The sequence below is a fragment of the Pelosinus fermentans DSM 17108 genome, assembly GCF_000271485.2.
Classification (GTDB): Bacteria; Bacillota; Negativicutes; order DSM-13327; family DSM-13327; genus Pelosinus; species Pelosinus fermentans.
Genome location: NZ_AKVN02000001.1, coordinates 305,343 through 420,685 on the forward strand (window position 1 = coordinate 305,343; position 115,343 = coordinate 420,685).

Sequence of the window (115,343 nt, forward strand, 5' to 3'; positions counted from 1 at the left end):
CCTTAGCCATCGTACAAAATTTTGTTCCAGTGGTGGATGACAGCGGAATTTTTATCGGGATCATTCGCCGAAGAGAGATTATTGAGCATTACGCAAAAAAATGTTCGCGAAATGTAGATACTATATAAATTGTATACCGCAGCAAAAAAACGAGGGCAGCATAAAAGCCGCACCTCGTTTTTACTATGAGATACAATTTATAGATGAGGGAACATAAGAATTTATGAACCACAAAGGCGCAATGCCGCCGCCCGCGGCACACAAAGTAGAACGCAAAAAATAGGTTGAGAACAGAACCCTTTGTGTCCTTTGCGTCTTTGTGGTTCATTTCGTTTTATCTGTTTTTTTAAAGATGCATCAGTACTTTCGTGCATAGATTACAAATCAAGATTGACGATGGTTCTGCCTTGGAGTTTTCCCTGCAGGATTAAGTCAATTTTTTTATCTAAGCCCTCTAATGATACTTCTTCGACATTTTGTTCCAACTGAAGAGGTTTCCATTCAGTTGCGAGTAAAGACCAGAGTTCCAAACGCAAATCCATAGGACACATCACGGAATCCACTCCATATAGAGTGATGCCTCTTAAGATAAATGGATATACAGAAGTTAATAACTCAGGAGAGGCTACATTTCCGCAGCAAGTTACACTGCCGCCATAGTTAGTGGATTTCAACGCAGTGGCTAACATATTTCCGCCAACGGTATCAATGACTCCAGCCCAATTTCCTTTTAAAAGGATTCTTCCTGATTGATCATTAAGCTCTTCTCTTAAGATGATATCTTTGGCACCGATTTGCAATAACATCTCTTTGGCCTGGGCTTTACCAGTAGCTGCAATGACACTATAGCCAAGCTTATGTAAGATGCTCACTGCAATACTGCCTACACCGCCAGTTGCTCCCGTTACCAGGATATTGCCTGCATCGGGTTTGATGCCGCCCTGTATCATTTTATAGACGGAAAGAGCAGCCGTAAAGCCAGCAGTTCCGTAGATCATACTTTCTCGTAATGAAAGATTCTCAAGTAACTTAACTACCCATTCTGCAGGTACTCTAATATATTGGCCGTAGCCGCCAGATGTATTCATGCCTAAATCATAACCAGTAACCAGGACTTCATCGCCAGTTTGGAATTTTTCATTACTGCTTTTTACAACAATTCCTGCGGCGTCGATGCCTGGAGTATGAGGATATTTCCTTGTCACACCCTTATTGCCGGAGGCAGATAAAGCATCCTTATAATTTAAAGAAGAATATTTCACCTGAATTAAAACTTCTCCCTCTGGAAGGGCAGTAAGCTCTCTATTGATAATTTCTCTTGAAAATGTAGCATCGGTATTTTCTGTTACTAACATGGCTTTAAAATGGGTTATAGACATGGATTCACTTTCCTTTCGTAATTGAATAAAGTTTGTTAAAGACATTATAACAGATAATAGTTTTGTGTCAAACCATTATCTGCTTTTGAAGAATATTCCATATTGACATGGGATTTTACCTAGTACTATAATTACAATGGTTATCCGGTATAGAATTATTATTTGTTATGAGGTTGTTATTATGAAGGATAAATACATCGTTTACTTTATCAGTAGAACGAAAGATAAAATGTTACACTTTATTGAAAAGCAACTACAGAAAAATGAATTGGATGATTTGATTCCGTCTCATGGAAATATTCTTACTGCTCTTTATGAAAATCATGATAAGCTAACTATGAAACAAATAGCCAAAACAATTGGCAAAGACAAATCAACGATAACACCATTAGTAAATAAACTAATGGATTTAGGCTATATCATAAGAGAAAAAAATCAGATAGATAAGAGAGTCACGTATATCATGCTTACGGAGAAGGGCAAGCAAATGCAGGCAAAGTTCAGTGGGATTTCAAATGAGGTATATCAGACAGCCTATAAGGGTTTTTCCGTTGAAGAACAGAAAGTTTTTCTGCGTTTATTAAAGAAATTAAATAATAATTTTGATTCGGTTTAGTATTAACCGATTGGATAAAGATAACTCCAGCAGAGTAAAGAAAAATTTGCTGGAGTTTATTTTAATTGTAATAAACTCCAGCAATGAGGGTGTAATTTATATTGTTAACTTAGTGTTGTGTACGGATAATACTGCCGTCAACTCCGATGATTACAAAGTCAAAGGGAATGGACTTGCCGCTGTTTTCTAATGCTTCCCGGGCAGCATTTACCAAACCGCTGCAGCAAGGCTTTTCCATTCGCAATACGGTGATGCTGCTGATGGTATTGGATTGGAAGATTTCTTTAAGCTTGTCGGCATAATTGCCCTCATCCAGCTTTGGACAGCCAATTAAGGTAATTTTATCACGCATAAAATCGTGATGAATGTTAGCATAGGCATATGCGGTACAATCTGCAGCAATCAAAACATGAGCATTGTCAAAATAACTGGCAGTGGCAGGAATGAGTTTGATCTGACAAGGCCATTGCTGCAATTGGGATTGTGGCACGATTGTTTGCTCTGGCAGTTGGCTGCCAGCCATTTTTCTTTCAATTCGGTTAGAACGGCTTCCCGGGCATTGAAAGGCTGTATTTGCAGGAGCACTGGCTGGGGCAGCTGTAACAGGCTGCTCTTCCAGGGTAATTGCACCATTGGGGCATACTGGCAAGCAGATCCCGAGACCGTCGCATTGGGAGGCTGAAATTAATTTAGCTTTACCATTGACTAATTGTAAAGCACCTTCATGACAGGTTTGGGTGCAAATCCCGCATCCGGTGCATTTTTCTTCATCGATTTTACTAACTTTTCGAAGTTGCATCGTAGATTCCTCCTAACGGATATTCATTGAATTCTTGTACTTAACTGTAATACAATATAAGTAAAAAATCGGTAGCTATGGCTACCTAAAGTGAGGTGAGGATCATTTGGATGCAAATGTAGTAAAAATTCTGGTTTCATCGCCTATTTTTCATGATATTTCACCGAGTCAGTTAGATATCATGTTAGAATGTCTAAAGCCTAAAATCAATACCTATAGCAAAAATAGCTATATTGTCGTCGAGGGTGAGCCCTACACGGGTTTGGGCATCTTGTTATCAGGGGAGGCAGCAATCATAAAGGAAAGTGCATCAGGCAGCCGTGTTATCATGACGGTGATTGGTCCAGGAGACTTGTTTGGAGAAATGATTGCTTTCTCACCAAGAAAACATTGGCCGGCATCGGTTTTTGCGCAAAGTACATGCTCAGTGATGTTTTTACCCCCTGAGAAAATAATCGGTGAATGCACTCATGTTTGTGGCGGTTATAAGCAACTGATTAAAAATATGCTGGTGCTTTTATCAACTAAGGCACTGATGCTGAATCAAAGAGTGGAATATTTGGCGATAAAAGGCATGCGGGAGAAAATAAGTATTTATCTTCTTGAGCAATATAAGATCAATCAAAAGAATACCTTTGTTTTGCCCTTAAAGCGCAATGAATTAGCTGATTTTCTCAGCGTTTCCCGCACGGCACTTTCCCGGGAGCTAGGCCGCATGCGTGACGAGGGCATCATCGAATTTTACCGGACGTCAGTTAAAATTAATAATCTTGCCATGTTAAGAAGAGGAGCGGAGTGAGCCCAGCGTATTTGGATTTTGGAATAGAAATCTTCTGGCGCGGATGAGCTGGCGTTGCAGGAATATTCTTTCTAGTGGAAAAGAGTACATAGAGAAAGATGGTATAGCTTAATTTAAAATAAGGAGAGATATATTATGGTAATTGTAATTGCAAGACAAACGCTGAAACCCGGAAAAAAGGCTGAACTATTTGCTCTGGCAAAAGACGTGATTGCAGCCACCCGGAAAGAAGAGAAATGTATAAGTTATGAGCTGCTGGATGATCCATATGCCGACAATCGCTGCGCTTTTGTAGAAAAATGGGTAGACAAAGAGGCTCTTGCAGAGCATCTTAAAACACCTCATCTTACTGCGTGGCGGCAAAAATCAGCCAATCTGTTGGCTGAAAAAACGACAATTGAGCTTTATCAGTCCGAGGAAATAAGCTTCTGACAGATGGAATGCCATGTTTCAAAGGTAGATAGTAAGAAACACAGAGCACAAAGATGTAGATAAACACACAGGACGTGTTTATTTTATAGCTTTGTGTTCTGTGTGTTTCAAAAAGGCTATGTCTTAAAGGATGAGTTAGTGTTTCTTATAGAACATAAGAAATTATGAACCACAAAGGCACAATGCCGCTGATGCGGCACGCAAAGGAGTGCACAAAAAATATAAATCCCACCCTTTGTGTCCTTTGCGTCTTTGTGGTTCGATTCGTTTATCTGCTTAAATATGACGTGGCGAGGTGTTTTTTATTTTCAATAGATATAGCTGCAATGCAGTTATGATGATTTGCATTGGTTGCGAAACTCTAAGGGAGTATATTTCATAAACTTTTTAAACATTACATTATAGTAGTTTTGATTATTGAATCCCACAGAAAGAGCAATATCCAAGACCGATACATTTTCCTTCAATAACAGTTCCTTGCTTTTCTCAATCCGGATCTCATTTAGGTACTGAGAAAAATTTTTCCCCGTCTCTTTTTTAAATAAGCTGCAAAGATAATATTTGCTGATATTCAGGTGTGCTGCAATATCTGACAGTGTGATTGTTTCATGGTAGCGTGCATTCAGGTAATCAATAGATTTTTTGACATAGGCACTATAGGGCATGTCATTAAATTTCTTGATTTTCTGCTTTAGATACGCACTATCTGCCGCTATGGTGCCCAGCAGTGTAATTAAGTATGGGATGCAATAGGCTGGCTTGTATACGATGTCGGAGAGATTGACCGTTTCCAACGTGGTGTAAGGACCTAGGATGTGAAAGCCCCAATTGATGTTTTTGCTGCAGACCCAGCAAGCGGTGAAAGAAATCGATTCCAAGCAGGGAATCGTAATAATGCAATTCTCGGTTTTTGTGACAAGTTCCTGGCGTACTTGCTCAAAAATGTCATGGTGTTCAAAAAAATCTTCCATCTCCCGGTTATAGCCAGCGGAATAAATGAGATTTCCGTTGAAATCAAAGGTTCGAATGGGAAGATGAGTACACAAAAAGAATTTTGTATCGATTTGACGAATATGTTCTTGAACCGACATGCAGCATACCTCCAAAACATCAGATCGGATTCTAATTTTAACGTTAGAATCATGCAGATCGTTATAATGTGATAACCGTTATCAATTATTGATTTTATTTATTGTATGCTTCTTTGCCTTGCTTGTCAATGAGATTTGGTGAGTGTGCTTGGATTCTACAAGATATTTATTTTCTGAAAATCACAATATTATTATAAAAATCGTAATATCCTTCTAAGAAATTCATAGGAGAAATGCTATCTTTAATTGAGAAATAAAATCAGTGTAAGTTCATGAAAGGAGCAGATGTACGTTTCTTTCATACTGAGATAAAGTAAGGAGCAATAGCATGACAAGAAAAATATGGATGTTAGGATTGGCGGTTGTAATCGCTGGCAGTCTCATTACTGGTATTTATGTCAATAAGACGGTTCTATATCAAGCGAAATCGAGTGCGTCAGTTTCAGTAAAGGGACAGGCAGGAGAAAAACGTTATTCGTACCTTGGAAAAGAATATGTTCTGCCTGGCAAGATTGAAAAAATTGTAGTTACTGGTGCGCTGGAAGCGTTAGAGGATCTGTTAATCCTGGGGGTGAAGCCCGTTGGTGTTATGACGATTGGGGGGACGTTTCCTGCCTTGTTTGCAGACATTACGAAAGATGCGAAACCCATCGGAGAACGGATGCAGCCTAGCTTTGAAGCGATGTTGAAAATAAGGCCGGATGTCATTTTGAGCAGCGACAAATTTCCTGCATCTACGGCAGAGCAATTGAAAAAAATTGCTCCGACCATTCCCATATCCCATTTTCCCATTGACGGGAAAGCCAATCTCCTCTTTCTTGGCGAGTTGACTGGTAAACAAGAGAAGGCAGAAGAAGTGCTGCGAAAATATGAGCAGGATGCGGCAGCTGCCAAAGCTAGTCTGCCGGAAGGCGTGAGGGACAAAAAAGTGGTAGCGGTACGAATTCGTGCGGGTAATATCGGTGTTTATCCAGCCAATGTATTTTTTAATGAAATACTCTATGGGGAATTAGGTTTGTCTGTCCCAGAGGAAATTAAAGCTGTCAAAGCACAGGAGGTCATTTCTTTAGAGAAGTTCAGTGAAATGGATCCGGATTATATCTTTTTACAATATGCCGTCCTTGAAAGTCCTGCTCAGCCTAATGTATTGAAAGACTTGCAGCAGAATCCGATTTGGCGGAGTATGAAAGCGGTAAAAAATAATAATGTATTTATCAATGTAGTTGACCCTTTGGTGCAAGGGGTAGCGATCGGTGGAAAAATTCAGTTCCTAAATGCCGCTATAGAAAAATTATCACAATAAACGGTACAAAGTGAGTGGAATCAATGCATGTAAAACGTTATTTTCCTTATATGATTTTGCTGGCAGCTCCAGCGTTGATCCTTCTGATGGCGGCTTTATCTATACTCTATGGTGTAAAAGAGATTGATATGATGACGATACGAAATGCCATATTTCAATTCGATCCCACCAATGTGGATCACCAGATTATTATGAGCTCCCGTCTGCCCAGAGCGATGGGAACTATGCTGATTGGCTGTGCTCTTGCGGTATCCGGGGCGCTGATGCAGGGAATTACCAGAAATTATCTGGCTTCTCCCGGAATTATGGGTATCAGTGATGGTTCAATTTTAGCTGTTACCTTGAGTATGATTTTGCTGCCCGAAGCCTCTGATTTGCAGCGGATCATATTTTCCTTTGCCGGATCTGCTCTTGGGGCGGGGATTGTCTTTGGTTTGGGATCCATACTGCCCAATGGATTATCGCCAGTCAGGCTGGCTATATTAGGAACGATTATTGGAACCTTTCTAAGCAGCTTTGCTTCTGCGTTAGCAATCTATTTTCAAATCTCTCAGGATATTGGCTTTTGGTATCATGCCCGTCTGCATCAGTTGCAGCCGGAGCAAGTAAGATTAGCAATTCCCTTTGTAATAGTCGGAATGCTTGCGGCTCTTCGAATTGCCAGGTCTGTCACCGTACTTTCCCTGGGAGAAGAAGTGGCGGTCAGTTTGGGACAGCGGACTACTGTCGTTAAAGTCTTGGCTGCAGCTGCTGTCATGCTTTTGACGGGGAGTGCTGTGGCCTTAGCTGGCAAAATTGCTTTCGTAGGTCTGATTATTCCCCATATCGTCCGCTTCCTTGTAGGTGCTGATTATAAATGGGTCATACCTTGTTCAGGGGTACTAGGGGCCATATTTTTGGCTTTATCTGATATAGTAAGCCGCTTTCTCAACTATCCCTTCGAGACTCCGGTTGGAGTCATTACCTCTCTGATTGGCGTGCCTTTTTTTCTTTATTTAGCGAGGAAAAAGGGGGGCAATAAGTATGCTTAGATACAGTCAGGAACGTTTTGTGGGCATCATGCTTACTGCTCTAGGGCTAATTGTGGCTGCTATTTATATAAGCCTTAGTTATGGAGTCTTTGATCTTACTTTTGCTGAGGTCGTTAAGACACTATTCAGTCAGGGAAACGGAGAATATGATGTGCTGATTTATCAATTTCGACTGCCCAGGATCGTGATTGCCGGGTTGGTAGGGGCGGGTCTGGGGGTCGCCGGAGCTGTATTACAAGGTGTTTCCCGAAATGGGCTGGCTGATCCTGGCATCTTAGGCATTAATGCTGGAGCGGGTCTTGCCATTGTTGTATTTATGTTCTTTTATCAGGGAAAACTTGCTGGATCAGATTGGTTTTCGATACTGGCTATGCCCTTTTTTGGTTTAATTGGAGGATTAGCTGCTTCTATTTTGGTATATCTTCTTTCCTGGAAAAATGGGAGGCTGGATTCTCAACGCTTTTTGTTAACGGGAATTGCCCTTGGTTCTGGTTTTGCGGCACTTTCATTGTATATTACATTAAAAATGGATCCTACGGATTTTCATACAGCGACAGTTTGGAGCGTCGGCAGTCTGTTTCATGCCAATTGGCAATATAGCATCTCCATATTGCCTTGGTTCTTATTTTTACTGCCTATCATTTTCTGGAAAGCCCACATTCTTGATTTGTTCCAACTAGAGGAAAGCAGCGTCAAAAGCCTGGGTGTTTCTGTGGGGAGAGAGCAGGTTATTTTATTGCTTTGCAGCACTGGACTGGTTAGTGCCTGTGTTTCTGTGTCCGGGAGCATCGGGTTTGTAGGATTAATAGTTCCTCATTTAGCCAAATCCCTGACGGGTATTCGTCATCAGCAAATGATCCCCCTATGTGCAATGTTAGGCATGCTTCTTGTGATAGTGGCAGATTTCATCGCCAAAAACATCTTTGCACCGGCCGAAGTTGCTACAGGGACAATCATATCCCTGATTGGAGTACCTTATTTTATTTATTTATTATTTAGAAGTAAAGCCTAAGAGGATGTGTATGGATATGAGTATACTTAGAACAGAAAAACTGCAGGCGGGCTATGAGCAGCATACGGTTTTCCAGGATCTTGATTTTTCTGTGAAAGAAGGGGAAATCACCACGATTATTGGTCCTAATGGTTGTGGTAAATCAACATTATTGAAAACCATGGGACGGATTCTTAAACAAAAGGCAGGAACCGTCTTTTTATATAACCAGGATCTACAAAGCCTTGCTACCCGGGAAATCGCTAAAAAACTCACACTTCTTCCCCAAAATCCAGTGGGACCTAATGAGTTGACAGTAGAAGAATTGGTTACATACGGGCGGTTCCCCCATCTCAATCAAGGACAAAAAAGTTCAATAGCTGATCAAAAGGCCATTGAATGGGCTATGGATATTACTAAAACGATTTCATTTCGGCATCGCGAGCTGGGCAGCTTGTCAGGAGGAGAGCGGCAAAAGGTATGGCTGGCGATGGCATTGGCACAAGAAACTGCAATTCTTCTATTGGATGAACCGACTACCTATTTGGATATGGTGCATCAGTTAGAAGTGCTGAAGATCGTGCAGCAGTTAAATCGTCAGAGACAGTGCACCATTGTGATGGTGCTGCATGATATTAACCACGCAGCCCGTTTTTCTCATGAGATTGTTGCTATGAAGGAGGGGCATATCGTTGCATTGGGCAGCCCTCAGGAAATGATTACGCCAGAAGTATTAAAACAAGTTTTTTGTATCGATGCCAGGGTGATGCTTGATCCTCGGGATGGAGTACCTGTTTGTTTTAGTTATGATAATCTGCAGACAGAGAAAAAAGCAATAGGAGGAGAGGCATGAAGGGAACGCTGATTCTTACCGCTTTTATGAGCAGCGAAATCTGTATTTATCTGCCGCCATCCTATGATATGCATGAGGAGCATTTTCCCGTTGTTTATCTGCATGATGGGGGTTACCTGTTTCGCGACTGTCTGAGTGAGTTAGAAGAAATGATGATTGAAAAAGAACTGCGGGAGTTTATCTTTGTAGGTATTAAACCGGATAATCGCAATGATGAGTATAGTCCTTGGTTTGCGAAAGCGATAACAGCAGGATTTTCTGACTTTGGCGGTCAGGGAGCCCAGTATCTTGCTTTTTTGGTAAAGGAGCTGAAACCGTACATAGATGAGAAGTATCGTACGATAAGGAATCCGGAAAATACAGCAATTGCAGGTGCATCTTTAGGGGGATTGATTTCGATGTACGCGGCGTACCTGTATCCCGGGGTTTTTGGCAGGATTGCCTCGATCTCAGGCTCTTTTTGGTATGCAGGATTTATTGCGTTTATGCGTTCAGCAGATATTGTACATCTCGGGCGCAGGATTTACATGGACGTTGGATCATTAGAGGGGACGAGAAAAGATAACGAGCAAAGAAACATGGTCGCAAAGAATCAAGAAGCGTATGGGATTTTATTAGATAAAGGGTTTTCTCGGGAATACTGCCAATTTGTTACCCACGAAGGTGGGGACCATGGGCACTCCTTCTTTCTGAAGCGATTCCCAACAGCATTACAATGGCTATTTCCCATAAAGATGATCAGCTGCTCTAGAAGATAGAGCAGCTGATCATTTTATTGTTTCCACCCGTGGCACACAAAGGAGAACACAAAAAATATAAATAAAATCCTTTGTGTACTTTGCGAAAGAGAGCCGGGAAAGAATGATTGAACCGCAGAGACGCAAAGCGCGCAAAGAGGGATTCTTTAATCCTATTAATTATTTCTCTGTGTTCTCTGCGCCTCTGCGGTTCTAATGTGTTTTATATATTTTAAAGGACGCATAAGGATTTTCTTAAGAAAGTGAAAAGCTTTTCTTCAGCTACGCCAAAGGTGCTTCTTTCAGAGCTGCGCAAAAATCCAACTTCTAGATCCAGATTCAAATCTTGTACTATTTTTACTGCGGTACCAGCAGGAGCTGGTGTGACGGTGGCTGCGGGAACCAGGGCAATGCCATGATTTGCTTGGACATAATACTTAAGTGCAGCTAAACTGTTGATTTCAAGTGTTGAGTAAGAAGTGCCTATTTTTTGTAATAGAATCGATAGTTTTTTTCGAAAAACACATTCTCGGGAGGTAACTAGAAATCGCTCGCCTTTTAAATCCTGTATCGTGATATCTTGTTTTACTGCAAGGGGATTCATGGAAGGAACCAGCAATACAAGAGGCTCAGAAAATAAAGGCTCAAACGTTAAGCCAGAGCTGGTTGACGGTACAGAAGAGATAGCAAAGTCGATTTCGCCTTTTAGAGTCAGTTCCGTTAAAGTGCATGTATTTCCAATTTGAATTGATATTTGTACTTTTGGATGGCATTCCATGAAGGCAGCCAAAATATTAGGCAATCGATAACTTGCAGCAGGTTCTATAGCACCTATTAAAATGGAGCCGGATTCTCCGAGGGTGATATCACTCATAGTACTTTGTAATTGATCGACATCTCGCAGGATATGGGCGGATTGTTCGCTGCAGATTCTTCCTGCTTCTGTCAGGCGAAAGCTTTTCCCCCGTTCAAATAAGGTAACTCCCAAATCTCGCTCTAATTTTTGAATTTGCATCGTTACAGTGGATTGTGCATAGCGAAGCTCTTGGGCGGCTTGCTGGAAACTCCCCAGTTTTACAATCGTTAGGAATGTTTTGAGTCCTCGTAGATCCATAGTTGTTATCACTCCAATTGTTATAGTTCAATATAATTGATATAATGATTCTCTTATTTCAATTATACAGAATTAAGGAGATATAGTACAATAAAATTAGAAAATTACCATTGGTTTTAGGTGACGCAATGTATTGGGGATGGGGGAATGATGTATGACAGGAATAACATTACAGGGGATACAAGATGCTGCGTGGTCCTTCACAAAGGATAGTCCGCTGAATACGATTGCAGAGTTAGATTCGCTGCAGCTTTTTGATGCACCGCTGATTGCGGCAGCAGATGCTTTTGACCCATTATTTGCAAAGTTAAAAGAAAATGAGGTTGTAGGCCCACAGCATCGAATGCCCCAAGAGTGGTTAGAAGGTGCCAAGTCGGTTATATCTTATTTTCTGCCTTTCACGAAAAGAGTCCGTGAAGCGAATCGAAAATTAGGGCTAGCTGCTCGGGAATGGATGTATGGACGCTATGAAGGAGAGCAGTTCAATAACTCTTTGAGGAACTATTTAGTGCACTTTATTAAGGATTCTGGAATGCGAGCTGTTGCTCCCGGTCTGGATTCTCGTTTTAGTGTGGTGAATCGCCGCAGTAATTGGTCAGAGCGACATGTTGCTTTTGTAGCTGGTTTAGGAACCTTCAGCCTGAATCGATCATTAATTACCGCCCATGGTTCCGCCGGCAGGATTGGCAGTATCATTGTAGATGCTGCCATTGATCCTACTGAGCGGCAGTATACTGGAATTGATGAGCATTGCACAAAATGCGGTGCTTGTATCTTGCGCTGCCCTCCGTTGGCGATCAATGAGCAAGGTAAGGATAATGCAGTTTGCTCAGATTACCTTGACCGTGTATTGGCGCGCTATCGTCCCAGATACGGCTGTGGAAAATGCCAGACGGCTGTGCCTTGTGAAGCGAGTATTCCTCGCATACAAGTAAGTTCTATGTCTGTAAATAGATAATAATAAATCAATAGCACTATTAATGGCAAATCCTAATGTTAGACAATCAGTTAAACAACAGCAATAACTTTATAAAAAAATCAATGAACCGCGAAAAGCGGTTCATTGATTTTTTTATATAATTGGTTTAATTGCATATGGTCAAATAGAGTTCAAAGAAATCCTTTCGATATAAAATACAGGATAGGAAAAAGTTTTACCTTCTCACGAGGGGTTAGGAGTGAGTACCAATGAGAATTAATAGCGCAATTGTGGAAACGAATAAGGCAGCGAGTCAGAAAGATAATGTATCAAAGAAGAAGCCTCTATCACTTGTTCCTAATATAGAGACAAGTTCCTCAAACTATGAAGATGCTGTCAAGGTTGAAATGTCTGAAGATACAAAGAATAAGGCTGATATACCGGTGCAAACATTGAAAAATATGCAAAATGGTGTATCCTTGCTGCAAGCTGCGGATCAAGATTTAGATAAAATTCGCAGCATGCTTGAGCGAGGGAAAGAATTAGCAGCTCAAGCGGCTGATTCTCAAGACGAAGCTGAAAAGGAAAGGTTTCAAAACGAAATTAATAGTATAAATCATGATATTGACAGCTATAATACCACTTATTCATCAGATCCGAATAATGAAGAGGTTATAACAGCTTTAAAAAGTGATTGGTTAGAAGTAGCGGAAGATGTCATTAAGGAGCGCTATGGATTAGTTGGCGATGGAGCAGAATTGCAGATCGTGCTGGATGAAGATTCTGTACCTTATCTTGCTGCGATCATGTACAATTATGACAAAGATGGGAAAGCAATTAACCAGACCATGCATATTGCCGTAAAAAGTGCACTTCCAGCTGCTTTGCCCAATGGGGGAAGAGACCCGGGGCAGTACGACGATCGCGTTGTTACTCATGAGATGGTTCATGTACTCATGGGACGGACAATGAACTTTCAAGCGATGCCTAACTGGTTTAAAGAAGGAACTGCGGAATTCATCCATGGTCCTAACGAGAGGGTGGTCCTTGATTTAAAGCGCAGTGGTGGAGGTATGAAAGGTGCAACAGCGCTTCAGGATGCTTTGGGTGATGGGACCAATCATTCCTGGGCGAATACGAGTTTACATTATTCGGCAGCATCCATGGCAGTACGTTATTTACATACGAAGATAAAAGAAGATGGCTATAGCGGCGGCATAAAAGATTTGCTGACGGATCTAAAGTCCAACCCAACGGAAAGCCTTGATCAAGCGTTGAACAATGTCTCTCGTTATTCTAATGTGAAGGCTTTTGTTAATGATTATGTTAAAAATGGGAATGGGGCTGCATTTATCTATAATCTTGATACAGCGGGTGAATTTAGAGCCTCTCTGGCTGGAGGAGATACGGGAGCTATTGGAGGATCTACTGTTGATGGCGGTCCCATTCAGACGGCAGAATCGGTAATTCCTGATATCAACCATCCTACGGATACACCGCTGGAAAACTTCCGTGTCATTTGGCCAACCCGCAGGGAAGATCAAATTCCATATCAGGACAATAAAGCTGCTATGATTGAAAGCAGTAGGGGAAATTACACACAGTTTAAAGTAGATAGCAAGGCTCTTGGTACGGATCAAGTGGATTTTATTAACCATCCTGATGCAGCCAGCAGAATTTTTGATGAGGCGATATCCTATGTTACCGATAAGCAAGCGCAGCTTGAGGATATAAGAAATAAATTAAAAAATCAAGAGAGTGTGACAGCTGAAAAGATCAATTCTTCGGGGATAACAGATTCTCATATGGTCAAAAAGGAGATGGAACAAGTAAAAACCAGTCTGGGTGATGCAAATGCTGGAATTGTGTCGAAGATAGCAAAGCTACAGCCTGAAAGAGTATTGCAGCTGCTGAAAAGCAGTTAGGAAAAAAAAGGATAAATAGTAACTCCTGCAAGGAATGATCTTGCAGGAGTTTGTATGTAAAATGAGAAATAGAATAAAATAGAAATAGAGATTTTATGGTTGTTCTTCGGGGATACAATACATGATAGTAGGAGGAGATCGATATGGCTTTACCATTACGTATTATTTTTGATTTTTCTTGTCCATACTGCTACATTGCATGGGGATTTGTTCAAAAGCTAAAAGAGACAATTGATCTGGCTGATGACTGGGTTGGCTGGGAAATACATCCGGATCTTCCGAAAGGCGGCCGGATGATCCAAGATGTCGTGCCTGGTATTGTATTTAGTGAAAGAGTGGAGAAACTGAATGCCCTTGGTGAACCAGCTGGTCTTGTACCGGGAAATAAGCTGTTGGTACCGAATACGCGGCTGGCTTTGCAGGGATTGGAATTTGCCCGCGACAACGGTAAGGTGCAGGAGTGGGTTGCCGAGGTTTATAAAACCAGCTATGTGTTAGATCAAAATATCGGTGATATAGAGGTGCTAATCGGCATTGCTCGTCAGATTGGTCTGGATATAGCAGCATTTGAGCAGGCAGTGGCAAGTGAACGCTATCTTCCAATATTGCTGAAAGCGGATCAGGAATGTATGGACAAGCAGCTGGAATGGGTTCCGACTATCTTTAGCGGGACAGAAAAGGTATTAGAAGGAGCCTTGACTTACGAAGTTTTTGAAAAGACACTAGTGGCCATGTCAGCTTTAAAACGGTAGATCGAGTTATTTCGATAGATATGGAAAGGCGTTTCGAAAATGTAAAAATGAAGGTGAACCATGAAAGTTGCTATATTAGTCAGAGAAGAAACCATGAAGCGCTGTACTGGTAAAGGTTGCCTTAATGCCTTTTTTCAAAGAAAGGATGCTTTTGCCGGATACGAGGGCGATATTGAGCTGATTACTTTTTCTCATGCTGACGGTGATATTGATCATAAGATTGAGACGATGATCAAAAATGGCGTAGATGTGGTGCATTTGTCTACCTGTATGCGGGGGAAAGCCCCTAATTATGAAGTATTGGCAAAGCGCCTAAGCGAGCATTTTGATGTCGTAGGATATACCCATGGATCAAAAGAAGGCAAGGGGCAAGAGACGATCATTATGAAGAAAGTTACGAAGTAAAGAAAATATAAGATTTTATGAACCACAAAGGCGCAATGCCGCTACCCGCGGCACACAAAGGAGAACACAAAAAATATAATAAAACCCTTTGTGTCCTTTGCGTCTTTGTGGTTCATTTTTTTATTGCAGGGAATTTTGACAATCTCACAGTTTTCTGATAGGATAAACAAATTGTATTTGGAATCCTGTTTGTGTTGCATGGGGGGAATGGCTGTGAGTCAGTTATCGTTATTTAAGCTTGCCTGGCCGATATTTTTGGAATTATTTCTGATTACGTTGGTAGGGTTTGTAAATGTATTTATATTAAGCAAGTATGACAGTGTTGCTGCAGCAGCTGTGGAAGCTACGATTCAAATTTTATGGAATTTTTTTCTGGTATTTGCCATCATTTCCATGGGAACCTCGGTTTTAGTGGCGCAGAATGTAGGGGCCAAACGACCGGAAGAAATTGATAAAGTGGCTGCTGTATCCCTGCTGTTTAATGCGATTTTAGGCGGGATAGCCAGTTTGGTGCTAGTCATTGGCGGAAAAAAGATGTTGATGTTTATGGGAATTGCTGATAATTTATTATCCTACGCTCATACCTACTTGCTCTTAGCAGGTGGTTTTATTTTTTTTGACGCGATGCTGTCGTCGGCTGATGCCATACTGAAAGGATTTGGGAGAACCAAGCAGTGCCTTGCGATAACCGCTTTTATGAATGTTTTAAATTTGATTGGATCTGTAGTACTAGGACTTGGAGTGGCAGGAATTCCGGCGATGGGGGTTTACGGCGTTGGGATTGCGGCTGTTTGCAGTAAAGGAATTGCAGTGTGTTCTGCCTTGGTATATTTATTTACTAAGCTGCTTAAGCTCGATATCCTGCGTCATTTACTTCAATTTCCTAAGACCCAGTTGAAACAGTTATTGAAGATTGGCTTTCCCGCTGCAATGGAAAACATGTCTTATAACATGAGTCAGACGGTGCTTATGACCATCATTATTGTCCATTTGGGAGCCGATGCATATATTACCCGCACCTATGCCTGGTCCATTATTAAGATGGCCTTTCTATTTTCCTTAGCTATTGGGCAAGCCAATATTATTATGATCGGACAATTAGTGGGTGCCAGGAAATTTGAAGAAGCAGAGAAAGCTGGAATGCATAATTTTTTGGTCGCCTTTGCTTCGGCCTGGATCATTGGAGGTATGTTGTTTGTATTTAGGTATCAACTTATTGGGATCTTCACCACAGATGCAAAGATTATTGCTCTTGGTGCTCTGATCTTTGCAATTGATGCTCTTTTAGAGCCGGGACGAACGTTTAATATTGTCTTTATTTATGGTTTGCGGGGCGCTGGAGATGTCAATTTTCCTGTGATCGTTGCCATACTTTCCATGTGGTCTGTTACCATTGGGCTAGGTTACTATCTGGGAGTCATTTTGGGATTTGGTCTGCCGGCAATTTGGGCTCTGATGCTTGTCGATGAATGGCTGCGCGGAATGTGTATGTTATGGCGCTGGAAAAGCGGTGCATGGAAGACCAAGATTATGGTATAAGGAACTTAGCGGTATCCTCCAGTTTCAGCGGAGATTTTTTGGGGAGACTGCCGAATTCTGTCATGTATTTCCAGTAACGTTTTGGCATATGGCTCATGCGGCATTTAGGGTTGTGACGGCCCTGTATTTCGATGGTATCGTAGAAGAGCTGCCATAGCTCCCGGTAGGATTGTTCTTGTTCATCCGGTTCAGGAAGCTCAAGATCTTCAATTGGAATTATGGCAGATTGGTAAGGCTGGTAAACCAATGCCATGCCATGGGTTTTATCATAGATTAAAAAACGCTCTTCTGGATAACGTTCACTAAAATGCTGGGTCATCAGCGGCAGTACGTAATTTTTTGGCTCTATTTGGGCAACCAGAATATTGTTGAAGATGGAAAATCGTACAAATCCTTTCAACAGGTGACTTTCGTTATCTAAATGTTTCACAGCCTTAAACAGGGTATTAACTGTGTCATCGGTCAACATACCCATTATGGATCGTCCATAGCGATAACCTAAACGCAGGAATAGAAGAATGTACAACTCTTTTTTTTCAGCACAGGTTAGGAAGGCGCGTCGTATGAAATTCAGAGCATCGCATCCCATTTTCTCCGGGATGGAAGCCAGTACTCGGCTTGATTTTTCCATGTCAGTCCTAATTTCTTTAGCGGCAAAGAGAAATGTCTGGGAGGCGTCCGGCAGGATGATTTCTGTCGGAATTTCTTTTTTATCATAGCTCTCAAATACGCAGCAGAGCAGCCCGTCAAAGCTTCCGTCATAACGATAAATCAGATTGGACTGGTCAAACATCTTTGAAGATCCTCCTGTGGGTATCCAGATAATATCATGGGTGGCTGTTCAAAAAGAGAGAGCTGCTTATTCTGTGATTGAAGTGGAAAACTCTGGTGATACATACCTAAGGTTTTTTCTGACATTAAAGACTGCAGTACTTTATCCTGGGTAATTTTTAAGCTGCCTGTGGCTTTACCGCCGCAAGTAATAAAATACTGTGCCCGCTTTAGTACAACTCCCAGTTTCTTTAGATCATTAAATTGGAGGGTTGCTGAGCGGCGGGCAATTACAATTCGTTTGGCGCTGTTTACGCCAATGCCGGGCACCCGCAGCAAGTCACTGTAGGGTGCCCGGTTTATATTTATAGGAAAGAAATCCATATGATGGAGTGCCCAATTGCATTTTGGGTCTAAAAAGGGATTAAAACTTTGGTGCTGCTGATCCAGGAGCTCATTTGCCGTGAAACCGTAAAATCGAAGCAGCCAATCCGCTTGATAAAGCCTATGTTCCCGCCAAAGAGGCGGAGTTGTATCTAAGGTGGGCAGCAGGACGTTTTCGGCTACAGGCATATAGGCAGAAAAAAATACCCGCTTTAACTTATATTTTTTATAAAGACCTTCTGTTAAATTCAAGATCTGAAAATCAGTATCTGGCGTAGCGCCGATAATCATTTGAGTACTCTGACCGGCAGGAACAAACTTTGGTGCATGGCGATATTTTATGATATCTGTAGAATTTTCTTGGATGCGATTTTGAATGTATTTCATAGGTGCTAAAATAGAATGCTTAGACTTGTCCGGTGCCAGCAGCTGCAGACTACTCTGGGAAGGCAGTTCAATATTTACACTCATGCGATCAGTCAGCATGCCCAACCGGGCAATGAGACCGCTGTCTGTTCCAGGAATGGCTTTTGCATGGATGTATCCAAAAAATCGGTATTCCTCTCGCAGGATGCGCAGTGCCTCAATCATTTGCTCGGTGGTATAGTCCGGATTTTTCAGTACGCCGGAACTTAAAAAAAGCCCTTCAATATAATTGCGTCGATAAAAATTGATGGTCAGTTCTGCCAATTCCCGTGGTGTAAAAGACGCTCGTGGAGTGTCATTTGACTTACGGTTTACACAGTATTTACAATCATAGGCGCATACGTTGGTCATCAGTACCTTTAATAGTGAGATGCACCGACCGTCTCCTGAGAAGCTGTGGCAGATGCCGCTGGCCGCTGCACTGCCAATTCCTCCGGCGGACGCCTTTTTATTCACTCCGCTGGAGGTGCAGGCCACATCATATTTGGCTGCGTCGGTCAAAATTTTCAGCTTGTCAAAAACATCCATGTGCATTAACTCCTTTATGTATCTTCATTATATTGTAGAACATATGTTTGGTTTATGCAAAGGAATTTTTAACCATCTAAATACGACCTATTCTGTGCTTTTTTCTTACGAGTTGAATATAGTACCATGTAGAGACTTTTAATGGAGTGATTTGCATGGGATATTTTATTGAAGTTGAGCCAAACATAAATCTTTATGTGGAAGATGTCAACCCGGGAAGCAGTAAGACCATTGTATTTATACATGGTTGGCCTGCTAATCATAGAATGTTTGAGTATCAATTTGACCAGCTCCCGGCAATGGGCTATCGTTGCATTGGAATTGATCTTAGAGGATTCGGCAATTCGGATAAGCCTTGGGGAGGCTATGACTATGATCAATCCGCAGATGATATTCGATGTGTGGTTGAAGCCCTTGGTTTAGAAGACTTTGTACTTGGAGGACATTCTACAGGGGGAGGCATTGTGATTCGCTATATGGCCCGCCACAATGGCTATGGGGTAGCGAAGCTTGCTCTTTTTGCAGCTGCAGCTCCCAGCCTGATTCAACGTCCATATTTTCCTCATGGGTTAAAGAAAGAAGACGTAGATAAAATCATTCAAGATACACTGGATGATCGTCCCAAAATGCTTAGGGGCTTTGGAGACATGTTTTTCTTTCAGTACGTAACCCAGCCTTTTTCGGACTGGTTCTTTCAATTAGGATTACAAGCGGCAGGCTGGTCTACCGCTGCAGTTGCGAATTCGTGGCTGGATGAAGAAAGGCTCTTTTCTGATCTTGAAACCATATGTGTTCCTACATTAATTCTTCATGGCATTCACGATAAAGTTTGTCTGTTTCCATTGGCTATTGCACAACATGAAGGAATTAGAAACTCTAAACTTGTACCCTTCAAATACAGCGGTCACGGATTGTTCTATGACCAGCGGGATAAATTCAATAAAGAATTGGTGCAGTTTATGGAGGAATGAAATCTGTTAGCATTTAAATAGACAGCTGTGAATATGTAATGCCCCTTGGTCAGTGATTGACCAAGGGGCATTGACTAGTAGTCCACTAGCCTACGGTGTTGATTAATGTTCCCAGACCGGTAATTGATAGTTCCAGTTTGTCTCCAGGCTTCAAAAATACAGGAGGTGTTGAATAGGCTCCAACGCCGGCGGGGGTGCCGGTAGAGATAATATCTCCGGGTTCAAGAGTAATACCAGAGGAAATCGTACTGATAAGTGTTGGAATATCAAAAATTAGAGAATTCGTGTTAGCATGCTGTCTTAGCTCGCCGTTTACCTTTAATGTTACTGTTAGGTCATTGACTGAAGGAACAGAAGTCTTGTGAACAAGGAAGGGACCCATTGGTGCTGTGGTATCAAGACTTTTGCCACGAAACCACTGCTGGTGACGCTTTTGTAAATCCCGTGCCGTCACATCATTAAGAATGGTATAGCCAAATACATAGTCCATTGCCTCTTCTTTGCTAACATAGGAAGCCTTCTTCCCAATGATTACAGCCAGTTCTACTTCATAGTCCAAAGCATTTGTAACTTGGCTATGACTGTTAATGATGTCGCCAGGGCCAATTACCGTAGTGGGAGCCTTGGTAAAGATAACTGGATATTTAGGGATAGCTACACTCGGGTCGGCGCTTGTGTCACCCTCCATAGCATGTTCGGCATAGTTTTTGCCAATGCAGAAAATATTTTTGGCAGGACGAGGAATTGGCGCTACAATCCGGATGTTGTCCGGTGACAGCAGAAATGGAAGATCGCTTTGTGCTTCTACTGATTTCACGATCGACTTGACTCGCTGTAAAGCTAATTCACCTTGCTGAATAAGAGAGAGTAGCGTAGTCGGCAATATGGTTTCACCATAAAAATGATGCTCGGCGGCCAGCAGAGGAATGATCTGTTTTTGGTCTGCTGTCAAGAGGCCGATTTCTTCTTGACCGTTAGATTGATATGTTAAAAAATGCATGCAAGTATCCCTCCTCTTAAAAAAATAGTATACAAAATTTAACATAATCCCATTTTGCAGTTTTGTCAATCACTATATGAGAAAAATCTAAAACGTTATTCTCATTATTAGGGAAATATTTCATAGTAAAGCAGCTCTGGTAAAATAAAGGCTTTTGTATGCTCGGGGAATAGAGGCTTCACCTTTGTCCCTGACGAAGCTTTATAGATAGTAAGTATGAATAAGTAGAGTGGTTTTTTAGGGAAATTTATGGAGGGGGATTTTTAATATGAAAATTGCTATCATTTCACCAATTGCATGGAGGACGCCGCCGAGGCATTATGGTCCTTGGGAGAGAGTCGTTTCCTTATTGGCAGAGGGGCTTGTGAAAGAGGGGATTGATGTAACACTCTATGCTACTGGCGATTCATTAACCAGTGCGAAGCTTCGTAGTGTGTGCAAAGCGCCCTATGAAGAAGACAAAGAACTGGATGCAAAAGTTTGGGAATCTTTGCATATATCCCAAATCATGGAGCAGGCAGATGAATTTGACATCATACATAACAATTATGATTTTTTGCCTCTGACCTATAGCGGTCTTATAAAAACACCTGTTATAACAACGATACATGGATTTTCTTCGCCTAAAATTATGCCTGTGTATAGAAAATATAACAAAAAAACTCACTATGTCTCTATTAGTAATGCGGACCGGCATGAGGATCTGGATTATATAAGGACTGTATACCATGGCATTGACATCGAAAAATTCACATTAAACAAAGAACAGGGCAATTATTTAGTTTACTTTGGAAGAATACATAAGGACAAGGGAACTTGGGAGGCAATACAAGTTGCTAAAAGAGCAAAAATGAAGCTGGTTATTGCTGGAATTATACAGGATAAGTCTTATTACGAAAATGACGTAGAGCCATATCTTAATGACGACGTATGTTACATTGGCTCCGTAGGTCCTGAAGAAAGAAATAATGTTCTGGGTAATGCATATGCATTGCTGCATCCCATTCATTTTAATGAACCTTTTGGTCTTAGTATTGTGGAATCAATGGCATGCGGAACACCTGTCCTTGCATTTAATAAAGGTTCTATGCCCGAAATTATTCAGGATGGTATGAATGGGTTTATTGTGTCTGATGTGGAGGAAATGGCTGAGAAGATTAAAGATATCAGAAATATTTCACGGGAAGACTGCCGCAAAACGGTTGAATGCAAATTTACACAGGAGAAAATGGTAAAACAATATATTGAGGTTTACAAAGAAATATTAAAAAAATTATAGTTAATAAGGAATCCTATTAAAATCGAAATATCATCTTGGTATGTCTGCCAGGATATAATAATGAATGAAAAGCTCTTGGGCATTACAAATAGAGGATTGATTTATGCATGTGCCCGGGCATAAACCAGAAGATTGTCAAAAAATGTTCAATAGAAATGGATGATTGTTTATTCAGGAAAAACGATTATTTGACGGAAATAATTATTTGTAGTATAATAAAGTATAAATCGTTTGAACCTACTGTCTGACGATTGGGAACAATACTATATTGTGTTTTAACCGCCACGGGATATACAGACTGGGTGTGAGATCTCACACTTGCCGGCAACGCGCCGAATATCCAAACGTAGGGGGTTTTTTTTATGGATAAAAATTGGTTTGGGACTCAGTTGAAAAACGACAATCATACATTTAAAGAACTGTTTAAGCGGCATCCAAAGAATCCGATTTTGACAGCGAAAGATTGGCCCTATCCTGCACATTCAGTATTCAATCCAGCAGCCACTATGTTTCACGGTAAAGTATTGCTGCTGGCTCGTGTAGAGGATCGGCGAGGTTTTTCCCACCTGACTAAGGCGATTAGTGATGATGGAGTCAGCAATTGGCAAATTGACAGAGTGCCAACGCTGGAAGCAGATCCGCTAAACTATCCGGAGGAACGGTGGGGAATTGAAGATCCTAGGATTACTTGGCTTGCTGAGCTGAATAAGTGGGCGATAACCTATACTGCTTTCTCTCGTCATGGACCACTTGTAGCAATGGCACTGACCAATGACTTTATTACGTTTGAGAGGATCGGACCGCTCATGCCGCCGGAAGATAAAGATGCCGCACTTTTTCCTCGCCGAATACAGGGAAAATGGGCCCTGATTCATCGTCCGGTTACTACTAATTATGTGCCAGGATCTCACATTTGGTTATCCTATTCGGATAGTAACTTTACCCATTGGGGAGATCGTCAGGTGGTAATGCATGCCCGTCGAGGTGGTTGGTGGGATGGTGGGAAAATTGGTCTTGCAGCGCCACCTATTGAGACTGCTGAAGGCTGGATACTTGTGTATCACGGAGTGCGCCAAACCGCTTCTGGTTCGATTTACCGAATCGGTCTGGCATTACTGGATCTGGATAATCCGGCAAAGGTATTGCACCGCACTGATGAATGGGTCTTTGGACCAACGGAAGGGTATGAACGGGAGGGGGACGTTGATGACGTCGTTTTTCCAAGTGGCTGGGTGCTGGACGATAAGACCGGATTGCTTAACATGTACTATGGAGGGGCCGATTCTTGTATTGCCCTGGCTACTGCCAGCATAGGGGATTTGCTGGAATATGTTAAAACGTGTCCAGAGCCCTTAGATGAAGCACTTTATTAGTCAGAGGCGATGCCAAAATCAGACGTTGCTCTTTCAATTAGATACGTAAGCTGAAAATAAAAAGACTATAACATGTGACCATGAGTCTTAAAGAAAGGAAGAAAATAAAATGAATTTTATAAAAAAATTACTGATTTTCACGGGTGAAATATGAGACTATATCACTTTACAACAGAAGAAAATTTGGAACAAATATTAGAGCACGGCTGCCTTAACCAGTCAGGTGGAGGTGTTGTATGGCTAACGAAGAACAAGGAACTAGAAGCCCAGGAATGGTCTGGGGGAAATAATGCTACCATCCGAATCAGCGTGTCACTTCTTAACATATCCCATTTTGGCAAGAACGCGCCGCCGCAGAAATTAGTACAAGGTGCAAAGGATTGGTATACAACGTGTAAGCCGATTCCGCAGAAACTATGGATTGATGTTGAATCTCTCAGAAAAGGTCATTGGGGGATTCATAAAGGACTAAGCTATAAAAACAGAAAAATGTAATGGCTGATAATGGTCATCAACAGTGGATCTAGAAGACATCTAAAGGTGTTTTAAATTGCTGGTGATGACCTTTTTTGCTAAGATGAGCGCACAATGGTGGTTTGCACCTTGTTAAGGTTTGGCACAATCCAAGTTAGAAAAGTGGATTGATGAACCTAAGCAGCGTAAATCGATAAGATGCAGCTAAACACCTAAAGAGGGCTGCTCAAAAAGAAGGAGATAAAGAAAATGGTTAGGGAAAATAGAATAAAACATATTGGTTTTTTAAGCACATATCCTCCTAGAGAATGTGGTTTAGCCACATTTACAGAAGATCTAGTAACTGAAATTGCTAAAATGGGACTCATACGTCCAAGTGTCATTGCAGTAGTGGATAAGAAAGAGTGTGAGAATTCCCGAATAAAATATAGATTGAGCCAGCACGATCGTACAAGTTATTTGATGACAGCATCATGGGCCAATGATAATTTGGATCTTTTAGTTATTGAACATGAATATGGGATTTTTGGCGGTGAATGCGGCGAATACATCATTGATTTAGCAAAGGGGCTGAAAATTCCTTTCATTATTACGACACACACTGTGTTGTTAGAACCGTCATCGAAACAACGAACTGTTCTCAGAGATCTGGGAAGACTTAGCACAAAGGTAGTAACGATGGCGAAAAGTTCTATGCCCATATTGGCTGGAACCTACGGCATTGAGTCAGAAAAACTTTTGTTTATACCTCACGGAGTTCCTAATATGCAGGTCGAGTCAAGGGGAAAATTAAAAATGGATTACGGCTTGCGAAATAAGGAAATCATCAGCAGCTTCGGACTCATTAGTCCAGCCAAGGGTTTGGAATATGGAATTGAAGCGGTGGCCAAGGTCGTCCCGGATTATGAAAATCTGATGTATCTGATTCTTGGTAAAACTCATCCATGTGTCAAAGAAAGCATGGGTGAAACATACAGGCAGAGTCTGATGGATCTGGCACAAAGCCTTGGAGTACAGAATAACATTCGATTTATTGATAAGTACCTGACAAAAAAAGAAGTGATTACCTATCTTCAAATGTCTGATATGTATCTGACACCCTATTTGTCTAAAGAACAGGCAGTCAGCGGAACATTGGCATATGCTATGGGGCGCGGAAGGGTAATTGTATCGACTCCATATCGCTATGCCGAGGAAATGTTAGGTGACGGTCGTGGAATGCTTAGTAAATTTAAAGATTCAGAATCGATGGCATCATGCATTCGAACCGTGCTTGGCAATCCAACTGAGAAAAAAGAAATGGAAATGAAGACAATGGCAGTTGGTCGAACAATGAAGTGGTCTACTGTTGCGGATCAATATGCTGAATTATGCATGAATATCATTGGATCAGCTCGTCCGCTGCAACTCAAAGCTCAAGCCCACCTTACTGTAATTGAGCGCAATGGAATGAGGGCAATATAATGACCCAATTCGGCAATGTTCTTGACGATGCGCACATTTTTAGGATGACCGATGACACAGGTATGTTTCAGCATACACGCTACAATGTTCCTGATTTGGATAAGGGGTATACAACTGATGACAATGCCCGGGCATTAATTATGGCAGTGATGCTCTATGAAAATAAAAGAAAGTCGGAATATCTTGTATTAATCTACCGTTACTTAGCATTCATCTTGTATGCCCAGAATGAAAACGGTCATTTTCGGAATTTCATGACCTATAATCGACAATTTACCGAAACTCAAGGATCAGAAGAATGTTTTGGACGTTGTATCTGGGCTTTAGGGTATACATTGGCTTCGTCTGTGATGCCCCGCGGGATTAAGGAGGCATGTACCAGTGCTGTCAGCCGCGCATTGCCGCAGATCTCTTCTCTAAAGCATCTGCGAGGGCAGGCATATACACTCATTGGTCTTGGCTTTATCGATGGGGCTAAGAGTGATGACCTTATCCTTACATTCGCCGATTCCATTGCTCGTTCCTTTGAATGGTGCGCAGGCGAAAAGGACTGGTACTGGTTTGAAAACAGCCTTACTTACGATAATGCGGTACTGCCTTGGGCTATGTTCGTGGCTTTCCACAAAACAGGACAAGAACGGTTTCTCTCCATCGCACGTAAAAGTATAGAATTTCTTGATAATGATGCCTTCCGAGATGGATTTTTCCGACCCGTAGGTTGTAGAGGATGGTGGATTCGGGGCGGTGAGCCTGCATTATTTGATCAACAGCCTGTCGAGGCATCCATGTCCACGCTGGCTCACTTGGCTGCCTATGAGGTCACTGGCGATGAATCCATGTTAGAGTTGGCAAAGAGGAGTTTTGCCTGGTATTTGGGCGAGAACTCCCGCCAGGAAAGTCTGATTGATGCTGAAACCGGTGGTTGTTATGATGGTATTATGGTTGATGGGCTAAACCGCAACCAAGGTGCCGAAAGTATTGTTGGGTATGCAATCGCTAACCTGGCATTGGAAAATGCAGCATCAGCACCATTGGGGATTCATAACCGTTTTTTACAAAATAAAGAAGAAGCATCCCCGCAATCTAATTGGAGAAAATTGGGGAAAGTTATTTTACCTTCATGGCGTCAAGCCAATCGCAAATAAAGGATTTTGGACGGTATTCAGTATAAAAAGGAATTGATGATCCTATGAAAGTTATTATTCTCGCCGGTGGCGGAGGTAGTCGATTATTTCCTCTTTCCCGTACTCTGTTTCCTAAACAATTTTTAAAACTCAATGGTGAAGAGTCGCTGCTTGCCCAGACTATAACCCGATTTTTGCCTATGGTCAAACCTTCTGACATGGTAGTAGTGACCAATCAGGAATATGTTCATCATGTCCGGACAGAACTCATCCTGGCTAAGGCTCAGGGAGCTCATATCCTGCTGGAGCCGATGGCACGAAATACGGCGCCGGCAGTGGCATTCGCGGCACAATACTGCCTCGAAGATTTGGGCTGTCAGCCCAATGAAATACTGTATGTAACACCTTCTGATCACATTATCCGCCCGATAGAGACGTTTACAGCAAATGTTCGCCAGGCCATTGGATTAGCGAATATGGACAAGATTGTGACTCTTGGTATACAGCCCAATCATCCGGAAACGGGTTATGGCTATATGCAGGCAGGTACACCCTTTAGCGGTGGTTTTGCCGTTCAATCCTTTCGGGAAAAGCCGGATTTAAAAACAGCAGAAGAATATCTGGCTGCTGGCAACTACTACTGGAACTCAGGTATGTTTGCATTTACGATTCAGTGTTTTATGGAGGAACTAGCAGCGTATCAGTCCGATATTTACGAGCTGGTCCAAAGTGGTTTGGAGGGAATGAAAGAGAATTTTACTCTAATGCCCAACATCTCTATTGACTATGCAATTGCTGAGAAATCTCAAAAGATGGTAATGCTGCCGATTACGGCGGAATGGAATGATATCGGTTCATGGGATGCAATCTATGACGTGCTGGATAAGGATTTGGATGGCAATGCAGTAAAAGGGGACTGTATTCCGATTGAATGCTCAAATACCCTGATACTGGGACATAGTCGTCTAATTGCCGGCATCGGTCTTGAGGATATTTTGGTAGTAGAGACAGACGATGTTATCGTTGTTGCTAAAAAAGGCGAATCTCAAAAGGTCAAGGATCTGGTTTGTGAACTAAAGGAGAAGGGGAGGATTGAGGCAGACCAGCATACAACCGTTTATCGACCCTGGGGCTTCTATACCGTACTTGGTTCTGGTCCAGGGTACAAAATGAAAAAGATTGTTGTGAATCCCGGTGAAATCTTAAGTCTGCAAATGCATTATCATCGTAGTGAGCATTGGATTGTTATTGGCGGTACGGCAAAGGTCACTATTGGTGTTTTAGAACAAATGGTACATGAAAATGAGAGCGTTTTCGTGCCCCAAACCACCAACCATCGCCTTGAAAATCCCGGAAGACTGCCTCTTCAGATTATCGAAGTACAAAACGGCAGCTATCTGGGTGAAGATGATATTGTTCGTTTTGATGATCGATATGGGAGGTCATGAACTGTAGAAAAAGAGTGATTGGATACTGTCACTAAGGGATACGAAGGAAATAGAGAAAATATACTGCATTTTATTTAACATCTGAATTTCTAATATGACATATAGTTGTCTCATTGCTTCTTTATAATTAAGGAAAAGGCATGGGAGAGATAAAAATGATTATAAACAATTTACTTCTTAAACTAAAAGACAGAGACCGTGAAAACATCGATAAGGCTAGAGATGTTTTGCTGAGCATGCAAGGGAAAATCGAATATCTTCATGATTTGAAAGTAGAAACAAATATTCGCCATGGAGCATCGTCTTATGACATCATATTGATTACTCAATTTGCATCTATGGAAGATTTTGATGCGTATCTGGTTCATCCAGTCCATATGGAAGTATCCACATACATCGCAGGTGTATTGGAAACCGGAGCAGCTGTATGTTATGAAAAGAAATAAATAAAAAAGTAATCAAAAACAAAATCGAAAAAAAGAGGCTGGCTTGCAAAGCCCCCGCAATATCCCCAAGAGGGTATATATTGCGGGGGCTTTACTATATAGATGATTTTTTTGAATAAAGAATATATAATATAAATCATAGGATAAGATTGCTTTTAAAGATGTGAAGATAGAGATTCAGGAGATTGATGGAATGAAGAACCTTTTGGTACTGCCACAATTACGATGTTCCTTTGAAAAAGAACTGCCGGATACACAAGTGTTGCTTGTCGCCGGGGGAAGGAAACCAGCATCTGACTGGCTGATTCAGGCCGCTGACCAGTTTCCTGTTTGGTGTGTAGATAGCGGTATTGATAGTTGTTACGCGAATCACATTATTCCCGAGCGGCTCATTGGTGATGGTGATAGTGCCACATCCCAGGGATGGGCCTGGGGGGAGAGCTTGGGAATCCCTGTGGAGGTCTATCCGGCAGAAAAGAATTTGACGGATTTACAACTGGCATTACAACGGGTGGGAGTGGTTCATGGACATGCGGCAGTCACTGTAACTGGCGTATGGGGAGGCCGCTTCGATCATACCTTTAGTAATATTCATTCATTAAAGGGCTGTGAGGATTTTGGAATACGGGGCTGCTGCGCTGCAGATGAAGAAGAGGTACTGATCTTATTAAAAGGTAAGGATTCTGTATGCATAGAAACTGCTGCGCCTCCAGAAATAATTTCGTTACTCCCATTATCTCCGGAATGTACGGATGTATCGATTGAGGGGGTTCACTGGCCTTTAGCCAATGTTACATTGCATAATGCCCTGCCTTATGCTGTCAGTAATCGTCCCCGTGAAATGAACAGGGAATTTCGCGTTTCGATAGGAACAGGTTGGCTAGGGATCTATTTATGCTGGAATGGAGATGAGTGTTATGGAAGCAGCTTTTAGTAAGAATATAGCAATGATAGTTGCGCAGCCTGCCAGTGTTTTTGCCTTAGCAGCTATGGTGGCATTGATACTCGCTTTTGCATACATAAAAAAAATAAAAATAAATACGCCGATGATGGTTCATATTAGTTTAATGCTTGCATTGACCGTCATTTTGCATACTTTCCGTTTGTACCACATGCCTCAGGGGGCAGTGTAACCTTCGGAGCAATGATTCCTCTTTTACTGATTGCTTTTCGCTATGGACCGGTTGTCGGATATCTGGCGGGATTTACCTATGGTCTGCTTAATCTACTTCAAGATCCTTATATCCTGCATCCTGTTCAAGTCCTTTTTGATTATCCCCTGCCATATATGGCACTTGGTCTGGCAGGCTATTTTAAAGATCGAATGCTGCTGGGAGCCATTGTTGGCAGCTGTGGTCGATTTATTTGCCATTTTATATCTGGGGTAGTTTTCTTTGCCAGCTACGCCCCGCCTGGAACATCACCCTATTGGTATTCCTTGGTGTTTAATGCCACCTATCTTTTACCGGAGTTGATGATTTGCCTGCTGATCTTACGTGTACTGCCAGTGAAGCGTTTGCTGTTTCAAATGAGAAATAGTGAAAATTATATGTCAGGCTATGGACGGTGAAGGTTAACCAGATCGTGGCAAAGTGTTGATTCTTAATAGAAATAATTCATTCCTGCAAGAACTCTAAAGAGAACTTGCAGGAATTTTGTATATTAATGGGAAATTAAGAAAGAAAAGCAGTGATTGTACTATCTATTTACTTCTGCGTTACCAAATGGGTTACACAATCGAAGCGGGATCATTATGTAGTAAGTTGGGAGATCCTTGCATGTCAGCCATATATGGGTATTGAGGAGTTGGTTGTTCTGTGAACATAGCAAAGAGCGAAACCAAAGAATTATTGGCAGCTCTAAAAATTACTTTGCCAATTATTCAGGAACTTCTTCCATTGGATATTATGTTTGGTATTACTGACCAGGAAAAATTTATTTACTATTTGCCTGGCAAAGAGATTGATATAAAACTTCCCCTGGGAGCGCCTATACCGCAGAGTGCAGGTTTTAGGAAAGTGCTAGAAACAGGGCAGGCTTCCAGCATTAATGTGGAGAAGGAAGCATATGGGGTAGCTTTTAAGTCAAATTCTCTCCCGATAAAGGATAAAGATGGAAATATCACTGGTGTCATTGCAATGGGGATCAGTCTGCTGAATCAAGAGATTATTAGCCAGGCAGCTCAGGCCTTGGATGGATTTTTTTCATTAGATAATCAATTGCATTTTTCATATGCAAATAAAGTGGCTGTGGAGTATGTTTCCAGATATGCATCTCTAAAGCTAGCGCAGCAGCTGGTCGGTAAATACATATGGGATATTATCCCCAAAACCCCGATATTCTTTGAGAATATAACGAAAGTGAAAAAAACAAGAACTCCTGTGCACATTGAAATTTTTTCTCAATTCGGACAGCAGTGGATGAGTGTGAACATCTATCCGTTATCGGATGGAGGATTAACTGTTTACTTTCGTAATATCGATGAGCAAAAAAGAATTCAGCGGGAAATGGCTCGACTCGAACAGCTGCATTTAGTAGGGGAAATGGCAGCCGGTATATCACACGAAATCAGAAATCCTATGACTACGGTTCGCGGGTATTTGCAAATGCTTAAGGTAAAGGATCGGCTCCTTGACTTTAGTGAGCAGTTTGATCTGATGATTGAAGAATTAGATCGGGCCAATCAAATCATCTCAGAATTTTTATCTTTGGCTAACAATAAAATCGTTGTGCGCAAACCCATCAATTTGGTGGAACTTATTAAAGCAATATTACCATTGATTGAATCGGATGCCCGTCTTTTAGGACAAAATGTACAAACCCAGCTGCAAAAAATTCCAATGGCTTTGTTAGATCCAAGAGAAATTCGTCAGTTAATATTAAATCTGGTACGTAATGCTTTTGAATCCATGGAATCAGGAGGTACTCTAACCATTCGGGTATATAAAAAAAATGATAACATCGTATTTGCTGTACAAGATGAGGGATCTGGAATTCCAGAGGAGATACGACCCAAACTGGGAACTCCATTTCTTACTACAAAGGAAAAGGGAACTGGTCTTGGTCTTGCGACGTGTTATAGTATTGCAAAAAGGCATGATGCTGCGATTGACTTCATTACAGGCGATTCAGGAACTACTTTTTATTTGTATATAAAAGAGTATGAAGGATAACGATGTACTGCTTTCAATGAGTGCTTAATCAGATATCTTGCTGAAAGAGAAGACTTAATTGGCGTCTTGTGGCACCACTGTAATCGGATCACCATTTTTTATATCGTCCATGTTGCTTGTTATGATCATACTTTGCTGTGGAAGATCAGAGGTGATTTCTGTGAAATCGCCAATGGTTTCTCCAATGCTGATTTCTTGCAGGAGTACTTTTTCATTGACGGCGAGATAGATGAGATTTCGGCCCTGATCATCTTGAAATATTGATGCTTTAGGAACTGCAGGCACGGGAGCTGTTTTTCCGGTATCGATATGAATGGCAACGGACATACCAAATGTAAGCAACCCATTTGGATTAGCAGCAAGTTTCATATGAGCAAGATAGGCAGAGACTTCTTCTGCTTCAATTCGAGGATAGATGCTGGAAATCTGGCCTCCCACCCTTTGGTCAGATACTTCTATCGCAGCTGGTGTGCCAAGATGAACTAAATACAGATCGTTTTGATTCAGAGGAATGACAACCTCTACTTCTTGACCGCTTCCTAAGGAAAGCAGCTGTTGACCAGCTTGTACTGCTTTTCCAGAAGACGAGGATAAACCAGTCACGATGCCGTCGATTGGTGCGTTGATTGTGGCAGAGCCGTTTATAATAGCGCTGGAAGGCGGCATTGCATTTTGGGTGCCGGATAAATTTTCTTTTGCTTCCTGCAAACGAGCAGCAGCAGTCTCCACCTGTCGTCGTGGAATCGCTCCTAATTCGAATAATTTTTGTAAGCGGTTATATTCTTTTAGGGCATTATCATAATTGCTTTGTGTTTGCTCAGAAGGCCCTTCTGTAATTTGCTCGACCACTGATGCTGAAGATGCCTGGATCTTAAGCAGAGGCTGGCCTGCCTTGACTGCTTGGCCCTCTGCAACGTATAGTTCACTCAGAAGACCAGAAAAGTCTGCCGTAATCGGAGTGGATGTGGCATGTTCGACAGAACCCGTTCGAATGATTTGTACCGGCTTATTTATACTGCCTAAGGGTACGGCAGTGAGGTGAATTGGCTCTTGAGGAACCCTGTGCTCATTCCAGAGTGAAAATGGGAACAGGTTATTATGACTGGCGGCTAACAGTAGTGCCACGGCAAATGAAAGTGCGGTTAGCAGAACGGCAAGGGGATATTGCTGGATTAATTTTTTCACCTATATTTCCTCCAATAATGATACAGTAGTAGTTACTATGTTCTCACTTTTCACTTTTTACGTCAAGTTTTGATAAAAAAGTGAATTTAATTGCAGGATAGGACAGTAAAAAAGATGGATTTCCGGTATAATGTAGGGTAGAGTGGTTGAATATTGTTTGTGACCATACTTACTGCAGCCAGAATGTTGTGGCGGCTATATTTATTTAAAGGAGGAGATATATCGTAATGCATATTTCGAATGAAGTTCATGATACGCAAAAAGCAGGCAACCAGTGGATGAAGTTTATCTCTGTCCGATGGATTGTTTCCTCCATGTGCGTACTTAGCATATTTTTGATAATCCTTTTTGCAAACTATCATCAAAGCATTAGTGCTGGCAGTCGTATAATCCCTGAACCGGAGCCGATTCTCCATAGAGATAATGGACAGGTATTAGAGATTGAAAAGATGGCGAGAACTATGGATCAGCTAGCGACAAAGCCTTCTATTTGGCCAACTAGCGGAGAAGTTACCTCTGGTTTTGGCTGGCGTAATTCGCCTATGGGCGGCGGAGGTGAATTGCATCCGGGAATAGATATTGCCAACAGTATGGGGGCACCTGTCGTTGCAGCAGCTGATGGTGTGGTTGTACAGAGCGGAGCAGCTGGGGGTTATGGCAATATGGTGCAGATTGATCATGGCAATGGCATTTCGACTATTTATGGGCATAATTCCCGCATTATAGTAAGCGCCGGTCAAAGTGTGAGAAAAGGTCAGGTTGTTTCTTATGTGGGCAGCACAGGGAAAAGTACTGGTCCTCATCTTCATTATGAAGTCAGAGTAAATGGGAATGCGGTGGACCCGATTGGCTTTATGGTTCAATAGTCATGGGATAACGATAAAATCATGGAAGAAGGCTTAAGCCTTCCTCCATGATTTTTATTCTTAGTTTTAGTTAATGTAAAATATCCCACATTTGTTTTCCTATTAACAAGGTTGTCATTGAGATGAATAATGGTTTTATATACGTAGTGCCTTTGGCAATTGCAAACCGAGAACCTGTAATTGCACCAAAAATCATTGCGATCCCCATGCTGATACCATAGACATAATTGACGGAACCGAATAGCAGAAAGGTTGAGACTGCACCAAGATTGCTCGCTAGGTTCAAGGCTTTGGCATTTCCCGCAGCCACCACAAAATCAAAACCCAGCATTAAAAATGCAAAGATTAGAAATGATCCTGCTCCCGGTCCGAAAAATCCGTCATAAAAACCCAGCAGGAAAGCAGCACAAGCTCCTAAGATGCCGACCCTTTTACTAATGCCTTTATAAGTAGACTGTTCTCCCCAATCCTTTTTGAAAATCGTATAGATGGCTACTAAAATCAGCATAACGATAACCAATGGTTTTAAGAATTCCGGCGGAATCAGCCGCACCGTATAGGCTCCTAATATAGAGCCAAACAGAGATAAGGGGAAAAGATATTTCACTAATCCAAGATCCATCTTACCGGAACGCAGAAAGGAGATACTGCTGGTACTGGAACAGCAGATGGAGGCAAGTTTGTTAGTCCCCAATACAACACTGGGAGGCAGCCCTGTCATCAGCAGTGCTGGCATGGATATTAAACCGCCGCCGCCAACAACCGAGTCGATAAAAGCAGCGATAAAACCTGCTCCTAATAAAAAACTAAGCATTTCTAAGCTAATATGATCCATAAGCATTACCCTCCGATTTTTACTATACGTTATTCATGTCTTCTATGCCTTATCTTATAGCGCAGCCAACGTTCACAATCTGTCCATATGGCAACAATCATAAAACCGCCAATAAAAAGCCGCCACCAATTCAGACCGCTGTAAAATTGGTCAATGCATAAAAATAAAACGATAATTGTGCATACAAAACTGCAAGCTCGCATGGCTTTGCCCCCCTTATTCTGCACAACCTTATTGGGTGCTGTCTCTTGAATTTATTATAGTCAGTGCGTATACTTAAAGTAAAACAAATAAAATTCATTAATAATATGCAAAAAACTAATATTTACTTAAAGGGGCAAAAATGAATATTGATGACATTCAAGCATTTTTAGCAGTTGTCTCTAATCAGAGTTTGACAAAGGCTGCTGAAATACTTCACCTATCTCAGTCTTCTGTGAGCCATCGCCTCAAGAACCTGGAACAAGAACTGGATCTGGTTCTGATTGAACGCGGGAAGGGATTAAAAACCATCTCTCTTACTCCTGCGGGTGAAGATTTCATTCCAGTTGCGGAAAAGTGGATTCAATTGTTATTAGAAACTCAATCATTAAAAGCACATACTCGGTTGTCGTTAGCAATTGGTGCAGTTGACAGCGTAAATACTCATGTGCTGCCCAATATTTATCAGCAGATCATCCAACAGCACCCTGCCATGCGCTTACATATCTATACTCAAAATTCAACAGATCTTTATACATTAATTGAACAGCGTACGATCGATATTGCTTTTGTTTTGCATGAGAGAATCATAAAGAACATCGAATTAGCTCCCTTTTTTGCAGAGCCTATGGTTGTTGTCCGCTTGGCTTTGCCAGAACATTTAGGGGCTCCCAATATCGACCCCGAACAGTTAAATCCCCGTGATGAATTGTATCATGAATGGTTTCCGGCTTATCAGATCTGGCATAATAAATGGTGGGACCCTTTCCAGTCATCTCATATTCAGGTAAGCAACGGCCCTATGGTTTTACCTCTTCTTAGAACACCAAAGCAATGGGCCATTGTTCCATTATCCATCGCTCAATCCACGGCAGCAGCTAACACCTATACCATCCAAAGATTGAGTGATCCTCCCCCTGACCGAATCTGTTATAAGCTCACCCATAAATTTGCGAAATCCAGAACAAGAGAAGCAATAACCATTTTTGATGCCTTTGCGGCAGAAATATTCAAAGAAGCGGATTACCTGATAAAATATACCTGATAATGGGAGGTACTTGAAGATGCAAAAAATACGTATTGGTATTGTAGGTTATGGAAATCTGGGCAGAGGTGTGGAATTAGCGATTGGTAATAATCCAGATATGGAACTTGTGGCCGTTTTTTCACGCCGCAGCCTCCCAGGGACAAAAAGCGGCGTACCTGTCTTCTCTATAAGGGATGCTGCCGCCTATAAAGGAAAAATCGATGTGATGCTGCTGTGTGGCGGATCGGCAACGGACCTGATAGAACAAGGTCCGCTGATTGCTTCCCTTTTTAATACTGTGGATAGTTTTGATACTCATGCCAAGATTAACGATTATTTTGCTTCCATGAATACGATTGCTGAGAATTCAGGGACCGTTGCAACCATCTCCGTCGGCTGGGACCCCGGTCTCTTTTCACTAAACCGGCTTCTAGCCAGTTCAGTCTTACCTAATGGAACAAACCATACATTCTGGGGTAAAGGGGTAAGTCAAGGTCATTCCGATGCCATTCGTCGCATTGCCGGTGTAAAAGATGCAAAACAATATACCGTCCCTAAAGAACAGGTAATTGCCTCCCTGCGGGCAGGGGAGACTCTAGATGTCAGTTCCACCACAGCCCATACCCGTGAATGCTATGTTGTAGCCAAGCCAGGTGCAGATCTTGATGACATTACAAAAGAGATTAAAACTATGCCCCATTATTTTGAAGGATATGAAACCCATGTTACGTTTATATCGGAAGAAGAACTCCAAGCTGAGCACGCAGGCTATCCCCATGGTGGTTTTGTTTTCCGTACCGGTTCCACCAGTCCAAATACCAACCATGTTATGGAGTTTGCCCTTAAACTGGACAGCAATCCTGAATTTACTTCCAGCGTTCTCGTAGCCTATGCCCGGGCGACTTTCCGCTTAGCCCAAAAGGGCAGCACAGGTGCCTTTACTGTATTTGATATTCCCTTTGGCTTGTTATCGCCGAAGTCAGGTGAAGAGTTGCGGGCCACAATGCTTTAATAAGTAGTTAAATAGGATCAAAAGGGACAGGTTGAAAAAATTCAATCTGTCCCTTTTGTTGAATCCTGTTGAGATGAGCCAGTGAAAAAATTGACAAATAAAATGATCTAGTGTATTATTTAACTAATACACTAGATTGGAGATGTAGCAAGCTAAGGAGATGAAGGTATGGATTTAGAATTTGATGATAAGATGCCCATATATCTACAAATTATGGACCACATAAAAATGGATATTGCTACAGAAAAGTTAAAAGCAAATGATAAATTGCCTTCAGTACGGGAAATGGCAACGATGTTAAAGGTAAATCCCAATACCCTGCAAAGAGCCTATCAAGAACTTGAAAGACTTGGAATTGTCTATACTCAAAGGGGCATGGGAACATTTGTGGGGGAGCGAAAGCATATGATAGATGATTTGAAACAGGAAATGGCAAAGGAAGTTATCGATTCTTTTATCCTGCGAATGAAACGTCTGGGGTTTAGCGAGGAAGAGATCATTGCGAGTATTTCTAAAAAAATAACAGAGGTGAACAAGCATGTATAATGTATTGGAAGCTGAAAACTTATGTAAATCCTATTTAAATAAACGAGCATTGCAAGGAGCAAATTTAACGATACAAAAAGGAAAAATCCTGGGCCTTCTTGGTCCGAATGGCAGTGGAAAAACTACGTTTTTAAAAATAGCAGCAGGCATATTGCATCCTTCCTCTGGAAAACTGCTTATAGATGGCCAAAAACCTGGGGTGTATACAAAGTCTATCGTTTCGTATCTTCCTGACACGGAATATTTATTCAAATGGATGAAAATAAAAGATGCGGTTCAATATTTTAAGGATTTTTACTCGGACTTTGATGAAAAGAAAGCCTTTGCGCTGCTGGAGTTTATGAAACTAGATGCCAATAGCAGTGTTAAGAGTCTGTCAAAGGGCATGAAAGAAAAATTAAAACTAACCTTAGTGCTTTCCCGGAAGGCTAAGCTGTATATAATGGATGAGCCCCTTGGCGGAGTAGATCCTACTGCCCGAGAAAAAATATTAGATGCTATCATCAATAATTTTAGTGAAAACAGCTCCATGATTATTACGACCCATCTTGTAAATGATATTGAACGAATTTTTGATGAGGTGGCATTTATCTCCGACGGAGAAATTGTGCTGCAAGGGAATGCAGAAGAATTGCGATTGAACAAGAATAAATCCATTGATGAATTGTACAGGGAGGTGTTTCAATAATGTTTCATCTTATAAAATATGAACTAAGAGGAAAGTTGTTAACCATACTGGGTATTTGCCTAACAGTTATAATCGGAAATCTCTTCTTAATGACCAAGGTAGACTCCTGGCAAATTGGAGCACCTGTCCTATCTGGTTTCTTAGGGGGCGGTGCCCTGGTCGTTATATGCATAGCTTCGTTAACATTGATGAGTGATTATCTGTATGATGACCAAGGGTATCTGCTATTTACACTTCCCCAGTCCGGTGTCTCAATCATGGCATCCAGACTGATTACCGCTGTGATTCAAATCAGCATTGTTATGATTGTGTCCGTGTCTATGTTTTGTTTACTTGATCAAGGAAGATTACTTAATGCTATTTTGCAGCAAGTTGAAATACATGAATTACTGTTTTTTATCCTGATGCATCTATGGACTATCGTTTCAACATTAACATTTATGTACTTTTGTATGGTTGTTGGAAGAATCGCCTTGAAAGGGAAAAAGGTAGGGAAAATAGGTTCTTTCATTATTTTCTTTCTGCTAAGTATAGCAAGAACAGGGCTATCGGTGGCAATCGCAAATCTCTTTCCCCAGATGGTGCAAATTCATTCTGTCACGATCATGACAATGAATGTTGGAAGCATGATATTTGATATTATTACCTTTGGGATATTATTTATGGCTACTTCCTATCTTTTAGAGCATAAGGTAGATCTGTAAGGGGGCATTGATAAGGAGCATTGGCAATAGTATATCGGGGAATATTTTTTAGAAGAATTATTATTGACAAAATACCTTTATTACCTCTATAATAAATTATAACTCAATAAAGCCTCCTGCAAAGGGGAGTAGCTAAATACAGGTAAGCCGTCAATACGAGTGCAGACTCCGGCTTTCTGGCAATGCAAGTTGTATGCGAGACCTTTGCCTATGAGAAGAGCAATTAAATTGTCTCTTCCGTGGGCGGGGTCTTTTTTGATGTACAAAAGGGAGGGATAGGAATGGATGTTACAATCGTAGTAGAGTATGCTTGGATGTTTGTGATTCTCATTTTCTTGGAAGGGATTTTGGCGGCTGACAATGCCTGCGTTCTGGGAGTTATGGTTAAACATTTACCGGTTGAAGAACGTAAGAGAGCTTTGATGTACGGGTTGGCAGGAGCATTTGTTTTTCGCGCGGCATCTTTGTTCGCAATATCGATGCTGATCGAATGGTGGCAGCTGCAAGCGGTAGGAGCGCTTTATTTGATCTTCCTAAGCCTCAATCATATATATAAAGCTGTTGCATGCAGCAATGGAGGAAACGTTAAGTCGGCTGCTGGGGAGGGATCAGGTTTTTGGAATACTGTGATAAAGGTGGAAATGGCAGATATTGCTTTTGCAGCAGACTCCATTCTTGCAGCAGTGGCATTGGCAGTTAGTTTGCCGAAAACTACACTGCCAAGCATTGGAGGACTCGACGGCGGACATTTTATGGTGGTTTTTGCTGGCGGATTTGTTGGTCTGGTGATCATGCGCTTTGCGGCCCAGTGGTTTGTGGATATCCTGCTTCGTAAGCCGGGTCTGGAAACCGCAGCGTATCTGTTGGTCGGCTGGGTAGGTGTTAAGCTGGCTGTTTATACGCTGTCACATCCGGGAGTTGCATGGCTGGATGCAGGATTTTCTGGTTCAGTAGAATGGAAGCTTATTTTCTGGAGTGGATTTCTCCTGATTTGTCTTGGCGGCTGGTTTTTCTCAAAGCCGGTAGAGGTGAAAGAATAAAGAGAATGGGTCAAAAATCGATGAAACTCCTGCAAAATCGGAAGATTTTGCAGGAGTTTGTACAGTATGGGCAAATAAGTAAAAATTATAATACCGCCTTCTCCATTCGACAAAATTTGACTATTGATAAAGGTATAATTAACACGGAATAAATAAGTAAATGGAGTGGAATTATGAAAAAAATATCGATTATCGCAATTCTATGTCTTTTTGTAATGTCAATGACCGCCATTGTGTCTGCTGAAGAGATGACTACTCCGCAACACACACACAACGATGCTGCTCAAGCCGCTGCTAAGACATCCTATCGCCTCGCTATCGTTCCTTATATTAACTCTACAGAAGAAAACAAAGGCTACATACAAGAAATTGTGTATGGTAAATATACGGAAAACTATTCCAGAAAAAATTTTCAAATCATTCCCCTGGAAGAGGTACAAAAGGCTCTAAATAGTACGGGCTATGATATTTCAAATCAGGAGCTTGCTGAAAAAGATATCTTAGCTTCTGTTGCGAAGGAAACGAATGCGGATTATGTGATTGCCATGGAGATATCACAATTAATAACTACAAGACATATGAGTTTTTTTCAAGCTAAAGTAGTAACAAAAGCAAAACTGCGTTACAAATTTTATAACGCAGAAAAGGATAAAGTCTCTTCATTCCAAGTGACGGGACTGTCGGAAAATAAAACGGTGTTTGGAGATGTTGGATACAAAGATCCAATTACAAAGGCGTTAAACCAGGCAATGGATGATGCCAATGAAAAAATAAAGAGTTACTTATAAGAGTTTAATTCATCCCGATTGGCAAAATTGCTGATCGGGATTTTTATATTTCCTCGGAAATTTCCCTGATAAATTAAGAAATCAAATCAATCATGTTATAATGGAGTAAGATCTGTAAATATTTTTATTAGTATTTATAGAGAAGATAACGAGGAAGGTGGAGCAATGAACGTAGATATTAAAGAAGCCGTGAAGCAGATGGAGGAGCAAATTATTGCTTGGAGAAGAGATTTTCACCGATATCCGGAGGCGGCCTGGACTGAGTTTCGTACCGCTGACAGAGTGGTGAAAGTATTGAACAGTTTTGGTTATGATGTTCAATATGGTAGTAAGGTTGTTGAAGAGGCTGCTATGATGGGGGTGCCGACTCAGGATGTTCTTGAAAACAGTTCAAAGAGGGCAATCGAAGAAGGCGCAGACAGTACAGTGGTTGAGAGTATGGCAGGTGGAAAAACGGGTGTCGTTGGCACACTATATACTGGTCGTCCCGGTCCTATAGTGGCGCTGCGTTTTGATATGGATGCTAATGATGTGCAGGAAAAAACAGATGAGAAGCATCGACCTTGGCAAGAAGGATTTGCTTCACTTCATACAGGTGTTATGCATGCTTGTGGCCATGACGGACATACAGCTGTTGGACTGGGAGTGGCAAAAATCTTACAAGAACAAAAAGCCAATCTTTGTGGAACCGTCAAACTGATTTTTCAGCCGGCTGAAGAAGGGGTGCGAGGAGCCAAAGCAATGGTTGAAGCTGGAGTCGTTGATGATGTTGATTATTTATTTGGTATGCATTTAGGTTTTTTGGCTGGGAGCAGTGAGCGCTTCATTTGTGGTACTGACGGTTTTTTAGCTACTACAAAATTTGATGCTCATTTTTCTGGCGTGCCGGCCCATGCCGGAGCAGCACCCCATGAGGGACGCAATGCATTGCTTGCTGCCGCTCAGGCTGCCATCAGCCTGCATGGGATTCCCCGTCATGCTGCTGGTGTATCGCGCATTAATGTTGGAGTATTAGAAGCAGGCAGCGGGCGCAATGTTATTGCTGATAAAGCGGTTTTAAAACTGGAAACTCGCGGCGAAACTTCAGCGATAAATTGCTTTATGCAGGAAGAGGCTCTGCGAATCATTCACGGAGCTGCTGCCATACAAGGCGTAACTGTGACCATTCGTGAAATGGGTGGAGCTTCCGGCGGTCAAAGTGATACTGCAATTGCAAAGCGCTTGCGGCAAGCTGCAGAGGCTTCGGGTTTATTCGCTGTGATTGAGGATCGTGGCAGTTTGGGAGCCAGCGAGGATTTTACATGCTTTTTAGAGCGGGTTCAAGAACGCGGCGGACAAGGCGGATATGCCATGGTCGGAATTAATCGAGCTGCCGGGCATCATGACGGGGCATTTGATTTTGATGAAGCTGCCTTATCAAATGCTGTGACGGTCTTGACATTAGCGGTATCGGATCTTTTGCAAAAAACACGTTGAGTGAATAGATGAATTAGTAAACTCCTGCAGGGACTTTAAAGCCTTGCAGGAGTTTTTTATCACTATTCATGTACCGTTAAATTTTTCTGCTTGATAGAACATTGCCTAAGGAGATGGCATTCTTTTGATTGGTGATATATACACCTATGATGACAAATAAGCCGCCTAAAACAATAGATAGAGTCAGTTTATCATCAAAAATCATTATACCTGCCAGTGTAGCCATAATTGGATTAAAATAGCTGAAGATTGCTGTTTTTACGGCACCAATTTTTGCGATTCCCAGATACCAGATGAAGTATGAATAAACGGAGCAAAAAATAGCTAAATATGCTGAGGCTAAAAGGGTAGCACGGCTAACTGTGGGAAGTTGCTGCAACAATGTTGTTTCGGCTAGTACTGTTGGAACAATTGCAAATGGCAGTAATAGAATGGTTCCAAAGATGTGAATATAAGCCATTGCGATAAATGGACTATACTTTTCTAACACTGTTTTACCTTTAAGAGTAAACCAGGCCCAAACGAGTGCATTTAGAACCAGTAAACCATCTCCTAGGAGGGTCTTTTGGTGGAATATGCTGCCAAATTCTCCTTGGCTTATGACTAGCAGAACACCGAAAAAAGCAATACTTATTCCTAACCTGCTGCGAGTAGTCACTTTTTCTTTTTTGGTAATAATGCAGAATAAAGCAGCAAAGACCGGGGTAGTTGCCATAATCAGACCAGCATTTGTACTGGTTGTATATTGCAAACCTGTATAATGAATATAGAAAAATGAAGTAATAGCCAAAAAGCCTAGCAGGAAGAACTGAGGTATATCTTTTTTATCAATGCAGCTAGTTCCTTTTTTAAGCAAAAGAATGAGAGTAAATACTAAAGACGCAATTACAAACCGTAAAATAACCAGGTTCAAAGGAAGGAAGTCACGCATTCCAATTTTAGCTGCAACATAGGATGTTCCAAGAAATATAGGTACAGTCATTAAAAGCAGATATATATTATGAAATTTTTTCCAAGGAGAAGGTTTAGTACATGCAATTCCTTTAATGTTAAAGTTGTTATAAAGAGTAGTTTGCTCATTCAATACAATCACTCCCAGTCTTTACTAATCATATTTGTTGCAATTATAGCATGACGCGAACTATAATAAAATTATTAATATAATATACGTCCTATACTGAAAATATATAGCACGAGGTGAGAAAAATGGATATTCGGGATATGAAAAACTTTTATGCCATCGTTGAGGAAGGAAATATCAGCAATGCAGCGAAGCGGCTTAATATAGCGCAGCCACCCCTTAGTAAGCAGATGAAACAGTTAGAAGATAATCTTGGAGTCCAATTGTTTGAGCGCGGAAGTCGTAGAATAAGGCTGACAGAAGCAGGGGAGTTATTACGGGAACGGGTAGAACAAATATTAGGTTTAGTTGATGGTACAATTAAAGAAATTACAGAGTTGAATTCAGGGTTAGTCGGTGCGCTTTCAATCGGTACGGTGAGTACATCGGGAGCTACATTGCTTCCAAATCTGCTGCATCAGTTTCATAACTTATATCCGAAGGTTACATTCCAGCTATGGGAAGGGGATGGTAATCGAATTTTAGAACTGCTAAATAATCGGGTCATTGAAATTGGCATTATACGTGCTCCCTTTGATCTAGAAATATATGAATCAATCACTTTGCCCGATGAGCCATTAGTAATTGCGATGAAAAGAGATGGATATTCTTGTGGTGATGATCCTGAAAAAATTCGGTTGATTGAGCTTGTTAACCAACCATTAATTATTCCGCTAAGGTGGAAAGCTATGTTCGTTGAATGGTGCAGAAAAGCCGGGTTTAAGCCAAATATTGTATGTATAAGTGATGGGATTTTACTCAATATAATATGGACAAAGCTAGGAATTGGTATGGCCTTAGTGCCAAAATCTACCCAGGAACTTATTTCTGATTCAGAGCTGATGTATAAAACCATTGTAGAACCCAGCGTATCAACGAAAACAGTAATTGTCTGGTCGAGAAATCACAAATTGTCTGCTAGCAGTAAGCACTTCTTGGATTTGTTAAAAGCTACCCTTCTCAAGTAATACAGAGCCCATTGCATGGGGCGGCCCCATTGTTATGAATACGCGGGAAGAGCTGCAGCAGGCTTTTCGAGAAATTGACAACGGAACTTTTATCAAGAAATAATACAGCACCTAAAAGAGTAATAAATAGCCCGAAAGTTTTCTGAGACAGAAAACTTTCGGGCTTATATTTCTAGCAAATGTTAATTTAATGGTCAAATTTAGTCGGCATCTTTTTGTGCCCCATATTCAGGATGATGTTTAAAATAACAGCTGTTAACGCACCTGTTACAATTCCATTTTCAAAGAACATTTTTAGCAGCGGCGGAAATTTAACAAAGAGATTGGGTACGACAGTGACTCCTAAACCTAAAGCAACAGAGCAGGCAATCACCAGTAAATTTTCATTGCTGGCGAAATCAACTTTACTGAGCATTTTAATTCCTGAGGCAACGACGATTCCAAACATGGCAATCATGGCTCCACCCAGTACTGAATTTGGAATAATCATTGCTAATGCTGCGAATTTAGGTATCAGTCCTAAAAGTATAAGCATAAAACCAGCAACAATGGTTACATTAGTCGTCTTAGAATGGGAAAGCTGTACGAGGCCGACATTTTGGGAGAATGTTGTATAAGGAAAAGAATTAAAAATACCTCCCAGGATTACAGCAATTCCTTCGGCTCGATAGCCGCGAGTCAGGTCGGTTTCTGTTATTTTCTTGCCGCAAATCTCACCTAGTGCCATGAAAACTCCTGTCGATTCAATCATGCTGACAATTGCAACAACAATCATGGTGATAATTGCACTTGGTTCAAAAGTGGGCATTCCGAAATAAAAGGGAGTGATCATATTAAACCATGAAGCCTGGGCAACACTGCTGAAGGAAACATTGCCCATAATTGCGGCGACAATGGTTCCGGCAATTAATCCCAGTAAGACGGAAATAGAACGGATAAATCCTGTGGTAAAGCGATTTAATAATATGATAAATAATAGCACGCCAAACGCGAGAGTAAAGTTGGATAAAGAACCAAAATCTGCACTTCCTACACCGCCGGCCACATTGTTAATGGCGACTGGAACCAATGTAATGCCGATAATCGTAACGACAGAACCCGTCACAACAGGCGGGAAGAACGTAACCAGTTTTGAAAAGTAATTTGCGATGAGTACGACGAAAAGACCGGAGCATATGATGGAGCCATACATGGCCGTCATGCCATACTGGCTTCCAATACTAATCATGGGGAAGACAGCTGTAAAGGTACAACCAAGTACAACCGGCAAACCAATTCCAGAGAAAGGATTTCGCCATGCTTGCAGCAAAGTGGCAAGACCGGAAGTTAGTAAATCTGCTGCAATAATATAACCCATTTGTTCAAAATTTAATTTAAGAGCGCCGCCAACAATAAGGGGAACGATAATTGCACCAGCATACATGGCAAGCACATGTTGAGTGCCAAGCAAATACGTTTTCCCAGCAGAGTTTTTCATACATAATCCTCCTAGTGATACTGATTATAGAAAATTGACTTGTCCATTTGAAAAGGAAGCGATTCGAGCTAGGGATTCTACACGATAACCAGCTTGAAGCAACTTTTGAGCACCAGGCTGGAATGATTTTTCGATTACAATGCCTATTCCTGTTACTTTTGCATTTGCTTGCTCCACAATAGATGCTAAACCTGTGGCAGCTTCTCCGTTGGCTAGGAAGTCATCGAGAATAAGTACATGATCGTCTTCTTGCAGAAATTTTTTAGAGACAATAATGTTGTTACTCTCGCGTTTGGTAAAGGAATAGACCGTGGTACAGTATAAGGCATCATTGGAAATCACTGATTTTTTCTTTCTAGCGAAAATAACGGGAACATTAAGGATGAGTCCTGCCATTACCGATACGGCGATTCCCGAGGATTCAATCGTCAGTATTTTCGTAATCGATTCTCCGCTAAAGCGTTTAGCAAATTCCTCTCCCATTTTCAGCATAAGCTGGGGGTCAATTTGTTGGTTTAAAAAGGAGTCAACTTTGAGTAAGGAGTCGTTTAAAACTTGTCCGTCAGACTGAATCCTTTTTTTTAATAAATCCATAAGCCCTCCTTTGGTTCTTTAAAATAAAAAAAGCCCTGATAGGGAATCTCCGCGTTGTAGAAAATGAGCGAAAATTCCCCATCAGGACTTTTATCCTTGGGTGTGGTGTATGATCACCTGTATCATTGGAGCACGACTGCGAATGAAAGTTACCAATAAGTAAAGAAGCTTAACAGTAAATTTGAACAGGCAGCGTAGACCTTAGATACACTTTCACTCGTAGACAGGCAATTTACGGCTGCCGGTAGAAACTTCTGGGCCATATCCCCAAAATTATACGAGACTATTTACATGTGGTTTATTGTAGCAGTCTCAAATCCCATTGTCAATAAAGAGTAACGCTTATTTTGTCGAAAAAACGTATATTTCTAATATTTAACTTTCTTCCCTTCTACAATCTTTACAATCTTTACAATCATTTTGCTTATCAACTGTATTCGTCATCATAAGACAATAAATTCCTGTAAAAACCCTAATAAAAACTTGCAGGAATTTTGTCTTCTAATTGTAAATAAGGTAAAATAGTTATTACTTTTACTAAAGAACCACCAAACTCTATGTGGTTGGATCTATGTGCAAAAATGTAATTAAGGGAGCAAGAGATATGACGGATACAACATTCCAAGAAGAAACCATTATACGGACATCAGGCTCCCATAATTGCGGCGGTCGCTGCATTGTTAAAGCTCATGTAAAAGACGGACGCATTGTTCGTATTACCAGTGATGATGAACGTCCCGATACGGATAAAAGACCCCAATTGCGTGGCTGCCTTCGCTGCCGGGCCTACAGGAGCTATTTGTATCATGAGGACCGGCTGAAGTATCCGATGAAGCGAATTGGTAAACGGGGAGAAGGTCTATTTGAACGTATTTCCTGGGAAGAAGCCTTAGATACGATTGCAGATCATACGAAACGAATTATGGCTGAGTACGGTCCAGAGGCCATTTATCTTTCCTACGCAACAGGCAATGCCGGGAAAACGTCGGAACAGGTCTGGATGAGACGGCTGCTGGCACTCTATGGAGGCTATTTAGATTACTATGGAACCTATAGCTCAGCTTGTACCAACGCCGCAACCCCATATACATATGGGACTGTCAATAGTGGCAGCAGCCGAGAAGATTGGGTTAATTCGAAGCTTATCATTCTGATGGGATTTAACCCGGCTGCAACCATTCATGGAACGAATACAGCCTATTATCTAAAAAAGGCTAAGGAAGCCGGGGCAAAAATTATTTGCATTGATCCTCTGTATTCAGATACCGCTGTTGCTCTGGCTGATCAATGGATACCCATTCGCCCTACCACCGATAGTGCTCTTTTGGATGCAATGGCCTATGTGATCATTACAGAAAATCTGCAGGATCAGGTATTCTTGGATACCTATTGTCTCGGTTTTGATGAGGATCATATGCCGGAAGGTATTCCAGCGGGAAACTCATACAAAAGCTATATTCTTGGTACGGGTACAGATCAGGTTCCTAAAACCCCTGCCTGGGCGGAAAGATCAACAGGCATTCCAAGGGAGATCATTATTCAGCTGGCTAGGGAATATGCCCTGAATAAACCGGGTGCGCTCATCCAGGGATTTGGACCCCAGCGCCATGCCTATGGCGAACAGCCGCCCCGCAGTGGGGCGGCCCTTGCTGCAATGACAGGAAACATTGGCATAAAAGGCGGCTGGGCTTCTGGCTGCGGTTCACCATGCCGCAAACAGTATGTTGGTTCGATTCCTATCAATAACCCCTGCAAAGCAGCAATCTCCATGTACATGTGGCCGCTGGCAATTCAAAAAGGGACTGAACTAGGGAAAAGAGAGGGAGTCCGGGGTGTTGATAAGCTGTCAGCCAACATTAAGCTAATATTTAATCTCGCCGGTAACTGCCTCATCAATCAGCATTCTGATACGAATGGAACGGCAGAACTGTTAGGCGATGAAAATTTAGCTCAATTTATTGTAGTCAGTGATCATTTTCTTACAAGCAGCGCGAAATTTGCCGATATCTTGCTGCCGGGTGATAATTTCATGGAGCGGGAAGATATTGTATTACCCTGGTCTGCCGGTGATTATGTATTGTTTATGAATAAGGCAGTGGATACGGTTTATGAATGCCGAAACGGATATGACTGGATCAGGGATTTAGCTGAAAGATTGGAACTTACAGCTGAATTTACCCAAGGAAAAACGCTGGAAGACTGGCTGCGTTTTATTGTCGATGAAACCCGCAAAGAAAATCCTGGTTTTCCCTCCTATGAAGAATTTAAAGAAAAAGGTGTATATGACTGGGAGTATGAGGAACCTGCAATTGCCTTTAAGGAGCAGATTGAAGATCCCCGGCACCATCCATTTCCCACCCCTTCCGGGAAAATCGAATTTTTCTCATCACGCTTATGGGAATTGGATAAGCCTGCTGAAGTGCCTGCCATTCCCAAATATATTCCCGCCTGGGAAGGACCGGAAGATCCTCTGCGGGGCACGTATCCGCTGCAATGTATTGGTCATCATACCAAACGGCGTGTGCATTCCATGTTTGATAATAATGACTGGATGGAGGAGGCAGAAGCACAAGTCTTTTGGATTAGCATATATGATGCAAAAAAGCGCGGCATAAAAAATGGTGAAAGGGTTTGTATCTATAATACCCGGGGTAAAGTCATACTCACCGCTAAAGTCACTCCCCGCATTATGCCCGGGGTGATTTCGATACCCCAGGGGGGCTGGTGGTCACCGGATAAGGAGGGGACCGACCAACGCGGCTGCATCAATACATTAACCAAATACCAGCCGACGCCACTGGCTTTTGCGAATCCTCAGCATACCAACCTGGTTGAAGTGGCGAAACTGGATCAAATGGAGGCAGAGAAATGAGCAAGCAGATCGCATTTTATGTTGAGCAAAAACATTGTATGGGCTGCAGTGCCTGCCAAATTGCCTGCAAAGATAAGCATAATCTGCCTCTCGGTCAGAATTTTAGACAAATTCATGCCTATGAAGGCGGCGATTTTACCATTTCCGGCAATGTTGTTTATCAAAATACCTATGCCTATTGGATACCGGTTAGCTGCAATCATTGTGTAGATGCTCCTTGCATTGCCGTGTGTCCAAGTAAAGCGATATTCAAAAGACAAGAAGATGGATTGGTGCTGATTAACGAAAAGAGCTGTATTGGCTGCCGCCGTTGTTTTGCAGTTTGTCCTTATCAGGCACCACAGTTTGATGCTGCCAACGGTAAGATGAAGAAATGTGACTTCTGCCAGGATCTCTTGCAGCAAGGAACCGCGCCGGCTTGTGTTTCAGCCTGCCCTATGCGTGTGCTGGGATATGGCGAGCTCAGTGAATTACAGAAAAAGTATGGTGATACCAGCTGGGTAAAGGGACTGCCCAATACAGCAAAAATCAAACCAGCCTGGGTCCTGGTACCCCACCGTGATGCAGTCGATGTATGATCGATATATTGGAAAGGACTGAAAAAACGAAAAAGGGCAGAAAAAATAGGGCTTGGCATATTGCCAAGCCCTATTTTTTGCTATAACTGCTATACAATTACAGTAGTATCAACTTTATTGGCAGCTTCTACGGGTTTATGAGTTGTAATTAGTTTTTTTGGTATAGCAATTGTTAATAGGGTAGTGAGAAGTGCCCAGCAGGCTAAAAAGTACATGCCACCCGATGTAGAGTTAGTAAGGTCCTTTAAGTAGCCTACAACGTAGGGACCAGCAAAGCCGCCTAAATTGCCGATGGAATTTATCATGGCAATACCAACAGCTGCAGTTCCTTCTGATAGAAAAGCACTTGGCAATGTCCAGAAACTTCCTGCAAAACTGTAAATACCAATAATACTCACAATAATCCATAGCATAGACCAGAAAATATCAGTGGTCATTGTAAGGGCAATTAAACCAACAAATGCGCTGGAGATCGGTAAGCCGATATGATAACGCCGTTCCATGGTTTTATCTGAATGGCGAGCGACTAAAATCATAGCGATCACACCGAAGATATAAGGGATTGTTGAGATCAGTCCAACTTGTGTATTGGTCAGTGTTTTCGATAATGCCTTAATGATTTGGGGCATCCACATACTAAGACCATACATGGTGCTAACATAACCGAAAAAGATAATGGAAAGATGCCAGACACGAAGATCCTTAAGCGCTTCCCATTTAGAAATTTTAATTTTAGCAAGCTTGGCTTCATGTTCGTTTTTCAGTTCCGTTAAAAGCCATTCTTTTTCTTCTTTTGTTAAGAATTTGGCTTGTTCAGGGCGGTCAATCAGATAATAAAGCGTTGTGATGCCGAGAATGACGGCTGGAATGCCTTCCAGAATAAACAGCCAGCGCCAGCCAGCCATCTGCAGCCATTGAATATTGTCCATAATCCATGTGGATATAGGTCCTACTAAAATGTTATTGAATGCCATGCCTGTCATAAAGATGGCGATTGTTCTCGCTAGATGTCTCGCTGGGAACCAATAGGTCATGTAAAGAATCATTCCAGGATAAAATCCGGCTTCGGCAACTCCAAGGAGTACTCTTAGTATTCCAAATTGAGTTGCATCTTGAACAAAACCAGTAAAAACAGTAACGAGTCCCCAGGTAAAAAGAATTCGAGCCATCCAAATCCGGGCACCGACCTTGTGCATAATTACGTTGCTTGGAATTTCAAAAAAGAAATAAGCAATAAAAAATATACCTGCGATGGTACCGAAAGCCGTGGAGGAGATAGCGAGCGCTTTATTCATTTCAAGTGCTGCAAAACTAATATTGACCCGATCCATCATTGCTACAATGTATAGTAAAAAAATATAGGGAACAATTCTCCAACGCAATTTTGCCATTAAACGTTCTTCATCAAAAAGTAAATTATTTATCATACATGGCAGCCTCCTGACTATTTTTTAATCCGAGGTATTTTACATTGACTAAGTGAGAATCGTTAAAGCCCCCTTTCACATAAAGATCAAACATCAAACGTCTAATGAATATTCTAATTATAGAATGAGGAGAAATGACCTGTCAATATAATAAACAGAAAATTTTATATATTAAGAATTAAAAAAATACAATATAAATATTATAGTTAATAACATAGGTGAGCGCTGTTAGTTCCACTAAAATGATTGCTTACAATGGCAGATAGCAAGCTAACAAAAATAATATTAAATATTTTGAAAATATATTGACAAAAAGAAAAATGATATGCTAATCTTAATTTAAACATCAAACGTCTGACGTCTTATGATTGCAAAGAGGTTAATAATATAACAAGGAGTGGGTAAATACATGCTTAAAAACGACAATAATATTGATTTACAATCCAAAGCGAATCAATTACGGTTGGATGTAGTCCAAATGGTGCATAGGGCAAAAGACGGACATCCAGGTCCAGCTCTTTCCATAGCGGATATCATAGCTGTTTTATATTTTAAAGAATTAAAGATTGATGCAAACAATCCTCAGTGGGAAGATCGCGATCGTTTTATTCTTTCCAAAGGTCATGCCTGCACCGTACTATATGCAGCACTGGCAAGGAGCGGATTCTTCTCAATTGACGAATGCAGAGGACTTAGAAGTTTGGGCAGTATGCTGCAGGGTCATCCCGATATGAACAAGACCCCAGGTATTGACATGACCTCCGGCTCCCTGGGAAATGGCTTATCTCTTGGAGTAGGTATAGCATTAGCAGCAAAATATCGTAAAAAGTCGTATACCACTTATGTTGTAATGGGGGATGGAGAAATCCAAGAAGGAATTGTATGGGAAGCTGCCATGTGCGCCAGTAAATATCAATTAAATAATTTAATTTTATTTATTGATAGTAATGGGTGGCAGAGCGGGGACAGTATTGAACAGGTAAGTGGTCTCTTACCAATTCTGCCTAAGTGGCAAGCTTTTAACTGGCATTGCCAAACCATTGATGGACATGATTTTACACAAATTATAAATGCCATTGATCAGGCAAAAAAGAGCCCGCAGCCCTCCGTTATTATCGCAGATACTGTCAAGGGTAAGGGTCTTGCTTATATGGAAAATGATAATTCTTGGCATAAACGAGTTCCTGATGACGAACAACTTACCATTGCATTAAAAACATTAGGCGGTGATGTAAATGAGTAATTATAAAGGAACAAGAGAAGCTTTTTCCCAAGCGTTAATTGATCTGGCGCAAGAGGACGATCGATTCGTATTTGTATCTGCCGATTCGCTAAAAGCCATGAGAGCTACGGCTTTTGCAGAAAAATTTCCTGACAGATACATTGAAGTCGGCATTGCAGAGCAGAATGCTGTTGCTGTTGCTGCTGGACTTGCTAGCTGCGGTCTTATTCCTTATGTCGGCACATATGGCGGTTTTATTACGATGAGAGCATGTGAACAATTGCGAACCTTTGTTGCTTATCCCGGTTTACATGTGAATTTTATCGGTATAAACGGCGGCGTTTTTGGCGGTGAGCGTGAAGGCGTTACCCATCAGTTCTTTGAGGATTTGGGCATTGTCCGAAGTATTCCAGGCATTACAGTAGTTGCCCCTGCGGATGCTCATCAAGTTTACCAGGCAGTCAAAGCTATTTCAAAGATTGACGGTCCTGTTTATTTAAGAGCAGGCAGTGGACGGGAGCATGTCGTCTATGATCAAGAGACACCTTTTGAGCTGGGAAAAATTAGAGTGTTAGGTAAGTATGGAAATCATGCTGCACTCTTTGCCAATGGCTTTATTTTATACAGAGCGATTGAAGCAGCCAAACGTCTCAATGAACAAGGAATTCAGGTTACATTAGTCGATGTTCATACCTTAAAACCCATTGATGTAGAGGGAATTACGGCTATTTTGCAGGACTGCGGTGCTGCCGTTACCGTTGAAGATCACAATATCATCGGGGGACTTGGGGATGCTATTTCCAAAGTGAGTACAGAACATTGCCCTGTACGTATTGAACGAGTGGGTCTGCAAGATATTTTCCCAAGCTCTGGCCCTGCTGAAGAAGTAGCCGATTATTATGGAATGTCGGTCAATCATATTGTGGATGCTGTCAAAAAAGTCTTACAAAGAAAGTAAAGGGGATGTGGATGTGAATAAAAAACTGGTTGTAAGTGTAATCGGTGCAGGCGGAAAAATGGGTACTCGAGTGACCAATAACTTAATAAAGCACCCTGATACAATTGAATTATATTATTGCGAGAACTCGGAGTTTGGGATAAAAGCCATCAAAGAGCGGGGGGTTGATGTTACCCCTGCTGAAGTTGCAGTACCCATAAGCGATATTGTTGTTCTAGCTGTTCCTGATAAAATTATTTATGATGTTTCTGTTGGTATCGTGAAGATGATGGCGGCTAATAAAAGTTTAATTATTTTAGATCCAGCAGCAGCAGTGGCTAAAGAATTGGCTTTACGGGATGATTGTACTTTTGTTGTCACTCATCCCTGCCATCCTTCCTATTTCTTAGACCAGGACACCTATGAGGCAAGACATGACTATTTTGGCGGAATTGCTGGGAAACAGGACATTGTGATTGGCAAAATTCAAGGTTCTGAGGAAAACTTCACGAAAGCCAGAATGGTGAGCGAAATCATGTTTGCACCTGTTGTAAATAGTTATGTTATGGGGATTCGAGATATTGCTTTTTTAGAACCAACTTTAGTGGAAATTTTAGGAGCAACAACCTTATATGCAATGGCAGAAACGGTTAAAGAGGCGGAACGACGCGGCATTCCAAGAGCCGCTGCCGAATCCTTTCTGGCTGGTCATGTATATAATCTTTCGGCTAATTTCCTCGGCAAGTTGGGCAATACGAAGGTTTCAGATGCCTGTCTTGTTGCAATTGATCTTGGCAATCGACTGGTACTTCGAGATGACTGGAAAAGAATTTGGGATGATGAAGTCTTAGATAATGTGATCGCGACTATGCTTCACCCCCATGATCCCCAAATTTAGATGAAATATGTGATTGTCTTGTATAGAGATAATCACATATTTTCATTCATTGAAGGTCTTTTTATTTATTGTCATTATCTGTTTGCTAAAAATAACAAATAAACTAATAAAATGTTATAATATAGGAAATATTGATACATGTTTAATTAAGCGGACAGAGGGGTAGATACAAGGTGAACGTAAAGCAAAATAATGAATTTGATTTTTCAATATTGTTAACGCCGAAGCCAAATGAATCATCTGTTGATTATGTTATAAATAATATTAAGGAATTGCTGTTAACTAAAAAAATAATACCTGGCGACAGGCTGCCTCCTGAAATGGAACTGGCTAAGTTATTATCTGTTAGCAGAGGGTCTATTCGAGAAGCAATGAAGATACTGGCCGCTTTTGGTATAATTGAAATAAGACGCGGCGACGGTACGTATGTGTCCTCTGATATTGAAGGTAAAGTTTTATTTGATCCTCTGTTGTTTAGTTTTATACTTTCTCAGCCAGAATTTGAAGAGTTAAAAGAATTACGCCTGCTATTAGAGAAAGATGTCATTCGCCTTGTAATAAAAAATGCCAATGATGATGATGTTCAAGCCTTGCGAAAGTGTTATGAAATCATGGAAGTTCTTAAAAATAATAATGAGCAAATGTATGACAAGGTTTTAGAATGTGACTTGGAATTTCATCGTATTCTTGGTAAAATCACAAGAAATAAACTGTTAGAAAAAATATATAATTTTGTGATGGAGTATTTCAAACCGTTTATTGCACAAAGTATTCGGAAACATACGTATTTTAGTTTGGAATCGAAGCAAACCCATAAGAATATTTTAGAAGCCATTGAAAAAAGGGACTTTGTTACGGCAGAAAAAGCTGTGGAAGACTCGGTTGAAGTATGGAAAAATCTTATTTTTAAATAAAGGTGAAGCAATGAAAATTGGTCAATATGATGCAGTCATTCAGGAAGCTGCGACATCCGGAGAATAAATAGAAAAAAGGGATCATTTTTGATCCCTTTTTTCTATTTATTTAAATAAGGTTTTCATGTAAATCATTTACTATCGATTTAATTATAATTTATGGGTTATGGCGGGGGAGCAGGATAAGGTAAGAATATTGATTGATAGGGTTACAGCATTATACGTAACCGCACAATGCTGTACGGTTCGGTTGTCCTGATCGGTTCATTGCAGTAAAGATTCTAAAGACTTCATTGCACATATACACGGATTATGAGGATGGCACGTTTATTGCATAGTTATTATATAGATGGAAGATAACTTCCAGCGTGAATCGTGAATATAGTAAGATAACCAAAATGGGAGGAAAAAATGGAAAATAACAGAGTTTACAGATCTAATGAGAATAACGTGGTATTTAGAAGAATCGTGTATTATATACTCGGTGTATTTGAGGCTCTTTTTGCCTTTCGACTTATTTTCAAACTCCTTGGGGCAAATCCTGAGAGTGCCTTTGTGTCATTTATTTATACTATTTCAGGAAATTTCCTGGCCCCCTTCAGTGGTATTTTTAGAGCTGCGGTAAATAAAGGGATTGAAACGCAGTCGGTTCTGGAGCCTACTACCATTATAGCTATGGTTGTTTATGTGTTTATTGGCTATGGAATAGTAAGGTTAGTTAAAATTTACGAAAGCTCTAAAACGAGAAGATTACAATGAAGGCTTAATCAATGAAGCATTAAGAAAACAAAGAGGTGACTTATGGATAATGAGATAAAAGGATGGCGTAATTATCCAATTGTAATTTTTACTGGCGTACTAGTACTATATACTGTCAGTAATTCAATTATTACACTATTTAATTTGTAAGTATAAGTGGGTATATCTTTAATAGACAGTAATTTATTCAATTGGAAAGTTGTCACATCTCTGTAACATGTTGGTGTTATAATTAGAACAAGGAATTAAGGAGTGGATTTTAATGAAAAACGTAGTTAAAAAAATAGTTGTTTTTTCAATGGTAGGTATGATGCAAATCGGTTTTGGTGCCTCAGTAATAGAAGCCTCATCGCTGCATAATAATGGTCCGCAGCGGATAGCGCAATTAGATAATAGAGATCGTCACAATAATGATAAGCAGCGTGATAATGATAGGCAGCGCGATAATGATAGACAGCGTGATCATGATAGACGGGAGCGTGAAGAAAACGAACGGCATGAAAAAGAAATGCGGCGACGTGATCATGAGAATGACCGGGACTGGAATGATCGAAAAGAGAGAGAAAATCAACGTCATGAAAATACGAGAAATGAAATTGCAGCAGGCTTGATTGGAATCTTGATTGGCACGCAAATTAAATAAAATAATAATTCCTCTGGCAAAACAGATATACTCCCTTTATAGAAGACAGTTAAAATAATAACTGTTTCTATGAAGGGAGTATTTTCATGGGGAGAAACGGTAAGATTCCAATAGAAGAAAAAGTGAGTTCGATTGAAAAATATCTGAATGCCATCAATGAATTTTTCGATGCAGCTCTTTTAGCAGGGAGGACTTTATCTGGGGAGCACGGAATTAGCATAACAAAACGACCTCATATTGCCAAGGCTTTAGGTGAAGCAGGGATCTACGCTGAAAATGGTCAAGATCCTAAAGGCCTTCTTAATCCAAGGAAGATTTGGTAGGGGGATCATGAGATGAAAATAGGAGGTGTAATTCATGATTTGGATTGGTATTTTAATTGTAGCTTTAACATTTCTTGCTATCATCAGACGTTATGAAACCAGGCTGGTTCTATTTGTAGCTGGCGTGGCAATGGCTTTAGTTGTTGGCAAGCCTTTAGTAGCAATAGATGCTTTCGCGAAAACAATGGTTAGCGGAGGGCTTGTAACAACGATCTGTACAGTGATGGGCTTTTCTTATGTAATGAAACTAACTGGCTGTGATAGTCATCTGGTAAACTTATTAACGAGTTTACTAAAGCAAGCTAAGTTTATCCTGATACCAGGAGCGGTTATCGTAACATGGATCATTAATATTGCTTTACCGAGTACCGCTGGCTGTGCTGCCGCTGTTGGCGCCGTATTAATACCTACATTGATCGTATCTGGCGTACACCCTGCGATGGCTGCAGCTTGTGTCATGTCTGGTACGATTGGCAGTGTCATGAGTCCTGGTCTTGCACATAATCCATTTGTGGCAAAATTAGCCAATGTTGATGTGATGACAGTGATTGCTGGTCATACTATTCCTGCCCTTATTTCTCTTGCTGTTGCAGCAACAATGCTAACGATTGTTTGTCATTTGCGAAAAGAAGGTGCCAGTGCTGAGAGATCTACTGAAATTGCTAGTGGTGGTGAAAAATTTAAGGTTAACGTTGTAAAAGCTGTAGTTCCTGTCATTCCTCTGGTCTTGTTGGTACTAGGGAGCAAAATGGTTGCTCTGATTCCTGAGGTTACAGTTCCCCAAGCTATGATTATAGGTGCCATGCTTGGATTTGTCGTAACATGGGGCAATGCACAAGAAATATCCAAAAGCTTTTTTAAGGGCATGGGTGACTCTTATGGAGAAATAGTGGGTATTATCATTGCAGCAGCTGTGTTCACCCAGGGAATGGATACCATTGGACTTACGGGTGCACTGATTGAAAATATGAAAGAATCACAGGATGTAGCAAGATATGCGGCATCCATCGGTCCATTTTTTCTCGCAGTTTTAAGTGGATCAGGTGATGCGGCTGCTCTTGCCTTCAATGGTGCAGTTACTCCGCATGCTGCGCAGTTTGGGTTTAAAATTACAGATATGGGCTCCCTTGCTACAATATCTGGTGGTTTAGGACGTACAATGTCTCCTGTTGCTGGTGGTGCCATTGTATGTGCAACAATAGCTGGTGTAAATCCGATGGAGATCGCTAAACGTACCGCCCCAGGAATGTTTTGTGCCCTTGTTGCTGTCTTAATTGTTTTTTCATTCAACTAATTTGCTGCTTAATCCAATGTCGAACATGATTTATCATGGATAACAGGGCTTATTTACCACAATGGCTGTACAAAACGTGGTAAATAAGCCCTGTAATTATGCTGCCTGTTACATTTTTTAGTGAGTTGCCATATCATGGAATAGCGATTATAATTGCTTTGAAAAGAGTTACTTATTGCTACGATTTAAGCTTAGAACCTTTTGGTAAAGGAGGTCAAAATGGAGATACGACATCTGGAATATTTCATAGAGGTAGCGCGGCAAAAGAGTTTTAGTAAAGCGGCTGACCAAATGCATATTTCCCAACCATCAATTAGTAAAATAATTAAAGAGATTGAGGGCCATTTTGGAGTGGTATTATTTTATCGTACTACAAAGTATGTGGAATTGACTGACGCAGGTGAAATTATTTTGGAACAAGCAGAGAATATTGTTTCATCTTTTCAAAATATAAGTGCTAATTTAGTTGGAGGATCTAATTTAAAATCAGGGAAAATACGGATCGGTATTCCGCCAATTACGGGTCTGACATCATTTTCCCGCTTATTTGGCCCTTTTAAAAGGGCCTATCCGAATATTAATATACAGCTATTTGAGTTCGGATCGAAGAAAATTGAAACTGGCATTTTAGACGGGACACTAGACGTAGGCATAATATGTATTCCACCTAGTGATCAGGAGCTTTATGAAATGATTTGCAGTATCCAAGATCCCCTGCGGCTCGTCGTCCATCCAGAGCACCCTTTTGCCAAATGTGAAATCATTGACTATGGGAATCTGATCAATGAGTCTTTTGTGCTGTATAGTAATGACTTTAGTTTAAATGATCTCATTATCGACCGGTGCATGCAAGCCGGTTTTCGCCCTAATGTTATTTTTGAAACGCTGCAGCTTGAACTGATGACCCAACTGGTAGCAGATCATTTTGGTGTAGCTCTATTGCCAAGTACCGTTTGTCAACACTTGGATGCTAATGCACTGACGTCCCTTCCATTAGCTGACCCGCCAATCTATTTACAGTTAGGAGTAGCCTGGAAAAAAGAACGATATGTTTCTCATGCCACAAAAGCATGGCTGCAGTTTGTAAAAGATAAGATCGATTTCGATGATAAAAAACCTGATATTACGCGGCATCAATGGTTTTGGGATACTGCTGCTCCGTCCTAAATAAAGACATGAATTTCATGTTTCACCTATGTATACATAGGAAATTACACTAACTCTATCCTGTGATGACTGCTTTTAGGCTACTTATTCCGAATCTAAATGCAATATATGCCGAATCCGTATTTCACTTCCGATTGTAAGAGGAATACAATAAGATCAAGGCAAGCGTTATAAGTATGCTAAGCAGCCGACATAGGATTAGGAGGGATATTATGAGCAGTTCAATCGATGCTCTAGATCAGAGAATCTTTGATAAGCCGGAAGAAGAATCTTCTGCTGAAGTTAAAAAAGATGAAGTGAAAGTTGTGGATATCACACAACAGCAATGGTTTTGGGATCAGGCAGTAATGTCATAAAATCGTTCTTGTTGTATTTGCACTACAAAATAATAGAAATTTTGCAGGTTTGGCTCTTTTGCCAAACCTTTTTTCTGCTATCCGGGACACGGGGACAGGTCCCTTGTCCCAAATGATTTAATCTTCTGCTTTGCATCGACCTAATCCAGCCATTTGACTTTCTTGGTCAAATCCGGATCTTGCCTTGGTCTGGGCTGAGGAGTAACTGCCGGGTAACCCAATGGAGTAATGGCGACAATTTCTCTAGTTGCAGGGATTTCTAACAAATCCCGCAGATGTTTCTCTTCGTCCAGAGGACCAGTCATCCAACAACCACCTAATCCGACGGCGACAGCTGCCAACAGCATGTTTTCTATAGCCGCACTAGTGCTTTCCAAATATGCTTTTCGATAAGCCGGATCGCTGCTGGCTTCGGTTAAAACTACAATTACAATGGGAGCATCTCCGTAGACATTAGCGAATTTTATAAACTCATTGCGTGGCATAAATGCTTTGTCGGGTGCGGCATCCCAACCTTTTGTATATTCGTCGACGATTTTTCCGTAATTTTCCCCCATTTTAGTTTTCGTATCACCGGATACTACTAAGAACTCCCAGGGTTGTAAATTTAATGCCGACGGGGCCCAATTGGCAGCATCTAATATTTTGAGTATATCTTCTTTTTTTACCGGGTCTGTCTTATACTTGCGAATGGATCTTCGTTTATGTATTACCTCAAAAAATTCCATAATGATTTCACTCCTATTCATTTTTTTTCCTATTTCTTTGAGTTCAATAGTATCTTTATATGAATATTTTTACAAGTACGCACATTTATATGATATACTACTAAAAACAATACTATTGAGAAGGATACATGAATTATGGCAAAATTTCATTTTCAAGAAGGAACTTGCCCAGTGCTCGCCGTTCAAAATCTCATTACTGGAAAATGGAAACTTCTGATTTTATGGCAGTTGAGTCAGGGAACGAAACGGTTTAATGAGCTGCAAAAGCTGCTGCCGGATATTTCACAAGGAATACTTACTCACCAATTGCGGGAATTGGAACAGGATAGACTCGTTCATAGAGAGGTCTATAAGGAAGTACCACCTAAGGTTGAGTATTCATTAACTGAAATCGGTCAAAGCTTTATACCCGTCTTAAACGTCGTATGCGAATGGGGAACTGTTTATTTAAGCAATATAAAATCCTTAAAATGAAAAAATCTGCAATGTAGTCACCCTTCTTGTCTTATGAGAGGATGAAATTATAATTAATGAACAAAATAAAAAATACATACTCAGACTGCCAATAGGAGGAGGTTTGAAATCATACTTCGGCATACAAAAGATAATGTTGAATTGATTGGTGAGGCTGCGATGATAATTAATATGTCAAATGCCGCTATGCAACAAGAGGCAATCTTCGTTTCTGCGGCTCATTCTATATAAAGTGAGGTTTACAAATGCCAAAAAAACAACAAAAACAACGGGTCTGGAAAGAAATACAGCGATATATTATCCTGTTTATTGGTTCTGTTATCTACGCTGCTGGTCTGGAAATATTCTTAGTTCCCAACAACGTTATTGATGGTGGTGTGGTTGGTCTTGCGATTATGGCTAGTCATCTGACTGGCTTGCCGCTGGGAGTATTCTTAATTACCATAAATATACCGTTCATTTATTTGGGATATAAACAAATTGGTAAAACTTTTACATTATCAACGATATTTTCTATTATAGTCTTGTCCTATTTCACCAAAATGTTCTTGCCGGTTCCCGGTTTCACAGATGATTTATTTTTAGCGTCAATCTTCGGCGGTATCATTCTAGGAATCGGTGTAGGACTTATTGTGCGTTATGGCGGTTCATTGGACGGTTCGGAAATTGTAGCTATCTTAATGGACAAGCAAAGCAGCTTTTCTGTAGGCGAAATTGTCTTGATTATCAACCTGTTTATCTTAAGTGCAGCCGGACTGGTATTTGGCTGGGATCGAGCCATGTATTCCCTGGTTACATATTTTATCGCTTCGAAAGTAATTGATATCGTCATTGAAGGCTTGGATGAATCAAAAGCTGTTATCATTGTTTCAGATTATTCGGCATCTATTGCCGAAGCCCTCATGGCCCGTCTGGGCAGGGGTGTGACGATTTTGCACGGAGAAGGTGCCTATAAAGGTGACGAAAAACATATTCTCTACACCGTGATTACCAGACTCGAGATGGCAAAATTTAAATCACTTGTTTCAGAGATTGATGAGGATGCTTTTATAACGATTAATGATGTGCATGATGTAATGGGTGGCACGTTTAAAAAGAAAGCCATTCATTAAAAGCAAAACAAGAGGTCAGTACTACTCAGTGTACTGGCCTCTTATTGTGACAACTATGATTTCCTGAAAGTAACTTGTAACAGAATGGCTCTTCCCTCAGATAGCATTTGGTGTTATCATCATTAATAACCTACTAAAAAAACTTTACTATTCCTATTCCCAGGCGGGCAGCAACCTCTCGCCAGTTTCTGCTGTCATTCAAGAGACTATGCATGTAGTTTTTTTTTATCGTGGGCAGCACAGTGCTGCTTAAAGGCCTCTTCAAATTGGATGATTGCCCAGCCTCGCAGGTTTTGATTATCGTTTTCCATGAGGTATTTCAAAACATCCACCATACGTTTCAAATCGGGATCGAAAATGGTCTCGATTTTTTGCATGTCCTGAAATGGTTCAATCGTACTATGAAATGTGTCTTCACCTGTTAAAAACCATTCCATGGATTTATTAAAAAACTTTGACAAGGCATATAAAATTGTTGTTTCAGGAATTCGACCACCAAGGTATTTAGTAAGTGTATGCTTTGAAATACCTAAGTGCTGCGCCACTTGAACTTGCGTATAGCCCTTTTCGTCAATACTTTTTTTTAATCGATTAGAAAATGTAGAAAAATCGTACATATGACACATTCCTTCTTGACGTTATAGTATGATCGTACTATAATGAACTTGTATACTTATGGTTCCTAAAAATTACCACGTTTAACGGACGTGGTGATAGGCGATAAAAAATACTCATGGGGGGAAAACAGTGAAACCTAACGAAATTTTGGCAGCGTTACTTTTGAAAAATCACCGGCCTGTTGAAATTGCAAGGAAATTAAAGATTGGGCGCAGTGCTATCAGCAATGTTATTTATGGACGTTCCAAGAGCCGCAAGGTTCAAGAAGAAATTGCGGATATTATCGGCAAGACGGTAGAAGAAATATGGCCTGCCATGGCAGCTTGAAAGAAGGGGAAGATTAATACTAAACTAACCCCTATTGCTCTAAAATATTCGACATTAGTAAACATGTTCCTTCTCACTGTCGATATTTGCGAACATATCTACATATATAGGTGCACAAAAGCAGCAATCCATAGTAGTTAACATATACGAGGAGATGGAGATCATGAAACTGACAGGAAAAATGGTGGCTTACTTTATTGCAGTGGTATTAGTAGCTTCACTTGGATTTATCTATATTATCTACGAAATAAACAAAATTGATAGCATCACTGAAAATTTTAAAACTACCGATCTTCCGAGATTGGCTTTAAGTAATGAAATCGCTCACAATGCTACAGGTCAGGTTGCCGCAATGCGGGGTTATTGGATCAGCGGCAACGAACAGATGCTGAAGGAATACAAGAATTTAAGGGATTTGAATACGCAGGCTGAGGACGAGCTTATACAAAAGTCCGGCACAGAAGCCGCTAAGCAGTTGGCGACAGAGCTCAGAACATCGAACGAAAAATATACAGCTCTAATAGAGAATGAAATACTTCCCCTGCTTCGATCTGGTAATAAAGAGGAAGCGACTCGTGTCATGATGAATGATGTGATACCGGCTACTGAAGCATTGCAAAGCAAGATTAGCGAAGCGAGATCCTTCCGCAATGCAGCGATTGATCAGTCTCTTGATAATATGCAAAACTCTGTTAAAACCGCCCGGAATACCTCGGTTATAGTTGCTCTTCTGACTGCAGTATTAGGGGTTGGTATTGGCTTTTTTACCGCCCGCAGCATAGCAAACCCAGTAAAACAAATGGCTCAGGCAGCCGAAAAACTGGCTACTGGCGATTTAACCATAAATGTACAGCCTCAAACTAAAGATGAAGTCGGGCAATTAGCTGCTGCTTTGGGCACTGCGGTAATCAACCTGCGCGATCTGGTGCTGCAGGTGGCAACCAATGCCGAGCAGGTTGCCGCTTCATCCGAGGAATTGACGGCTAGCGCCGATCAGTCTGCTCAGGCAGCTAACCAAATCGCAGCTTCCATTACCGAAGTTGCCAAAGGCGCTGAGGCTTCCAACCAAGCGGCGGACGAAACCGCAGCAATTGTTGAACAAAGCACTGCAAATTTGCATCAAATAGCAGCTAGTACTACTCAGGTCACAGCACAATCTGCCGAAGCCGCCAATCAGGCTAGAGCTGGCGGTCAAGCAGTGGCTAAAGCAGTCAATCAAATGGCAGAGATCGAGAAATCGGTACAGGCCGTTGCTGGAACTGTGGATAAGCTCAGTTCTCAGTCGCAGCAGATTGGTACTATTGTTGATACTATTGCTGGAATTGCCGGACAGACTAATCTGCTGGCCCTCAATGCAGCCATTGAGGCTGCCCGCGCAGGCGAGCAGGGGCGGGGTTTTGCAGTTGTAGCTGAGGAAGTACGGAAATTAGCTGAACAGTCACAAGAGGCAGCCAAACAGATTGCCTCCCTCATCGGTGAGATTCAGCAAGATACCGCCCAAGCCGTTACAGCGATGAGTGAAGGCTTTCATGAAGTCAAAGTGGGAACTGAAGTTGTCAATCAGGCAGGAATATCTTTCGGCCAAATCAGTGATCTTGTTGATCAGGTATCTGAACAGATTAGGGAGATTTCAGTTGCCATTGATCAAATGGCAAGAGGCAGCCAGCAAATGGTAAGTTCCGTTCGAAAAATTGATGATTTCAGTAAAGCCGCCGTCGGTGAAACACAGGCAGCTTCAGCGGCTACTGAGGAACAGTCAGCATCAATGGAAGAAGTGGCCTCAGCCAGTCAATCCCTGGCTAAACTTGCCGAAGATATGCAAATAGCCGTTCGGCGATTTAAATTGTAGGCTGCCTGATGTCACGGTGATGAAAACGGTGTCTATTACTGCGCAGAAAAATAGTATATTCTAGATGCTGGAGATATCTGGCATGCAGTAAAGAGAAAGCTACCCGTGATCTACTTTAGTAGTAGATGTATGGGTAGCTAATTTTATTCACTGGCAGCGAATGTATTATAGAATATGGTTTTGTCTTTCTCATATCGTTTGTCGTGGTTTGGATTTGGTACTGAAGCTTTATCCGGATAGCCAATGGGCAGTAAAGCAACGGGAACAATAGAAGGGGGTAAGGCAAAGGTCTTTCGGATTACGGCTGGATCGAAGTGTCCGACCCATGTGCTTCCCAGACCTAAATTAGCCGCTTCTAACATGATGTGAGTTGTGACAATGCTGGCGTCCACATAGCCGCTGTCGTTGTTGTCATAAGGTCTTTTCCAGCTTGCGGTAGTGTCATAGCCAATAAGCAGCACTAAAGGTGCATTGAAATGATAGGTTGTGCAGGTTTTCAATTTCCTTAAACTAGCCTCGCTGTTGAGTACAAGAATACGTTGTGGCTGTGCATTGGCTGCAGTTGGCGCAAGGCGGCCGGCTTCTAGAATGCGGTCCAGCTTGTCGGGCTCTACCTGCTGCTGACTAAATTTTCTAACGGAATATCTTGCTTTTGCCAATTCTAAAAAATCCATAGTAACGCCTCCATTCTATTTTTTAGTGAGGTGCTTTCACTGTCAACCATTGTTGTGTTTTTTGACCTTTTGGCAGCATATGGGCATCAAACCACATATAATAAAATTTTTCTGCTGGATTAACAACATATCCGTCTTGAAGGTGATCTCCTGTATCATAGGGATCTGCCAAAATGAGAACATCATCCGCTGTTGTCAGCGTCCCCATGGTGTCATAGCCGATAATCACTCTCCAATGTCCGCCCCAATCAATATTTTCCACCATTATAGGAGTATTGTTTTTTAAGTTTGAGATTACAAATTCTTTGAAATCAGTAATGTCTGCGAAAGTTTTGCCATCCTTCTTATCAGTAGTTAGACTGGATTTAACATCCCAGCCAATGCTCTTAAAGAATGCAGCCATTCCACTTGTATCCGTGCCGGTTCCTGGCTTTGTTTTCATTATTTCAGCAATTTTCAGTTCATCCCACTTTGTATTCCCGGAATAATGCAGTACCGTTAATGCAGCCGCAGGACCGCAAGTAATTTCTGTTGTTTGCTGATAGGTTTTATACTTCGGTAAAATTGTTAATGTATCAGTCGATTTCATATTGAAAAAATCGACAGTTTTGTAATAGGGAGAGTCTGTCACATTGCCCAGACCGTTATACGAAGAGGCACCTTCACTAGTAAGGTCATAGCCAGAAGGGTAAGGAATGACACTGCTTTCCGCGAAAACGGTATTCGCCCCGCTAAAACTAAATCCTAAACAAATAGAAGTAATTAACAAATACAATCGTAGCTTCACGTTACCACTCCATTCTTAAATTCTTCGCTGCTTACTCTTACATATATAATATAGTATTCTTCGGAAAAAGATAGTATGCACTTTTTAGTCAGATACTACCCAAAGGGATACCTTAAGAAGAAAGAAGAACCTTAGCAGTCAAAAAAAGATTCTCGCGATCTTCTTTTAAAACTCAAACTTAATCGGTCTTAAAAACAAATCGATTAATTTTTCTTTTGGGTCGGCATTTTCAAATATCATTTCGTATACAGCATTACAAATGGGAAGTTCCACTTCATATTTTTGTCCTAGATATTGTAATGCTTTTACGGTAGAAACACCTTCCGCTAATTTATCAAATGGTTCACCAGTTATTAAAGCCTGCCCAAATCTTCTATTGTGGCTGTGCAGGGAAAAGAGGGTTGCCTCATAATCTCCCAGATGGCTTAATCCATATATCGTTGTATCGTTTCCGCCCATGGCTCTCACAAGGCGTGAAATTTCTCGTGTACCCCTTGCCATAAGTGCACCCTTTAAACTGCTATAGCATAGTCCATCTAACATTCCTGCAGCGATTCCTATAACATTTTTGGCAGCAGCCCCGATTTCATTCCCAATCAGATCTTGACCATAATAAAATCGTATTAAAGAGCTGTTAAGGGATTCAACTATTTTTTTTGTTACTTCAATATGATCAGAACCGATAACCATACAATTAGGTATTTCCCTAACAAAATCCTGTACATGCCCTGGTCCTACCCAAATCCCTATATTGGAACTTATTCCTATTTCCTCGCTGAACACTTGGGATAACCGCTTGCCGGTATTTGCTTCGATACCTTTCATACATAAGACAAATATTTTATCTTTTAATCCTTTTTGTAAGCTTATGCTATGTGCAAAGGAGCGCAGTTCCTGAGCGCTAATGGAGATAATAATAATCTCACCGAAAGAGACTGCTGCCTCTAAAGAATTACTTAACATGATATCTTGGGGCAAGGTCACATAATCATTCATTCTAGATTCTTTTAATTGTAAATAATGTTTCGAAGACTCTCTGCCCCATAACATTACCTCATGCCCAACCCGATTTGCATACCAAGCTAGAAATGTTCCCCAACGACCGCATCCTAAAACTGAAATCTTCACCTGTATCACCATCCTACCATCATTGTCCCAATATTGATATAGTCGCCATTAAGGCGTTGTATTTCTTGTAACTATTCCAGATACTTACCGCTGTTTCCTGCTATACCAGTGGGAAGACAAAAAATGGAGTGTATATTTTAATGCGTCGATGCACGCCTTTCGGGAGTGAAGCCGTCATCTCATTCCATTGTTTTGAAGAAATAATGCTATAGTATAAAGGTCTGCAGGATTCAGCATTTTTAAAGAGAAGTTAGGCATGAACATTCGTATTTGAAACGCTTGTAAAAATCGAACCATTTGTATAACGTTATTTTTATGAATGGAAAAATGGAGAATATGGTGATTAAAAGTATGTTGTTAGAGGTGGCAGAATGAAGATCCTTATTGTTGTACCTTATTTAAGTGTTGCTGAATTTATCAAGACGATTATACAAGAACAAGACGACAAGGAATGGGAATATGAGATTCTTGTGAATATAGGAGTCCGGTCTATTGTCAGTCAAGATATTAAATCGGATGTTGTGATTGCCAGGGGGGTTACTGCCAGTGCGCTGAAAAGATTCCTGCCGAATACGCCAGTAGTTGATCTTTTAATAAGCGGTTATGATATCCTGCGCTCTGTTAAGGAGTGCTTAGTTCGCTTTCAGGACCGAAAAATTGGTATAGTAGGCTCTTACGATATGATCTGCGGAGCGAAGAGCATAGAAAGTATTATGGACATTGAGCTGGTTACTGTTGAGGTAAATAATGAAGACGATGCTGAATTAAGTATAGCGAAACTAAAAGAAGATGGGATTCAGACAGTAATTGGTGGTGTCATGTCAAGCGATATAGCTCGGCGAATAGGAATGAATAGCTTGTTTATAGAATCCGGCAGAGAAGGCGTTTATTTTGCATTGCAAGAAGCCAAACGGGTAGCGGCGGTAAGACGGCAGGAACAGGAACGGACAGAGCAGTTTCGGGCAATATTAAATTATTCTGATGAAGGAATCATTGCTGTAGATACGCAAGGGAAAATTAATTTAATGAATATGGCGGCCATTCATATTACCAGTCTTGATAATGAAGTAATTGGAAGAAACGTTAGAGACCTTTTGCCGCAGCTTGATTTGGGTAAGGTCTTAGTTACAGGAAAATCCGAAATAGGAGAGGTACAGACAGTAGGTGATCAACAAATAGCAATTAATACGGTACCGATTCTTATTGCCGGTGAAACGGTTGGGGTTGTCGCAACATTTAAACCGGTCGGTGCCATTCAAGAACTTGAAGGAAAAATTCGTGAAAAAATACATAACCGCGGACATGTAGCTAAGCTGAAATTCGAGGATATTTTGGGAAGCAGTAAAGCGATTAAAGAGACTATTTCTGTTGCACGTGAATTTAGTCAAGTGAATTCCAATGTTCTTATTGTAGGAGAAACTGGTACCGGTAAAGAGGTATTTGCTCAAAGCATACATAACGGGAGTAACCGCTGCAAAGGACCTTTTGTTGCTGTAAACTGTGCAGCCTTGCCGGAAAATTTGTTGGAAAGTGAACTTTTCGGATATGTGGAAGGAGCATTTACCGGGGCATCTCGTGGGGGAAAATTTGGCTTATTTGAGCTTGCTCATCGTGGTACCATCTTATTGGATGAAGTGTCTGAGATTTCGCCAAAGATGCAGGGGCGATTGCTAAGGGTCCTGCAGGAACGTGAAATTATGCGTCTGGGTGGTGATCGAGTGATTCCCATCGATGTTCGCATAATAGCAGCTACCAATAAAGATCTGTATGACCTTGTAAAACAGGGAGTATTCCGTGAAGATCTATATTATCGTCTTGATATATTACAACTTAGCATTCCAGCCCTGCGGGAGCGTGGAGAAGATATTATGTTATTAATGAACCATTTCTATAAGCGGTATTGTATAAAGAACAAAAAAGAGTGCAAAAAAATGAACCAGGAGGCTAAAGCCAAACTGCTCCAATATTCTTGGTTAGGCAACGTAAGAGAATTAAAGAACATTGCTGAGCGTCTAGCGGTGCTTAGTAAAAACAGTTGTGTTGACCTTCAAGAGGTTGAAGCCGTGCTGCCTAATCGGGAGAAGGCAGCAAAGGATGCAATTAGAAGCAATGGCAGTTTAGATCGGGAATGCTTATATCGGGCTTTAGAAGAGACCAATTATCATTATGGTAAGGCAGCGGCTAAATTAGGCATAAGTCGTACCACATTGTGGAAACGTTTAAAACAGTTTGATGAGATCAAGTAGAATGACAAACGTTTTGAACAAAATGAACAAATTTTGTTCAGAAAGGGGAAATTTGATAAGTGCGAGTAAAAAATAAAAAGTAAAATCTATCCTTACGGGCAGGCTAAAAGCCTGCCTTTTATAATTATTTATTAAATTGATTAAAGATTGGCATAATTATTGCATTTTAACAGTTACGGACGAAGGTGTTCTGTAACTAAGCGAAAAGCTAAAGGCGAAGTCGACTCAGATACATTGTGAGGTGAGGATAGCAAAGGAAGAAGGATTACAGGTTGTGCATTTTTGTAAGATTTTAAATTTATAAAAAATAGGAGTGTTAATCATGAGCGTAATTACGAAAGCAGCTTTATTAAAAGGACAGCGTGATATTGAATTAATTGAAAAAGAACTAGTTGTGGGAGAGGATGAAGTAATTGTCCGAAATCACCTTATGGGTATCTGCGGATCGGATAAGAATTTTTATCTTGGACAGCTTCCACCGAAAACGGCAGAATTTCGTCAGGATCCCAAATTTCCTTTCTATCTTGGTCATGAAAGCGGCGGTACAGTTGTTGAAATTGGCTCGAAGGTACGTGAAGTAAAACCCGGCGACAAAGTCATGTGCTTTGGCTGGAATAATAATTTTGCTGAATACTTCAAAGCTAAGGTTTGGGAATTGCAGCTCGTTCCTGAAGGGTTGGATATGGATTTAGCAAGTTTAGGAGAACCAATTGCCTGTGGAATGTTCTCAGGCCTTACAACTGGCACCAATATTGGTGATACTGTAGTGGTAATGGGTGGTGGATTTGCAGGACAGATTATTGCCCAGTGTGCAAAAAAACAGGGGGCATCCCAAGTTATTGTCGCCGATGTTGAAGATGGTAAATTGGCAATTGCTAAAAAACTTGGAGCAGATGTAACCATTAATAGCAGAAAAGCAGATGTTGTTAGTTATGTAAAAGACCTTACAGATGGAATTGGTGCAGATGTTGTTGTAGAAGCTGCTGGTGTTGAATCTTCTTTTAATGCAGCATCAGAATTAATTAAGCATAATGGCATATTTGTTTTCTATAGTTGGATGACCAAACCTGTAAACTTGAACATTAGCCGTTGGCATGATGATGGATTGGAATTCCGTAATACTTGTCTTGTCCATCATACTCGTCAGCAGCGTGAAGTGTGGACTCCTTGGGCATTGCGTCCGGTAGTTAAAAATATTATCGATGTCAAATCATTGATTACTCATGAATTTAAGTTGGATAATATAAAAGACGCTTTCGAAACTGCAGTAGAAGACGAGAGTGCCATTAAAGTTGTTTTAAGGCCATAAGTCATGCCAGACTATGCAATAAAGGAGAAATACGAATGGAAAAGCCAACTAAAACGCGGTATTGGGTATTGTTTATTGTATGTATACTTTATTTTATAACCTATGTGGATCGGGTTAATATTTCAGTAGCAGCTCCACTTATTATGAAAGAATTTAATATTAGCAAGGTTGAGCTTGGGGTTGTCTTTGCCGCCTTTTCCTGGGCGTATTCCATATTCCAAATCCCCGTTGGCATTCTGGGAGATAAATACGGCCCGCATAAAGTGTTAACCGTACTCGTTGTTTTGTGGGCGGCTGTGGATGTTATGACGGGTTTAGCCTGGAGTTTTACATCTTTAATTGTTATCCGTTTTTTATTTGGAATATGCGAATCTGGTGCATTTCCTACGGCCACTCGGGCTTTTTCTCATTGGATTCCTGCAACAGAACGTGGCTTTGTACAAGGCTTAACTCATGCCTGTTCACGGCTTGGCGGGGCGATTACTCCTATTCTTATGGTAGGGATTATGAGCCAATTTGGCTGGCGTCCAGCCTTTTATTTCGGGGGCGCTATTGCTCTGGCTTGGGCCATTATTTGGTTCATTTGGTATCGGAATAAACCAGAAGAATTGCAAGCTAAGTGGGGCGGCATTAATCAGGCAGAAATCGATCTGATTTATCAAGGACAAGTTAAGAAAAAAGTGACTCAAAAATTACCCTTCCGTACACTCATTAAGAGCAAAAATCTTTGGTGCCTGTGCTTAGCATATATTTGCTATAATTATACACTATGGATTTTCTTAACTTGGCTTCCCACTTACTTGGTGGACGCTCGCGGTTTCGCTATTATGACAATGGGCATATTTGCAAGCTTGCCGCTTTTTGCTGGTACCATTGGTGATACGTTAGGGGGCTGGCTATCGGATAAGATTTGGAAACATACTAAAAATGGTAAAATTGCTCGCCGTGGTGTGGCTATGGCTGGTTTTCTCATTGCAGCCTTTTGTATGATTCCGGGAGCCATGACGGAATCTCAATATCTCTCCGTATTTTTGCTCGCTTGTGCATTGTTTGGTCTTGAGATGACTGTGGGAGTATTTTGGGCAACCTGTCTTGATATTGGACATGATTATGCAGGTACTGTATCAGCAACAATGAATTCTATCGGGGCAATAGGATCAGCAATGACTCCGTTAATCTTTGGCTTTATTGTACAACGTACTGGATCTTGGGTATATCCCTTTATACTTGCTAGCGGGATTCTTATCATTGGGACGATTCTTTGGACTAAGATCAATCCGGAATTGTCTCTTGTTGAGGAACTTGGACTATTAGATTCAACAGACATCAGTAAAAAGGAAGTATAAATCCAAGTTCTTCTTTTTCTTACCCAGCTAGGTGATCACGACTAGTATAATCCCGGCAGCTTTGACTGCCGGGATTATTTGCAGTACATGCAGGGCTTTTAAGAGGCTTGGCAGAAAGATATAAACATATAGTGGAAAACTAATGCTAGGAGGAGAAAAATAATAATGGATAATAGGCAACCCATTGCTATCCTAAATGGTGCTATTATTACAGCAGATGGAGAATATTCCTGCCGAACAATCAGCTTGGAAGAGTGCAAAAAATTGATTCAGTCTGCACCTGAAATTATTTCTGCAGTAGGGCATAAGGCAACGGCAGAAATAATTACCGACCTTTTAGATAGAGAAGTCGCTTTGAATCGAATTAACTTTCACCAAGAAGCGGGGCAGCAGGCACTGGTGTTCAAGCTCAACAGGCGGCCACCTGAGGGAATCATCCTCTCTCGTGATGAAATTGAAGCATTCGGATACCAGTTCCAGTTACTATCCAGGCATTCGTAACAGACCAAAAACAGCTCTTTTGATTGCCTACATAGATACTTTCACTTTTTGTTGCTATAAATCAAATGAAATTTAAATTCTTTTATTCGATGATATGTTATATCGAATATAGGAGGCGTTGGTTATTTCTGATATAAATTTAAAAGAGCTGCAGGAAGAAATAGAACGGATGCGTTTAAATTTGATTCATATTGTTGCTAAGAAAGGACCCGTATCAACGGAGGCAATAAAGATAAGCAGAGATTTAGATAATAAAATAAAAGATTATTATCAATATAAGAGATAGTTCTACTAGTAGATTTTATTTGACGTTATGAGCTAGCCTGTATGTTTCATCTGTCTTCATATTGGGAAAAAATGGTTGGGCCATCTCAAAATTTTTTGGACAAGCTATAAGTGGATTCTGCCTAATGGAGGTATTGTGACGGAAAAATTTTGGAGGATGCTTTGCAGATGATTAACTTTATTGGTATCGGGAGTGCTTTTAATACTCAATTAGGAAATACAAGCGCTTTTATAAAGAAAAAGGATAGTCTATTGCTTATTGACAGCGGTGGGACAGTTTTTCACAGGCTTCGAGAATTAAATATACTTGAAGAAATAAAAAAGATATACATTATTATTACTCATACCCACCCTGACCATGTAGGAAGTCTTGGGGAAGTAATTTTTTATTCCTATTACATTCTAGAGCATAAGCCAACTGTATTTTTTCCCAATGGGGAACTCATGAAGAGCTTCCTGACGAGTATTGGAGTCAGTCAGGAAATGTATTTGCTGGAAAGTAGCAGCAAAGTGGGGTTCGCAGATGAAAACTTGGGAGAGATAAGTGTTGAATTTTTGCCAGTCTCACATGTAAAAACTATTCCGGCATATGGCTTTGTTATGAGACAAATAGAAGGTGTGTTTTACTATAGCGGAGATTCAAATCATATAGAGGATGAAATTATTACTAGACTTAAGAATGGGGAGCTCGATCGGATCTATCAAGATACCTGTGGACTTGATTATGAGGGTAACAGCCATATGTCATTAAGAAAGTTGAAAGAGACAATTCACTCAGACTTACGGAATCAGGTTTACTGTATGCATTTAGATCAACATATTGACCCAAAAGAGATCGTGCATCAAGGTTTTCATGTTGTGAAGTAATCTTGGAAAATCCTGCAAAGCTTAAATAGAATTTGCAGGATTTTGTACTTTAGCCTACAAATGAACAATAAGCAGCAATTCTGAGTACGTTGGAGGAAGAAGTAGATTCTTTGTCCTATTTTTGCATACCATCATCTTGTTAGTCGTAATAGATAAAAGTAGATTAAATAAATAACCGTAAGGCACGTAACATAGGGGGCAAGTTGCTGCACAATTGTTTTTTTTTGCCCTTTCAAAATTCTGGTGTACCAATTGTCCCAATCACTGCCTGTAGTTTTGCAGCTATCTGGCTTTATTGAAGACAGCCATTTATATAAATCAGGGTTAGACTCAGTAATCCAAAAACCCTCGCTTTCTAAAGCTATTTGGCGAAAGATGTCTTCCAAAGGTTTACCGATTGCATTATATGTTGTTCCATTAAACACTGCCATACTTGCTCCTAATGAAATATGTCCGTCTTTTGCCAATTGAGTTAAAACATTCATGAGTTCTTGTCCAGAGGCAAAGCCATTTACTTCAAAAATAATCCTTTGCCTATCCCCTATTTTAACCATACGTTGAACTTCATCTAAGGGGAATCCTTGCTCCCAATTCCATGAGTACGTTATCGCTCTGGAACCTATTTCATTGACCTGTGTTTTGCCCCATTCCGTCAAAATAACCAGAATCGTCTCATCCTCAAAAACATGTTGAATGAGATGATTGATCAGAGACGTTTTCCCCGAACCAAGAAATCCCTGAACGATGTCAACCACTTTCAGCATTATGTCCCTCTAATGTTTTTAATAACTGCTCTGAAAGTAAATTTTGACCAATAAATACAGCCTGGCCAATGGTATGTGGTTTTGCCGACTTATATTCCCATCTGCCATTAACATATTCAAAATGAAACCAACTTTTTTCCCCCGCAACGAGCCCTTTGGCTCGCACAATCTGACCGTATTGTCCTGTGCTTATATGGTCTAACATTTTCTTTAATATTGAAACAGAAAATACGCGAGAACCTTTCCAGGAAACATTCTGAAAAGTTTCTGCTCCCGAATGTCTCTTCACATGATTTAGAGCTTGTGGTTGTTTTGCGCCTGAGGAAAATCTTTTCCTTATATTGCTGGCAGGTTCACTAGCAATTTGGTTTTCATATAACGGATCTTTTGCTAAAATCTGCTGAATCGATAACTGATTCCAAGGAGTCGTTGTAATCCTCGCTGAAGCATTATACCGACGAATCATTTTTACGACTTCTTCAATTTCCTGGGGTGAAACGTCTTGGGTTTTGCTGCAGACAATTGTTTGTGCATAAGCAATTTGATCTTTATAAAATTCGCCGAAATTTACTAAAAAAGAATGGGCATGATGGACATCAACTACTGTTATAACGTGATCAAGGCTTATAACATCATGAAAACAAGGCTGCTTCACAATCTGAAGCACCTCAGATAACTTTCCTATCCCCGTCGGCTCGATTAAAATTCTTTCCGGTTTTATTTCAGAAATTGCTTGCTGTAACACATTTGTAAATTCACCCTTTAACGAACAGCAGATACACCCTGAATAGATTTCTTCAATTTTGGCGTTGCTTACTGATAGCAGTGTGCCGTCAATCCCAGCTTTACCATATTCATTTTCTAAGATGAATAGTTTCTCATTTGTAGTACGCTCCTTTAGCAGCTTTAATAACAATGTTGTCTTGCCAGCTCCTAAAAATCCCGATACAATATCCAACGGTACCTTATGTGCCATGGTGACCTCCTTATGTTATATGAATAATATTAAATATGAATAATCTTATTTAATATTATTCATATAACAGGCTGCGTATTCCTTCAAATTAATATAGCTTCAGGATAAAATAAGCGGACTCTCGTATTTTTACGAAAGTCCGCTTGCTGCTGAGTCAGATCAGCAGCCTATTGGCGAATCTGCTCCAAAGAAGGAAACCATGAGAGGATTGATTTACTCACGATAGCTCTCATGAATTTGCCTCCTTATCGATAAAAGCATTCCATCAACTACTTCTTCTATTACTACAAAAATCCTTCCCTGCTCAAAGAGTGAAAGAAGCTTCGGTATGTAGTCTATAAGAGAACCTTCTTAATGGCGCTCTTCATGTTCCATACAAAAAATGCGGTAGGATAGAATGGCAAAATCGCTTTAGGGATATTCTATAAATAATCGGTTTCAAAAAAAAGATTTTTGAACATGACGAGGTGTGACTCGATACAATGACTTAAAACCGGCTATGGTTTAAAATGAGAAAAATTCCAAAGTTTAATGCAGTGAAGGCGGGTTCTTATGAGTCGAGAAAAAAGATTGAAAATAAAAAAGGTTGGCGTAGAACATTTAGAGCAATATAATCAACTGCTGCGGTATGTTTTTCAGGTGACTGATAATGATTTACACAGGATAGGCTGGAAAGAAAGAGATATAATCCTTGCTAAATCTCCGGTGCTGGAACAAGCGGATGTTCTTGGATGGTTTGATGGAGAAAAACTGGTGTCTCAGGTGGCTGTCTATCCTTTTCAAGTGAGAATTTTCAATGCGATTTATGATATGGGAGGGCTTACGGGGGTTGGAACCTTTCCCGAATACTCCAATCAGGGCTTGATGCATAAGCTGCTCCGCCAGGCACTGGCAAATATGCGGGATAAGAAACAGTCGATTTCTTACTTGTACCCTTATTCGATCCCTTACTACCGCCGCAAGGGGTGGGAAATTATTTCAGATAAAATAACATTTGAAGTCAAGGATTATCAATTGCCAAAAAATAAACAAGTGTTCGGAGAGGTTGAACGCATTGATATTGAAAATAATGACTTAAAGGCAGTTTATGAACGTTTTGCCTATCAAAGCCATGGAGCGATGCTGCGCAACGAGTTAGCCTGGGATGAATATTGGCGGTGGGATACGGATGATCTGACAGCCGCAATTTATTACAATGAAAACAGGCAGCCTGATGGGTATGTGCTTTACTGGATTTCAGATGAAGTGTTTCACATTAAAGATATGATATTCATTAATGAAGAAGCCCGCAGCGGACTGTGGAATTTTATCAGCGCTCACTTTTCTATGATTTCAAAGGTTGTAGGCAATATTTATACGGATGAACCGTTAGCTTTTCTACTGGAAGATGGGGATATCAAAGAAACGATTTCCCCTTATTACATGGCTCGAATTGTAGATTTGGAGCAGTTTATTACGCAATATCCCTTTAAGCCTAATACTGAGAAACGTGTATGGACGTTTACCCTTGACGATCCCCTGCTGCCGTGGAATCAAGGAACCTTTACCATATGTATTCATCCTAATGGAAAAGGTGAGGTGGCGCGGGTGGGAGAGCGCAGCAAATCCCGGATCGATATCCAAACCATGACAACCATGTTGCTCAGTTATAAAAGTCCCAGCTATCTTCATAAGATAGGCCGCCTTTCCTGCAGCTTGGAAACCGTTAAGATGCTGGAAGATGCGATTTCTCAGCAAACGCTTTATTTTTCAGATTACTTTTAGCAGCCTTATGCTTAAAGATGGCAGAAAGTATTTATTTTGTACTTGACAATAATAATAAACATATGGCATGATTAAGTTCATAATTAATTTTGATTAGCAGGGGAAAAAACAGCTAATCATTAAATTAATGAACATAGGATGATTTAATCTAAGCTGGTCATAATAAATGAAGGCTAAAGATGCGTACTCATGCGCTTCTTTAGCCTTTTTTGATTTGCCTTAGAAAAAGAAAGGAATGAGGAAATGATTGTTAAAAAAGTTAAAGCACTAATTTTACTAGTTACTATGATGGTGGTTGCAGTAGTGGCAGCAGGTTGCGGCAGTAGTAATACGACACAGCCGTCAGTGGCAAATTCTGCCAAAGAGGTGGTAGAATTCAAGTATCCAGAACTTGTTTATTTTGATTATATCTATTTAGCAGATGAATTAGGATATTTCAAAGACGCTAACGTTCGGCCTAAGTTTGTAGGAAAAATGGGCGCTGGACAAGTAATCCCTTCACTGGTAAATGGTTCAATTGATGTTGCCACCAGGCATACCCCCGTTGTTATTGCGGCCATTGCCAGCGGTGCAGACATTAAGATTTTTACCTCTGGCAGCAGCTCCACCAAACAGTGGCCTCATATGAAATACTTTGTTCGTGCGGACTCTGATATTAAATCAATCAAAGACTTTAACGGGAAAACCATTGGCCTTAACAGTTTTGGGGCCTGCGCCGAATATGTAACGAAAAAGTATCTGCAAGAAAATGGCGGCGATCCCAGCAGTATTAATTTCAAAACAGCACCGGATGACCAGCATGAAATGGCATTGGCAGAAGGACACACAGATATTGCTATTATTCATCCGCCTGCTTCAGGACGTGCCAGCAATGATCCTAAATTTAAAATGTTATTCAGCGATTATGATATTGACCAAGGCCTCAGCGGTATGTGCCCTTATTCCGTGAATGGTAAATTCCTGAAAGAACATCCCGAAGCAGTAAAGGAATTAACGGAAATTCTAATTAAAACGGCTAAATGGAGTAATGCACATCCTCAGGAAGCAAAAGATATTATGGCTAAGCGCTTTAATATGAAAGCGGATCAAGTGGAACTTTATAATTTTTCAGAAGATCAGCTGGTACCAGAAGCAGGAGTGCAATATTGGATTGACAGATTGGTTGAAGTCAATAAGCTGACACCGGGTCAGGTTAAACTAGAACAAATTTATACCAATGAGTACAATCCTAACTATAAAAAATAAATTACAGTAGAAAGGTGAGAAGTCTACCATGAGTAAAATACAAGCTAGCAAGATTCATCGCCAATTTCAAGTAAACAATGATTTTGGAAAAAAGACAAAATTAACGGTCTTGGATGATTTTAACTTGCAGGTCCGTGAGGGAGAGTTTCTTTCGATACTAGGACCTAGTGGCTGCGGTAAATCTACCTTTCTAAACATGCTAGCCGGGTTGGATAAACAAGATGGCGGACAAATATTGATTGATAGTGAGCCAGTAAGTGATAGAAGTTTTGACCGTGGCATGGTCTTTCAGGGATATGCACTTTTCCCCTGGCGTACAGTTCTGGAAAATGTGGAGATCGGACTGCAAATTCGTGGATTAGAGAAAAAGGAACGGGAGGAAATTGCCAGGTATTACTTAGCAATGGTTGGTTTGACAGCTTTCGCCAATCGTTACCCCCATCAACTGTCAGGCGGAATGAAGCAAAGGGTCGCCATTGCCCGTGTACTGGCTTATCAACCGGATATCATGCTGATGGACGAACCCTTTGCTGCCTTGGATGCGCAAACAAGAGAAACCCTGCAGCTGGAGCTAATTCGAATTTGGGAAGCTGATAAAAAAACCATTGTCTTCATTACTCATAGCATTGATGAGGCAATTTTGCTCTCTGATCGTGTAGCCGTAATGACAGCAAGACCAGGCAAAGTAAAAGAAATTATTGATGTTTCCTTGCCGCGGCCCCGCTCAGAAGAGATTCGCAATTCATCTGAGTTTGCTCAAATCAGACAATATGCCTGGAGTCTGATTAAAGATGAAGTTACGAAAGCCCAGGGATTGCAAGAAAGTATAGAAAACGATCCGGGAAGGATAATGGTTCAGCCTATTATTTCACTGCAACAAAAATTTAAAGACATGATTCAAAAAAGGATAGGTGGACACAATGAGAAAATTGGCTAATTTCTTTACCGGTTCTTTGGAAAAGACGATCGGCCTAATCTTATTTATTGCATTATGGGAACTGGCGCCCCGGGCAGGTTGGGTCAATTCTACCTATTTAAGTCCGCCATCGGCAGTCGTATCTGCACTAATAGCCCTGCTAAAAAGCGGGGATCTGCTTAAGCATCTATTAATCAGTCTCCAAAGAGCTTTGGTGGGCATGGCAGTTGCTGTTTCTTTTGGTATGATTTTCGGGTTATTTATTGGTTATTTCAAAAAGATTGAAGGCTATTTAGATGCTTTGTTTCAGTCTTTTAGGCAAATGTCGGCGTTTGCGCTTTTTCCTGTGTTTATTCTTTTATTTGGAGTGGGCGAGCTTTCCAAGACCATTATTATCTTTTGGGCTTCTCTGTGGCCTATTTTATTAAATACCATTAATGGCGTCAAAAATGTGGATACATTACTGGTACAATCGGCTAAATCCATGGGAGCGTCACAAAAATTTATTTTCTTACGGGTTATATTACCGGCGGCAGCTCCTGATATTTTCACAGGGATTCGCTTAGGAGGATCTTACTGCGTTATGTCCCTTGTTGCAGCAGAAATGATCGGTGCTACCTCTGGATTGGGATATTTAATCTTATATTCCCAGGAAACGTTTAATATCCCTGATATGTATGCAGGCATTGTGGGGTTAGCCATTATGGGATTGGGAATAAACTATGCCTTAAAACTGATTGAAAAATCCTTTAGCAGCTGGAAGCAAGGCGTTGCAGTTGGGGAGTAACCAGTAAGAGCATTGCTGGTTTTCTTCGGGCAGTAGAATCAATCTGGCAGCAGGGTTATCCTTATATTTAGAAAGTGTCGACTCATGTTTATAAACGTGAGTCTCTTTTTTAAAAAAGCATAAAAACAATAAACTGGAAAGAAATGTTTATTTGATTTACTGGATAGACTTGACAGGAAAAATCTTCTTTAGTAAAATGAGTCATACAAAACGGAATGAATATTCATTCCTAAAATATTAAACTTTATTTTTGGAGAATACAATGAAAGAAAAAGTACAGAATAAAAAAGCAGCTGTGCTGCAAGCCGCACTTGGACTATTATCTGAGCAAGGGTTTCAAGGTTCCCCGATGTCACAAATTGCTCAAAGAGCAAATATTGGCGTAGGTACCATTTACCGTTACTTTTCCAGTAAAGAAGATTTGATCAACGATTTGTATATTGATGTTAAGACTCGTCTTGCCCAGCATACCCTGGGAAATTATTCAGCGAGCCGGGATGTTCACGCAAGTTTTTTAGTGCTGTTACGTAATATTGTTGATTATTTTATTGAAAATCCCGCAGAATTGATTTTTATGGAGCAGTATGCAAATTCTCCCCTTATTACTGCTGCCACCCGGGAAGAAGGCTTACGCATGTTTGCACCAGTCAATCATTTGTTTGAACGTGCCAAAGATGAAAAATTACTGAAAGAACTTCCAATGGAAATGCTAAGCACTCTTGCTTATGGATCAACGATCTCTCTTGTTAAACTTAAGTTATTTGGTAAGGTTAAGCTGGATGGAGCAACCATCGATGCAGGAGTGGACGCAATCTGGGATGCAATCAAACGGTAATGAAAAACCAATCTAATTTTGCCGTTGATCTTCAATATAATTCTAGTTTTAAATGGGTATTCGAAAAATAAGGGAGGAATTATCTTGTTGTACAGAAAGTTTGGTAAAACCAAGGAAATGGTTTCTGCTTTAGGGTTTGGCTGTATGAGGCTTCCTATTATTGGTAACGATCCAACGAATATTGATGAGGAGAAAGCAACCAACATGATAAGGCATGCTATTGATGCCGGTGTAAATTATATCGATACTGCTTATCCTTATCATGGTACTGGTTTTACTCGTGGTGGAGCCAGCGAGCTTTTTGTTGCCAGAGCCTTAAAGGACGGTTACAGACAGAAGGTTAAGTTAGCGACGAAGCTTCCCAGCTGGTTAATTAAAACAAGAGAAGATATGGATAAGTACTTGAATGAACAATTGGAGCGCCTTGAGACAGATTCTATTGATTTTTATTTAGTACATTCACTGAATGAAAATGTTTGGCCTGTAGTAAAAGAAGCTGGCGTTAGTGAGTTTTTAGAGCAAGCGATTAAAGATGGAAGAATCAAATATGCAGGATTTTCTTTTCATGATCAGATCGGGCTGTTTAAAGAAATCGTGGATTATTACGATTGGTCGTTCTGCCAGATTCAATATAACTATTTAGATGAGAAATACCAGGCCGGCAGGGAAGGCTTAGAATATGCAGCGAAAAAAGGTTTAGGAATTGTCATTATGGAACCCCTAAGAGGCGGTAATATTGTAAATCTCCCCAAAGAAGCAATCGAGATCATTGATAAAGCAGATGTGAAAAGAACACCGGCGGAATGGGGCTTACGATGGGTATGGAACCACCCGGGAGTCTCTGTTGTCTTAAGTGGTATGACGACTATGGATCATGTTACAGAAAATATAAAAGTAGCTCAAGAAGCAGAGGCCAACTCACTGACAACCAAAGAACTGGATATCGTCGATAAAGTAAAGAATCTCTTCGAACAAAGAATAAAAGTGAACTGTACAGGCTGTGCATACTGCATGCCTTGTCCTGCAGGCATCAATATTCCTGGATGTTTTTCCTCCTATAATGATCATTGGGTTTTTGATGCCACTCCTGCGGCAAAGAAAACCTATGAGCTTCGCTCGAGCCTTACAGCTCCCGCATCGAAATGTGTAGAATGCGGTAAATGTGAAAGCCATTGTCCCCAAGGCATTCCAATTCGTACAGAATTAAAGAATGTTAAAGAACTATTCGAATAAAAGTATTTCTAGAGGATCGCCGTCTATTCATTATGATGAATAAACGGCGATCCTGGTTTGTAATCCTAAAAACAGCTATTGTAGCAGCCTACTAGTGGGAAAGTTAAGTAATTGATTGAAATAACAGGGGATCAGAGTACCTTACGCGAGACGAAATTTCCGCGCAGTGTAGTGGGGCAAAAGCCTGTACGCTTTTTAAATAACTTACTGAAATAATAAGGGTCAGAGTAACCTATGCAAGACGAAATTTCCGATATTGAGCGAGCTGTGGTGCACAATAGTTCCCGGGCGCGCCGCAATCGGTGTTCAATCAAATATTCAAGGGGTGCCATACCGGTATGCTTTTGAAACAGATAGGAGAACTGTTTGCTGTTTAAGCCATACTGGCCAGCCAATTTGGCTACTGTAAGTGGTTCCATGTAGTGAGCCTTCATATATTCTACGGCTTGTTCCACCAATTCCCGGCCCCATTCGCTGTGACGACCGTCAGCGCAGGTCAAACTTTCATCCAGAATGCTGAAAAACAGCAATTTGGCCTGCAGGGCGGACAAATTGCCCGGCGTTATGCAGACGTTATATAGGCGGTGCAGCAAATCATTAATGCGGGTGCTGTAACCCGAATTAATCTGATAATGGGAAAAGGCCTGGGGAAAGTCGATTTTGGCATTGTCGTCAACCTGATAATGGATGATCATATAATCCCACTTAGCGCATCCCACAACCTCTTTGTCCAGAGCGATATTGGGACCGCCGTGAAAAATTTTCCCTGGCTCCATCTCATAAGGCACACCGTCAAAGGACATCCTCGCCCGCCCTTTTATGGGAAAAATCAGACCCGAGAACGGCGGAGTGAAGACACCAAAACATTTTTTCCCCGGCGGCACGCTCGCTCTGATCACATCAATGATTTGGAATTCGATTCGGGAAAAGTTTCCCGCCAGTTGATTGATATCTACGTGCATCTTCCATCCTCCCAGTTTACCTGCGGTCCTGCTCTATAAATTCAGGATTTATTAAATTTTCCCGGCTTTATGCTTTTATAAATTGTCATAGGCGATAAAATAACATATCTACTTTATTATAAATATAAGTTGCATTATAATAATGATATTGATTATCATTATTATAATGAGTTTGGTATTGGATGTCAAACCTTTCGACAAACTGTACTGCCATGATATTCGTGGAAAAATCGTTTGTATTCTCAGCCATCTCTGGAATAAAAATATGATGTTTTGGAATTCTGTCCATTTATTCAGCCTTTTTACTTGGAATGATGATCATTTACGCCACTTTTTTATTTGGAACTCTGTCCATTTACTCAAACTTTTTTACTTGGTATTCTATAAGTACTAGTTTTGCGCAGGGCCTTGAAGCTCAATGACTTACGGTCTTGTGGCTGAAAGCAGCTATGTGGCAATGCATTTCCACCAGTAAAGGAGTTGACACCAATGAAGAAAACATTGTTCCCTGCCAAAAACCGCCTGCTTTACGCCCTGGTTGGCAGCAGCCTGCTCTGGAATACATCGGCAATTGTCTATGCTGAGGATACGGCAGAAATAGTTACTACTACCAGCCAGACCGATACTCAACCGATCTCTTCCGCTAAAGCGACTGCTGGTCAGGGGGAATTCATCCTGGAAGGAGTTGAAGTGACTGCCAGCCGTGAAACTTTGTCCCCGGCCTACGCTGGTGGACAGGTGGCCCGCGGCGCCAATCTTGGCGTACTGGGCAACAAAGATTTTATGGATACACCTTTTAACGTCACCAGCTATACGTCCCAGATCATGGAAGATCAGCAGGCCAATACGCTGTACGACGTACTCATCAACGATCCGTCTGTCCGTTTCACCACCCCCACCGGGCAGGTCGCTGAATATTACAAGATCCGCGGCCTGGACGTCGCGATGGAACACCTTTATTTTAACGGCATGCAAGGACTGGCGCCATATTATCGTGTTCCTGTCGAATTTCTCGAACGGGTGGAAGTGCTCAAGGGGCCCAGTTCCCTGCTCTACGGCGGCGTGAATGCCTCGGTGGGCGGGTCGATCAACCTGATGCCCAAACGAGCTGGTGAAGAGGACGTCACCAGTTTTACGACAAGTTATACTTCTTCATCCCACTTTGGAGGGCATCTCGACATTGGCCGACGCTTCGGAAAAAACAAAGAATGGGGCATTCGTTTCAATGGTCTGTACGCGGATGGTGACACCGAAACTGACAGCCAGTCGAAGGAACGACTGCTGGGCTCCCTGGGCGTGGATTACCGCCACGACCGCTGGCGGCTGTCTCTGGATGCTTACGGTTTCCAGGAGAACTATGAAAACGGCCTCATTTCCATGTATCAGCTGCAAAGCAATACTATTAAAGCACCTCATGGTTCAACCAATCTGTTTAAAGGCACCTCGGGCGCTGCCCGGAATAACGGGATTCTGTTTAAAGGTGAATATGACATTAAGGACAACCTAACCGCCTACGCCGGCTTCGGCAAAGCTGCCTCCAGGGCCACAGGCTTCATCAACGGCAATCATATTTTACTTGTCCAAGCCGACGGAACGGCCTATCCCCGCAATCTCTTTAAACAAAACTTCTGGAACGACGCCACTTCAGCCGAACTGGGACTGCGCGGCACTTACCAGACCGGTTCGGTCAAGCATCAATTGGCCTTAAGCTCCAGCTTTCTCGATAATGAGTATTCCAGCACGTTCAACCGTTATGTCACTACTCCTTACATGAGCGGTCTCCCCATCAGTATTTATGATGACTCGTTCTCATTCGCCAACTATTTTAATAGTGTGGCCTGGAAGGGCAAAGGCGGGAAGACGTCTACCACGAATCTGTCCAGTTATCTTTTAGCTGACACACTTTCCTTCAATGAAGAAAAGGTGCAGTTAACGTTAGGGGTAAGCCGGCACAGTGTGAACACGAAAAGTTTTAACGCCACCACTGGAGCCCGGATTGCACAGCATGATGCGGATAAAACGCTGCCGCTAGTCGGCTTTGTAGTCAAACCCTGGGGCAACTCGGTTGCGCTTTATGGCAACTACATTGAAGCACTTTCCCCCGGAGCGGAGGTCGGAGCCACCTTAGGCTATACCAACTCCGGTCAGTTAATGGCGCCGTATACCAGTAAACAAAAAGAAATCGGCGTCAAATGGGATAAAGGGAAATTCGCCAATACGCTGTCTTTATTTCAAATCAACCGGCCCAACACAATGGTTGTCACAAATAGCCTAAATGAAAAAACCCAGACCTATGACGGCGAACAGGAAAGCCGCGGCGTTGAATGGAGCACTTTTGGCGAAATAGGCAAGAACCTGCGCTTGTTGGGCGGCATCAGCTATCTTAAGGCTGAAATAAACAATGCAACCGCGGCCGCAACTAAAGGCAACACCCCCTTTGGCGTACCCAAATGGTCGATGAATGCCGGCGTCGAATGGGACACGCCGTGGAATCATGATTTAACGCTTTCACTGCGGGCGGTATATACCGATTCCCAGTACATTGACAATGCCAACACCATCAAACTACCGAGCTGGGTGCGCTATGACATCGGCGCGCGCTACAAAACCGAGATCAAGAACGTCCCGGTTACCTACCGGCTCAGTGTGGAAAACCTGTTTGACAAACAATACTGGGCAGGTGCTTTCAGCATGGAAGGCTTCGCCACATTAGGCGGTCCCCGCACCGTTAAGCTGTCGGCAACCATGCATTTCTAAACCATAACCCTATTGGAGGAGTTAGAATGAAAAGACTAATGGGACTTATCGTCTCACTCGTGCTTTTGACAGGGCTGCTGACTGGCTGCGCCGGAACCCCTGAGACTGCTGTGAGCACACCGCAGTCAGTGAGCGGCAATGACGCGAAAAAAGGCGCGTGGCCGAGGACAATTACAGACGCAGCAGGGAATAAAGTTGTTTTAGCAAAACAACCGCAAAGGATAGCAATTCTTCACTCCTTATATTTGGAGTACTTTTTTGCCCTGGGGACGCCTCCCATTGCGTCTATGGGGGCTTCGACGGGGAATGCGATGAAGGCTTTGAAAGAATGGGAAACCCTTAAATCCTATGCAGGAACTGCCGACATTATGGACTTAGGCAGTGCCCGGGATTTGAATTTAGAGGCAATTTTAGCGGCAAAACCGGATGTCATTGTTACATTCAAAGGGCAAGGTCATTTAGCTCAAATGTATGACCAACTGGTGCAGATTGCTCCTATCATTCAAGTGGATTTTAATGCCTCTTGGCAGGACCAGACATTAGCCTGCGCTGAAATTGTCGGGAAAGAAGCCTTTGCCCAAGACTTCATCAAAGAAACAGAGACAGTCATTTCTTCCGCAAAGAGTAAGTTGAGTAAACATAAGGGCAAAACCATTGCCCTTTTCCGCACGGATGGAAAATCATTCATTTCACGGGGTACTAAGGAGTATTACGAAACTTTTGGAATTGCTAAGCCAGCTGGTTATCCGGATCATTATCAAACCTTATCCTTAGAGGCTGTCGCTGAGATGAAGCCGGACTATATCGTTTTTCAGGACTCTGTCCAAAATGCACAAACATTTGTGAAAGCTCAGGAATCTTCTTCTGTATGGCAGTCATTAGGCGCAGTAAAAAATGGACAGGTACTCTATTTTGATGACTCTCTTAATACATTTGGACCTCTTGCCATGCGGATTACCGCTGACAGACTGATGCAGATATTTTCAGAGTAGTAATGAAAAAACACAATATGACCGTTTAATAAAGGTTTGTTTTTCCTGGATTTTGCACGAAGGCGGTGGATATGCTGGAGCGATACCAGACACAGGCCGGGGCGTAGCAGAAGGGAGGAGCCACCAGAATGAATCAGACAAACAAACCGCCGATTCAAATCAGAAAAAAAAGTCACGCGTGGACAGCGTGGTTCATTATCATAGCGGGGGCCGGGCTGCTGATCCTGCTCATGGCGTTTTCCATCACCAAGGGTGCGGCGGAAATTCCGCTGTCCTCGGTATGGGACGCCCTGTTTCGCTTTGACGAGAAGAATACCCAGCATTTAATTATCGTTGACCTCCGCCTGCCACGCGTCATTGCAAGCGCCTTAGTTGGTGCTGCTTTCGCCGTAGCGGGAGCCATTATGCAGGGCGTGACCAGAAATCCCATGGCGGATTCCGGGCTGATGGGTCTGAACGCCGGGGCGGGTTTTGCCTTGTCCATCTGCTTTGCCTTCTTTCCGGATCTGGTATATATGCAGATCATTCTTTTTTCCTTTTTGGGCGCGGCATTTGGCGCGGCGCTGGTAGGAGGCATTGCTTCCCTGCGGCGCGGGGGCGCTACCCCCATACGGCTGGTATTAGCAGGTGCCGCTGTCAGCGCGCTGCTGGCAGCGCTCAGCCAGGGCATCGCCCTATACTTCGGCGTGGCCCAGGATATGATGTTCTGGACGGCAGGCGGAGTGGCCGGTTCTAACTGGGAGCAAATTAGGATTATGGCGCCGTGGATACTTGGCGCGCTCTTGGGAGCCATCGCCATTGCCCGCTCTGTTTCTCTGCTGAGCCTTGGCGAGGATGTAGCCAAGGGATTGGGGCTGAATACGACGGTGGGCAGTGTACTGTGCTTCCTGATCGTACTGATACTGGCGGGCGCTTCCGTTTCCGTTGTGGGCGCTGTGGGGTTTGTGGGCCTTATCATCCCCCATCTGGCACGGTATTTTGTAGGCGTGGATTACCGCTGGGTTATCCCTTCCTCAGCGGTGTTGGGTGCGCTGCTCATGGTGCTGGCCGATTTGGGTGCGCGAACGCTCAACCCGCCTTTTGAAACCCCCATCGGCGCGCTGATTGGACTTGTCGGCGTTCCTTTCTTTTTGTATCTTGTTCATAAGCAAAGGATGGCACTGTGATGATGAACCAACTGAAAAAAAACGAAGCCTATAAAAGAAAAATTGCTTTGCGCAACACGGCCATTGTCGTCGGCTGCGCGGCGCTGCTCCTACTTTCCTTTATCATCAGCATGAACACCGGATACACGAAACTGCCTCCGTCAGATACGCTGCGCACTTTGTTCGGCGGCGGTACGGCCAGAGAAAATCTCATTTTATTCGATTTCCGGCTGCCCCGTATTGTGGTTTCCATTCTAGTGGGGGCAGGTCTCGCGCTATCCGGCTGCATCATACAGGGCGTCGCAAAAAATGCGCTGGCTGATCCAGGCCTGCTCGGTATTAATGCGGGCGCAGGACTGATGGTTATCTTGTACGTGCTGTTCTTCGAGACGCATTCCTTCCTGTCGGTATTCACTCTGCCATTTCTGGCGCTGTTTGGTGCAGGCGCAACGGCAGGTATCATCTATGTGCTGGCCTTCAAAAAAGGAGAAGGCATCGCGCCTCTGCGCCTGATTTTAACCGGTGTGGCAGTGCAGGCGGGACTTTCTTCTTTGACCACCGTGCTGGTGGTCAAGCTGGCTGACACCCAGTTTGACTTTGTGGCGACATGGCAGGCAGGGAGCATCTGGGCAAGCAACTGGAAATTCGTGCTGACCCTGCTGCCGTGGCTGCTGCTCTTAATCCCCTATGTACTGTCTAAATCCCGCGTGCTGGATGTGCTGAATCTGGGGGATGATGTAGCTTACAGTCTGGGCGCGACGGTAGAGCGGGAACGGCGCAGGCTGCTTGCTGCCTCGGTCGCGCTGGCGGCCTCTTGCGTAGCGGTCAGCGGCAGCATCAGCTTTGTGGGGTTGATCGCGCCTCATCTGGCGCGGCGGCTTGTAGGACCGAGACATCGGATTCTGCTGCCTACCTGTGCACTTGCGGGAGCAGTATTGGTTTCGGCGGCAGATACCATCGCGCGGATGGTGGCTCAGCCCGCGGGAATTCCTACCGGCATCATGGTGGCGATCGTCGGCGCGCCGTACTTTCTCTATCTTTTGGCGAAAAGCAGATACTAACGAAAGGATGATAAATCTGAACAGCATTACAACCAAGAATTTAGCTGTCGCCTACGAGGATAATCTTGTAGTAAACGGTTTGAATATGCAGATTCCCCAGGGGAAAATAACGGCCATCATTGGTCCAAACGGCTGCGGCAAGTCTACGGTGTTAAAGACTGTGGGGCGTATCCTGAAACCGAAGAACGGCATGGTATACTTGAATGGGGACGATATCCGGCGCTTAACGACCAAGGAAGTTGCTCAGAAAATGGCAATCCTGCCTCAATCTCCCCAGGCTCCAGCCGGTTTGACGGTGGGCGAGCTGGTGGCCTACGGCCGCTTCCCCTATCAGCGGGGCTTGGACAAATTAAAGCCCGAGGATAAAGAAATTATCGCCTGGGCGCTGGAGGTTACAAAACTCACGGAGTTGGAAAACACGGCGGTAGACAACCTTTCCGGCGGGCAGCGTCAGCGGGTCTGGATCGCTATGGCTCTTGCACAGCAAACCGATTTGATTCTGCTGGACGAGCCGACCACCTATCTCGATTTGTCCTACCAGCTGGAAGTATTGGAACTGCTCTACCGTCTGAACCGGGAGCAGGGCCGCACCATAGTAATGGTGCTCCACGATTTAAACCTTGCCGCCCGCTTTGCCGACTACATGGTAGCGATCCGCTGCGGGAACATTATCTGCCACGGTGCGCCCGAAGAAATAATGACCACTAAAGTGCTGCGGGAAACGTTTCGCATCGACGCAAAGATCATAACCGAACCCCGCACGGGCAGACCCACCTGCATTTCCTATGACCTCATTAAGGAGAATGAACCTAGACCCTACATGAAAGAAGGTGCCAAATGAAAAAAATTGCAATCTACGGCAAGGGCGGTATCGGAAAATCGACCACCGTGTCCAATGTATCCGCAGCCATGGCAGCGCTGGGGCTGACCGTACTGCAAATCGGCTGCGACCCTAAGGCCGATTCCAGCCGCACTCTGACCGGCGGGAAAAACATCCCCACAGTGCTGGATACCTTGCGGAAAAAGGGCGATGCAGAGCTTGACGACCTCGTGGTAAAAAGCAGCACAGGCGTGCTGTGTGTGGAATCCGGCGGCCCGGTTCCCGGGGTGGGCTGTGCCGGGCGCGGCATCATCACGGCTTTTGAAAAGCTGGAGGAGCTGGATGCCTACGAAATCTACAAACCGGATGTGGTGCTTTACGACGTACTGGGCGATGTGGTCTGCGGCGGCTTTGCTATGCCCATCCGGGGCGGCTATGCTGACGAGGTGTGCATTGTCACCTCGGGTGAGATGATGGCCCTCTATGCAGCGGCGAATATCGCCCACGCGGTCAAGAGTTTTGGCAAGCGCGGCTACGCCTCCCTGCGGGGGCTGATCCTCAACGCCAAGAACATTGAAGGCGAAAATGAGCTGGTGGATAAGGCAGCAGCGGAGATTGAAGCACCGGTTATTTACCGCTTGCCCCGCGATCCTTTTGTGCAGCAGGCCGAGGCCCAGGGAAAAACCGTGGTGGAGGCTTTCCCGGATTGCTCTATGGCGGCCCATTACAAGGCACTTGCCAGGCTGCTGCTGGAAGGAGGCGAAGCACCATAAACGAGTTGAAACACGTAAAGCGCCTGTCGGCAGTAAAATCCAACAACGGCATAAAATTCCTGACGCCCGCGGTTTCCCCCGGTAACCATTGCCCTATGCGCATCGCGTCGGTGAACGTGGAAAAAATCAAGGACTTGTCTTCCCTGCTGGTTGGAATGCCGGAGTGCACCACGCACTCGCGGCTTTTTAGCCCCAAGCCGGAAGGCAGGCATGGCGAGCTGTATTGGCTGTATGTACTGGATGCTCAGGAGGTGGTGTTCGGCTGCCGGAATGGGCTGATCGATGCCCTCAGAAAGATGGATAAAGCCGGAGCAAAGGCGATTTTAATGATTATCACCTGCGTGCCGGAGCTGATTGGGGAGGACATCCAGGCAATTCTCAATGAAGTACAGCCGGAATTGTCTGCGCGCGTCACCTTTGTGATGCTGGGGCAGTTCAAAAACATCAGTTATCCTCCCGGTTCGTGGAAAACAATGGAGGCGCTGGGCATGCTGATGGACGGGAAAGCAACAGATCCCAATCGCGTTAATGTGCTGGGCCGCGCCCCAGAAGAAGAACATATCCCCCTGCCGTCCCTGCTGCCCGCTCTCACGGGGCGCGGCCTTACTTTGCGCTATCTGGCGCCGGGCTCTTCCCTGGAGGATTTTCAAAGAGCGCCGGATGCTGCACTGAATTTGGTAGTTTCTCCCTTTATGCAGCCGCTGGCCGCCAGGATGGAGCGGGAATTTGGCGTGCCCTATATCACCCTGCACACGCTATATGATGTAGAGAGTATTGACAAGGCCTATACGGCTCTTGCAGAACGCTTCGGCTATTCCTGGGACGATGCATTTGAAAAGGAACGCCAGGAAGCACTTACTTTGCAGAATCAGGCGAGAAAAAGGCTGGGCGGGCTTCGGTATGTATTCTTTCCTAGAATTGACATACCCCTTCCACTAGCTGTCTTTCTTACCGGGCTTGGCATGGAGCCGCTGCTTTTGCATTTGGAGGAATATTATCCCGAGGACAGGGGCTATGCCAAGGAGCTTACTGACATGGGGCATAATCCGTGGGTTTGCCGGATGGTGAATGCACAAGCAGATTTGCCGATTTTGGAAAAGCTGGCTCCGGATTTATGCTTTGGTTATTTGCCGGAACCTAACAAAACCATTCCTTGCGTACCGGATTTATTTGATTTTTACGGACAAGTGGGTTATGCCCGTACGAGTTACCTGTTAAAAAGAATCTTAGGTATATTGAATGAAATCAACGCATCCGGGAAAGGAGGGACTGCACATGGGTCTGCATCGATTTAAGCCGCTGCCTTCGGGACGTATGGGTATTCTTTGGACACTTGCTGCCATCCGTGATGCTGCGCTTGTGGAATTTGGCTGCATGGGGCACATGCTCTACAGCGGTGTAACCCTCAAACGCGCAGGTGTACATAACGCCTGCAAGCTATACTCCACCCACATAGACGAAACAGATATCGCCCTTGGCGGCACAGAGAGGCTTAACCATACCATTGACAATGTGGTAAAGCGCGATCATCCTTGTGTGATTTTTCTTTTGCCCTCCTCGATTCCTGAGGTGATCGGGACGGATCTTCCCGCTCTCTGCGCGGAATTGCAGCCGGAATATCCCGGCGTTCGCCTGCTGCCCTTCGGTTATGGCGGTTTTAATGTCACTCAGCATCGCGGTATACAAGAAGCCCTTCTGCTGCTTGCCAAAACGCTGCCGGCGAATTTAAAACGGACGCAGGAGCCGACCTTTAATATCATCGGCTCCTGCGCTGATCTGTTCCGCTTTCAGGCGGATGCTATGGAGCTGGTTCGTATAATGGAGGGTGCATTCGGCATAAAGCCACTGTGTGTGATGACCTCGGATACATCGGTTACAGAAATTGAGAATATGGGCGGCGCACATATCAACCTTGTCATACGACGCGAAGGCGAACCTGCTGCGAAGCACTTGCAACAGCGCTTCGGGACGCCCTATCTTTTGGGACGGCCATATGGTATCGACGGAACCACCCGGTGGCTTGAGCAAATTACGCAAATAGCCGGTTTGACTCCTGATGCCGCTTTCCTCAAGGATCAGCGGGAAATCTCCCGGCAGCAGCTTGCATCCGTAATGCCGTCCTTACGGCACATCATAAGAGCGCACCCCGAGGAAGCCGTTTTGTCCTTGGGCGGACATGCCGATGTGGTCAGGGGCGTTCTTTCTTTTGGCTGCGGTGAACTTTCCCTTGCCAGAGGAACCTGCTGGTGCGACTGTCCCGATATGACCACTGAGGATATTCCTTATTTTTCGGAAGACCAATGGACGCGAGCGGTACAGGAACATAAGAAGGGTTATCTTATGGCCAGCGGTGAGGCGCTGGAATGGGCAGGCCGCAATACAAAGCTGCAAATTTCCAATCCCGATACAAAATGGCGTCTGCATCCCTATGAGCCTCCCTTTATGGGCTTTCGCGGTGCTGTTCATCTGGTAAATCTATGGATTAATGAGAATGTTGAAGATTGATCGAAAATAAGTAAGCTCTTGCAAAGCAAAAAGCAGAAGAGATAGCGGAGGTAAGCCGCTGCTTTCTGCTTTTTTATAATCATTAAAAAATTTTTTCGGTCGATGTATCGGAAGATTTCATTTGTAATTTCCCGTCAACTGTTGTATGGCAATCACTGGCCGCAGCAGTGTTACTTTGTACCAATGCAGCTTGTTGCTGTATTTGAGTAAGATCTTGCTCCAGCTGTTTGATGCGGGACCGGGCCTGATATAATTGTAACCTCAGCTTAATCTGGGAATAGATCTGTAAGGATAGCGCCAATAGAAACCCAAGAAATGCGGCTCCCCAAATCACAAATACCAATGATGTTTCAATATTCCATTTTAATAAGGCAACTTGCACAGCCATGCTGTTTTGAATCGCAAAGATTGCTATTAGACAAGCAAAAATTAAGGCAAAAAACAGGGTAATATAAATCATTTTAATTCCCCCTCACTTAATTCATATGACCTTTCCAGTTAACCATGGAAAACGTGAAGTGTCAATTCTTCACTTGCTATAATAAGGGCAGATGAATAGTATAATAAATCCCCTATGGAGCAGACACTTGAAGGTCTGCTCCATAGGGGATTTAAATATAGCATTTTTAAAAATTGTCTTTACTAAAGATTTTATTCGGGGTCATCGTCATTTTTCTTTAATGGTTTCATAGCTGGTTTTATTAGTCTGAATACATTTCCTGCTTGTTCAGAAGCTATGTTTTTTACAAATTCTTTTTCCGAAACTTGAGCCAGAACTAAACCGTATATCGATGTAGTTACAACGTTTGCCAATGCTGTAGTAAGGGGGATGGGCATCGTTCCCTCCACTTTAAATAAGGAAGCAACGGAGTAAATGAAAAACCATATGAATGTTGAAAAAATCCATCCCTTGAACAGAAGATTTGTACTTTTGATTAAAGGAACCAGATAAATGAAAACAATTCCGAGAATGCCCGTAAAACCGACATTTGCCGCTAGCGCAAACAAGATTTCTCCTATGCTGAATGGTGGAGTCTGCCCCAAAATGATGATTGCAGTCCAATCTGCAAACCGAAGACTGGTGAGACCGAAGAAACCAAGCAGTAAACTCGCGATATTCGCGACCAATCCACCTGTTATCCCTGCAATAAAACCTCTGGTAAATTTATCTCTCAAATGATTCCTCTCCTTCACAAACTATAACTTTAGTATAAACAAGGCTTTAGAAACTATTCAATGCACTGGAGCAAATCCAAGAGGTCCTCTAATTAGTGAAATCAAGCAAATGTATAAAGTGGCATAGCGATTATTGTTATATTATGTCGAAGAGGCAGTTGGATGTATTATTGTTCTGGGAAGTCTTTGAGAGTGATAGCATTGACAAATGTGCAATCATGTTGTAAAATAATGGAATAGAATTGCTGACTGGTTAATGAATCAGAGGCCTTATCTCGAGAAATACGGGATAGGGCCTTTTTGTATAAAAAATGCCAGAAAGCAATACAGTTCAGAAAAGGGAGTGTGCAGCATGACTGTCAGTAAAGAGACCATACAACAATATTTGCAGAAAACCCCGTATATTGCATTAGCAACTGTGAATGAAAAACAGGCACCGTCACTTAGAACATTAGGATCTTTTGCACCTGATGAGTTTAAGGTTTATTTTTCTACGGGAGAAACGACTGCTAAGGTTGGGCAAATACGATCCAATCAGCAGGTTGCTATTTTATTTCAGCATGAAAATCAAAAGATTCCATCCTTTGTTAACGTTATCATTTCCGGTACAGCACATGAATTGGATGAAGATGCTGAGCGCAGCAAGGCTATTGCTCTGCTGTCCGCCAGAAGTCCGAGGTTTAAAGAAAGGGCAGATAAAAAAGAACTCAATGGTACTGCCTTCTTTCGGATTGATCCAGAAGAAATAAAAGTAGTTGATCTTAGTAAGGGACCTGGTGCCAGCGGAATCATTAAATTTTAAAAAGTGAATGTTTTATCAGAGCTAAGAAAATAGATGCGGTGTGATATTTTAGATGAGCTTGCCCATCATAACACAAGCTGATCAGCTAACCGCTGAAGGCCTGTACGGAGAATTTCCGCACAGGTCTTTTTTTGATAACAATAATATATAATTCAGGAGGTCATCGGTAATGAAAAAGATACTGCTAACCGGATTAATGAGTATAGTCATGCTGATATTTCTTGCAGGCTTCGGCAGCTACCCAGAAAACGGCTGATGATGATAAGCCTAAATTCGTTAATGGCAGGCTAACCAAGGAGTTTCATTTGAAAGTAGTGACTCCTACTGATTTTAACGAAATGATCATTGCAGATAAGAAAGAATTCTTTAAAGAAGTCGGCATTATTCCTGAATATACGGGATCGGTTCCCAGCGGAAGTTTGGCCCAATCAGTTATCAAAGGCGATAACCATTTATTTGGTTCAGGTCATCCTTCCACGATTGCAGCCGCCCGTAAAGCCGGAGCCGGAATTAAAATTGTGCTGCACAGCATGATTGATGATCCTGATCCGGATAAGATGCACATGACATGGCTTGTGAAAAGTGACGGAGGGATTACGTCGCCGAAAGATCTGATTGGCAAAAAAATTGCAATGAGCGGCCTAGGCAGCTGCGTTGAGTTTTTGAATGGTGATTTTCTGCGCCGCAATGGCATCTCCCGGGATCAGGTCGAGATCGTTGTAATGAAAGATGCCCAGCAGGAGCAGGCACTGCGGCATGGGCTCATTGACGTTGCCATTGTGCATCCTCCCTATAATAAAATTGCCAGAAACCGTGGCGGGCTGGATGTGTTAACAACCAGCTATCAAATTGGCGAACTTGCCGGAAATGGAGCCCTCAGCGGACTGGCAGTGCGGGCTTTTAGCGAAGACTTTATCAAGCAATATCCTGATGTAGTGAAGGCTTACATTGTTGCTGACTTAAGGGCACAGCAATATATTAATGAACATTATGAAGAGTCATTGGAAGTTGCGGCCGATTTTCTGAAAGTAGATGTTAAGGATATGGCCGGGAATATTTATCCTAAGCAGAAATGGCTCAAAGACGAAGACATTGACTTTTGGGTTAAACTGGGTGAACGCAATGGATTTTTCGCTCAGGGTGAAATCAAGGCATCTGATTTGTATACCAATGAACTCAATCCATATTACACGGGAGAGTTAAAATAAGAAAATTGCAACAAAACCTTGCCGTGGTAAAGAGGAGCTGCCGATCAATCTACCTTATTTGTAGACTGTCGGCAGCTCTTCATTTCCCAGAAAATATTTTTAGGTGTTTGGGTGATTTGGCTGGCCGTTCTTAGCAATGTATTCTGCATTTTTAATATCCTGTTTTCTTTCTTTTTCACTTTTATCTTTTACATTTTGCTGTTGCAAGTTGCTGTCTTGCTGCTGTTTCATAAAAATCACCTCCTGACCGTAGTATTCACTCATGGCAGCTGAGATATGCAATTCATGTCATAAGGACAGAACCTGCTCTCGTGCCCTAAGGGAAGTGAGTCCTATCGATTGTAACATGGCTCGTTGGTGTGCATAAAATAGTATGACATGATAAAAGAAAGGAGACTTAACGTGATACACTCTAGATTTAGCTTTAAGAGATTTAAACGATTGGTACAAAAAGCTAGTGCTCCAGTGTTGTCCATAGCCAATCTGCCTATGCTGCTTTCAATTGGCGATTGGCTTTATATAATGAAACAGATTGAAAATGGCAAACCGCCGACGATACCCAATAATGAGAAAAAGGCTAAATTACGTAAGAGTACGAATATCATTACCTTCAAAGATGTGGAAGGTAATGATGAAGCCAAGCTGGAACTCAAGGAAATTCTAGAGTTTATCAAGCATCCCAGAAAATTTAGTGATTTGGGTGCTCGAATTCCTAAAGGCGTTCTGTTGTACGGACCTCCCGGTACGGGAAAAACGCTAATGGCAAAAGCATTAGCAGGTGAGGCAGGAGTACCTTTCTTGAGCATGAGCGGTTCCGAATTCGTAGAAATGTATGTTGGTGTCGGTGCTTCCAGGGTACGTGATCTATTTAAGGAGGGCAGGAAGAAAGCACCATGTATCATCTTCATTGACGAGATTGATGCGGTTGGACGGCAGCGTGGAGCTGGTGTAGGTGGCGGAAATGATGAAAGAGAACAAACCCTTAATCAGTTGCTGGTAGAAATGGATGGATTCGATGCCAATAAAGGTATCTTTGTTGTTGCAGCAACCAATCGAACAGATATTCTCGATCCGGCACTTTTACGACCGGGACGCTTTGACCGCCGTATTGTAGTGGATCGACCGGATCTTAGGGGCCGCCTTAACATATTAAAAGTGCATACTAGACGTAAACCATTAGCTGATGAGATGGATCTTGAGGTTCTCGCCCGACGCACCCCAGGTTTTACAGGAGCTGATCTCAGCAATGTAGTAAATGAAGCTGCCATTCTTGCTGTGCGTCAAGGTAAATCATGCATAGAGATGGATGACATGGAAGAAGCGGTAGAGCGTGTAGTGGCAGGACCAGAGCGAAAAGGTCGTTTTATGAATGCAAGAGATAAGAAGCTTACCGCATACCATGAGGCTGGGCATGTTTTAGTCGCAATGCTGCTAAGACACGCTGATCCGATTCATAGGGTATCGATTATTCCACGAGGCCAGGCTGGTGGATATACTCTTACTTTGCCTAAGGAAGATCGTTGTTATCTTACTAGATCGGAGATTTTCGATCAGATTAAAATTCTGCTGGGCGGCCGAGCATCTGAAAGCCTGATTTTCAATGAAACGAGCACTGGAGTCCATAATGACTTAATACAAGCTACCGAACTTGCACGTAAAATGGTCTGTGAATACGGCATGAGCGAGACCTTGGGACCAGTTGCTTTATCACGATCTCAGGAACAGGTTTTTTTGGGCCGTGATATTGCTAGGGGGCCCAATAATAGTCAGGAAATGGACTATACCATAGATAAAGAAATACACCAGTTACTAGAAAACGCTTATGAAAAAGCTGAAGAAATAATCAAATCCAATCTTGATAAGCTGCGGCTTATTGCAACGACCCTACTAGAGAGAGAGAAGCTGGATGGCGAAGAACTGAGGCAGCTGCTGGGAAGATAAAATGTAAGGTAATAATTAAGAGGTGAGTATACTGGAATCAAAGGAATGACTCTACAAAGTTGGTTATGTATTTAAATTTTAAATCTAAAAGGCTCCTGCAGGATTAATCTTGCAGGAGTTTATCTTTTAATAGTAAATAAAATAGAACTATGGGGATTTTTTTGATATAGATCGCTTTTGTGTAAAATGTAGAAAGTCCCCCGAGTATCGTCAGCAATAGAAAAGCGTTAGTCGCAAAGGAAAATGGAGGTATACATATGAAAAATATTGATATGGCCGTTGTAGGAGATGTTTTAACAATTAAGGTGGATTTATCTCAACGTTTTGGTAAGTCAAGTAGTGGCAAATCAATCATTATTGCTACTACAGAGGGAAACCAATCAATACCTGGTAATGATGATATAAAGATTGGATTAAATATTTATACGAAATAATAATGATCAATACTACCTAAACATTAAAGTCGAAAGAAGGCGAATGGTATGTACAATTGGCTAAGCAAACTCAATGATAGATAGAAACTACAAAGCACTATTATTCTTGAAAAGCGGCATTATGAAACCATACATGTCCTAACTGCTGTTTGCTTCTACCGCGATTTTTCCTTTCTCGTATGGGTTTTGCTGGAATTCCAGCTACAAACGTGTTTGGATCCACACTTTTCGTTACTACCGATCTTGCAGCGACGACTGCTTGTTCACCCACCACGATACCTGGCAATAGCATGGAATGAGAGAAAACTTTAGCAAAGTCCTCTACTTTCACCGGTGCATAAATTCTTTTCCCGTGATTGTATTCAAGATGCGAATGGGTGTAAATTTCCACTTTTTCAGTTAATGTTACAAAATTGCCAAGAGTAATTCCTCCTTTACCATCGAGGAATACTTCGCGATTTAGAAAAACATCATCGCCTACTTCGATGTTTTGACCAAAATTAAATCGTACACCCTCCATGGCGATGAAATTTTTTCCGCATTTTTTAAATAATTTTTGGGCGAGAATGCGGCGAAAGGGGACAGCAAAATTAGTAATTAAACTAAGCGGCAATTTGTCAAATATCTCCCAGAGTAAATGCAGGAATTTCTGTTCCAGTGTAAGAGGCAGAACCTTAATTTGGGGCAAATATTCGTCGTATAATTTAAATTCATCAAATAATTCCTTGGGAAATAAATGGGTCGCGTTAATTAATTCTAAAATTGTGCAGGTTTTTTTCTCATCTAATCCGCTTTGAACGATGGATTCAATATTCGACAGTTTATTCTCAATATTCATAAATACCTCCCAAGCTATATGATATCGAATATGAAAGTGATCTTCCATTAACCTTAACACTCCAGAACATTCATTCTGGCATCACGATTACAATCCATTGTTGAGTAATATAGAAATAGGTTATTCTTTGTATCCTTTTAAGATACTTTAAATTCGGATACCAAACTATATAGACGATCGGAGATTTCGACCAATTGTTTGGTAGAATCAACAATTGCCTGCATTCCAGCAGCCTGTTCCTCTACGGCAGCTGCTACTTGCTGTGTAGAAGCAGATGTCTGTTCTGTAATTGCAGCAGCATTTTCTATATCTGCCATAGTGTATTGTACTTCTTCGTTCATGATGCATGCAGCGGAAGATACGTTATCGACAACCACAATAATCTCACTGACGGCCTTTTCGATATCGTCAAAATGAGTCCCAGCCTGAATGGCTATTTCCATACTATCGGTAATTTCCTGAGAACCCTTATTCATACTCTCGGTTATGGAGGCAATCTGTTCCTGAATGCCGTTGATAAGCTGAGCTATTTGCTGGGCTGCACCACCGGACTGCTCAGCCAGTTTTCTAACTTCATCTGCAACAACGGCAAACCCGCGACCTGCTTCACCCGCTCTGGCTGCCTCAATGGCGGCGTTAAGAGCCAACAGATTTGTCTGTCCGGCAATGCCGGTAATGACTTCAATAATGTTGCCAATTTCAGAAGACTGCGCTAATAGCAGCTGGCTTTCTTGTAAGTTACTGTTATTATGCTTGACGAATACGCTCATACTTTCCACTGTTTGTTTTACGGATTGAAGACCGATGGAACTTACATCCTGTGACCTTTTAGCGACTTGGAGCATTTCATGGCATTTGTCAGTAACTGTTTTTCCAGATTCACCTACTTGCTTAGTCTTATTGGCAGCGTCTGATACATGGGCTGCCTGCTGGTCGGCACCTTGAGCCAGTGCCTGCATTGTCATGGTCACTTCCTCTGTCATTTTGCCTGTATCTTGGCAAGCGTCGGCTACGTCACGGGAAAGACGCTTTATCTTTTCCGATTCATCGGTTATATTATTTACCACTCCCCGCAAGGTTGAGACGGTATTGCTGAAGGCATAAGCCAGCCTGCCAATTTCGTCTTGAGAGTCAATTTGGATGGAAGCAGTTAAATCTCCGGCTGCCACCTGGTCGGCGAACTTGCTGAGTTGCCTAAAAAGGCGGCCAACAGCGAAATAAATGATTATCGACATGAGTGCGATGATAATCACTGTGATCAGCAGCATCATTGTGAGTATTTTATTCGCTGACGCGAAAAGCTCATCCTCGAAAACAACATTGGCGACTGTCCAGCCTGCTATTGGAATGGGGTTATAAAAAACAATTTTTTTATCTGTTCCATCGGTATAGCGGAATATGCCGGGTTTGCCTCCGGTAATCAGTTCGCCAAGTTTACGGATATTTTCGTTATCAACATTTGATATTTTTTCCTTCATAGCCCACTCCGAATTAGGATGAACAACGAAGGTGCCGTCTTGTGCCAAGAGAAACCCATACCCTTTTTCTCCATACTTCAACTGCTGGGTTATTTGCTGGATTGTTTCAATCGTCAAACTTGCACCAGCGCCAGCTGTTACGTTTCCTTGATTATCTTTTCGATAGGCAATCATAAGCACCATGTTTTTATCATATGCCTGAGAATATGCCGGCTTATAAATCGCATCATAAGGAATACCACCGGTACGGGAAAATCGCTCCCCTGCTTCTAACGCACCACCTTTTGCCCATGGAGTAGTCTTTAATACTCTTGCCTTAACATCATAAAAACGGGCTGTCAGTTTACTTAAAGCTTCAGGATTGCTGTATTCCTGAGGTTCTAAGAAGTTGACGATATGTAGAGCTGCATATTGGTTGGGATATGCTTCATTGATAAATTTCCAACGGGATAGCAGGAGTTCATCAATCAGTTTTATGGATTCATCCTCCCGTTTAAGATCAAGTTGTGGATTCGTCTGCAATATTCGTGCAACCATCGGACTTTCAGCTGTTTCACGTACTTCACCAAGCCGCCCGGTCAACCAGGTATTCATATGGTCGGCGGCTTCGCCGGTTCTAAGCATCATAGAGTCAGTTAATTCCGATTCAATTACCTTATGAAACTGCCAATAAGCAACCCCGGTCAAAGAAAGTAAGCCAATAATAATCACTGGTAATATTATGGCCAGCAGTTTAAATTTAAAAGACAAGTTTTTCATCGTTTAAAACCTCCAAAAAATTGATCAATTGCTATAAATTAAAATTATTTTATATTAGATTACAATGGTGAAGTATTCAAACTGATTACAAACTTAATAAATGCTCAGTCCTTAATACCCAATATCCAAACTTTCCAGTCTCCCGAACTGCGAATGCCGGTAGATTACATGATCCAATACTGCCCTTATCTCCTCAGCCATGTCCACAAACTCACAACCAAAGTTGTTATACTGCTGCCAGGTGACATTTGCGGCAAGATCAATATGTCCTAGTTCTTTAGATAAACACAGTCGTACTTGCGAATGAATCTCTAATGGCTGCTCTACTTGCAGTAATATTCCTTCCATACTGATATTAATTGCAGTGGCATGTATTGGTAAAAATATACAACCTGCATTTGACATAAATACATCGCTCCATTCTTAGGTTTAATATAGCTATAAATAAAACCTGCCACGTAGCTGACTGGCATTTGACCTTTCCTGTGACACTAGCCTGATAATCAAGATGTTTTCACCTTTAGACCTAACGTTTTCCATGTACAAAATTTGCCAGTCATAATTTTACTGTAATGTATTTGTATATAAAATACAATTGACTTAACAAAAATGTAATTTATTATTAATGTGGGACACGGGGACAGGATGTTTGTCCCAAAAGATAGAAGAGGCAGAAAATAAAAAAATGCAGCAAATATGACATAACTTGTCTTATCTGCTGCATACTAAGTTGGGTGATAAAAATGAGAAGCAACCGAATATTTGAGATCACAACCATATTGCTTAATAAAGGAACAATTACCGCCAGAGAACTTGCCAGCCGTTTTGGTGTTTCAACAAGGACAATTTATCGGGATATTGATATGCTTTCCTCCTCTGGCGTGCCTGTGTATATGAATAAAGGCAATGGCGGGGGCATACATATCCTGGAGAATTACACGTTAAACAGGGCGATTTTTTCGGAGCGGGAAAGCAAGAACCTGCTGATGGCGGTTAAAACCCTGCAGGCAACTCAATACCCAGAATTAGATATCGCCCTTGAAAAAATGGGGGCAATATTTAAGAATGCTTCCAATCATGATTGGGTAGAAGTCGATTTTTCTCCTTGGGCAAGTTCGCCCAATGAAAAAAACAAATTTAACGACATCAAGCGGGCTATGCTGGAGCGAAATGTCATTCGATTCGAATATGTGAACGGAGAAGGCCATCGGAGCAGCCGGCTGGCGGAACCGGAAAAGCTTATTTTTAAAAACAATGCATGGTATCTGGTAGCCTTCTGCCGGCAGCATCAGGAGCACAGAACCTTTCGAATATCCAGACTGAAAAAACTGGACATCCTAGCAGAGAATTTTGAGAAAAAAGTGTTGCCGAAACCGAGAGTGGAAGAATGGAATACTGCCCCACAGTCGTTAACTCCATTGAAGCTTTGCTTTAAGGCACAAGTCATAAATCGAGTATATGATTATTTTGATGATTCGTTTCTTATTCCAAACGACGATGGAAGTCTTACTTTAGTGGCAGAGTTTCCTGAAGATGAATGGCTTTACAGTTATATCCTATCATTTGGCAGTTCTGTGGAGGTAATTGAACCGGAATATATGCGTAAAATCATTGCAGAACGAATACGACAAGCATTACAACTGTATGAATTGTGACTAGGATCAGGACTCTCTTATTGCCGGAACCTGTCCGTCCCAGTGAAGAGGGCGGACGACAGCCTATGTTTTCAAATGGCTTTATTTGTGCCAATTGGGATCGGATATCATTCTTTGCCGCTTCTATTTCCCATCAAAAGCAATAACCAATAGTTGGTGATGGTGGATAGGTACCAAACAAGAGCTGAATAAAATTAGATGGATTAAGCATACTAAAGGATGATACAAACAGAAAGAAAGGAGAGAATCATATGTTTAGCTTACGCCCCTATCGTCAGAATCATGGACATCAAAAAAATGCACTGAGTAAATTTGCGCGCAATTTTTTAGGAGATGATTTTGAAGCGCTCTTTGACAATGGAGATAACTTCCCCAGTTCATTTCAAGTAGATCTGCGAGAAACTGATAAGCAATATGTATTAGAAGCAGATCTGCCTGGTATTAATAAAGAGGATATAAGCCTGCGTTATGAAAATAATTATTTAACAATCAGTGCGAGCAGAAATGAGACGCAAGAAGTAAGAGGTGAAAAAGATTATGTTCGCCGGGAAAGACGGTTTGGTCAGTTGCAACGGAACTTTTATATAGACAACATTCAAGAGGATCAAATTGATGCCAAATTTGATTACGGCGTTCTTACGGTTACCTTGCTAAAATCAGATAACGCTCAGGCAAAGCAGGGCAATATCCCTATACAATAATCCTTAGAGCATGAATGAAAGATTTCAATATTCCCTTTATGTATATAGGTAATGATTACTCATGTTTTTAAAACGTGGGTAATTTTTTTATTTTAGCCGATTACACATTATGACAGAAAATGTCTGTTTCCTATATTGTGGATTAGATCGTAGCCCAAAAATATATTTTACAGGAAATAACTTGGACTGTGTTGAAGGGAACAGTAGGATTACTTGCTCGTGAGGGAGGGAAGTTAAATATGCAGTTTGAAAAAACATCGGCATTTTATCCTCAGAAAAATAATAGTTCCGATAAAAATTTTGATTTTTATGGGGTTCTAGATTCGATTGCAGTTCCAATATTTATTAAAGATAGTACGGGTATCTATATGAATTGCAATAAAGCATATGAAAAATTTATGGGATTAAGCAGGGATGAAATTATCGGCAAATCAGCATATCATATACTTCCTAAGAATGTAGCGGATAGGTACTTTGCAAAAGACAAAGAACTGTTTGAGCAAGAAAATGAGCAGATATATGAAAGTCGGGTTACAATCAAAGGGGTGAGTCGTGATGTAATTTTCCGCAAATCAATTTATCGCAATGCAGTAGGTGCTGCTTGCGGCTTAGTGGGAGCAATAATTGACATAACTGAGCAAAAGCAGGCAGAGAAGCTATTGCAGGAACGAATTGCTCTTGAAAAGATTGTGTCAACGATATCAGCAGATTGTATCAAGACTAACTCAAATCCTGCTGCGTTAATGCTTTCTGCATTACATTTAATTAGTCGATCTATGGGTGTTGAAAATAGTTACATCTTTATTACTTCTGATGATGGCAGGAATATGAATCAAGTGTATCATTGGAATGTGACTGTTGGTAATAGTGTTATCTTAGATATAAATTCTTCAAAGCAAAACGTAGTGACTCATTGGAAGATAATTAAAGGCATTGTCCAGGGACTGGATACTGCACAAGAATATACCACCCATTATGAGCTTCATAGTAATACAGCAAAACGAATAATTTTTCCTTTAAAGAATGGGAACCAATGGCTGGGAGCCTTTAATCTAGAGTGGGCAAAAGACCAATGTATTGAGCTGGGTAATGAGCATACCACACTACTCAAACTGTTAGCAGAAGTATTTGTAGGTATGTTGCAGCGTCAGCAAACAGAAGAATTCTTAAGAGTGAGCGAAGCAAACAATAAAACGCTCCTTGAAGCTATACCTGATATAATGGCGGTTGTTACACCGGATTTAAACATAGAATACTTTAAAATTGGGCGGGAACATGAACATTTTGAGGATGTTGGTGATCCTAGCTCTTTTATCGGCAAAACAGTTAGTGAAGTTTTGCCTCAGGATGTTGCAAAACTGTTTATGGAAAACATTGTACTAACTTCCCAAACAAAGACCGTCACTAGCTTTGAATATCAAATAACACATAATCAGGAGATCAGGTGCAGAGAAGTTCGTAGTATTGGCATTTCCGATGGGAAAATATTGATGATGATTCGTGATATTACCCATAAAAAATTGATGGCAGAAACGCTTATCAAGCGGAATGCAGAAATTAAAGAGGCTCTTGCCAATCTAAAGCAGACGCAATTGAGTTTGGTTCAGCAAGAAAAATTGGCTGGGATAGGACAATTAGCCGCAGGGGTGGCCCATGAAATTAATAATCCACTGGGCTTTGTTCTCAGTAACTTTGACAGTTTAAAGCAGCACTTAATTAAGATTAAAGATGTATACAATAAATATCGAGAATTAAAAGAGCGGGTATTGGAATCGGATATCCAAGAGTTGCAAGAGTTAGCGGAGCAGCTTACCCTTTTTGAAAACCAGAAAAAAATTGATTATATTTTTGATGATCTGGAGCCAATTATTCAGGAATCGAATGATGGGCTAAAGAGATTAATGGACATAGTAAAAGCACTAAATTTATTCTCAAGAGTAGATAAAAGTAGTGAATTTGAAGGTTATGATTTAAACAGCGGTATCAAAACTACCCTAATTATTGCGAAACATGAGATCAGATATGTTGCGGAAATTGAACTTGATTTAAGAGAACTGCCCGAAATACAAGCTTCATCAGGACAAATAAATCAGGTCCTTTTGAATATCATCATAAATGCGGCTTATGCAATTAAGGAAAAGCAAATGGACAAACTGGGAATGATTAAAATTACCAGTTATTATGATCAGCAATATGTGTATTGTTCCATTCGGGATAATGGCCTCGGTATGACAGAAGAAACGCTAAAGAATATTTTTAATGCATTTTTTACCACCAAGCCGATTGGACAAGGTACAGGGCTTGGACTTAGTATTTCCTATGACATTATTGTAAATAAGCATAGTGGTGATATATCCGTTACCAGTGAAAAAACGATTGGAACAACATTTATTATCAAACTACCGCTATCCATTACAAAAAATGCTGAACATAATAGCATAAACGATAAAAATCCCTATACCAATTAAAAGTGGTATAGGGATTTTTATCGTGGTTCATGTGAAGAACAGTACCATACCAATAGTATGAGGCAATTCAGCAGAAGTTTCACTCTCGGATCGTTTTTCAATTATTCTTCTGCATTGTAAATTTTACCGCTATTTGCAGGCAGTTTAATAGTGAAAGATGTGCCGCTGCCGGGTTCGCTATCAACGGTAAGCTCTCCGCCATGATTTTTTACGACAATATCGTAGGCAACACTAAGTCCGAGCCCTACACCGCTGCCGACATCTTTAGTTGTAAAGAAAGGATCAAATATTCGGTTACGATGTTCTTTCTTTATTCCAGGACCATCATCACTTATTTTACACATGACATACTCATCAGCATGATATGCCTTGATGGTGATTTTCCCCATAGACTTCCTACTTTGATTTTTCACAGCATGTATGGCATTTAGTAAAATGTTTAAGATGACTTGGCCAATTTGCCCCTTGTTGCAGAATAAATACAAGGGAACTTCGATTTGTTTATCTATATCTGCGATACATTTTGTTTCGTGCTTTACGATTAAAAGGGCCTCCTCAGCGATTTGGCTGAGATCATTGTACGCTATTTCATTTTCCGTACCGGTTTTAGCTAAATTTATTAAGCTTTGAACTATTTTTGTCACTCGCTCCACTCCATCCCTCGACTCCAAAATTACTGAAGTGAGATCATCAAGGACAAAATCGATCTTTTGCTTTTGCTCAATATCCGCAATCGCAGCTTTCTCCCGCAGCAGAAGTTCATGATTTATATTTGCATCAATAGGAAGTTGCACGAAATTTCTATATAGCAGGATTAGATTTCTAATTTTTTGGATATAGCGGTTCATTGTATCCAGGTTACTGGAAATGAAACCCATAGGATTATTAATCTCATGTGCGATCCCAGCGGCAATTTCGCCAAGCGCTGTAAGCTTTTCTTTTTGTATTAGATTAAATTGGGTGTCTTTCAGTTTATGAGTCATAGCTTGGAGTTTCTTATATTGAGTGGTTACGGTATCATTCGTTTTTTGTAAAGCAATTATATTTCTCCTGGCTTTTATAGAAGCATTCATTCGTGCGACAAACTCTATAAGGTCAATAGGCTTATAAATATAATCATTTGCACCATTTTCAAAACACAATTTAAAAACTTCTTTATCAATGATTTCCGTAAGAATTATAATCTGTATATCATTATATTCTTTCTTACTTCTGATATTTTTTAGAATGTTAATCCCCTTTATTTGGGGTATTATGATCTCCAGTAAAACGATGTCTATATTATACTCTTTCATCTTCGGGGCAATCTCATCGGGTGAACTACACAAAAAAACATGGCTATCAGTTATATGAGTCTGGATTAATTCTTGGGTAATTCTAAGATTAATTTTTTCATGACCGGCTATCAGTATATTCATAATTCACCGTGCTTTCCTTATTGGGTGGTAAGATCAGGATAAAAATCAGATTATGTTATAGATTATTCTTTAAGCTGCATTAATGAAGTATCTTTAATCAATTCGGTGTTATATTGTTCGTTCCTGCAAATTAACATAAAGATTTAATTCCCTGGAGAGAACGTCGCTTTACGTAAGAAAAGGATAGTGGAACAAGATGTCGAAATTCACATATAGGAAAGAATTGCTAAATTGACATAGAATCCGAGGAATGATAGAGGGAAGTATCTTATAAGGAGTAAAAATGAAACAAAATAAAGTTTTATTTGTTGATGATGAATTTAATGTTTTAAATGCAATCAAGAGAGCAATTATTGAAGAATCCTATAAACCTTTTTTTGCTGTAAGCGCCGCAGAAGCACTCGAGATCATGGAGGAACAAGATATTAGCGTGGTTGTAACCGATATGCGTATGCCGGTTATGGATGGATTATCTTTATTAAAAATTATCAAGGAAAAATACCCAAGAACAGTACGGGTCGTTTTGTCGGGATTTACGCAATTGTCTCAGATGCTTGTAACCATAAATCAAGGAGAAATCTTTAAATTCATCACTAAACCTTGGATAACAGAGGAAGACTTTCTTCCTGTAATTAGGCAAGCAATTGAATATTACAATCTTCAAATGGAAAAAGACAATTTAAGCAAAAGCTTGGAACAGAGGAATCTTGCATACCAAAAGATACTGCGGGCAATGGAGCAAAAGCAGGCGCAAGAAAAAGAAGGGTTGCATAATTTACATGAAATAAACGAATGGATTTTTTCTTACTGGCGGAAAAATATCAGACTCGTCATTGATGAGTCCACAGAAAAATTAACTGCATTAGACGAATTTATTGATGTAGTAGAAGAAACGTATTTAACATACTTAAGCCAATTGTCGACAGCAGTGGATGTTAGGACTACTTCTAATTTAATCAATAATATTGCAAAGAACTGCAATACTCGTTTATTTATTAACAATGCTGCAAATTCTGAGTTTACAACCAAGGGAAAGCATGAATATCTATTAATGATGTTTAGAATATTGGTTCATCATATTCCAGAACAATATAAAAGAATTAGTTGTGAATTGCTTCATAAAAGTCTAGCGGCGGAGACCTTAGAGTTGGATTTCTATATTGACTTACAGCGTTATCAGCTTAGTGTTAGTGAAAAGCATAAGTTGAAAATATCTTGTGCTCTATTGAATAAGATTGGGAATTTCGACAAAATGACTGCTTCCCTTGAATATACAGGAGATAAACTAAACGGTATTCGTGTGACCTGGGAGGTAGGTACACCTAGTTTTAAATAAAGTTTAGAAGCTATAGAACTGTGAAAATAACTCCATAAATTTGAAAAAAGAAGTGATCATTCTTCATTGCAAGAGGATCACTTCTTTTTTCAATTTATTTATAACGTTCTACATAATTTGCTAAATTTCTGGCACCTTTATTAATTTCTTCTAAATTTGCAGATATTTCTTGTGTAGCTGCTGCCTGTTCCTGGCTAACAGAGCTGGTAACTTCAATTGATTTATAGAGAAACAGCTTTACTCATTTCTTGCAGTGTTGCCTGTATCTGCTTTGTTGCTTCCTGGGACTGATCAGCAAGCTTTCTAACTTCTCTGCAGAAAGTTATATATTGCAAAAAATACACGTTTTAAAAAGGGATTTTTTTCAAGTAAAGAGTCCATTGCGCTGCGTTTTGTAGAGGTTTGAGAGAATTACCGTGCTTTGTAATAATGTGAAATAGAATCTTGTTTTGACAAAAAAAGAAAATAATGCTTATTATGTAAAAAAATAGCAGGAATTAGTGCTTGTAAAAGAGAATCTACCATAATCTGATAATAAGGTATATTATGGTAAATGTTCTTTGAATTTGACATAATGATAATAATATAAAACAAATTAAAGTTATCGTTTCTAACAGGATCAATGAACCTGTTCCCGTGCACTTAAGGAGGAATTTTTTTGACTGATATGAAGGGAAAGATCGTACTTGTCACTGGCGCCAGTTCAGGAATTGGGCGGGCCACGGCGGAACTGATGGCGTCTCGGGGGGCAATGGTCGTAATCAACTATAATACCAACAAACAAGGTGCGGAAGAAACATGGCAAAGTATTAAGAAAAACGGCGGCGAAGGCGTAGTCATTCAGGCGGATGTTACCAAAAAGGACCAAGTCGAAGCTATGTTTGATAAGATACTTCGTCTTTACGGGGCGGTTCATGTTCTGGTCAATAACGCTGGTTCTGGGGTAAAGTCAAGTACCTTCATGGAAATCAGCGAGGCATTATGGGACGAAACGTATGATATCAATATAAAAAGCATTCTCTTTTGTTCACAGGCAGCATTAAAAGATATGCTGCCAAGAAAGAGCGGCAAGATTATTAATATTTCATCTGGTGCGGCCCGCATTGGCGGGGCTGGTGAAAGCATTCATTACGCTTCTGCTAAAGGTGCGGTAAATACGTTAACCCTAGGCATGGCCAAAGAATTTGCCGAAGAGGGAATTATCATTAATGGAGTGGCTCCGGGAATGATAGACACTCCTTGGCATGCCAAATTTTCATCAGTCGATCGGCTGTCAAAATTTCTTGGCGGTATTCCTCTGAAACGCGCCGGAACAGCGAAAGAAATTGCGGAAGTAATAGCCTTTCTCGCGTCAGACGCTGCTAACTATATTCTAGGGGAAATCATCACCGTAAGTGGTGGCAGGTAAAGTAGGAGTATGGGGACAGAACTTTTGCCCAAGGAGTAATTGGGGATTTATCATTTATGTACCAAAATGAGTCTGAAAATTGGAGAAGGAGGTAATTTAGATTGGGGAAAAAGAATCTTATTTGGACGGTCGTGTGTTTATTTTTTAGCTTGCTGCTACTAGGAGGTTGCTCCTCGATGCAAGATAAGACGGTATCGACGAAACTGCAATACCCTGATAGACCAATTACCATTATCGTACCTTTTAGTGTAGGGGGTGGTATCGATTTAACTGCCCGGTCATTAGAAAAATTTGCGCCTCAATATTTAAAACAGCCCTTAGTGGTGGTGAATAAGCCGGGAGGGGCAGGTGCAATTGGTTGGAATGAGTTATCGGTCGCAAATCCCGATGGGTATACACTTGGCATAACTAGTTTGGATATATTATTGTTACCGTCATATGGGTCGACGAAATATAATTATCCAACTGCATTAGACCCCCTTGCACAGATTGCATCATTGCCTATGGTACTGGCAGTTCAAGCTAATCAACCATGGAAAACAATGGATGAAATAATTGAGTATGCTAAAAAAAATCCAGGGCAATTAAAGTTCGGTCATGTTGGGGTGGGATCTTTTACTCATTTACTGGGGGAAATGTTTGGTCAAGAGGCAAGTATAGCGATTGAGCAAGTTCCTTTCACGGGAGCTGGGGAAGTAACGGCCGCGTTATTGGGGGGACATATTCAACTTACGTTTATTAATCCTATGGTAGTCAAAGGACATGCTAAAGATGGGATGGTAAGAGTTCTAGCTGTGACCAGCGAACAACGGATGAGTGATCCCGTATTTGCAGAGGTTCCTACGTTTAAAGAGCAGGGACTTGATATTGTTATAAGCAACTGGTATGGCGTGGCAGCTCCTAAAGAAATGCCAGATGAAGTAAAGGATAAGCTGGCAGAAGGTTTCAAAGCGATTATTAGCGATCCTCAATTTATAAAGAATATGACGAATATTGGGATGCAAGTAGACTATTTAGGACCAAAAGAGTCACAGCTTAAATGGTTGTCTGATAACGAGAAACTCGCTAAAATATTAAAACAAACAGATGTTTTGGATAAAATTAAAGCACAAAAGAAGTAAATAAATATAACAAGGCATTTTTAGAACTGGCTGAGTAATATCTTGAGTTTGCTCATAGCGAAGCTAATGGATGCGCAGTAAAGAATTCAAGCAAGGAGGAAATCATAAAAGGCTTTATATATAAAGCTAAAACATAGAGACAAAAATGGTAAAATAAATGTTTATATATGGAAAAACTTAGCAGGATTTAGCTTTACTTAAGAGAAGATACCCATTAATCTACCTTGTTAGTGGATTTATGAGTATCTTCTCTTACTATTTGACACAGCGATGAAATGATGATGAACGATAAAGCATTCTAGATTCCATAAGAAGTCGAAATATTCATACTTTAATTATATTGGAAGTAATTTACTTTCTCTATTAGGAATAAATATAAAGGGTAATGATGTTGTACAAATCCAAAAAAAGAAAAAGGGAGGCAGATTATTATGGTAAAAATACTAATTTTTCTAATCTGGATGGGTAGCACCTTTGGTTTTATGGCGTACATGATTTATCGCAGGTATAAAAACACGCTGCATGGGAAACCCGATAACAGGTACGACCGGATAGGTGACCGCCTAAAATATTTCCTGACAAATGTCGTCGGTCAGGACAAGGTGATGCAGGATCCGATTTCTGGTTTATCCCATGTTATGATTATGTGGGGCTTTATAGTACTCGGTTTTGGTGCACTTAATTTAGCGGTGGAAGGGTTGTTCGGTATTCCGGTGCCCTTCATTGGCGATAATTCATTTTTTATTGGGTTGAAGGAACTGTTTCTGCTGTTGGTTTATATCGGTGTTATTGTGGCGGTGCTGCGGCGAACGGTGCTGAAGCCGGATCGCATAGAGAATTCCGCCGAAGCATTTATCATTCTTGGCTTGATCAGTCTTATTGTCACCGGGGATCTTTTATATAACGGCGCCAATTTTGCACTTGGGGAGAATACTGGCATCCGTAATGCAGCCTTTTTTGCCAATTTTGTATCAGGACTGCTGATCGGAAATTCGCCTGAATCCCTTCAACAATTGGCAACCACGGCTTGGTGGATACATTTTCTGGCAATGGGCTTGATGGGTGTGCTCATTCCCGGCTCCAAGCATCTGCATCTGGCCTTTGCACCGGCCAATGCAATTTGGCATACGTTACGCCCCTCAGGCTCCTTGACAAAAGTTGATTTTGAGGACGAGACGGCGGAGACCTTTGGTGTGAACAAATTGGAAGAATTCACATGGAAACAACTTTTCGATACCTACACCTGTGTACGCTGCGGCAGGTGTACGGAACAATGCCCGGCCTTCCAGACCGGCAAGCCCCTAGATCCCCGTGCGCTGCATGTTGAGCTGCGGGCCCATATGGAGGAGAAAATACCGCTGCTGGAGAAATTGAAAGCTTCCGGTGACCAGAAACCGGAATATACTGAAGCCGAACAGGCAATTCTCGACAAGATGATTATTGATGGCGTGTTTTCCGAGGAATTTATCTGGTCCTGTACGACCTGCCGTGCTTGTGAACAGGCTTGCCCTGTTTCCAATGAGCATGTGCAGAAAATTATTGATTTGCGCCGCTACATGGTGATGACCGAAGCTAAAATGCCGAAAGATGTGCAGAATGCTTTGAACTGTTACAAGAGCGGCAATCCGTGGAAACTTCCTCGTGGCAGCCGCGGCGACTGGATGAAAGGCCTGGATGTTCCTGCCTGGTCAGAAGATACCGAATATCTACTATATGTAGGGTGTGCCGGTGCTTATGACGACCGGGCTAAACAGGTCAGCACTGCATTAGTAAAGGTGCTGAAAGCGGCGGGCGTAAAATTCGGCGTCCTCGGCAGCGAGGAACCGTGCTGTGGCGAGACGATTCGCCGGATAGGAAATGAGTATGAGTTTCAGGCATTAGCCGAAGAGAATGTGGAATTGTTCAAAAATCTGAGCGTCAAGAAGATTATTACTCTCTGCCCTCACTGTTTTAACTCCCTTAGAAACGATTATCCTGATTTTGGTGGTGAATTTGAAATCATCCATCACTCCGAGTTGCTCGCAGAGCTTATCGGGTCCGGAAAAATTAAGGCTAACGCTTCATTTAACGCTAAGGTTGTTTATCATGACGCCTGCTATCTCGGACGTCACAACGATGTGTTTGATGCGCCTCGTACTGTCCTTCAGGCTGTGCCTGGGATAAATCTAACCGAGATGGGACGCAACAGAAAGAATGCCTTCTGCTGCGGTGCCGGTGGCGGCCGCAACTGGATGGAAGAAGAAATCGGCCATGGTCGGCAGCGTATCAATGAAGTTCGGGCCAAAGAAGCTTTGGAGACGGGGGCTGAAGTCATTGCTACGGCCTGTCCCTATTGCCTGACAATGATTCTGGATGGCACTAAGGCTGTTAACGATAAAGACCAGAGCCGTACACTGGATATTGCAGAAATTTTAGCCCATTCTCTCGAAAAATAACAGATAAAGAGGGACAATGAACCTGGCTTAATCTTCCATAGTATCTTGATTAACGTATCCCCTGTATTGGACTTCAAGAAAAGTTCAATACAGGGGATTTCTGCAACTTATCACCAAAATTAATTAAATAGAAACAATTATTATTTACAAATTAATATTAAATAATGTATAATAAAAGAAATGCTATATATTGGAATATAGCTGCTAAAGGAATTTACTTGGCTCTAATTTCCGTATAGCAGTAGTAAAAAGTGAAGAGGTGCTAGTATTCAAGATCACGTTATGACGTTTTCTATCAATATCATAAACCATTGGTATTATAACTTTGCGGTTCCCTCTTAGCTTTGTTCCGGTCATTCCGAAAACAAGCCTTGCGGTGGGAACCGCTTTTTTTGTTATCCAGCAGGTAAGGGGGGCGTTTCAGTATAGCCTGGGGAGGAAGTTTGTAAAATTTAAAACCGACCATGAGGTCGGCTGGCTGCACTGCTCTTAAGTTATATCTGCTAAGCTTTTTCCAATTGCTCTTAAAGCTTCTTTCTGGTCTGGAGTTAAAGTTTGCGCAAAGCTAACCAGATGACTGACGAGAGGCTTCATCTGGTCTGGCAGTTCAGTTGCTTGGTCAGCGAAAAAATCAGCTAGACTTATTCCCAGACCAGTACATAATTTACTTAAAGAATCAACGGTTGGCTGTTTCTCGCCTAATTCTATTTGCCGAACAAAACCTTGTGATAATCCTGATATAGTTGCAAGTTTATTTATTGTATACCCTTTTAATTCACGTAGTTCTTTAAGACGTTTTGCGGTATCCATTTTCAACCACCTTAAAAAATAGTTCGATAGTATGATAGAGCGTATTTGTTTGGATAATATTAATTCCATAGCTTGACTAGCTAATTCTATAGAGTTAACATAGAGG

Annotated in this window: 113 protein-coding genes, 1 pseudogene and 1 riboswitch (1 of these 115 only partly in view); of the genes and pseudogenes, 83 read left to right on the forward strand and 31 right to left on the reverse strand. The window is 41.6% G+C overall.

What is annotated here, in order from left to right; all coding sequences use genetic code 11:
* Positions 1-128, forward strand: the end of a protein-coding gene (locus FR7_RS01425) for a CBS domain-containing protein (RefSeq protein ID WP_007938084.1). 292 nt of this gene lie to the left of the window's left edge; 128 of the gene's 420 nt are visible here — the last part of the coding sequence; its start codon lies beyond the left edge, outside the window; the stop codon is at positions 126-128.
* 249 nt (positions 129-377) lie between these two features.
* Here the strand turns inward: FR7_RS01425 and FR7_RS01430 are convergent, their stop codons facing one another.
* Entirely contained in the window at positions 378-1,424 is a 1,047-nt protein-coding gene (locus FR7_RS01430; protein ID WP_237769478.1) for a YhdH/YhfP family quinone oxidoreductase, read from the reverse strand.
* Positions 1,425-1,560: 136 nt separating this feature from the next.
* Between FR7_RS01430 and FR7_RS01435 the strand changes: the two genes are divergently transcribed.
* On the forward strand, positions 1,561-1,995 hold the full coding sequence (locus FR7_RS01435; protein WP_007951713.1) for a MarR family winged helix-turn-helix transcriptional regulator: 435 nt from the start codon (positions 1,561-1,563) through the stop codon (positions 1,993-1,995).
* Between the two features lie 109 nt (positions 1,996-2,104).
* Here the strand turns inward: FR7_RS01435 and FR7_RS01440 are convergent, their stop codons facing one another.
* Positions 2,105-2,794 carry an ATP-binding protein gene (locus tag FR7_RS01440; RefSeq protein WP_007951715.1) on the reverse strand — a complete coding sequence of 230 codons (690 nt, stop codon included), beginning with the start codon at positions 2,792-2,794 and terminating at the stop codon, positions 2,105-2,107.
* Positions 2,795-2,900: 106 nt separating this feature from the next.
* Here FR7_RS01440 and FR7_RS01445 point away from each other — a divergent pair, with 106 nt between their 5' ends.
* Positions 2,901-3,593 carry a Crp/Fnr family transcriptional regulator gene (locus FR7_RS01445; RefSeq protein WP_007951717.1) on the forward strand — a complete coding sequence of 231 codons (693 nt, stop codon included), beginning with the start codon at positions 2,901-2,903 and terminating at the stop codon, positions 3,591-3,593.
* 135 nt (positions 3,594-3,728) lie between these two features.
* Positions 3,729-4,025: a putative quinol monooxygenase gene (locus FR7_RS01450; RefSeq protein WP_007951718.1), complete on the forward strand. Its 297-nt coding sequence runs from the start codon at positions 3,729-3,731 to the stop codon at positions 4,023-4,025.
* A gap of 332 nt (positions 4,026-4,357) precedes the next feature.
* Here FR7_RS01450 and FR7_RS01455 read toward each other — a convergent pair whose 3' ends face one another.
* Positions 4,358-5,116: a helix-turn-helix domain-containing protein gene (locus FR7_RS01455; RefSeq protein ID WP_007951719.1), complete on the reverse strand. Its 759-nt coding sequence runs from the start codon at positions 5,114-5,116 to the stop codon at positions 4,358-4,360.
* Between the two features lie 328 nt (positions 5,117-5,444).
* On the opposite strand from FR7_RS01455, the gene FR7_RS01460 reads away from it, so the two are divergent.
* Genes FR7_RS01460 through FR7_RS01480 form a run of 5 tightly spaced genes read left to right on the forward strand, consistent with a single transcriptional unit; the run spans position 5,445 to position 10,052 of the window.
* Positions 5,445-6,419 carry an ABC transporter substrate-binding protein gene (locus FR7_RS01460; protein WP_007951722.1) on the forward strand — a complete coding sequence of 325 codons (975 nt, stop codon included), beginning with the start codon at positions 5,445-5,447 and terminating at the stop codon, positions 6,417-6,419.
* A 23-nt stretch (positions 6,420-6,442) separates the two neighbouring features.
* Entirely contained in the window at positions 6,443-7,450 is a 1,008-nt protein-coding gene (locus tag FR7_RS01465; RefSeq protein WP_007951724.1) for a FecCD family ABC transporter permease, read from the forward strand.
* Complete coding sequence (locus FR7_RS01470; RefSeq protein ID WP_007938099.1) at positions 7,443-8,462, forward strand: FecCD family ABC transporter permease; 1,020 nt, start codon at positions 7,443-7,445, stop codon at positions 8,460-8,462. The genes FR7_RS01465 and FR7_RS01470 overlap by 8 nt, the downstream gene beginning before the upstream one ends.
* Positions 8,463-8,478: 16 nt before the next feature.
* Positions 8,479-9,294 carry an ABC transporter ATP-binding protein gene (locus tag FR7_RS01475; RefSeq protein ID WP_026084517.1) on the forward strand — a complete coding sequence of 272 codons (816 nt, stop codon included), beginning with the start codon at positions 8,479-8,481 and terminating at the stop codon, positions 9,292-9,294.
* Entirely contained in the window at positions 9,291-10,052 is a 762-nt protein-coding gene (locus FR7_RS01480; RefSeq protein WP_007938101.1) for an alpha/beta hydrolase, read from the forward strand. Before FR7_RS01475 ends, FR7_RS01480 begins: the two co-directional genes overlap by 4 nt.
* A 211-nt stretch (positions 10,053-10,263) precedes the next feature.
* On the opposite strand, the gene FR7_RS01485 is transcribed toward FR7_RS01480, so the two are convergent.
* On the reverse strand, positions 10,264-11,145 hold the full coding sequence (locus FR7_RS01485; RefSeq protein WP_007938102.1) for a LysR family transcriptional regulator: 882 nt from the start codon (positions 11,143-11,145) through the stop codon (positions 10,264-10,266).
* A gap of 154 nt (positions 11,146-11,299) precedes the next feature.
* On the opposite strand from FR7_RS01485, the gene FR7_RS01490 reads away from it, so the two are divergent.
* From FR7_RS01490 to FR7_RS01510, 5 genes are all read left to right on the forward strand, one after another.
* Positions 11,300-12,103 (forward strand): epoxyqueuosine reductase, encoded by an 804-nt coding sequence (locus tag FR7_RS01490; RefSeq protein WP_007938103.1) that lies wholly within the window; start codon positions 11,300-11,302, stop codon positions 12,101-12,103.
* Between the two features lie 230 nt (positions 12,104-12,333).
* Positions 12,334-13,989 (forward strand): flagellinolysin, encoded by a 1,656-nt coding sequence (locus FR7_RS01495; RefSeq protein WP_007951728.1) that lies wholly within the window; start codon positions 12,334-12,336, stop codon positions 13,987-13,989.
* 143 nt (positions 13,990-14,132) lie between these two features.
* The gene (locus tag FR7_RS01500; protein WP_007938105.1) at positions 14,133-14,741 is read left to right on the forward strand and encodes a DsbA family oxidoreductase; all 609 of its coding nucleotides are present in this window, start codon (positions 14,133-14,135) and stop codon (positions 14,739-14,741) included.
* A gap of 60 nt (positions 14,742-14,801) precedes the next feature.
* Positions 14,802-15,146, forward strand: coding sequence for a CGGC domain-containing protein (locus tag FR7_RS01505; RefSeq protein ID WP_007938107.1), 345 nt, complete (start codon positions 14,802-14,804; stop codon positions 15,144-15,146).
* A gap of 207 nt (positions 15,147-15,353) precedes the next feature.
* Positions 15,354-16,685: an MATE family efflux transporter gene (locus tag FR7_RS01510; RefSeq protein ID WP_036667610.1), complete on the forward strand. Its 1,332-nt coding sequence runs from the start codon at positions 15,354-15,356 to the stop codon at positions 16,683-16,685.
* Here FR7_RS01510 and FR7_RS01515 read toward each other — a convergent pair.
* Both FR7_RS01515 and FR7_RS01520 read right to left on the reverse strand, forming a co-directional pair.
* Entirely contained in the window at positions 16,675-17,478 is an 804-nt protein-coding gene (locus tag FR7_RS01515) for a TIGR03915 family putative DNA repair protein (RefSeq protein ID WP_007938115.1), read from the reverse strand. The two genes, FR7_RS01510 and FR7_RS01515, sit on opposite strands and share 11 nt — an antisense overlap.
* Complete coding sequence (locus FR7_RS01520; protein ID WP_007938117.1) at positions 17,457-18,794, reverse strand: putative DNA modification/repair radical SAM protein; 1,338 nt, start codon at positions 18,792-18,794, stop codon at positions 17,457-17,459. The genes FR7_RS01515 and FR7_RS01520 overlap by 22 nt, the downstream gene beginning before the upstream one ends.
* 155 nt (positions 18,795-18,949) lie before the next feature.
* On the opposite strand from FR7_RS01520, the gene FR7_RS01525 reads away from it, so the two are divergent.
* Complete coding sequence (locus FR7_RS01525) at positions 18,950-19,765, forward strand: alpha/beta fold hydrolase (protein WP_007938119.1); 816 nt, start codon at positions 18,950-18,952, stop codon at positions 19,763-19,765.
* 85 nt (positions 19,766-19,850) lie between these two features.
* Here FR7_RS01525 and FR7_RS01530 read toward each other — a convergent pair whose 3' ends face one another.
* Positions 19,851-20,765, reverse strand: coding sequence for a fumarylacetoacetate hydrolase family protein (locus tag FR7_RS01530; protein WP_007938120.1), 915 nt, complete (start codon positions 20,763-20,765; stop codon positions 19,851-19,853).
* 268 nt (positions 20,766-21,033) lie between these two features.
* On the opposite strand from FR7_RS01530, the gene FR7_RS01535 reads away from it, so the two are divergent.
* The 10 genes and pseudogenes from FR7_RS01535 to FR7_RS01580 all read left to right on the forward strand — a co-directional run bounded on the left by FR7_RS01535 (position 21,034) and on the right by FR7_RS01580 (position 31,546).
* Positions 21,034-22,044, forward strand: a complete 1,011-nt coding sequence (locus tag FR7_RS01535; RefSeq protein ID WP_007951733.1) for a glycosyltransferase family 4 protein — start codon at positions 21,034-21,036, stop codon at positions 22,042-22,044.
* A 362-nt stretch (positions 22,045-22,406) separates the two neighbouring features.
* On the forward strand, positions 22,407-23,417 hold the full coding sequence (locus FR7_RS01540; RefSeq protein ID WP_007938122.1) for a glycoside hydrolase family 130 protein: 1,011 nt from the start codon (positions 22,407-22,409) through the stop codon (positions 23,415-23,417).
* 150 nt (positions 23,418-23,567) lie between these two features.
* A complete protein-coding gene (locus FR7_RS01545; protein WP_007938123.1) occupies positions 23,568-23,912 on the forward strand; it encodes a hypothetical protein in 345 nt (114 codons plus the stop codon).
* Between the two features lie 228 nt (positions 23,913-24,140).
* Positions 24,141-25,355, forward strand: a complete 1,215-nt coding sequence (locus FR7_RS01550) for a glycosyltransferase family 4 protein (protein WP_007938124.1) — start codon at positions 24,141-24,143, stop codon at positions 25,353-25,355.
* The gene (locus tag FR7_RS01555; RefSeq protein ID WP_007951735.1) at positions 25,355-26,500 is read left to right on the forward strand and encodes a hypothetical protein; all 1,146 of its coding nucleotides are present in this window, start codon (positions 25,355-25,357) and stop codon (positions 26,498-26,500) included. The genes FR7_RS01550 and FR7_RS01555 overlap by 1 nt, the downstream gene beginning before the upstream one ends.
* A gap of 44 nt (positions 26,501-26,544) precedes the next feature.
* A complete protein-coding gene (locus tag FR7_RS01560) occupies positions 26,545-27,927 on the forward strand; it encodes a mannose-1-phosphate guanylyltransferase/mannose-6-phosphate isomerase (protein WP_007951737.1) in 1,383 nt (460 codons plus the stop codon).
* 155 nt (positions 27,928-28,082) lie between these two features.
* Complete coding sequence (locus FR7_RS01565; RefSeq protein WP_007938128.1) at positions 28,083-28,373, forward strand: Dabb family protein; 291 nt, start codon at positions 28,083-28,085, stop codon at positions 28,371-28,373.
* Between the two features lie 193 nt (positions 28,374-28,566).
* The gene (locus tag FR7_RS01570) at positions 28,567-29,307 is read left to right on the forward strand and encodes a thiamine diphosphokinase (protein WP_007951739.1); all 741 of its coding nucleotides are present in this window, start codon (positions 28,567-28,569) and stop codon (positions 29,305-29,307) included.
* Positions 29,291-29,943: pseudogene (thiT, locus tag FR7_RS01575) on the forward strand (energy-coupled thiamine transporter ThiT). The gene FR7_RS01570 and the pseudogene thiT overlap by 17 nt, the downstream one beginning before the upstream one ends.
* A gap of 247 nt (positions 29,944-30,190) precedes the next feature.
* Complete coding sequence (locus FR7_RS01580; RefSeq protein ID WP_007938134.1) at positions 30,191-31,546, forward strand: two-component system sensor histidine kinase NtrB; 1,356 nt, start codon at positions 30,191-30,193, stop codon at positions 31,544-31,546.
* 54 nt (positions 31,547-31,600) lie between these two features.
* Here the strand turns inward: FR7_RS01580 and FR7_RS01585 are convergent, their stop codons facing one another.
* Positions 31,601-32,731, reverse strand: coding sequence for an efflux RND transporter periplasmic adaptor subunit (locus FR7_RS01585; RefSeq protein ID WP_007938136.1), 1,131 nt, complete (start codon positions 32,729-32,731; stop codon positions 31,601-31,603).
* Between the two features lie 227 nt (positions 32,732-32,958).
* Here FR7_RS01585 and FR7_RS01590 point away from each other — a divergent pair, with 227 nt between their 5' ends.
* Complete coding sequence (locus tag FR7_RS01590) at positions 32,959-33,597, forward strand: M23 family metallopeptidase (RefSeq protein ID WP_007938138.1); 639 nt, start codon at positions 32,959-32,961, stop codon at positions 33,595-33,597.
* A gap of 70 nt (positions 33,598-33,667) precedes the next feature.
* On the opposite strand, the gene FR7_RS01595 is transcribed toward FR7_RS01590, so the two are convergent.
* Entirely contained in the window at positions 33,668-34,432 is a 765-nt protein-coding gene (locus FR7_RS01595) for a sulfite exporter TauE/SafE family protein (protein ID WP_007938140.1), read from the reverse strand.
* A gap of 29 nt (positions 34,433-34,461) precedes the next feature.
* Positions 34,462-34,635, reverse strand: coding sequence for a hypothetical protein (locus FR7_RS23435; RefSeq protein ID WP_156523271.1), 174 nt, complete (start codon positions 34,633-34,635; stop codon positions 34,462-34,464).
* A 140-nt stretch (positions 34,636-34,775) separates the two neighbouring features.
* On the opposite strand from FR7_RS23435, the gene FR7_RS01600 reads away from it, so the two are divergent.
* The 8 genes from FR7_RS01600 (at position 34,776) to FR7_RS01635 (ending at position 41,914) form a co-directional block, all read left to right on the forward strand.
* On the forward strand, positions 34,776-35,678 hold the full coding sequence (locus FR7_RS01600; RefSeq protein ID WP_007938142.1) for a LysR family transcriptional regulator: 903 nt from the start codon (positions 34,776-34,778) through the stop codon (positions 35,676-35,678).
* Positions 35,679-35,697: 19 nt separating this feature from the next.
* Positions 35,698-36,672 carry a diaminopimelate dehydrogenase gene (locus tag FR7_RS01605; RefSeq protein ID WP_007951740.1) on the forward strand — a complete coding sequence of 325 codons (975 nt, stop codon included), beginning with the start codon at positions 35,698-35,700 and terminating at the stop codon, positions 36,670-36,672.
* A 168-nt stretch (positions 36,673-36,840) separates the two neighbouring features.
* Positions 36,841-37,218 carry a GntR family transcriptional regulator gene (locus FR7_RS01610; RefSeq protein WP_007938145.1) on the forward strand — a complete coding sequence of 126 codons (378 nt, stop codon included), beginning with the start codon at positions 36,841-36,843 and terminating at the stop codon, positions 37,216-37,218.
* Positions 37,211-37,906: an ABC transporter ATP-binding protein gene (locus FR7_RS01615; protein ID WP_007938146.1), complete on the forward strand. Its 696-nt coding sequence runs from the start codon at positions 37,211-37,213 to the stop codon at positions 37,904-37,906. Before FR7_RS01610 ends, FR7_RS01615 begins: the two co-directional genes overlap by 8 nt.
* Positions 37,906-38,610 carry a hypothetical protein gene (locus tag FR7_RS01620; RefSeq protein ID WP_007938148.1) on the forward strand — a complete coding sequence of 235 codons (705 nt, stop codon included), beginning with the start codon at positions 37,906-37,908 and terminating at the stop codon, positions 38,608-38,610. Before FR7_RS01615 ends, FR7_RS01620 begins: the two co-directional genes overlap by 1 nt.
* Before the next feature lie 281 nt (positions 38,611-38,891).
* On the forward strand, positions 38,892-39,650 hold the full coding sequence (locus FR7_RS01625; RefSeq protein WP_007938149.1) for a TerC family protein: 759 nt from the start codon (positions 38,892-38,894) through the stop codon (positions 39,648-39,650).
* A 173-nt stretch (positions 39,651-39,823) separates the two neighbouring features.
* Entirely contained in the window at positions 39,824-40,438 is a 615-nt protein-coding gene (locus tag FR7_RS01630; RefSeq protein WP_007938151.1) for a hypothetical protein, read from the forward strand.
* A gap of 165 nt (positions 40,439-40,603) precedes the next feature.
* On the forward strand, positions 40,604-41,914 hold the full coding sequence (locus FR7_RS01635) for an amidohydrolase (RefSeq protein ID WP_007938154.1): 1,311 nt from the start codon (positions 40,604-40,606) through the stop codon (positions 41,912-41,914).
* Positions 41,915-41,990: 76 nt separating this feature from the next.
* Here the strand turns inward: FR7_RS01635 and FR7_RS01640 are convergent, their stop codons facing one another.
* Positions 41,991-42,998: a DMT family transporter gene (locus tag FR7_RS01640; RefSeq protein ID WP_007938155.1), complete on the reverse strand. Its 1,008-nt coding sequence runs from the start codon at positions 42,996-42,998 to the stop codon at positions 41,991-41,993.
* A gap of 122 nt (positions 42,999-43,120) precedes the next feature.
* Here FR7_RS01640 and FR7_RS01645 point away from each other — a divergent pair, with 122 nt between their 5' ends.
* Together FR7_RS01645 and FR7_RS23055 are read left to right on the forward strand one after the other, a co-directional pair.
* Complete coding sequence (locus FR7_RS01645) at positions 43,121-44,002, forward strand: LysR family transcriptional regulator (RefSeq protein ID WP_007938157.1); 882 nt, start codon at positions 43,121-43,123, stop codon at positions 44,000-44,002.
* A 10-nt stretch (positions 44,003-44,012) separates the two neighbouring features.
* Positions 44,013-44,105 (forward strand): pirin-like C-terminal cupin domain-containing protein, encoded by a 93-nt coding sequence (locus tag FR7_RS23055; protein WP_255348796.1) that lies wholly within the window; start codon positions 44,013-44,015, stop codon positions 44,103-44,105.
* 84 nt (positions 44,106-44,189) lie between these two features.
* Here the strand turns inward: FR7_RS23055 and FR7_RS01650 are convergent, their stop codons facing one another.
* Together FR7_RS01650 and FR7_RS01655 are read right to left on the reverse strand one after the other, a co-directional pair.
* A complete protein-coding gene (locus FR7_RS01650; RefSeq protein ID WP_007951741.1) occupies positions 44,190-45,479 on the reverse strand; it encodes a nucleobase:cation symporter-2 family protein in 1,290 nt (429 codons plus the stop codon).
* Positions 45,480-45,503: 24 nt separating this feature from the next.
* Positions 45,504-46,073, reverse strand: coding sequence for a xanthine phosphoribosyltransferase (locus FR7_RS01655; protein WP_007938161.1), 570 nt, complete (start codon positions 46,071-46,073; stop codon positions 45,504-45,506).
* A gap of 200 nt (positions 46,074-46,273) precedes the next feature.
* Positions 46,274-46,374: riboswitch (purine riboswitch) on the reverse strand.
* A gap of 270 nt (positions 46,375-46,644) precedes the next feature.
* Between FR7_RS01655 and FR7_RS01660 the strand changes: the two genes are divergently transcribed.
* Both FR7_RS01660 and FR7_RS01665 read left to right on the forward strand, forming a co-directional pair.
* Complete coding sequence (locus FR7_RS01660; RefSeq protein WP_338061442.1) at positions 46,645-48,945, forward strand: DMSO/selenate family reductase complex A subunit; 2,301 nt, start codon at positions 46,645-46,647, stop codon at positions 48,943-48,945.
* Entirely contained in the window at positions 48,942-49,523 is a 582-nt protein-coding gene (locus FR7_RS01665) for a DMSO/selenate family reductase complex B subunit (protein ID WP_007951744.1), read from the forward strand. Before FR7_RS01660 ends, FR7_RS01665 begins: the two co-directional genes overlap by 4 nt.
* 89 nt (positions 49,524-49,612) lie before the next feature.
* Here the strand turns inward: FR7_RS01665 and FR7_RS01670 are convergent, their stop codons facing one another.
* Entirely contained in the window at positions 49,613-50,950 is a 1,338-nt protein-coding gene (locus FR7_RS01670; RefSeq protein WP_007951746.1) for an MFS transporter, read from the reverse strand.
* 409 nt (positions 50,951-51,359) lie between these two features.
* Between FR7_RS01670 and FR7_RS01675 the strand changes: the two genes are divergently transcribed.
* The 10 genes from FR7_RS01675 to FR7_RS23755 all read left to right on the forward strand — a co-directional run bounded on the left by FR7_RS01675 (position 51,360) and on the right by FR7_RS23755 (position 59,463).
* Positions 51,360-52,193 (forward strand): transketolase, encoded by an 834-nt coding sequence (locus FR7_RS01675; RefSeq protein WP_007938169.1) that lies wholly within the window; start codon positions 51,360-51,362, stop codon positions 52,191-52,193.
* Positions 52,186-53,130: a transketolase family protein gene (locus FR7_RS01680; RefSeq protein WP_007951748.1), complete on the forward strand. Its 945-nt coding sequence runs from the start codon at positions 52,186-52,188 to the stop codon at positions 53,128-53,130. Before FR7_RS01675 ends, FR7_RS01680 begins: the two co-directional genes overlap by 8 nt.
* 13 nt (positions 53,131-53,143) lie before the next feature.
* Positions 53,144-54,007: a phosphogluconate dehydrogenase C-terminal domain-containing protein gene (locus FR7_RS01685; protein WP_007951750.1), complete on the forward strand. Its 864-nt coding sequence runs from the start codon at positions 53,144-53,146 to the stop codon at positions 54,005-54,007.
* Between the two features lie 173 nt (positions 54,008-54,180).
* Positions 54,181-54,921 (forward strand): FadR/GntR family transcriptional regulator, encoded by a 741-nt coding sequence (locus tag FR7_RS01690; RefSeq protein WP_007938172.1) that lies wholly within the window; start codon positions 54,181-54,183, stop codon positions 54,919-54,921.
* A gap of 411 nt (positions 54,922-55,332) precedes the next feature.
* A complete protein-coding gene (locus tag FR7_RS01695) occupies positions 55,333-55,680 on the forward strand; it encodes a YggT family protein (RefSeq protein ID WP_007951751.1) in 348 nt (115 codons plus the stop codon).
* Between the two features lie 262 nt (positions 55,681-55,942).
* Entirely contained in the window at positions 55,943-56,323 is a 381-nt protein-coding gene (locus FR7_RS01700) for a hypothetical protein (RefSeq protein ID WP_007938177.1), read from the forward strand.
* 86 nt (positions 56,324-56,409) lie between these two features.
* The gene (locus tag FR7_RS01705) at positions 56,410-56,646 is read left to right on the forward strand and encodes an FAD-linked oxidase C-terminal domain-containing protein (protein WP_007938178.1); all 237 of its coding nucleotides are present in this window, start codon (positions 56,410-56,412) and stop codon (positions 56,644-56,646) included.
* A gap of 34 nt (positions 56,647-56,680) precedes the next feature.
* Positions 56,681-57,940 carry a C4-dicarboxylate transporter DcuC gene (dcuC, locus tag FR7_RS01710; protein ID WP_007938181.1) on the forward strand — a complete coding sequence of 420 codons (1,260 nt, stop codon included), beginning with the start codon at positions 56,681-56,683 and terminating at the stop codon, positions 57,938-57,940.
* A gap of 219 nt (positions 57,941-58,159) precedes the next feature.
* Positions 58,160-59,107, forward strand: coding sequence for a LysR family transcriptional regulator (locus tag FR7_RS01715; RefSeq protein ID WP_007938183.1), 948 nt, complete (start codon positions 58,160-58,162; stop codon positions 59,105-59,107).
* A 212-nt stretch (positions 59,108-59,319) separates the two neighbouring features.
* Entirely contained in the window at positions 59,320-59,463 is a 144-nt protein-coding gene (locus FR7_RS23755; protein ID WP_007938185.1) for a hypothetical protein, read from the forward strand.
* Between the two features lie 140 nt (positions 59,464-59,603).
* Here FR7_RS23755 and FR7_RS01720 read toward each other — a convergent pair whose 3' ends face one another.
* The gene (locus FR7_RS01720; protein WP_007938187.1) at positions 59,604-60,191 is read right to left on the reverse strand and encodes a nitroreductase family protein; all 588 of its coding nucleotides are present in this window, start codon (positions 60,189-60,191) and stop codon (positions 59,604-59,606) included.
* Positions 60,192-60,326: 135 nt separating this feature from the next.
* Here FR7_RS01720 and FR7_RS01725 point away from each other — a divergent pair, with 135 nt between their 5' ends.
* Both FR7_RS01725 and FR7_RS01730 read left to right on the forward strand, forming a co-directional pair.
* Positions 60,327-60,665, forward strand: coding sequence for a winged helix-turn-helix transcriptional regulator (locus tag FR7_RS01725; protein WP_007938189.1), 339 nt, complete (start codon positions 60,327-60,329; stop codon positions 60,663-60,665).
* Positions 60,666-60,910: 245 nt separating this feature from the next.
* On the forward strand, positions 60,911-61,777 hold the full coding sequence (locus tag FR7_RS01730) for a YitT family protein (RefSeq protein ID WP_007938191.1): 867 nt from the start codon (positions 60,911-60,913) through the stop codon (positions 61,775-61,777).
* A 206-nt stretch (positions 61,778-61,983) separates the two neighbouring features.
* Here the strand turns inward: FR7_RS01730 and FR7_RS01735 are convergent, their stop codons facing one another.
* Positions 61,984-62,394, reverse strand: a complete 411-nt coding sequence (locus FR7_RS01735) for a helix-turn-helix domain-containing protein (protein WP_007938195.1) — start codon at positions 62,392-62,394, stop codon at positions 61,984-61,986.
* A gap of 130 nt (positions 62,395-62,524) precedes the next feature.
* Between FR7_RS01735 and FR7_RS01740 the strand changes: the two genes are divergently transcribed.
* Together FR7_RS01740 and FR7_RS01745 are read left to right on the forward strand one after the other, a co-directional pair.
* Positions 62,525-62,722, forward strand: a complete 198-nt coding sequence (locus tag FR7_RS01740) for a helix-turn-helix domain-containing protein (protein ID WP_007938197.1) — start codon at positions 62,525-62,527, stop codon at positions 62,720-62,722.
* 163 nt (positions 62,723-62,885) lie between these two features.
* The gene (locus FR7_RS01745) at positions 62,886-64,571 is read left to right on the forward strand and encodes a methyl-accepting chemotaxis protein (RefSeq protein WP_007938198.1); all 1,686 of its coding nucleotides are present in this window, start codon (positions 62,886-62,888) and stop codon (positions 64,569-64,571) included.
* Between the two features lie 143 nt (positions 64,572-64,714).
* Here FR7_RS01745 and FR7_RS01750 read toward each other — a convergent pair whose 3' ends face one another.
* The 3 genes from FR7_RS01750 to FR7_RS01760 form a co-directional block, all read right to left on the reverse strand.
* A complete protein-coding gene (locus FR7_RS01750) occupies positions 64,715-65,245 on the reverse strand; it encodes a nitroreductase family protein (RefSeq protein WP_007938199.1) in 531 nt (176 codons plus the stop codon).
* Between the two features lie 22 nt (positions 65,246-65,267).
* Positions 65,268-66,032, reverse strand: coding sequence for a C39 family peptidase (locus FR7_RS01755; protein WP_007938200.1), 765 nt, complete (start codon positions 66,030-66,032; stop codon positions 65,268-65,270).
* Positions 66,033-66,197: 165 nt separating this feature from the next.
* A complete protein-coding gene (locus FR7_RS01760; RefSeq protein WP_007938201.1) occupies positions 66,198-67,160 on the reverse strand; it encodes an NAD(P)H-dependent glycerol-3-phosphate dehydrogenase in 963 nt (320 codons plus the stop codon).
* Between the two features lie 371 nt (positions 67,161-67,531).
* Here FR7_RS01760 and FR7_RS01765 point away from each other — a divergent pair, with 371 nt between their 5' ends.
* The 6 genes from FR7_RS01765 to FR7_RS01790 all read left to right on the forward strand — a co-directional run bounded on the left by FR7_RS01765 (position 67,532) and on the right by FR7_RS01790 (position 73,714).
* Positions 67,532-69,406: a sigma-54-dependent Fis family transcriptional regulator gene (locus FR7_RS01765; protein WP_007938202.1), complete on the forward strand. Its 1,875-nt coding sequence runs from the start codon at positions 67,532-67,534 to the stop codon at positions 69,404-69,406.
* 322 nt (positions 69,407-69,728) lie between these two features.
* Positions 69,729-70,715: a zinc-dependent alcohol dehydrogenase gene (locus FR7_RS01770; protein ID WP_007938203.1), complete on the forward strand. Its 987-nt coding sequence runs from the start codon at positions 69,729-69,731 to the stop codon at positions 70,713-70,715.
* A gap of 35 nt (positions 70,716-70,750) precedes the next feature.
* Positions 70,751-72,061, forward strand: coding sequence for an MFS transporter (locus FR7_RS01775; RefSeq protein WP_007938204.1), 1,311 nt, complete (start codon positions 70,751-70,753; stop codon positions 72,059-72,061).
* Positions 72,062-72,226: 165 nt separating this feature from the next.
* Positions 72,227-72,562, forward strand: coding sequence for a YddF family protein (locus tag FR7_RS01780; protein WP_007938205.1), 336 nt, complete (start codon positions 72,227-72,229; stop codon positions 72,560-72,562).
* 118 nt (positions 72,563-72,680) lie between these two features.
* Entirely contained in the window at positions 72,681-72,848 is a 168-nt protein-coding gene (locus FR7_RS01785) for an aspartyl-phosphate phosphatase Spo0E family protein (protein WP_007948522.1), read from the forward strand.
* A gap of 167 nt (positions 72,849-73,015) precedes the next feature.
* Positions 73,016-73,714 carry an MBL fold metallo-hydrolase gene (locus tag FR7_RS01790; protein ID WP_007938206.1) on the forward strand — a complete coding sequence of 233 codons (699 nt, stop codon included), beginning with the start codon at positions 73,016-73,018 and terminating at the stop codon, positions 73,712-73,714.
* Positions 73,715-73,845: 131 nt separating this feature from the next.
* Here FR7_RS01790 and FR7_RS01795 read toward each other — a convergent pair whose 3' ends face one another.
* Positions 73,846-74,478, reverse strand: a complete 633-nt coding sequence (locus FR7_RS01795) for a GTP-binding protein (protein ID WP_007938207.1) — start codon at positions 74,476-74,478, stop codon at positions 73,846-73,848.
* Positions 74,462-75,454, reverse strand: a complete 993-nt coding sequence (locus FR7_RS01800) for a CobW family GTP-binding protein (protein ID WP_007938208.1) — start codon at positions 75,452-75,454, stop codon at positions 74,462-74,464. The genes FR7_RS01795 and FR7_RS01800 overlap by 17 nt, the downstream gene beginning before the upstream one ends.
* A 552-nt stretch (positions 75,455-76,006) precedes the next feature.
* Here FR7_RS01800 and FR7_RS01805 point away from each other — a divergent pair.
* From FR7_RS01805 to FR7_RS01830, 6 genes are all read left to right on the forward strand, one after another.
* Complete coding sequence (locus FR7_RS01805) at positions 76,007-77,218, forward strand: GNAT family N-acetyltransferase (protein WP_007938209.1); 1,212 nt, start codon at positions 76,007-76,009, stop codon at positions 77,216-77,218.
* Between the two features lie 243 nt (positions 77,219-77,461).
* Positions 77,462-78,463: an ABC transporter substrate-binding protein gene (locus tag FR7_RS01810; protein WP_007938210.1), complete on the forward strand. Its 1,002-nt coding sequence runs from the start codon at positions 77,462-77,464 to the stop codon at positions 78,461-78,463.
* A 28-nt stretch (positions 78,464-78,491) separates the two neighbouring features.
* A complete protein-coding gene (locus FR7_RS01815; protein WP_007938212.1) occupies positions 78,492-79,400 on the forward strand; it encodes an ABC transporter ATP-binding protein in 909 nt (302 codons plus the stop codon).
* Entirely contained in the window at positions 79,384-80,166 is a 783-nt protein-coding gene (locus FR7_RS01820; RefSeq protein WP_007938214.1) for an ABC transporter permease, read from the forward strand. Before FR7_RS01815 ends, FR7_RS01820 begins: the two co-directional genes overlap by 17 nt.
* A gap of 262 nt (positions 80,167-80,428) precedes the next feature.
* Entirely contained in the window at positions 80,429-81,001 is a 573-nt protein-coding gene (locus FR7_RS01825) for a TetR/AcrR family transcriptional regulator (RefSeq protein WP_007938216.1), read from the forward strand.
* An 87-nt stretch (positions 81,002-81,088) separates the two neighbouring features.
* On the forward strand, positions 81,089-82,234 hold the full coding sequence (locus tag FR7_RS01830; protein WP_007938218.1) for an aldo/keto reductase: 1,146 nt from the start codon (positions 81,089-81,091) through the stop codon (positions 82,232-82,234).
* 131 nt (positions 82,235-82,365) lie between these two features.
* Here FR7_RS01830 and FR7_RS01835 read toward each other — a convergent pair whose 3' ends face one another.
* Positions 82,366-83,196, reverse strand: a complete 831-nt coding sequence (locus tag FR7_RS01835; protein ID WP_007938219.1) for a helix-turn-helix domain-containing protein — start codon at positions 83,194-83,196, stop codon at positions 82,366-82,368.
* Positions 83,197-83,281: 85 nt separating this feature from the next.
* A complete protein-coding gene (locus tag FR7_RS01840) occupies positions 83,282-83,485 on the reverse strand; it encodes a hypothetical protein (protein ID WP_007938227.1) in 204 nt (67 codons plus the stop codon).
* Positions 83,486-83,685: 200 nt separating this feature from the next.
* Here FR7_RS01840 and FR7_RS01845 point away from each other — a divergent pair, with 200 nt between their 5' ends.
* The 8 genes from FR7_RS01845 (at position 83,686) to FR7_RS01880 (ending at position 93,249) form a co-directional block, all read left to right on the forward strand.
* Complete coding sequence (locus tag FR7_RS01845; protein ID WP_007938229.1) at positions 83,686-85,953, forward strand: TonB-dependent receptor; 2,268 nt, start codon at positions 83,686-83,688, stop codon at positions 85,951-85,953.
* Positions 85,954-85,979: 26 nt separating this feature from the next.
* Positions 85,980-86,945, forward strand: coding sequence for an ABC transporter substrate-binding protein (locus FR7_RS01850; protein ID WP_007938230.1), 966 nt, complete (start codon positions 85,980-85,982; stop codon positions 86,943-86,945).
* 128 nt (positions 86,946-87,073) lie between these two features.
* On the forward strand, positions 87,074-88,111 hold the full coding sequence (locus tag FR7_RS01855; RefSeq protein ID WP_007938231.1) for a FecCD family ABC transporter permease: 1,038 nt from the start codon (positions 87,074-87,076) through the stop codon (positions 88,109-88,111).
* Positions 88,111-89,151 carry a FecCD family ABC transporter permease gene (locus FR7_RS01860; RefSeq protein WP_007938232.1) on the forward strand — a complete coding sequence of 347 codons (1,041 nt, stop codon included), beginning with the start codon at positions 88,111-88,113 and terminating at the stop codon, positions 89,149-89,151. The genes FR7_RS01855 and FR7_RS01860 overlap by 1 nt, the downstream gene beginning before the upstream one ends.
* A 7-nt stretch (positions 89,152-89,158) precedes the next feature.
* Positions 89,159-89,992, forward strand: coding sequence for an ABC transporter ATP-binding protein (locus FR7_RS01865; protein ID WP_007938233.1), 834 nt, complete (start codon positions 89,159-89,161; stop codon positions 89,990-89,992).
* Entirely contained in the window at positions 89,989-90,744 is a 756-nt protein-coding gene (locus FR7_RS01870; RefSeq protein WP_007938234.1) for a nucleotide-binding protein, read from the forward strand. Before FR7_RS01865 ends, FR7_RS01870 begins: the two co-directional genes overlap by 4 nt.
* 5 nt (positions 90,745-90,749) lie before the next feature.
* Entirely contained in the window at positions 90,750-92,039 is a 1,290-nt protein-coding gene (locus tag FR7_RS01875; RefSeq protein WP_017531389.1) for a nitrogenase component 1, read from the forward strand.
* Positions 92,020-93,249, forward strand: coding sequence for a nitrogenase component 1 (locus tag FR7_RS01880; RefSeq protein WP_007938236.1), 1,230 nt, complete (start codon positions 92,020-92,022; stop codon positions 93,247-93,249). Before FR7_RS01875 ends, FR7_RS01880 begins: the two co-directional genes overlap by 20 nt.
* Before the next feature lie 82 nt (positions 93,250-93,331).
* On the opposite strand, the gene FR7_RS01885 is transcribed toward FR7_RS01880, so the two are convergent.
* Together FR7_RS01885 and FR7_RS01890 are read right to left on the reverse strand one after the other, a co-directional pair.
* Positions 93,332-93,709: a LapA family protein gene (locus FR7_RS01885; RefSeq protein WP_007938237.1), complete on the reverse strand. Its 378-nt coding sequence runs from the start codon at positions 93,707-93,709 to the stop codon at positions 93,332-93,334.
* A 191-nt stretch (positions 93,710-93,900) separates the two neighbouring features.
* Positions 93,901-94,425 (reverse strand): hypothetical protein, encoded by a 525-nt coding sequence (locus FR7_RS01890; protein WP_007938238.1) that lies wholly within the window; start codon positions 94,423-94,425, stop codon positions 93,901-93,903.
* Between the two features lie 352 nt (positions 94,426-94,777).
* Here FR7_RS01890 and FR7_RS01895 point away from each other — a divergent pair, with 352 nt between their 5' ends.
* Together FR7_RS01895 and FR7_RS01900 are read left to right on the forward strand one after the other, a co-directional pair.
* Positions 94,778-95,227 carry a pyridoxamine 5'-phosphate oxidase family protein gene (locus FR7_RS01895; protein ID WP_007938239.1) on the forward strand — a complete coding sequence of 150 codons (450 nt, stop codon included), beginning with the start codon at positions 94,778-94,780 and terminating at the stop codon, positions 95,225-95,227.
* 305 nt (positions 95,228-95,532) lie between these two features.
* Positions 95,533-96,435: an ABC transporter substrate-binding protein gene (locus FR7_RS01900; RefSeq protein WP_007938240.1), complete on the forward strand. Its 903-nt coding sequence runs from the start codon at positions 95,533-95,535 to the stop codon at positions 96,433-96,435.
* A gap of 99 nt (positions 96,436-96,534) precedes the next feature.
* Here the strand turns inward: FR7_RS01900 and FR7_RS24400 are convergent, their stop codons facing one another.
* Entirely contained in the window at positions 96,535-96,666 is a 132-nt protein-coding gene (locus tag FR7_RS24400) for a hypothetical protein (protein WP_017531388.1), read from the reverse strand.
* Between the two features lie 171 nt (positions 96,667-96,837).
* On the opposite strand from FR7_RS24400, the gene ftsH reads away from it, so the two are divergent.
* Both ftsH and FR7_RS23760 read left to right on the forward strand, forming a co-directional pair.
* Positions 96,838-98,376, forward strand: a complete 1,539-nt coding sequence (gene ftsH, locus FR7_RS01905; protein WP_007938241.1) for an ATP-dependent zinc metalloprotease FtsH — start codon at positions 96,838-96,840, stop codon at positions 98,374-98,376.
* Between the two features lie 257 nt (positions 98,377-98,633).
* A complete protein-coding gene (locus tag FR7_RS23760; RefSeq protein WP_007938242.1) occupies positions 98,634-98,810 on the forward strand; it encodes a hypothetical protein in 177 nt (58 codons plus the stop codon).
* Positions 98,811-98,910: 100 nt separating this feature from the next.
* Here FR7_RS23760 and FR7_RS01910 read toward each other — a convergent pair whose 3' ends face one another.
* The 3 genes from FR7_RS01910 to FR7_RS01920 all read right to left on the reverse strand — a co-directional run bounded on the left by FR7_RS01910 (position 98,911) and on the right by FR7_RS01920 (position 102,290).
* On the reverse strand, positions 98,911-99,648 hold the full coding sequence (locus FR7_RS01910; protein WP_007938244.1) for an acyltransferase: 738 nt from the start codon (positions 99,646-99,648) through the stop codon (positions 98,911-98,913).
* 137 nt (positions 99,649-99,785) lie between these two features.
* Positions 99,786-101,885: a methyl-accepting chemotaxis protein gene (locus FR7_RS01915; RefSeq protein ID WP_007938246.1), complete on the reverse strand. Its 2,100-nt coding sequence runs from the start codon at positions 101,883-101,885 to the stop codon at positions 99,786-99,788.
* A 111-nt stretch (positions 101,886-101,996) separates the two neighbouring features.
* Positions 101,997-102,290: a PilZ domain-containing protein gene (locus tag FR7_RS01920; RefSeq protein WP_007938247.1), complete on the reverse strand. Its 294-nt coding sequence runs from the start codon at positions 102,288-102,290 to the stop codon at positions 101,997-101,999.
* 338 nt (positions 102,291-102,628) lie between these two features.
* Here FR7_RS01920 and FR7_RS01925 point away from each other — a divergent pair, with 338 nt between their 5' ends.
* From FR7_RS01925 to FR7_RS01935, 3 genes are all read left to right on the forward strand, one after another.
* The gene (locus FR7_RS01925) at positions 102,629-103,540 is read left to right on the forward strand and encodes a helix-turn-helix transcriptional regulator (RefSeq protein WP_017531386.1); all 912 of its coding nucleotides are present in this window, start codon (positions 102,629-102,631) and stop codon (positions 103,538-103,540) included.
* A 251-nt stretch (positions 103,541-103,791) separates the two neighbouring features.
* The gene (locus FR7_RS01930) at positions 103,792-104,241 is read left to right on the forward strand and encodes an Hsp20/alpha crystallin family protein (protein WP_007938250.1); all 450 of its coding nucleotides are present in this window, start codon (positions 103,792-103,794) and stop codon (positions 104,239-104,241) included.
* A gap of 239 nt (positions 104,242-104,480) precedes the next feature.
* Positions 104,481-106,709: a PAS domain-containing protein gene (locus FR7_RS01935; RefSeq protein WP_007938253.1), complete on the forward strand. Its 2,229-nt coding sequence runs from the start codon at positions 104,481-104,483 to the stop codon at positions 106,707-106,709.
* A gap of 101 nt (positions 106,710-106,810) precedes the next feature.
* Here the strand turns inward: FR7_RS01935 and FR7_RS01940 are convergent, their stop codons facing one another.
* A complete protein-coding gene (locus FR7_RS01940; RefSeq protein ID WP_007938255.1) occupies positions 106,811-108,127 on the reverse strand; it encodes a hybrid sensor histidine kinase/response regulator in 1,317 nt (438 codons plus the stop codon).
* Positions 108,128-108,410: 283 nt separating this feature from the next.
* Here FR7_RS01940 and FR7_RS01945 point away from each other — a divergent pair, with 283 nt between their 5' ends.
* From FR7_RS01945 to FR7_RS01960, 4 genes are all read left to right on the forward strand, one after another.
* A complete protein-coding gene (locus FR7_RS01945) occupies positions 108,411-109,463 on the forward strand; it encodes a response regulator (protein ID WP_007938257.1) in 1,053 nt (350 codons plus the stop codon).
* A 667-nt stretch (positions 109,464-110,130) separates the two neighbouring features.
* A complete protein-coding gene (locus FR7_RS01950) occupies positions 110,131-110,871 on the forward strand; it encodes an SDR family NAD(P)-dependent oxidoreductase (protein WP_237714932.1) in 741 nt (246 codons plus the stop codon).
* A gap of 176 nt (positions 110,872-111,047) precedes the next feature.
* Positions 111,048-111,992 carry a tripartite tricarboxylate transporter substrate binding protein gene (locus FR7_RS01955; RefSeq protein ID WP_007938261.1) on the forward strand — a complete coding sequence of 315 codons (945 nt, stop codon included), beginning with the start codon at positions 111,048-111,050 and terminating at the stop codon, positions 111,990-111,992.
* Between the two features lie 431 nt (positions 111,993-112,423).
* On the forward strand, positions 112,424-114,427 hold the full coding sequence (locus FR7_RS01960; RefSeq protein WP_007938263.1) for a (Fe-S)-binding protein: 2,004 nt from the start codon (positions 112,424-112,426) through the stop codon (positions 114,425-114,427).
* Between the two features lie 489 nt (positions 114,428-114,916).
* On the opposite strand, the gene FR7_RS01965 is transcribed toward FR7_RS01960, so the two are convergent.
* Entirely contained in the window at positions 114,917-115,237 is a 321-nt protein-coding gene (locus FR7_RS01965) for a helix-turn-helix domain-containing protein (protein ID WP_007938277.1), read from the reverse strand.
* Between the last annotated feature and the right edge of the window lie 106 nt (positions 115,238-115,343).

Excerpts from the sequence above, each read along its gene's own strand:
- FR7_RS01625 (WP_007938149.1), top strand. The coding sequence starts at position 38,892 with ATGGATGTTACAATCGTAGTAGAGTATGCTTGGATGTTTGTGATTCTC.
- FR7_RS01670 (WP_007951746.1), bottom strand. The coding sequence starts at position 50,950 with ATGATAAATAATTTACTTTTTGATGAAGAACGTTTAATGGCAAAATTG.
- FR7_RS01465 (WP_007951724.1), top strand. The coding sequence starts at position 6,443 with ATGCATGTAAAACGTTATTTTCCTTATATGATTTTGCTGGCAGCTCCA.
- FR7_RS01565 (WP_007938128.1), top strand. The coding sequence starts at position 28,083 with ATGATTATAAACAATTTACTTCTTAAACTAAAAGACAGAGACCGTGAA.
- FR7_RS01720 (WP_007938187.1), bottom strand. The coding sequence starts at position 60,191 with ATGGAATTTTTTGAGGTAATACATAAACGAAGATCCATTCGCAAGTAT.
- FR7_RS01765 (WP_007938202.1), top strand. The coding sequence starts at position 67,532 with ATGAAGATCCTTATTGTTGTACCTTATTTAAGTGTTGCTGAATTTATC.
- FR7_RS01515 (WP_007938115.1), bottom strand. The coding sequence starts at position 17,478 with ATGTTTGACCAGTCCAATCTGATTTATCGTTATGACGGAAGCTTTGAC.
- FR7_RS01860 (WP_007938232.1), top strand. The coding sequence starts at position 88,111 with ATGATGAACCAACTGAAAAAAAACGAAGCCTATAAAAGAAAAATTGCT.
- FR7_RS01520 (WP_007938117.1), bottom strand. The coding sequence starts at position 18,794 with ATGGATGTTTTTGACAAGCTGAAAATTTTGACCGACGCAGCCAAATAT.
- FR7_RS01745 (WP_007938198.1), top strand. The coding sequence starts at position 62,886 with ATGAAACTGACAGGAAAAATGGTGGCTTACTTTATTGCAGTGGTATTA.
- FR7_RS01815 (WP_007938212.1), top strand. The coding sequence starts at position 78,492 with ATGAGTAAAATACAAGCTAGCAAGATTCATCGCCAATTTCAAGTAAAC.
- FR7_RS01440 (WP_007951715.1), bottom strand. The coding sequence starts at position 2,794 with ATGCAACTTCGAAAAGTTAGTAAAATCGATGAAGAAAAATGCACCGGA.
- FR7_RS01560 (WP_007951737.1), top strand. The coding sequence starts at position 26,545 with ATGAAAGTTATTATTCTCGCCGGTGGCGGAGGTAGTCGATTATTTCCT.
- FR7_RS01750 (WP_007938199.1), bottom strand. The coding sequence starts at position 65,245 with ATGGATTTTTTAGAATTGGCAAAAGCAAGATATTCCGTTAGAAAATTT.
- FR7_RS23755 (WP_007938185.1), top strand. The coding sequence starts at position 59,320 with ATGAGCAGTTCAATCGATGCTCTAGATCAGAGAATCTTTGATAAGCCG.
- FR7_RS01665 (WP_007951744.1), top strand. The coding sequence starts at position 48,942 with ATGAGCAAGCAGATCGCATTTTATGTTGAGCAAAAACATTGTATGGGC.
- FR7_RS01790 (WP_007938206.1), top strand. The coding sequence starts at position 73,016 with ATGATTAACTTTATTGGTATCGGGAGTGCTTTTAATACTCAATTAGGA.
- FR7_RS01505 (WP_007938107.1), top strand. The coding sequence starts at position 14,802 with ATGAAAGTTGCTATATTAGTCAGAGAAGAAACCATGAAGCGCTGTACT.
- FR7_RS01705 (WP_007938178.1), top strand. The coding sequence starts at position 56,410 with ATGGGGAGAAACGGTAAGATTCCAATAGAAGAAAAAGTGAGTTCGATT.
- FR7_RS24400 (WP_017531388.1), bottom strand. The coding sequence starts at position 96,666 with ATGAAACAGCAGCAAGACAGCAACTTGCAACAGCAAAATGTAAAAGAT.
- FR7_RS01780 (WP_007938205.1), top strand. The coding sequence starts at position 72,227 with ATGGATAATAGGCAACCCATTGCTATCCTAAATGGTGCTATTATTACA.
- FR7_RS01655 (WP_007938161.1), bottom strand. The coding sequence starts at position 46,073 with ATGGATTTATTAAAAAAAAGGATTCAGTCTGACGGACAAGTTTTAAAC.
- FR7_RS01770 (WP_007938203.1), top strand. The coding sequence starts at position 69,729 with ATGAGCGTAATTACGAAAGCAGCTTTATTAAAAGGACAGCGTGATATT.
- FR7_RS01525 (WP_007938119.1), top strand. The coding sequence starts at position 18,950 with ATGGGATATTTTATTGAAGTTGAGCCAAACATAAATCTTTATGTGGAA.
- FR7_RS01510 (WP_036667610.1), top strand. The coding sequence starts at position 15,354 with ATGGCTGTGAGTCAGTTATCGTTATTTAAGCTTGCCTGGCCGATATTT.
- FR7_RS01480 (WP_007938101.1), top strand. The coding sequence starts at position 9,291 with ATGAAGGGAACGCTGATTCTTACCGCTTTTATGAGCAGCGAAATCTGT.
- FR7_RS01715 (WP_007938183.1), top strand. The coding sequence starts at position 58,160 with ATGGAGATACGACATCTGGAATATTTCATAGAGGTAGCGCGGCAAAAG.
- FR7_RS01630 (WP_007938151.1), top strand. The coding sequence starts at position 39,824 with ATGAAAAAAATATCGATTATCGCAATTCTATGTCTTTTTGTAATGTCA.
- FR7_RS01725 (WP_007938189.1), top strand. The coding sequence starts at position 60,327 with ATGGCAAAATTTCATTTTCAAGAAGGAACTTGCCCAGTGCTCGCCGTT.
- FR7_RS01950 (WP_237714932.1), top strand. The coding sequence starts at position 110,131 with ATGAAGGGAAAGATCGTACTTGTCACTGGCGCCAGTTCAGGAATTGGG.
- FR7_RS01695 (WP_007951751.1), top strand. The coding sequence starts at position 55,333 with ATGGAAAATAACAGAGTTTACAGATCTAATGAGAATAACGTGGTATTT.
- FR7_RS01800 (WP_007938208.1), bottom strand. The coding sequence starts at position 75,454 with ATGGCACATAAGGTACCGTTGGATATTGTATCGGGATTTTTAGGAGCT.
- FR7_RS01675 (WP_007938169.1), top strand. The coding sequence starts at position 51,360 with ATGCTTAAAAACGACAATAATATTGATTTACAATCCAAAGCGAATCAA.
- FR7_RS01540 (WP_007938122.1), top strand. The coding sequence starts at position 22,407 with ATGGATAAAAATTGGTTTGGGACTCAGTTGAAAAACGACAATCATACA.
- FR7_RS01555 (WP_007951735.1), top strand. The coding sequence starts at position 25,355 with ATGACCCAATTCGGCAATGTTCTTGACGATGCGCACATTTTTAGGATG.
- FR7_RS01940 (WP_007938255.1), bottom strand. The coding sequence starts at position 108,127 with ATGAATATACTGATAGCCGGTCATGAAAAAATTAATCTTAGAATTACC.
- FR7_RS01635 (WP_007938154.1), top strand. The coding sequence starts at position 40,604 with ATGAACGTAGATATTAAAGAAGCCGTGAAGCAGATGGAGGAGCAAATT.
- FR7_RS01680 (WP_007951748.1), top strand. The coding sequence starts at position 52,186 with ATGAGTAATTATAAAGGAACAAGAGAAGCTTTTTCCCAAGCGTTAATT.
- FR7_RS01965 (WP_007938277.1), bottom strand. The coding sequence starts at position 115,237 with ATGGATACCGCAAAACGTCTTAAAGAACTACGTGAATTAAAAGGGTAT.
- FR7_RS01870 (WP_007938234.1), top strand. The coding sequence starts at position 89,989 with ATGAAAAAAATTGCAATCTACGGCAAGGGCGGTATCGGAAAATCGACC.
- FR7_RS01545 (WP_007938123.1), top strand. The coding sequence starts at position 23,568 with ATGAGACTATATCACTTTACAACAGAAGAAAATTTGGAACAAATATTA.
- FR7_RS01735 (WP_007938195.1), bottom strand. The coding sequence starts at position 62,394 with ATGTACGATTTTTCTACATTTTCTAATCGATTAAAAAAAAGTATTGAC.
- FR7_RS01850 (WP_007938230.1), top strand. The coding sequence starts at position 85,980 with ATGAAAAGACTAATGGGACTTATCGTCTCACTCGTGCTTTTGACAGGG.
- FR7_RS01930 (WP_007938250.1), top strand. The coding sequence starts at position 103,792 with ATGTTTAGCTTACGCCCCTATCGTCAGAATCATGGACATCAAAAAAAT.
- FR7_RS01495 (WP_007951728.1), top strand. The coding sequence starts at position 12,334 with ATGAGAATTAATAGCGCAATTGTGGAAACGAATAAGGCAGCGAGTCAG.
- FR7_RS01435 (WP_007951713.1), top strand. The coding sequence starts at position 1,561 with ATGAAGGATAAATACATCGTTTACTTTATCAGTAGAACGAAAGATAAA.
- FR7_RS01450 (WP_007951718.1), top strand. The coding sequence starts at position 3,729 with ATGGTAATTGTAATTGCAAGACAAACGCTGAAACCCGGAAAAAAGGCT.
- FR7_RS01865 (WP_007938233.1), top strand. The coding sequence starts at position 89,159 with ATGATAAATCTGAACAGCATTACAACCAAGAATTTAGCTGTCGCCTAC.
- dcuC (WP_007938181.1), top strand. The coding sequence starts at position 56,681 with ATGATTTGGATTGGTATTTTAATTGTAGCTTTAACATTTCTTGCTATC.
- FR7_RS01700 (WP_007938177.1), top strand. The coding sequence starts at position 55,943 with ATGAAAAACGTAGTTAAAAAAATAGTTGTTTTTTCAATGGTAGGTATG.
- FR7_RS01485 (WP_007938102.1), bottom strand. The coding sequence starts at position 11,145 with ATGGATCTACGAGGACTCAAAACATTCCTAACGATTGTAAAACTGGGG.
- FR7_RS01935 (WP_007938253.1), top strand. The coding sequence starts at position 104,481 with ATGCAGTTTGAAAAAACATCGGCATTTTATCCTCAGAAAAATAATAGT.
- FR7_RS01810 (WP_007938210.1), top strand. The coding sequence starts at position 77,462 with ATGATTGTTAAAAAAGTTAAAGCACTAATTTTACTAGTTACTATGATG.
- FR7_RS01925 (WP_017531386.1), top strand. The coding sequence starts at position 102,629 with ATGAGAAGCAACCGAATATTTGAGATCACAACCATATTGCTTAATAAA.
- FR7_RS01845 (WP_007938229.1), top strand. The coding sequence starts at position 83,686 with ATGAAGAAAACATTGTTCCCTGCCAAAAACCGCCTGCTTTACGCCCTG.
- FR7_RS01920 (WP_007938247.1), bottom strand. The coding sequence starts at position 102,290 with ATGTCAAATGCAGGTTGTATATTTTTACCAATACATGCCACTGCAATT.
- FR7_RS01600 (WP_007938142.1), top strand. The coding sequence starts at position 34,776 with ATGAATATTGATGACATTCAAGCATTTTTAGCAGTTGTCTCTAATCAG.
- FR7_RS01895 (WP_007938239.1), top strand. The coding sequence starts at position 94,778 with ATGACTGTCAGTAAAGAGACCATACAACAATATTTGCAGAAAACCCCG.
- FR7_RS01835 (WP_007938219.1), bottom strand. The coding sequence starts at position 83,196 with ATGCACGTAGATATCAATCAACTGGCGGGAAACTTTTCCCGAATCGAA.
- FR7_RS01775 (WP_007938204.1), top strand. The coding sequence starts at position 70,751 with ATGGAAAAGCCAACTAAAACGCGGTATTGGGTATTGTTTATTGTATGT.
- FR7_RS01500 (WP_007938105.1), top strand. The coding sequence starts at position 14,133 with ATGGCTTTACCATTACGTATTATTTTTGATTTTTCTTGTCCATACTGC.
- FR7_RS01535 (WP_007951733.1), top strand. The coding sequence starts at position 21,034 with ATGAAAATTGCTATCATTTCACCAATTGCATGGAGGACGCCGCCGAGG.
- FR7_RS01915 (WP_007938246.1), bottom strand. The coding sequence starts at position 101,885 with ATGAAAAACTTGTCTTTTAAATTTAAACTGCTGGCCATAATATTACCA.
- FR7_RS01650 (WP_007951741.1), bottom strand. The coding sequence starts at position 45,479 with ATGAAAAACTCTGCTGGGAAAACGTATTTGCTTGGCACTCAACATGTG.
- FR7_RS01590 (WP_007938138.1), top strand. The coding sequence starts at position 32,959 with ATGCATATTTCGAATGAAGTTCATGATACGCAAAAAGCAGGCAACCAG.
- FR7_RS01795 (WP_007938207.1), bottom strand. The coding sequence starts at position 74,478 with ATGCTGAAAGTGGTTGACATCGTTCAGGGATTTCTTGGTTCGGGGAAA.
- FR7_RS01455 (WP_007951719.1), bottom strand. The coding sequence starts at position 5,116 with ATGTCGGTTCAAGAACATATTCGTCAAATCGATACAAAATTCTTTTTG.
- FR7_RS01880 (WP_007938236.1), top strand. The coding sequence starts at position 92,020 with ATGGGTCTGCATCGATTTAAGCCGCTGCCTTCGGGACGTATGGGTATT.
- FR7_RS01855 (WP_007938231.1), top strand. The coding sequence starts at position 87,074 with ATGAATCAGACAAACAAACCGCCGATTCAAATCAGAAAAAAAAGTCAC.
- FR7_RS23760 (WP_007938242.1), top strand. The coding sequence starts at position 98,634 with ATGAAAAATATTGATATGGCCGTTGTAGGAGATGTTTTAACAATTAAG.
- FR7_RS01430 (WP_237769478.1), bottom strand. The coding sequence starts at position 1,424 with ATGTCTTTAACAAACTTTATTCAATTACGAAAGGAAAGTGAATCCATG.
- FR7_RS01550 (WP_007938124.1), top strand. The coding sequence starts at position 24,141 with ATGGTTAGGGAAAATAGAATAAAACATATTGGTTTTTTAAGCACATAT.
- FR7_RS01840 (WP_007938227.1), bottom strand. The coding sequence starts at position 83,485 with ATGGACAGAATTCCAAAACATCATATTTTTATTCCAGAGATGGCTGAG.
- FR7_RS01825 (WP_007938216.1), top strand. The coding sequence starts at position 80,429 with ATGAAAGAAAAAGTACAGAATAAAAAAGCAGCTGTGCTGCAAGCCGCA.
- FR7_RS01660 (WP_338061442.1), top strand. The coding sequence starts at position 46,645 with ATGTGCAAAAATGTAATTAAGGGAGCAAGAGATATGACGGATACAACA.
- FR7_RS01610 (WP_007938145.1), top strand. The coding sequence starts at position 36,841 with ATGGATTTAGAATTTGATGATAAGATGCCCATATATCTACAAATTATG.
- FR7_RS01475 (WP_026084517.1), top strand. The coding sequence starts at position 8,479 with ATGAGTATACTTAGAACAGAAAAACTGCAGGCGGGCTATGAGCAGCAT.
- FR7_RS01960 (WP_007938263.1), top strand. The coding sequence starts at position 112,424 with ATGGTAAAAATACTAATTTTTCTAATCTGGATGGGTAGCACCTTTGGT.
- FR7_RS01910 (WP_007938244.1), bottom strand. The coding sequence starts at position 99,648 with ATGAATATTGAGAATAAACTGTCGAATATTGAATCCATCGTTCAAAGC.
- FR7_RS01530 (WP_007938120.1), bottom strand. The coding sequence starts at position 20,765 with ATGCATTTTTTAACATATCAATCTAACGGTCAAGAAGAAATCGGCCTC.
- FR7_RS01490 (WP_007938103.1), top strand. The coding sequence starts at position 11,300 with ATGACAGGAATAACATTACAGGGGATACAAGATGCTGCGTGGTCCTTC.
- FR7_RS01605 (WP_007951740.1), top strand. The coding sequence starts at position 35,698 with ATGCAAAAAATACGTATTGGTATTGTAGGTTATGGAAATCTGGGCAGA.
- FR7_RS01645 (WP_007938157.1), top strand. The coding sequence starts at position 43,121 with ATGGATATTCGGGATATGAAAAACTTTTATGCCATCGTTGAGGAAGGA.
- FR7_RS01955 (WP_007938261.1), top strand. The coding sequence starts at position 111,048 with ATGCAAGATAAGACGGTATCGACGAAACTGCAATACCCTGATAGACCA.
- FR7_RS01615 (WP_007938146.1), top strand. The coding sequence starts at position 37,211 with ATGTATAATGTATTGGAAGCTGAAAACTTATGTAAATCCTATTTAAAT.
- FR7_RS01620 (WP_007938148.1), top strand. The coding sequence starts at position 37,906 with ATGTTTCATCTTATAAAATATGAACTAAGAGGAAAGTTGTTAACCATA.
- FR7_RS01820 (WP_007938214.1), top strand. The coding sequence starts at position 79,384 with ATGAGAAAATTGGCTAATTTCTTTACCGGTTCTTTGGAAAAGACGATC.
- FR7_RS01730 (WP_007938191.1), top strand. The coding sequence starts at position 60,911 with ATGCCAAAAAAACAACAAAAACAACGGGTCTGGAAAGAAATACAGCGA.
- FR7_RS01460 (WP_007951722.1), top strand. The coding sequence starts at position 5,445 with ATGACAAGAAAAATATGGATGTTAGGATTGGCGGTTGTAATCGCTGGC.
- FR7_RS01945 (WP_007938257.1), top strand. The coding sequence starts at position 108,411 with ATGAAACAAAATAAAGTTTTATTTGTTGATGATGAATTTAATGTTTTA.
- FR7_RS23435 (WP_156523271.1), bottom strand. The coding sequence starts at position 34,635 with ATGCGAGCTTGCAGTTTTGTATGCACAATTATCGTTTTATTTTTATGC.
- FR7_RS01805 (WP_007938209.1), top strand. The coding sequence starts at position 76,007 with ATGAGTCGAGAAAAAAGATTGAAAATAAAAAAGGTTGGCGTAGAACAT.
- FR7_RS01570 (WP_007951739.1), top strand. The coding sequence starts at position 28,567 with ATGAAGAACCTTTTGGTACTGCCACAATTACGATGTTCCTTTGAAAAA.
- FR7_RS01885 (WP_007938237.1), bottom strand. The coding sequence starts at position 93,709 with ATGATTTATATTACCCTGTTTTTTGCCTTAATTTTTGCTTGTCTAATA.
- FR7_RS01595 (WP_007938140.1), bottom strand. The coding sequence starts at position 34,432 with ATGGATCATATTAGCTTAGAAATGCTTAGTTTTTTATTAGGAGCAGGT.
- FR7_RS01470 (WP_007938099.1), top strand. The coding sequence starts at position 7,443 with ATGCTTAGATACAGTCAGGAACGTTTTGTGGGCATCATGCTTACTGCT.